Annotated in this window: 96 protein-coding genes, 1 pseudogene and 2 riboswitches (2 of these 99 only partly in view); of the genes and pseudogenes, 32 read left to right on the top strand and 65 right to left on the bottom strand. The window is 71.9% G+C overall.

Features of this window, described 5'->3' with window-relative positions; translation table 11 throughout:
- From J8403_RS25030 to J8403_RS25015, 4 genes are all read right to left on the bottom strand, one after another.
- On the bottom strand, positions 1–203 hold the 5' end (the start) of the coding sequence (locus J8403_RS25030; protein WP_211125124.1) for an L-idonate 5-dehydrogenase. The gene continues 829 nt to the left of window position 1, outside the view; only the first 203 of its 1,032 coding nucleotides appear in the window; its start codon is at positions 201–203; its stop codon lies beyond the left edge, outside the window.
- A gap of 119 nt (positions 204–322) precedes the next feature.
- The gene (locus tag J8403_RS25025) at positions 323–1,093 is read right to left on the bottom strand and encodes an SDR family oxidoreductase (protein WP_211125123.1); all 771 of its coding nucleotides are present in this window, start codon (positions 1,091–1,093) and stop codon (positions 323–325) included.
- Positions 1,094–1,136: 43 nt separating this feature from the next.
- On the bottom strand, positions 1,137–2,534 hold the full coding sequence (locus tag J8403_RS25020; RefSeq protein ID WP_211125122.1) for a GntT/GntP/DsdX family permease: 1,398 nt from the start codon (positions 2,532–2,534) through the stop codon (positions 1,137–1,139).
- 19 nt (positions 2,535–2,553) lie between these two features.
- On the bottom strand, positions 2,554–3,066 hold the full coding sequence (locus J8403_RS25015) for a gluconokinase (protein ID WP_211125121.1): 513 nt from the start codon (positions 3,064–3,066) through the stop codon (positions 2,554–2,556).
- Between the two features lie 132 nt (positions 3,067–3,198).
- Here J8403_RS25015 and J8403_RS25010 point away from each other — a divergent pair, with 132 nt between their 5' ends.
- The 4 genes from J8403_RS25010 (at position 3,199) to J8403_RS24995 (ending at position 6,490) form a co-directional block, all read left to right on the top strand.
- Positions 3,199–3,930, top strand: a complete 732-nt coding sequence (locus tag J8403_RS25010; RefSeq protein ID WP_211125120.1) for a FadR/GntR family transcriptional regulator — start codon at positions 3,199–3,201, stop codon at positions 3,928–3,930.
- Between the two features lie 135 nt (positions 3,931–4,065).
- On the top strand, positions 4,066–5,262 hold the full coding sequence (locus tag J8403_RS25005; protein ID WP_211125119.1) for an epoxide hydrolase family protein: 1,197 nt from the start codon (positions 4,066–4,068) through the stop codon (positions 5,260–5,262).
- Between the two features lie 218 nt (positions 5,263–5,480).
- Positions 5,481–5,972, top strand: a complete 492-nt coding sequence (locus J8403_RS25000) for a cupin domain-containing protein (RefSeq protein ID WP_211125118.1) — start codon at positions 5,481–5,483, stop codon at positions 5,970–5,972.
- Between the two features lie 80 nt (positions 5,973–6,052).
- A complete protein-coding gene (locus J8403_RS24995) occupies positions 6,053–6,490 on the top strand; it encodes a VOC family protein (protein WP_211125117.1) in 438 nt (145 codons plus the stop codon).
- A gap of 153 nt (positions 6,491–6,643) precedes the next feature.
- Here the strand turns inward: J8403_RS24995 and J8403_RS24990 are convergent, their stop codons facing one another.
- From J8403_RS24990 to J8403_RS24975, 4 genes are all read right to left on the bottom strand, one after another.
- A complete protein-coding gene (locus J8403_RS24990) occupies positions 6,644–7,729 on the bottom strand; it encodes an LCP family protein (protein WP_211125116.1) in 1,086 nt (361 codons plus the stop codon).
- A 17-nt stretch (positions 7,730–7,746) separates the two neighbouring features.
- Positions 7,747–9,843, bottom strand: a complete 2,097-nt coding sequence (locus J8403_RS24985; RefSeq protein WP_211125115.1) for a bifunctional polysaccharide deacetylase/glycosyltransferase family 2 protein — start codon at positions 9,841–9,843, stop codon at positions 7,747–7,749.
- Positions 9,840–10,223 (bottom strand): hypothetical protein, encoded by a 384-nt coding sequence (locus J8403_RS24980; RefSeq protein WP_211125114.1) that lies wholly within the window; start codon positions 10,221–10,223, stop codon positions 9,840–9,842. Before J8403_RS24980 ends, J8403_RS24985 begins: the two co-directional genes overlap by 4 nt.
- A gap of 246 nt (positions 10,224–10,469) precedes the next feature.
- On the bottom strand, positions 10,470–11,081 hold the full coding sequence (locus J8403_RS24975) for a TetR-like C-terminal domain-containing protein (protein WP_211125113.1): 612 nt from the start codon (positions 11,079–11,081) through the stop codon (positions 10,470–10,472).
- Between the two features lie 124 nt (positions 11,082–11,205).
- On the opposite strand from J8403_RS24975, the gene J8403_RS24970 reads away from it, so the two are divergent.
- Positions 11,206–12,432 carry an alpha/beta hydrolase family protein gene (locus tag J8403_RS24970; RefSeq protein WP_211125112.1) on the top strand — a complete coding sequence of 409 codons (1,227 nt, stop codon included), beginning with the start codon at positions 11,206–11,208 and terminating at the stop codon, positions 12,430–12,432.
- Between the two features lie 140 nt (positions 12,433–12,572).
- Here J8403_RS24970 and J8403_RS24965 read toward each other — a convergent pair whose 3' ends face one another.
- Positions 12,573–13,976, bottom strand: coding sequence for an amidase (locus J8403_RS24965; protein ID WP_211125111.1), 1,404 nt, complete (start codon positions 13,974–13,976; stop codon positions 12,573–12,575).
- Between the two features lie 131 nt (positions 13,977–14,107).
- On the opposite strand from J8403_RS24965, the gene J8403_RS24960 reads away from it, so the two are divergent.
- Together J8403_RS24960 and J8403_RS24955 are read left to right on the top strand one after the other, a co-directional pair.
- A complete protein-coding gene (locus J8403_RS24960) occupies positions 14,108–14,254 on the top strand; it encodes an SCO1431 family membrane protein (protein WP_211125110.1) in 147 nt (48 codons plus the stop codon).
- 233 nt (positions 14,255–14,487) lie between these two features.
- Positions 14,488–15,204 carry a B3/B4 domain-containing protein gene (locus J8403_RS24955; protein WP_211125109.1) on the top strand — a complete coding sequence of 239 codons (717 nt, stop codon included), beginning with the start codon at positions 14,488–14,490 and terminating at the stop codon, positions 15,202–15,204.
- Between the two features lie 614 nt (positions 15,205–15,818).
- On the opposite strand, the gene J8403_RS24950 is transcribed toward J8403_RS24955, so the two are convergent.
- The gene (locus J8403_RS24950; RefSeq protein ID WP_211125108.1) at positions 15,819–16,034 is read right to left on the bottom strand and encodes a hypothetical protein; all 216 of its coding nucleotides are present in this window, start codon (positions 16,032–16,034) and stop codon (positions 15,819–15,821) included.
- Between the two features lie 104 nt (positions 16,035–16,138).
- Positions 16,139–17,728, bottom strand: a complete 1,590-nt coding sequence (locus tag J8403_RS24945; protein WP_211125107.1) for an acyl-CoA mutase large subunit family protein — start codon at positions 17,726–17,728, stop codon at positions 16,139–16,141.
- A gap of 135 nt (positions 17,729–17,863) precedes the next feature.
- On the opposite strand from J8403_RS24945, the gene J8403_RS24940 reads away from it, so the two are divergent.
- Entirely contained in the window at positions 17,864–18,763 is a 900-nt protein-coding gene (locus tag J8403_RS24940; RefSeq protein WP_246585979.1) for a L,D-transpeptidase family protein, read from the top strand.
- A 252-nt stretch (positions 18,764–19,015) separates the two neighbouring features.
- Here J8403_RS24940 and J8403_RS24935 read toward each other — a convergent pair whose 3' ends face one another.
- From J8403_RS24935 to J8403_RS24920, 4 genes are all read right to left on the bottom strand, one after another.
- Positions 19,016–20,182, bottom strand: coding sequence for a hypothetical protein (locus J8403_RS24935; protein ID WP_211125106.1), 1,167 nt, complete (start codon positions 20,180–20,182; stop codon positions 19,016–19,018).
- Positions 20,182–20,865 (bottom strand): RNA polymerase sigma factor, encoded by a 684-nt coding sequence (locus J8403_RS24930; protein ID WP_211128416.1) that lies wholly within the window; start codon positions 20,863–20,865, stop codon positions 20,182–20,184. The genes J8403_RS24935 and J8403_RS24930 overlap by 1 nt, the downstream gene beginning before the upstream one ends.
- Before the next feature lie 60 nt (positions 20,866–20,925).
- A complete protein-coding gene (locus tag J8403_RS24925) occupies positions 20,926–21,999 on the bottom strand; it encodes a DUF4328 domain-containing protein (protein ID WP_211125105.1) in 1,074 nt (357 codons plus the stop codon).
- A gap of 319 nt (positions 22,000–22,318) precedes the next feature.
- Positions 22,319–23,965, bottom strand: coding sequence for a beta-N-acetylhexosaminidase (locus J8403_RS24920; protein ID WP_211125104.1), 1,647 nt, complete (start codon positions 23,963–23,965; stop codon positions 22,319–22,321).
- A 207-nt stretch (positions 23,966–24,172) separates the two neighbouring features.
- Between J8403_RS24920 and J8403_RS24915 the strand changes: the two genes are divergently transcribed.
- The 6 genes from J8403_RS24915 to J8403_RS24890 all read left to right on the top strand — a co-directional run bounded on the left by J8403_RS24915 (position 24,173) and on the right by J8403_RS24890 (position 29,860).
- Entirely contained in the window at positions 24,173–24,730 is a 558-nt protein-coding gene (locus J8403_RS24915) for a 2-oxo-4-hydroxy-4-carboxy-5-ureidoimidazoline decarboxylase (protein WP_211125103.1), read from the top strand.
- A gap of 156 nt (positions 24,731–24,886) precedes the next feature.
- On the top strand, positions 24,887–25,267 hold the full coding sequence (gene sdhC, locus J8403_RS24910; RefSeq protein WP_014061379.1) for a succinate dehydrogenase, cytochrome b556 subunit: 381 nt from the start codon (positions 24,887–24,889) through the stop codon (positions 25,265–25,267).
- 5 nt (positions 25,268–25,272) lie between these two features.
- Positions 25,273–25,743, top strand: coding sequence for a succinate dehydrogenase hydrophobic membrane anchor subunit (locus J8403_RS24905; protein WP_037953443.1), 471 nt, complete (start codon positions 25,273–25,275; stop codon positions 25,741–25,743).
- A gap of 24 nt (positions 25,744–25,767) precedes the next feature.
- On the top strand, positions 25,768–27,522 hold the full coding sequence (sdhA, locus tag J8403_RS24900) for a succinate dehydrogenase flavoprotein subunit (protein WP_211125102.1): 1,755 nt from the start codon (positions 25,768–25,770) through the stop codon (positions 27,520–27,522).
- Positions 27,522–28,295 carry a succinate dehydrogenase iron-sulfur subunit gene (locus J8403_RS24895; protein ID WP_119989364.1) on the top strand — a complete coding sequence of 258 codons (774 nt, stop codon included), beginning with the start codon at positions 27,522–27,524 and terminating at the stop codon, positions 28,293–28,295. The genes sdhA and J8403_RS24895 overlap by 1 nt, the downstream gene beginning before the upstream one ends.
- 176 nt (positions 28,296–28,471) lie before the next feature.
- A complete protein-coding gene (locus tag J8403_RS24890) occupies positions 28,472–29,860 on the top strand; it encodes a VanZ family protein (protein WP_211125101.1) in 1,389 nt (462 codons plus the stop codon).
- A gap of 36 nt (positions 29,861–29,896) precedes the next feature.
- Here the strand turns inward: J8403_RS24890 and J8403_RS24885 are convergent, their stop codons facing one another.
- A complete protein-coding gene (locus J8403_RS24885; protein WP_211125100.1) occupies positions 29,897–31,351 on the bottom strand; it encodes a metallophosphoesterase in 1,455 nt (484 codons plus the stop codon).
- Positions 31,352–31,397: 46 nt separating this feature from the next.
- The gene (locus J8403_RS43780) at positions 31,398–31,649 is read right to left on the bottom strand and encodes an SCO4848 family membrane protein (RefSeq protein ID WP_043241427.1); all 252 of its coding nucleotides are present in this window, start codon (positions 31,647–31,649) and stop codon (positions 31,398–31,400) included.
- A gap of 10 nt (positions 31,650–31,659) precedes the next feature.
- Here J8403_RS43780 and J8403_RS24880 point away from each other — a divergent pair, with 10 nt between their 5' ends.
- Complete coding sequence (locus J8403_RS24880; RefSeq protein WP_343245369.1) at positions 31,660–33,081, top strand: D-alanyl-D-alanine carboxypeptidase family protein; 1,422 nt, start codon at positions 31,660–31,662, stop codon at positions 33,079–33,081.
- 95 nt (positions 33,082–33,176) lie between these two features.
- Here J8403_RS24880 and J8403_RS24875 read toward each other — a convergent pair whose 3' ends face one another.
- Positions 33,177–34,226, bottom strand: coding sequence for a YihY/virulence factor BrkB family protein (locus J8403_RS24875; protein WP_246585977.1), 1,050 nt, complete (start codon positions 34,224–34,226; stop codon positions 33,177–33,179).
- Positions 34,227–34,394: 168 nt separating this feature from the next.
- On the opposite strand from J8403_RS24875, the gene dprE2 reads away from it, so the two are divergent.
- On the top strand, positions 34,395–35,135 hold the full coding sequence (gene dprE2, locus J8403_RS24870) for a decaprenylphospho-beta-D-erythro-pentofuranosid-2-ulose 2-reductase (RefSeq protein WP_211125098.1): 741 nt from the start codon (positions 34,395–34,397) through the stop codon (positions 35,133–35,135).
- 157 nt (positions 35,136–35,292) lie between these two features.
- Here the strand turns inward: dprE2 and J8403_RS24865 are convergent, their stop codons facing one another.
- Both J8403_RS24865 and trpS read right to left on the bottom strand, forming a co-directional pair.
- The gene (locus tag J8403_RS24865; RefSeq protein WP_211125097.1) at positions 35,293–35,889 is read right to left on the bottom strand and encodes a 2'-5' RNA ligase family protein; all 597 of its coding nucleotides are present in this window, start codon (positions 35,887–35,889) and stop codon (positions 35,293–35,295) included.
- A 236-nt stretch (positions 35,890–36,125) separates the two neighbouring features.
- Positions 36,126–37,139, bottom strand: coding sequence for a tryptophan--tRNA ligase (gene trpS / locus J8403_RS24860; RefSeq protein WP_211125096.1), 1,014 nt, complete (start codon positions 37,137–37,139; stop codon positions 36,126–36,128).
- Between the two features lie 76 nt (positions 37,140–37,215).
- On the opposite strand from trpS, the pseudogene J8403_RS43775 reads away from it, so the two are divergent.
- Positions 37,216–37,737 (top strand): annotated as a pseudogene (locus J8403_RS43775) (RNA polymerase sigma factor); the annotation flags it as partial.
- Positions 37,738–38,042: 305 nt separating this feature from the next.
- Here the strand turns inward: J8403_RS43775 and J8403_RS24850 are convergent.
- Entirely contained in the window at positions 38,043–39,314 is a 1,272-nt protein-coding gene (locus tag J8403_RS24850) for a serine hydroxymethyltransferase (RefSeq protein ID WP_211125094.1), read from the bottom strand.
- A 39-nt stretch (positions 39,315–39,353) separates the two neighbouring features.
- Positions 39,354–39,451, bottom strand: a riboswitch (ZMP/ZTP riboswitch).
- A gap of 32 nt (positions 39,452–39,483) precedes the next feature.
- Between J8403_RS24850 and rocD the strand changes: the two genes are divergently transcribed.
- Positions 39,484–40,704: an ornithine--oxo-acid transaminase gene (rocD, locus tag J8403_RS24845; protein ID WP_211125093.1), complete on the top strand. Its 1,221-nt coding sequence runs from the start codon at positions 39,484–39,486 to the stop codon at positions 40,702–40,704.
- A gap of 83 nt (positions 40,705–40,787) precedes the next feature.
- On the opposite strand, the gene J8403_RS24840 is transcribed toward rocD, so the two are convergent.
- From J8403_RS24840 to pdxR, 3 genes are all read right to left on the bottom strand, one after another.
- Positions 40,788–41,975 (bottom strand): glutathionylspermidine synthase family protein, encoded by a 1,188-nt coding sequence (locus J8403_RS24840; protein WP_211125092.1) that lies wholly within the window; start codon positions 41,973–41,975, stop codon positions 40,788–40,790.
- 15 nt (positions 41,976–41,990) lie between these two features.
- Positions 41,991–42,341, bottom strand: coding sequence for a hypothetical protein (locus J8403_RS24835; protein WP_211125091.1), 351 nt, complete (start codon positions 42,339–42,341; stop codon positions 41,991–41,993).
- Positions 42,342–42,518: 177 nt separating this feature from the next.
- Entirely contained in the window at positions 42,519–44,072 is a 1,554-nt protein-coding gene (pdxR, locus tag J8403_RS24830) for a MocR-like pyridoxine biosynthesis transcription factor PdxR (RefSeq protein ID WP_211125090.1), read from the bottom strand.
- Positions 44,073–44,118: 46 nt separating this feature from the next.
- Between pdxR and J8403_RS24825 the strand changes: the two genes are divergently transcribed.
- Positions 44,119–44,601: a carboxymuconolactone decarboxylase family protein gene (locus tag J8403_RS24825; RefSeq protein ID WP_211125089.1), complete on the top strand. Its 483-nt coding sequence runs from the start codon at positions 44,119–44,121 to the stop codon at positions 44,599–44,601.
- A 12-nt stretch (positions 44,602–44,613) separates the two neighbouring features.
- Positions 44,614–45,381 carry an isocitrate lyase/PEP mutase family protein gene (locus J8403_RS24820; protein ID WP_211125088.1) on the top strand — a complete coding sequence of 256 codons (768 nt, stop codon included), beginning with the start codon at positions 44,614–44,616 and terminating at the stop codon, positions 45,379–45,381.
- A 105-nt stretch (positions 45,382–45,486) separates the two neighbouring features.
- Here J8403_RS24820 and J8403_RS24815 read toward each other — a convergent pair whose 3' ends face one another.
- The 15 genes from J8403_RS24815 to purN all read right to left on the bottom strand — a co-directional run bounded on the left by J8403_RS24815 (position 45,487) and on the right by purN (position 63,770).
- On the bottom strand, positions 45,487–46,464 hold the full coding sequence (locus J8403_RS24815) for an ABC transporter substrate-binding protein (protein WP_093462556.1): 978 nt from the start codon (positions 46,462–46,464) through the stop codon (positions 45,487–45,489).
- Position 46,465: 1 nt separating this feature from the next.
- Positions 46,466–48,487, bottom strand: coding sequence for an ABC transporter permease (locus J8403_RS24810; RefSeq protein WP_211125087.1), 2,022 nt, complete (start codon positions 48,485–48,487; stop codon positions 46,466–46,468).
- A 46-nt stretch (positions 48,488–48,533) separates the two neighbouring features.
- A complete protein-coding gene (locus J8403_RS24805) occupies positions 48,534–49,634 on the bottom strand; it encodes a quaternary amine ABC transporter ATP-binding protein (RefSeq protein WP_211125086.1) in 1,101 nt (366 codons plus the stop codon).
- Positions 49,634–51,220: a GMC family oxidoreductase gene (locus J8403_RS24800; RefSeq protein ID WP_211125085.1), complete on the bottom strand. Its 1,587-nt coding sequence runs from the start codon at positions 51,218–51,220 to the stop codon at positions 49,634–49,636. Before J8403_RS24800 ends, J8403_RS24805 begins: the two co-directional genes overlap by 1 nt.
- 205 nt (positions 51,221–51,425) lie before the next feature.
- Positions 51,426–52,928 (bottom strand): aldehyde dehydrogenase family protein, encoded by a 1,503-nt coding sequence (locus J8403_RS24795; RefSeq protein WP_211125084.1) that lies wholly within the window; start codon positions 52,926–52,928, stop codon positions 51,426–51,428.
- A gap of 224 nt (positions 52,929–53,152) precedes the next feature.
- Positions 53,153–53,983, bottom strand: coding sequence for a serine/arginine repetitive matrix protein 2 (locus J8403_RS24790; RefSeq protein WP_246585976.1), 831 nt, complete (start codon positions 53,981–53,983; stop codon positions 53,153–53,155).
- A gap of 158 nt (positions 53,984–54,141) precedes the next feature.
- Entirely contained in the window at positions 54,142–54,936 is a 795-nt protein-coding gene (locus tag J8403_RS24785; RefSeq protein ID WP_246585975.1) for a hypothetical protein, read from the bottom strand.
- Position 54,937: 1 nt separating this feature from the next.
- On the bottom strand, positions 54,938–55,399 hold the full coding sequence (locus J8403_RS24780; protein WP_211125083.1) for a hypothetical protein: 462 nt from the start codon (positions 55,397–55,399) through the stop codon (positions 54,938–54,940).
- Positions 55,386–57,197 carry a hypothetical protein gene (locus J8403_RS24775; RefSeq protein ID WP_211125082.1) on the bottom strand — a complete coding sequence of 604 codons (1,812 nt, stop codon included), beginning with the start codon at positions 57,195–57,197 and terminating at the stop codon, positions 55,386–55,388. Before J8403_RS24775 ends, J8403_RS24780 begins: the two co-directional genes overlap by 14 nt.
- A 135-nt stretch (positions 57,198–57,332) precedes the next feature.
- A complete protein-coding gene (locus J8403_RS24770; protein ID WP_059143564.1) occupies positions 57,333–58,322 on the bottom strand; it encodes a malate dehydrogenase in 990 nt (329 codons plus the stop codon).
- Between the two features lie 281 nt (positions 58,323–58,603).
- Positions 58,604–59,680: a helix-turn-helix domain-containing protein gene (locus J8403_RS24765; RefSeq protein WP_211125081.1), complete on the bottom strand. Its 1,077-nt coding sequence runs from the start codon at positions 59,678–59,680 to the stop codon at positions 58,604–58,606.
- A 400-nt stretch (positions 59,681–60,080) separates the two neighbouring features.
- The gene (locus J8403_RS24760; RefSeq protein WP_246585974.1) at positions 60,081–60,551 is read right to left on the bottom strand and encodes a DUF3017 domain-containing protein; all 471 of its coding nucleotides are present in this window, start codon (positions 60,549–60,551) and stop codon (positions 60,081–60,083) included.
- On the bottom strand, positions 60,541–61,428 hold the full coding sequence (locus J8403_RS24755; RefSeq protein WP_211125080.1) for a bifunctional methylenetetrahydrofolate dehydrogenase/methenyltetrahydrofolate cyclohydrolase: 888 nt from the start codon (positions 61,426–61,428) through the stop codon (positions 60,541–60,543). Before J8403_RS24755 ends, J8403_RS24760 begins: the two co-directional genes overlap by 11 nt.
- 123 nt (positions 61,429–61,551) lie before the next feature.
- Entirely contained in the window at positions 61,552–63,117 is a 1,566-nt protein-coding gene (gene purH, locus J8403_RS24750) for a bifunctional phosphoribosylaminoimidazolecarboxamide formyltransferase/IMP cyclohydrolase (RefSeq protein WP_211125079.1), read from the bottom strand.
- Positions 63,114–63,770 carry a phosphoribosylglycinamide formyltransferase gene (purN, locus tag J8403_RS24745; protein WP_211125078.1) on the bottom strand — a complete coding sequence of 219 codons (657 nt, stop codon included), beginning with the start codon at positions 63,768–63,770 and terminating at the stop codon, positions 63,114–63,116. Before purN ends, purH begins: the two co-directional genes overlap by 4 nt.
- A 342-nt stretch (positions 63,771–64,112) precedes the next feature.
- On the opposite strand from purN, the gene J8403_RS24740 reads away from it, so the two are divergent.
- Positions 64,113–64,904 (top strand): hypothetical protein, encoded by a 792-nt coding sequence (locus J8403_RS24740; protein ID WP_211125077.1) that lies wholly within the window; start codon positions 64,113–64,115, stop codon positions 64,902–64,904.
- A 217-nt stretch (positions 64,905–65,121) separates the two neighbouring features.
- Here J8403_RS24740 and J8403_RS24735 read toward each other — a convergent pair whose 3' ends face one another.
- The 8 genes from J8403_RS24735 to J8403_RS24700 form a co-directional block, all read right to left on the bottom strand.
- Entirely contained in the window at positions 65,122–67,065 is a 1,944-nt protein-coding gene (locus J8403_RS24735) for a cell division protein PerM (RefSeq protein ID WP_211125076.1), read from the bottom strand.
- Between the two features lie 209 nt (positions 67,066–67,274).
- Complete coding sequence (sucD, locus tag J8403_RS24730; protein WP_211125075.1) at positions 67,275–68,159, bottom strand: succinate--CoA ligase subunit alpha; 885 nt, start codon at positions 68,157–68,159, stop codon at positions 67,275–67,277.
- 21 nt (positions 68,160–68,180) lie between these two features.
- A complete protein-coding gene (gene sucC / locus J8403_RS24725; RefSeq protein WP_211125074.1) occupies positions 68,181–69,353 on the bottom strand; it encodes an ADP-forming succinate--CoA ligase subunit beta in 1,173 nt (390 codons plus the stop codon).
- A gap of 338 nt (positions 69,354–69,691) precedes the next feature.
- On the bottom strand, positions 69,692–71,167 hold the full coding sequence (locus tag J8403_RS24720) for a hypothetical protein (RefSeq protein WP_211125073.1): 1,476 nt from the start codon (positions 71,165–71,167) through the stop codon (positions 69,692–69,694).
- A gap of 97 nt (positions 71,168–71,264) precedes the next feature.
- A complete protein-coding gene (locus J8403_RS24715) occupies positions 71,265–72,122 on the bottom strand; it encodes a hypothetical protein (protein ID WP_211125072.1) in 858 nt (285 codons plus the stop codon).
- Between the two features lie 200 nt (positions 72,123–72,322).
- Positions 72,323–73,639, bottom strand: coding sequence for a VWA domain-containing protein (locus J8403_RS24710; RefSeq protein WP_246585973.1), 1,317 nt, complete (start codon positions 73,637–73,639; stop codon positions 72,323–72,325).
- Positions 73,636–76,284, bottom strand: a complete 2,649-nt coding sequence (locus tag J8403_RS24705; protein WP_211125071.1) for a DUF5682 family protein — start codon at positions 76,282–76,284, stop codon at positions 73,636–73,638. Before J8403_RS24705 ends, J8403_RS24710 begins: the two co-directional genes overlap by 4 nt.
- Positions 76,281–77,435, bottom strand: a complete 1,155-nt coding sequence (locus J8403_RS24700; protein ID WP_211125070.1) for an ATP-binding protein — start codon at positions 77,433–77,435, stop codon at positions 76,281–76,283. The genes J8403_RS24705 and J8403_RS24700 overlap by 4 nt, the downstream gene beginning before the upstream one ends.
- Before the next feature lie 137 nt (positions 77,436–77,572).
- Between J8403_RS24700 and J8403_RS24695 the strand changes: the two genes are divergently transcribed.
- Positions 77,573–79,021 carry an SWIM zinc finger family protein gene (locus J8403_RS24695; protein WP_211125069.1) on the top strand — a complete coding sequence of 483 codons (1,449 nt, stop codon included), beginning with the start codon at positions 77,573–77,575 and terminating at the stop codon, positions 79,019–79,021.
- Positions 79,018–80,709 (top strand): DUF5691 domain-containing protein, encoded by a 1,692-nt coding sequence (locus J8403_RS24690; RefSeq protein WP_211125068.1) that lies wholly within the window; start codon positions 79,018–79,020, stop codon positions 80,707–80,709. Before J8403_RS24695 ends, J8403_RS24690 begins: the two co-directional genes overlap by 4 nt.
- 422 nt (positions 80,710–81,131) lie before the next feature.
- Here J8403_RS24690 and icmB read toward each other — a convergent pair whose 3' ends face one another.
- Entirely contained in the window at positions 81,132–81,542 is a 411-nt protein-coding gene (gene icmB / locus J8403_RS24685; RefSeq protein WP_211125067.1) for a coenzyme B12-dependent isobutyryl CoA mutase small subunit, read from the bottom strand.
- 527 nt (positions 81,543–82,069) lie between these two features.
- Here icmB and J8403_RS24680 point away from each other — a divergent pair.
- Positions 82,070–82,864, top strand: a complete 795-nt coding sequence (locus J8403_RS24680) for a lipase family alpha/beta hydrolase (RefSeq protein WP_211125066.1) — start codon at positions 82,070–82,072, stop codon at positions 82,862–82,864.
- A gap of 229 nt (positions 82,865–83,093) precedes the next feature.
- A complete protein-coding gene (locus J8403_RS24675) occupies positions 83,094–84,866 on the top strand; it encodes a M23 family metallopeptidase (RefSeq protein WP_425519829.1) in 1,773 nt (590 codons plus the stop codon).
- 97 nt (positions 84,867–84,963) lie between these two features.
- On the opposite strand, the gene pcrA is transcribed toward J8403_RS24675, so the two are convergent.
- Entirely contained in the window at positions 84,964–87,465 is a 2,502-nt protein-coding gene (gene pcrA / locus J8403_RS24670) for a DNA helicase PcrA (RefSeq protein WP_211125064.1), read from the bottom strand.
- Positions 87,466–87,623: 158 nt separating this feature from the next.
- Positions 87,624–87,808, top strand: a riboswitch (cyclic di-AMP (ydaO/yuaA leader).
- 8 nt (positions 87,809–87,816) lie between these two features.
- Between pcrA and J8403_RS24665 the strand changes: the two genes are divergently transcribed.
- Entirely contained in the window at positions 87,817–88,983 is a 1,167-nt protein-coding gene (locus J8403_RS24665; RefSeq protein ID WP_211125063.1) for a C40 family peptidase, read from the top strand.
- Positions 88,984–89,078: 95 nt separating this feature from the next.
- Here the strand turns inward: J8403_RS24665 and J8403_RS24660 are convergent, their stop codons facing one another.
- Both J8403_RS24660 and J8403_RS24655 read right to left on the bottom strand, forming a co-directional pair.
- Entirely contained in the window at positions 89,079–89,873 is a 795-nt protein-coding gene (locus tag J8403_RS24660) for a L,D-transpeptidase (RefSeq protein ID WP_211125062.1), read from the bottom strand.
- Positions 89,874–89,994: 121 nt separating this feature from the next.
- Positions 89,995–90,348: a hypothetical protein gene (locus tag J8403_RS24655; RefSeq protein ID WP_211125061.1), complete on the bottom strand. Its 354-nt coding sequence runs from the start codon at positions 90,346–90,348 to the stop codon at positions 89,995–89,997.
- A gap of 334 nt (positions 90,349–90,682) precedes the next feature.
- Between J8403_RS24655 and J8403_RS24650 the strand changes: the two genes are divergently transcribed.
- On the top strand, positions 90,683–91,711 hold the full coding sequence (locus J8403_RS24650) for a C40 family peptidase (protein ID WP_211125060.1): 1,029 nt from the start codon (positions 90,683–90,685) through the stop codon (positions 91,709–91,711).
- Positions 91,712–91,951: 240 nt separating this feature from the next.
- Complete coding sequence (locus J8403_RS24645) at positions 91,952–92,926, top strand: SDR family NAD(P)-dependent oxidoreductase (RefSeq protein ID WP_211125059.1); 975 nt, start codon at positions 91,952–91,954, stop codon at positions 92,924–92,926.
- A gap of 119 nt (positions 92,927–93,045) precedes the next feature.
- Here the strand turns inward: J8403_RS24645 and J8403_RS24640 are convergent, their stop codons facing one another.
- Positions 93,046–93,855 carry an SDR family NAD(P)-dependent oxidoreductase gene (locus tag J8403_RS24640; RefSeq protein WP_211125058.1) on the bottom strand — a complete coding sequence of 270 codons (810 nt, stop codon included), beginning with the start codon at positions 93,853–93,855 and terminating at the stop codon, positions 93,046–93,048.
- A gap of 86 nt (positions 93,856–93,941) precedes the next feature.
- Between J8403_RS24640 and J8403_RS24635 the strand changes: the two genes are divergently transcribed.
- Positions 93,942–94,793, top strand: a complete 852-nt coding sequence (locus J8403_RS24635; RefSeq protein ID WP_211125057.1) for a helix-turn-helix transcriptional regulator — start codon at positions 93,942–93,944, stop codon at positions 94,791–94,793.
- A gap of 31 nt (positions 94,794–94,824) precedes the next feature.
- Here J8403_RS24635 and J8403_RS24630 read toward each other — a convergent pair whose 3' ends face one another.
- The 4 genes from J8403_RS24630 to J8403_RS24615 all read right to left on the bottom strand — a co-directional run bounded on the left by J8403_RS24630 (position 94,825) and on the right by J8403_RS24615 (position 99,468).
- Positions 94,825–95,670: a LuxR C-terminal-related transcriptional regulator gene (locus tag J8403_RS24630; protein WP_425519828.1), complete on the bottom strand. Its 846-nt coding sequence runs from the start codon at positions 95,668–95,670 to the stop codon at positions 94,825–94,827.
- A 596-nt stretch (positions 95,671–96,266) separates the two neighbouring features.
- Positions 96,267–97,544 (bottom strand): ATP-binding protein, encoded by a 1,278-nt coding sequence (locus tag J8403_RS24625; RefSeq protein ID WP_211125055.1) that lies wholly within the window; start codon positions 97,542–97,544, stop codon positions 96,267–96,269.
- 302 nt (positions 97,545–97,846) lie between these two features.
- Entirely contained in the window at positions 97,847–98,155 is a 309-nt protein-coding gene (locus J8403_RS43770; RefSeq protein ID WP_246585971.1) for a hypothetical protein, read from the bottom strand.
- On the bottom strand, positions 98,152–99,468 hold the full coding sequence (locus tag J8403_RS24615) for a PspC domain-containing protein (RefSeq protein WP_246585970.1): 1,317 nt from the start codon (positions 99,466–99,468) through the stop codon (positions 98,152–98,154). Before J8403_RS24615 ends, J8403_RS43770 begins: the two co-directional genes overlap by 4 nt.
- Positions 99,469–99,592: 124 nt before the next feature.
- Here J8403_RS24615 and J8403_RS24610 point away from each other — a divergent pair, with 124 nt between their 5' ends.
- The gene (locus J8403_RS24610; RefSeq protein WP_211125053.1) at positions 99,593–101,464 is read left to right on the top strand and encodes a serine/threonine-protein kinase; all 1,872 of its coding nucleotides are present in this window, start codon (positions 99,593–99,595) and stop codon (positions 101,462–101,464) included.
- A gap of 64 nt (positions 101,465–101,528) precedes the next feature.
- Here the strand turns inward: J8403_RS24610 and J8403_RS24605 are convergent, their stop codons facing one another.
- The 5 genes from J8403_RS24605 to guaA form a co-directional block, all read right to left on the bottom strand.
- Positions 101,529–102,110, bottom strand: a complete 582-nt coding sequence (locus tag J8403_RS24605) for a DoxX family protein (RefSeq protein WP_246585969.1) — start codon at positions 102,108–102,110, stop codon at positions 101,529–101,531.
- Between the two features lie 77 nt (positions 102,111–102,187).
- Complete coding sequence (locus J8403_RS24600; protein WP_211125052.1) at positions 102,188–103,483, bottom strand: serine/threonine-protein kinase; 1,296 nt, start codon at positions 103,481–103,483, stop codon at positions 102,188–102,190.
- A 105-nt stretch (positions 103,484–103,588) separates the two neighbouring features.
- A complete protein-coding gene (locus tag J8403_RS24595; RefSeq protein WP_211125051.1) occupies positions 103,589–104,386 on the bottom strand; it encodes a class II aldolase/adducin family protein in 798 nt (265 codons plus the stop codon).
- A 65-nt stretch (positions 104,387–104,451) separates the two neighbouring features.
- Positions 104,452–105,054 carry a Uma2 family endonuclease gene (locus tag J8403_RS24590; RefSeq protein WP_211125050.1) on the bottom strand — a complete coding sequence of 201 codons (603 nt, stop codon included), beginning with the start codon at positions 105,052–105,054 and terminating at the stop codon, positions 104,452–104,454.
- Between the two features lie 139 nt (positions 105,055–105,193).
- Positions 105,194–106,780, bottom strand: a complete 1,587-nt coding sequence (gene guaA, locus J8403_RS24585) for a glutamine-hydrolyzing GMP synthase (protein ID WP_211125049.1) — start codon at positions 106,778–106,780, stop codon at positions 105,194–105,196.
- A 286-nt stretch (positions 106,781–107,066) separates the two neighbouring features.
- Here guaA and J8403_RS24580 point away from each other — a divergent pair, with 286 nt between their 5' ends.
- Together J8403_RS24580 and J8403_RS24575 are read left to right on the top strand one after the other, a co-directional pair.
- Positions 107,067–107,372 carry a chorismate mutase gene (locus J8403_RS24580; RefSeq protein ID WP_211125048.1) on the top strand — a complete coding sequence of 102 codons (306 nt, stop codon included), beginning with the start codon at positions 107,067–107,069 and terminating at the stop codon, positions 107,370–107,372.
- A 772-nt stretch (positions 107,373–108,144) separates the two neighbouring features.
- Positions 108,145–109,161, top strand: a complete 1,017-nt coding sequence (locus J8403_RS24575) for an LAETG motif-containing sortase-dependent surface protein (RefSeq protein ID WP_211125047.1) — start codon at positions 108,145–108,147, stop codon at positions 109,159–109,161.
- A gap of 68 nt (positions 109,162–109,229) precedes the next feature.
- Here J8403_RS24575 and J8403_RS24570 read toward each other — a convergent pair whose 3' ends face one another.
- The 4 genes from J8403_RS24570 to J8403_RS24555 form a co-directional block, all read right to left on the bottom strand.
- A complete protein-coding gene (locus J8403_RS24570) occupies positions 109,230–111,062 on the bottom strand; it encodes a GMC oxidoreductase (RefSeq protein ID WP_281427946.1) in 1,833 nt (610 codons plus the stop codon).
- Positions 111,063–111,087: 25 nt separating this feature from the next.
- A complete protein-coding gene (locus tag J8403_RS24565) occupies positions 111,088–112,698 on the bottom strand; it encodes a succinic semialdehyde dehydrogenase (protein WP_211125046.1) in 1,611 nt (536 codons plus the stop codon).
- A gap of 88 nt (positions 112,699–112,786) precedes the next feature.
- Positions 112,787–114,598 (bottom strand): serine/threonine-protein kinase, encoded by a 1,812-nt coding sequence (locus J8403_RS24560; RefSeq protein WP_211125045.1) that lies wholly within the window; start codon positions 114,596–114,598, stop codon positions 112,787–112,789.
- An 87-nt stretch (positions 114,599–114,685) separates the two neighbouring features.
- Positions 114,686–114,827 carry the end of a serine/threonine-protein kinase gene (locus J8403_RS24555; RefSeq protein ID WP_211125044.1) on the bottom strand. Its footprint extends 1,595 nt past the window's final position, so only the last 142 of its 1,737 coding nucleotides appear in the window; the start codon falls outside the window, past its right edge — the gene reads right to left on this strand; its stop codon occupies positions 114,686–114,688.

Below are 114,827 nucleotides of genomic sequence, written 5' to 3'. Positions count from 1 at the left end.
GTGCCGACGACCTCGTGCCCGAGCACCATCGGCTCCTGGAGCCGGAAGTCGCCCACCCCGCCGTGCCGGTGGTAGTGGAGATCCGATCCACAGATCCCGCCGTACCGGATCGCCACGAGCGCCTGCCCTGGCGCCGGTTCCGGCTCGGGGAGTTCCTCGATCCGCAGATCACCCTGCCCGTGGATCACACAGCCCAGCACCATCCGCCCAGCCTCCTCAAAACGATTCACCGAAGCGATTCACCACGGCGATGCACGGAAGCGATCCGCCAAAGCGGTTCGCCAAACCGACCGATGCACCAATGTCACCGCGCCCACCCCGCTCACAGCACGCTCGTCATGCCGCCGTCGACATACAGCACCTGCCCGCTCACGAAGTCCGCCGCGGGCGAGGCGAGATAGAGCAGCGCGCCGACCAGGTCCTCGGTGCGGCCCCAGCGCCCGGCCGGGGTCCGGCCGCGTACCCAGGCGCTGAACTCCTCGTCCTCGACCAGCGGTCGGGTCAGCTCGGTCTCGATATAGCCGGGGCCGAGCCCGTTGACCTGGATGCCGTACCGGCCCCAGTCCGCGCACATGCCCTTGGTGAGCATCTTCAGCGCGCCCTTGGTCGCCGCGTACGGGGCGATTCCGGGGCGGACCACTTCGCTCTGCAGGGAGCAGATGTTGACGATCTTGCCGTGGCCGCGTCCGGTCATCCGCCGGGCGGCCTCCCGGCCCACCAGGAAGGCGCTGGTGAGGTTGGTGTCCAGGATCTGCCGCCAGGCGTCGTCGGTGAACTCCAGCAGGGGCGCCCGGTTCTGCATCCCGGCGTTGTTGACCAGGATGTCGAGCGGGCCCACCCGCTCCTCGACGTCGGCGATACCGGCGGCCACGGCCGGGCCGTCGGTGACGTCGAACGCGGCGGTGTACACCCCCGCGTCGGCGCCGCCGAGCTCCGCGGCGGCCTTCTCGAGGGCGTGCGGATCGCGCCCGTTGAGCACCACCGTGCAGCCGGCCTCCACCAGACCGCGCGCGAGGGCGTGGCCGATGCCCCGGCTGGAGCCGGTGACCAGTGCGGTGCGGTCCGCGATGTCGAAGAGCGGATGTGCCGTCATGACCTGCGTACCTCTACCTCTCCGGTGCTCAAGTCACCAGTTCCTAGATCACCAGCGACAGCAGCAGGACGAAGACGAGCCCGACGACGGAGATGATCGACTCCATCACCGACCAGGTCCGCACCGTCTGCCCCACGCTCATCCCGAAGTACTCCTTGACCAGCCAGAATCCCGCGTCGTTGACATGGCTGAAGAAGAGCGACCCGGCGCCGATGGACAGCACGAGCAGCGCCACATGGGTGCTCGACATATCGGCGGCCAGCGGCGTCATCAGCCCGGCGGCCGAGATCGTGGCCACCGTCGCGGAGCCGGTGGCGAGGCGGATGGCGACCGCGATCAGCCAGGCGAGCAGCAGCGCGGAGACGTTCCAGTCCTGCGAGATGTCCATGATCATCTTGCCGACGCCGATGTCGATCAGCGTCTGCTTGAAGCCGCCGCCCGCGGCGACGATCAGCAGCATTCCGGCGATCGGGGCGAGCGAGTGCTCGACGGTGGCGGAGATCCGGTCCTTGGTGAAGCCCGCGGCCCGGCCGAGGGTGAACATGCCCACGATCACGGCGGCCAGCAGCGCGATCAGGGGAGCGCCGATGACGTCGGCGACCCGCTGGACGGTGTTCTCCGGGTCGTCCACCACGATGTCGACCAGTGCCTTGATCAGCATCAGTACGACCGGGAGCAGCACGGTGAGCACGGTGACGCCGAACCCGGGACGCCGCTCCAGCTCCTCCGACGGCCGTGTGGGCATCAGCCGGTCCGGCGGGGTGACGTGCACCCAGCGGTCGGCGACGCGTGAGAAGACCGGGCCCGCGATGATGGCGGTCGGCACGGCGATGAGGACGCCGAGCGCCAGGGTGATCCCCAGGTCGGCGTGGACCGCGTCGATCGCGGCGAGCGGGCCGGGGTGCGGTGGCACCAGGCCGTGCATCACGGACAGGCCCGCGAGCGCCGGGATGCCGATCCGCATCAGGGAGAAGTTGCCGCGCTTGGCGACCAGCAGCACCACCGGGATCATCAGCACCATGCCGACCTCGAAGAAGAGCGGCAGCCCGATGATCCCCGCGATCAGCACCATCGCCCAGGGCATCGTCCGGTTGCTCGCCTTGGCGAGGATGGTGTCGACGATCTGGTCGGCGCCCCCGGAGTCGGCGAGCAGCTTGCCGAGGATCGCGCCGAGCGCGATCAGCACGCCCACGCCCGCGACGGTCGACCCGAGGCCGGCCGAGAAGCTGGTGATGACCTTGTCGAGCGGGGCTCCCGCGACGGCGCCGAGCGCCAGTGAGCCGATCGTCAGCGACAGGAACGCGTGCAGCTTGGTCTGGGTGATGAGGAGGACGAGGACGGCTATGCCGACGAGGACGGCTATGCCCAGCTGTGCGTGACCTGCCGACGTGATCGGGTCGACGGTGTCCGCTGCCAGCATCTCGACGCTGAGTCTGGTCACGGGGGTTTCCTAACCTGCGTTACTGGTGTTCGAGCCGCCGCAGTTCGGCGGCGGCCCGCTCGGTGATGAGCTCGGGTTCCGGGCCGACGTCCACGGCGACGCCGTACTCGTCCGGCTGCAGCGGTTCGAGCGTGGCGAGCTGGGAGTCGAGCAGTTCCCCGGAGAAGAAGTGGCCCTTGCGCTCCTTCATCCGCCCGGCGATCAGCTCGCGGTCGCCGGTCAGATGGAGGAAGACGATGCCGGGCGCGGCGGACCGCAGCCGGTCGCGGTACTTGCGCTTGAGCGCGGAGCAGCTCACCACGCCTCCGCCCTCGGCGTGGTCATGGGCCCAGGCACCTATGGCGTCCAGCCAGGGACGCCGGTCTTCGTCGTCCAGCGGGGTCCCGGCCGACATCTTGGCGATGTTGGCCGGCGGGTGGAAGTCGTCGGCCTCGGCATACGGGACGCCGAGCTCCTCCGCCAGCAAGGGGCCGACCGTGGTCTTGCCCGTTCCGGACACTCCCATGACCACGACAACCTGGGGGGCGTGCATTGTGTGAAACCTCGCTGTCTTCTTCGACCTCGGCGCCGGGGACACTCAACCCCACAGATACGACGTATTCAAGAGTCCGTGACTTAAAAGTCATACTTATTTGATGGGTGGGCGGCCGCGTAGGCTGAGCGCATGGACGAACAGGGGCCCCAGGGCCGTGGTCAGAGGCCCAGGGCCGGAGGGCTGCACGACCGGCTCCTGGAGTCCCTCGGCCCCGCGATCACCGGGGGCGACTATCCGCCGGGCACCGTCCTGCGCACCGATGAGCTGGAGCGGCGCTACGACGTCTCCCGCACGGTCGTCCGGGAGGCGGTGCGGGTCCTGGAGTCCATGCACCTGGTGGAGTCCCGCCGCCGGGTCGGGGTGACGGTGCGCCCCACCGAGGAGTGGGACGTCTTCGACCCCCAGATCATCCGCTGGCGCCTGGCCGGCCCCGACCGACCCCGCCAGCTCCGCTCCCTCACCGCCCTCCGCTCGGCCATCGAACCCGCCGCGGCGGCGCTGGCCGCCGGGCACGCCACGCCGGAGCAGTGCGCCGAGCTCACCGAGCACGCGCTCAACATGGTCGCCACCTCACGCGGCCAGCAGCTGCCCGCGTACCTGATCCACGACGTCGCCTTCCACCGCGTGATCCTGCGCGCCTCGGGCAACGAGATGTTCGCCCGCCTGGGCGACGTCGTCGCCGAGGTCCTGACCGGCCGCACGCAGCACCGCGTCATGTTCACCGACCCCGACCCCGAGGCGGTCACCCTCCACGTCCGCGTGGCCGAAGCGGTCCGCGCGGGCGACGCGGAGGCGGCGGAGCGCTATACGCGGGAGATCACGGTGGGGGCCCTGCGCGAGCTGGACATCCTGGCGCCGTAACGCGCGGCGCGGGCGGGGAACTGCGGCACCGGCGGCTCGGGCCGCGTCGGGCACCCACTCCGCGAGAAGTCGGGTGCCCACCGTGCGAGAAATCGGCTACGGAGTGACGAACGCGTCGACGTAGCATGCGCCGCTATGACGACTCCAGCCCACCAGGGCATCCAGCCTTTCCGTATCGATGTCCCCCCGGACGAGCTGGACGACCTCCACCAGCGCCTCGACCGCACCCGCTGGCCGGACGAACTGCCCGGAGTGGGCTGGGCCTACGGCATCCCGCGCGACTACCTGAAGGAGCTCGTGCACTACTGGCGGCACGCGTACGACTGGCGCGCGGCGGAAGCCGGATTGAACGAGTGGCCGCAGTTCACCACCACCATCGACGGGGCGAACATCCACTTCGCCCATATCCGCTCCCCCGAACCGGATGCGACACCGCTGGTGATGACCCACGGCTGGCCGGGCTCGATCGTCGAATTCACCGAGGTCGTCGGCCCGCTCACCGACCCGCGAGCGCATGGCGGGGATCCGGCCGACGCCTTCCACCTGGTGCTGCCCAGCATCCCCGGATTCGGCCTTTCCGGCCCCACCACGGAGACGGGCTGGGAGTTCTGCCGGGTGGCCGCCGCGTTCGCCGGACTGATGGAGCGCCTGGGCTATGAGCGATACGGGGTCCAGGGCGGCGACTGGGGCGCCGGCATCTCCCGCGAACTCGGCCGCACCCGGCCGGACAAGGTCATCGGCGTACATCTGAACCTGCTGCCGAACTCGGCCCCGACGCGGGAACCCGATGCGGCGGAGATGGCGGCCCTGAGCCCGGACGAACGCGAGCGCACGCTCGCCTCCTGGGACCGCATGCGGGCCTGGAGCCGTGACCGCCAGGGCTACGCCGACATCCAGTCCACCCGCCCACAGACCCTGTCATACGGTCTGACCGACTCCCCGGTGGGCCAACTGGCCTGGATCGTCGAGAAGTTCAAGGAGTGGACCGACTCCGAGGACCGCCCCGAGGATGCCGTCAACCGTGACCACATGCTCACGAACGTGATGCTGTACTGGCTGACCGGCACCGCCGGCTCCTCCGCCCGCATCTACTACGAGCGGGCACACGCCGACTACTGGGGCACCCCGCCCGAGCCGTCGACGACACCGACCGCCCTGGCCGACTTCCCTCGGGACAACTTCATCCCGCTGCGGCACATCGCGGACCGGACCAACAACATCGTGCAGTGGACGACATACGACCGAGGCGGCCACTTCGCGGCAATGGAGCAGCCGGAGCTGCTGGTCGACGACGTGAGAAGGTTCTTCCGAACGCTCCGCGAAGGCGCCTGAGCAACCGCCGCCGGCGCCACGACGCGTGATCCATGATCGCCTCCGGCACCGCCTGGGTGGGGCGATCCGGGAAGGTGTCACAAATGCCGGGGTGATCGGTCTCTTCTGTAGCAGCACGCCCGACGGAGGGTCCGGGGGCAGTCGTCGTCCCGCGGCCACGGCAGCGGTCCGCGCATGCCCCCGCCGACACACCGTTGCGCGTCCGACCTAGGGAAGGGATGGTCTGCGTGTCGTACCCGAAGCAGGTGTACACGGGAGATGACGGCGAGATCAGCGCGAGTTTCCGGCCGGTGAACACCCCACCGAATGTCGGAACAGACGAAAGCGACGCCATTCACTACTTGGCGACCACCTCCACCACACGGGGCGAGTTCGGGCTCTATCGATTCCGGATGAAGGCGAAGGCCGGCGGCCCCAAGACCCACTACCACAAGACCATTTCGGAGTCCTTCTACATCCTCGACGGCACCGTTCGCCTTTTCAACGGCGCACAGTGGATCGACGCGCGGAAGGGCGACTTCCTGCATGTGCCGCAGGGCGGACTGCATTCCTTCCGTAACGACTCCGACGCTCCTGCCGAAATGCTGCTGCTCTTCACACCGGGCGCGCCGCGTGAGGAGTACTTCGAGCAGGTGTCGCAGTTGGCCGATGCCACGGAGGAAGAGCGTGCCAGGTTCTTCGACGAGCACGACTCCTATTTTGTCGAATAACCGGCGGATTCCCCTCGCATACCGCGGCCGCCGGCCGGCGGGCGCCACCTTCCCACCCCACACAGTGAGGATGACGGACCATGACGGCTCACGGTGATCTGCCCGCCCCGCAACAAGGGCTTGTTGTCACGCACTTCCTGACCGTGCGCGACGTGGAGAAGTCACGGCGCTTCTACGCCGACGTGTTCGGCGGCGAGGTCGTGATGGAGGAGAATCCGGCGATGGTGAAGGTGGCCAACACCTGGATCATCATGAATCCCGGGGGCGGACCCACCCCCGACAAGCCCGGCGTCACCCTCGAGGTGCCCCGGAGCACCGAGCGGGTGTCGAGCTTTCTCAATGTCCGCGTCGCGGATATGGCCGCCTTCCACGCCAACGCGGTCGCCAAGGGTGCTCACTTCCTGACCGAGCCCCTCGACCGCGGTGCGGAACTGCGCTGCTACCTGCGCGATCCGGACGGCTATCTCATCGAGGTAGGTCAGTCGACCGGCCTGCTTCACGGTGTCCATGCCGATTGACGCCCCCTCTCTTTCGACGACCTTCCAGGGCATATTCGGGACGAAGAGGTCGCGGATTCGGATTCCGCCACCCCGAGCGGCGGAATAGCAGGTGAGGGACCTACGGATTTCCGTAGGTCCCTCCGCTGATCAGCGGCGGTTCCTCGCAACGGCTCATCGCGTACGGCTCACCGGCTGATCGTTCCGCAGCCGCTCGAAGGGCCATTTCGCCCGCCCCTCGTCCCACTTCAGCGCGCTGCCCTTGGCCGTGGCGATCCCACGACCAGCCACAGGAACATTCAGCCGGTTGCCGCTGCCATCCGCGACACGCTTCATCGCCTCGAACAACGACATCAGCGTCCGCAGATCCATGCCCTTGTCCACGACGAGCGTGTCCAGGCCCGCGCCCACGGTCGGGAAGACCTTCCACGGGACGAGCGCCTGGCTCGGGCGCGCGGCCTGCTTCGCCAGCGCGGACAGGAACTTCTGCTGGTTCCGGCTGCGGCCGAGGTCTCCCTCGGCCTCCTGGTGGCGCTGGCGGACGAAGGCCAGCGCCTGGCGGCCGTTGAGGGTCTGGCAGCCCTTCTTCAGGTTCGCGCCCGACTTCTTGTCCTTGATCGGCTCGTCGAGACAGAGATGGACGCCGCCGACCGCGTTGACGACGTTCACGAAGCCCGCGAAGCCGATCTCCGCGTAGTGGTCGATCCGCAGACCGGTGTTGTGCTCGATGGTCCGCACCAGCAGTTCGGGGCCGCCCGCCGAGAACGCGGCGTTGAGCTTGTTCTTCGACGGCCCGGGGCGCTTTCCGGTCATGGGGTAGGTGTACGGCGGGATGGTCACCCAGGAGTCGCGCGGCAGGCTCATCAGCGTCGCGCCGTGGGCGCCGGTGTGCAGCACCATCATCGAGTCGGTGCGGCGGCCCTCGGCGGAGCCGGTGTGCAGGGTCTTCTTGTCCCGGACGGAGAGCCCGTCGCGGCTGTCGGAGCCCACGACGAGGTAGTTGGTGCCCTTGCCCTTCGCGGGGCGGTGCTCGACCTTGCCCAGGTCGACGTCGGTGTTGAGCTTGGACCGGGCCCAGCCGTAGGTGGAGGCGCCGCCTGCCAGGGCCACCGCGAGCAGGACGACCACCGTGCGCCGCAGCCGCCGGGGCCACCGGCGGCGGGGCGCGGGCTCGCCGTAGCCCGCGTCGTACGCGTACTCGTACGCGTACGCGTGGTCATCACCGGACTGGTTGCCGTTGTCCGGCCAGCCGTGGGACATCGTTCTCCCTCACCTCCTCAGTTGGACGACAGACGGCGCTCGGCGGGCCCGGCGGGCCCCGCGGTCAGCCGGTCCGCGGCCGAGCCGGAGCGGTGGATGCGGTGCCACCGCAACCGCGTGCCGAACAGCGCGCTGACCACGGACTGGATGATCACCAGATACATCAGCTGCCGGTAGACGAAGAGCTGCAGGGGCATCGCCCACAGCGCCGTCAGCCGCTCCTTGTCCAGCCGCAACGCGTATCCCGCACCGAGCAGTTGCACCACGAGGAAGGCGAGCCACACCCCGATCGACTCCACCGGATTGGCGAACAGCACGCCGTACAGCGCGAAGACGTCCACGATGGGGGCGAGCAGCGGCAGCGCGACCTGGAAGAGGAAGAGATAGGGCAGCGCCCGGCGGGCGAAGCGTCCGGCCTGGCCGACCTCGCGGAGGGCGCGGCGGTGCTTCCACATGGACTGGAGCGTGCCGTAGCACCAGCGGTAGCGCTGGCGCCAGAGCTGGCCCAGGGAGGTCGGGACCTCGGTCCAGGCGATGGCGGTCTCCTCGTAGACCACCCGCCAGCCGGCCCGCCACAGGGCCATCGTGAGGTCGGTGTCCTCGGCGAGGGTGGCCTCGCTGACGCCGCCGACGCCCATCAGCGCGTCCCGCCGGAAGGCGCCGATCGCGCCGGGCACGGTCGGCATGCACTCCAGCACCTCGAACATCCGGCGTTCGAGGTTGAACCCGAAGACGTACTCCAGGTGCTGCCACTTGCCCAGCAGCCGACGGCGGTTGCCGACCTTGGTGTTGCCGCTGACCGCGCCGACGGCCGGGTGGGCGAGCGGCTGGACGAGGCGGTGGACGGTGTCCGGTTCGAAGACGGTGTCGGCGTCGACCATCACCACGATGTCGTGGTGCGCGTGGACGAGGCCGGTGTTGAGGGCGGCGGCCTTGCCCGCGTTGGGCTGGCGGACCACCAGCACCCGGGGGTCGTCGATCAAGGTGGCGAGGTCCGCCGTCCGGTCCGTCGAGCCGTCGTCGATCACGATGATCTGGAGCTGCCAGTGGGTGGAGGCGAGCAGCGAACGGACGGTGGACTCGATGCCCGCCTCCTCGTTGTACGCGGGGATGAGCACCGTCACCGGCTCGTCCACCTCGCGCAGCCAGGGCGCGCCCGGCCGGGAGCGCCGGAGGCGCCGCACATGGGCCCGGGCGTAGAAGACGAGCAGCACCAGCCGGAGCAGGGCCAGGGCGCCCGCGATGCCGAGCACCCAGGACATGGCCTGGACGAAGAGGTGCCCGATGCCCTGGACCTGGATCAGCGCCTCGCCCTGCAACCGGCCGACGGTCGACACCGGAGTGTTGACCGGGGGCCCGCCGAGCCCCTCGGACACCGTGGCGAACTTCTCGATCTTGCGGTTCCGCAGGAGCTTGTCCGCCTCGGCGTAGCCGGTGTCGTTCTGGCTGTACTGCCGGACGACGCCCCGCTCCGGTTTCCGCAGCGGCCGGTCCGCCGCGACCAGGAGATAGCCCTGATCGGCCGCGCGCCGGGCGGCCGTCCACTCGCCGCCGCACATCGTGTCGGCCTGGGTGGTGAGCGGCAGCCGTACGAGCTTGGTGTTGATGCCGGCGGTGCCCGCGAGCGCGGTCTGGGTGAGGGACAGCTCCAGCCGGGTGCGCGGGGACGAGGCCGAGCCCAGATCCGATCCGGTGTAGGCGCCGGAGCCGATCTCATGCCCCTCGGCGCGGATCCGCTCGACGAGCGCGGGGTGGCGGACCGCCTGCGCGCCGGAGAGGAAGAAGGTGGCATGCGCGTGGTGGCTGCGCAGCAGGTCCAGCAGGCGCGGGGTCCATACGGGGTCGGGGCCCCCGTCGAAGGTGAGGGCCACGGTGCGGTCCGGCATCCCGGCCGTCTCGACCGTGCGGCCGCCGCCTCCGATGCGTACGACCGGCTTCCCGGTGTCGGCGGCCTTCGGGATGGGGCTCGTACAGGGGCGGCGCGTCGACTGGGAGGCGACCTCATGGGTGGTCCAGCCCTCGAAGACCAGCGCGGCGGCGATCGCGGAGACGACGACGATCAGCAGCAGCCAGTGGCCGCGCGGCTCGGGGCGGTGTGCGTGCCGGGGGCTCACCAGGGGCCGCCCCTGGACGGCTCGGCTTCGGCCAGGGGCGCGGTCACCTCGGCGCCGTAGGAGTAGGTGCTGGGCCAGGGCCCGGCGGCCTGGTCGCCGCCGGTGGTGCCGCCCGTGGTGCCAGTAGTGCCCGTGGTGCCCGTGGTGCCGGTGGTGTCGCCCGTGGTGGGCCGCTCGACGGTCCTGGGCGGCTCCCGGTCGGCCTGCCACAGCACCCCGGACAAGGCCGTGCCGAGAAGCAGCAGATAACCGAGGCAGGCACAGCCGACGGCCAGCGCCACGAACGCCAGAAGCCGGCGCCGCCCACCGGAGGCGTTGACGAATATCTGCCCGGTCTGTTTTCTCCGCCGCCGTCTCTTTTCGGCCACTGTCGTCACCATGTGGCGGAAGTCTAGCCAGAGCCCCGCCCACCGCCGACCGACCGCGACCGCGCCCTTCCGGCCGCCACATACCCCTATGACCTGGCCTTTTTCGCCTGCGCGGGCTCCGGGTCCGGAGCCCCGGCGGACCCCCTCGACGGCGGGGGCCGACACCCCGAACGGCGCCCATGGCCGACGAGTTGGGGCACCGCCGAAAATGAGACAAGGCTCACGAAGCCGTCCGAGGCGACGGCTACGCGGCGACGGCTACGCGGGGTCCGGGGCGGAGCCGGGGTTTCGAGACGAGTCGGTGAGGCGCTTGAGGCGGTCGAGGAGCGGCCCGGTGGCGTCCGGCCCGCTGGAGCCGACACCGAACAGCAGCGCCGCGTACAGCGGGGCCAGGACGATCTCGAAGACCTCCAGCGCGCTGGGGGCGTTCTCGCCCCGCGCGGCGGCGCGGTCCAGCAGGGTCCGCAGGTCGTCGAATCGCTTGGTCAGGGCGGGGGGCAGCTTCTCCACGCCGCCCCCGTCGGCCTCCAGCCGTATGGCGGTGAGGGTCTGCAGCAGCATCTTGCCGACGGGGCCGGCGACATCCTCGGCGGCCCGCCGCACATAGCGGTCCAGGTCCTCCCACAGGGATCCGGTGTCGGGCATGGGTGCGCTCAGATGTTCGTTGACGACGTCGAGGATCAGGCCGTCCAGGGTCTTCCAGCGCCGGTAGAGGGTGCCCAGGTGCACCCCGGAGCGCTCGGCCACCTGGGTGAGGGTCAGCTCCGGCAGGGGCTGGGTGCGGACGAGTTCCTCAACGGCCCGGTGGACGTCGGCGCGCACCCGGGCGGTCCGCCCGCCGGGGCGGCGGAGAGTCGGCTCCTCGGTCATGCCTCCACCTTAACGCGAGAGGCTTCACGTTTGCTTAACGCGAGAGGCTTCACATTTACCCATGGCGCATGTACCTTTGCCATCGTTCCGCGTAACACGAAACTCTTCGCCTTAAGGGGTCGTCATGCGTCCTGTGCTCTTCGAGAACAACCCGTCGTTCTGGTTCGAGACCCTCCGGTCCTTCGGCCACATCGCCTACGGCGGCGCCGACTTCGGCGAGGTGCTCACCACCTCGCAGCGCATCCGCGAGGGCGACTTCGACAGCTGGTACGACGAGTGGCTGAGCACCGCGGACCGCGTCGCCGAGGTGGCCCGCGAGGCCGAGCGGAAGCGGCACCCCGCCTCCGCCCGGGACGCCTGGCTGCGCGCCTCGAACTACTACCGCTCGGCGGAGTTCTTCCTGCACGGAAACCCCGGCGACCCGCGGATCGACCACGTCTACGAGGCGAGCGTGGCCGCCTTCCGGGCCGCGATGGCGCTGTCCGAGCGCCCGGTGACCCCGGTGGAGATCCCGTTCGAGAACACCACGCTGCCCGGCTACTTCTACGAGGCCGCCGACGACGGCCGGGGCGAGCCGCACCCGGTGGCGCTCATCCACAACGGCTTCGACGGCACCGCCGAGGAGTGCCACTTCTTCGGCGTCCCCGGACTCGTCGAGCGCGGCTACCACGTCCTCGCCTTCGACGGCCCCGGGCAGCCAGGGCCCATGCACCGCGAGAAGCTGGTCTTCCGCCCCGACTGGGAGACCGTCGTCGGCGCCGCCATCGACTTCGTCCTCACCCGCGACGGCGTCGACCCCGAGCGCATCGCCCTGATCGGACTGAGCATGGGCGGCCAACTCGCCCCCCGGGCCGCGGCCTTCGAGCACCGCGTCAAGGCCGTCGTCGCCATCGACGGCGTCTACGACAACGCCGCGAACTTCATCGCCGACATCCCCGGCGACACCCGCGAGGAGAAGGCCGCCGTGCTACGGGCCGAGAGCGCCCCCGACGTGGACGCCCAGTTGGAGCGGTCCATCGCCAACTCCCCCGTCACGCGCTGGGCGATGTCCCACGGCGCCTGGGTCTACGGCGTCGACACCCCGCGCCAGGTCCTGGCCGCCATGCTCGACTACCACCTCGGCGACGGCATCGCCGAGCGGATCAAAGCACCCGTGCTGGTCTGCTCGGCGGAGGGCGACCTGTTCTTCACGGGCCAGCCCGAGGCACTGCACGAGCACACGCCCAACAGCACCCTGCTCGTGTTCGGCGACGAACTCGGCGCCAACGCCCACTGCCACGTCGGCGCCCAGCGGCTGGCCACCGCCCGCGTCGCCGACTGGCTCGACGAGACGCTGCGCCCGACCGCCTGAACCACGGCCGTGCGGGACCGGCACGGGACCGCGCCCTGGAGCGGGAATCGGGAAGGGGAACGGGGGACGGGGGACGGGGGACGGGGGACGGGGGACGGGGAACGGGGAACGGGAACGGTCGCGTGCGGTGTCCCCGGCGGCTAGATCGACGGCCGGTGCTCGTACCACCGCTGATCGGCCTCCAGCTGGGCCGCCAGCGAGATCAGCACGGGCTCGCTGTTGGCCGGGCCGAGGAACTGCGCGCCCAGCGGCAGCGTGCGCTCGGGGTCGGCGAACCCGGCGGGGACGTTCATCGCGGGCCACCCCAGCACATTCCACGGCCAGGCGTACGGACACGCCGCGATCATGGCCCGATCGGTCTGCCACCCCGACAGCGCGGCCATGGCGCCGATCCGCAGCGGGGGCGTGGCCGTCGTCGGGGAGAGAACGACGTCGAAGCGCTGGAAGATCGCCCCGACCCGGCGCCGCAGCGGCTCCTCGTACGACCGCGCCCACCGCAGCGCGGCGCCGCCCAGCAGCCGGCCGTTGCGGGCGGCGTGGCGGGTGCGGATGTCCAGCAGCAGCGGATCGGGGACGCGGCCGGACCATTCGAAGAGCCCGGCCGTGGCCCGCGGCAGAAACGAGAACCCCACGAGCCCGTAGCGCGGCTCGGCCTCCACGACCTCATGGCCGAGGGCCGCCAGCCGCTCGGCCAGCCGGACGACCGAGGCCCGCACCAGCGGGTCCAGCCTCTTGGGGGTGCCGGTGAAGGCCGTCTTGAAGGAGAGGGCGATCCGCAGCCGCCCCGGGTCGCGGCCCACCGCCGACAGCACGTCCACCGGCTCCGGGCAGTGCAGATCCCCCTCGCAGTTGCCGCTCACGGCGTCCAGCAGCAGCGCCGCGTCGGCGACCGTACGGGCGAGCGGGCCGTTGCAGGTGATGCCGTTGAAGGACTCGGCGTCCGGCCAGGTGGAGATCCGGCCACGCTGGGGCTTGATACCGATCAGGTGCGTCCAGGCGGCGGGGATACGGACCGAGCCCGCGCCGTCGGAGCCGAGCGCGGCGGGGACCAGCCCGGCGGCGACGGCGGCCGCGGCGCCGCCGGACGAGCCGCCGGGGGTGTACTCCGGGTTCCACGGATTGCGGGTGTCGCCGAAGGCGGGGCCCTCGGTGAACGGCCACTGGCCCAGCTCGGGGGTGTTGGTCTTGCCGACGATCACGGCCCCGGCCGCCCGCAGCCGCCGCACCGCCTCACCGTCCTCGACCTTGGCCGGGAAGTCGCCGCAGCAGCCGAAGGCGGTGGGCTCGCCCGCCACATCCGTATCGTCCTTGACCGCGAGCGGGACCCCGAGCAGCGGCAGCCGCTCCCCCGCCGCCAGCCGCCGGTCGGCCTCCTCGGCCTCGCGCAGGGCGGCCTCGGCGCGGATGCGGCGGAAGGCGTTCAGGGTGGGCTGGGTCTCGGCGATGCGCCCGAGCGCCTGCTCGACCAGCGCATGGGAGGTCACCTCGCCTCCGGCCAGGGCGCGGATCTGCTCGCCCAGACCCTTGGGAATGACGCTGGTCACCGTGGTCCTCCTCGGGTGAGTTCGGCCACTTCCCCTTTACCCCTGGCGGCTGCCACGCGCACCCTGGGCAACGGTGATGACCCGTTTCATCACTTTCATCACGATCATCGCTGAGCACAGAGGACACCCGCATGACCGACATCGCGGCGCGCCGTACCGGCCTCCACTCCCGCACCGGAGGCCCCTCCGACGGCGAGGATCACCTGTTGGAGCAGCTGCTCGGCTGGTCGCTCGTCGTCGTCCTCGCGTTGCTCACCACCCAGCTCGGACTGTTTTAGGCCTGCTCGGCCCGGCCCCTGGGCCCTAGTCGACGAATCGCACCTCCGGGTAGCGGGCCGACGGCCCGTCCAGCAGCCCCGCGTCATCGCGCCGGCGCAGCACCTCAGGGGTGGGGCTGCCCCCAGCGCCCGTGCAGGGGGCCCGGCGCCCGTACAGGGGCCCGGCGCCCGCACAAGGTGGCCCCGGCGCCCGTACATCACACTGCACCGCACCGTATGCCATAGTGGACCGCATGACGAACGACGCCGCAGGCTGGCTGGACTCCGCCGCCATTGACCCCGCCGTGCACGCCCTGCGCCCCGACTACCGGGCACTGCTCATCACCGCCGAGGGGCTGCGTCCCGGGCCGAGCGACGAGCTGAGCGAGCGGCTGCTGGCCGACGCCGAGCGGGCGGCGCGGGAGCGGTTCGGGGACGGGCCGGTGGAGGAGCATCCGCATCTGGCCGCCTGGCGCGAGGCGTTCCGCGCCTTCGGGGCGAAGCCCCAGCGCACCCGGCCCAGCGCGGAGGCCCTGCTGCGGCGGGCACCCGCCGGGCTGCCGCGGGTGGACCGGCTGACCGACCTCTACAACGCGATCTCGGTCGCGCATGTGATCCCCCTCGGTGGCGAGGACCTCGACCACTACGTGGGCGCGGCCCGGCTCGTGCGCGCCGAGGGCGACGAGACCTTCGAGACGACGGCCGGGGGCGAGCCCGTGGTGGAGCACCCGTCGCCCGGCGAGGTGGTCTGGCGCGACGAGGCGGGCGTCACCTGCCGCCGCTGGAACTGGCGCCAATGCACCCGCACCCGGCTCACCCATGCGACTACCCGGGCGATGTTCGTGCTGGACGCGCTGGGGCCGATGGACGACACGGCGCTGAAGGCCGCCGGCGACCAGCTCATGGAGGCCCTGACGACCGCCAGCCCGGGGGCGACGCTCGCCTCCCGGTTGGTGGGCGCGGCGGCGTAGCGGGGCCGCTGGGACGGCGGGTCCGGCCGATCTTTCCCCTACCCGCCCCTTCCCGAACCAGGGGCTCCGCCCCTGGACCCCGGAGGTTGAGGCAGGGCCCCACCTCGGCAAGAGCCGGGGCGGCCCGGACCCCAGGGGCTGGGGCGGAGCCGCATATCGATGCCGCGGGGAAGGGCGGGGCGGGAACAGCCCGCTCGACCGTCCCCCGCCGCCAAGGGCTTGGCCCGGGCCCCCGAGGCTGGGGCGAAGCCCCGAACACCCCCAGCGCGCTGGCCCGCCAGAGCGACGAGGCCCGGGCGCTGGGCCAGCCGGGCCCGGGTTCTGGGGCGGAGCCCCGGACACCCCCACGCACGCTGGCACGCCAGAACGACGGGACCCGGGGCCCTCGGACCCTAGGCCAGCCTGGCCCGGGGCCTGGGGCGGAGCCCCCATTGCGGCCCGGCTGCGAAGGGCTTGGCCCGGGGCCTGGGGCGGAGCCCCAGTTGCGGGAAGGGGCGGGTAGTGGAAAGACCCACGAGTGTGCCCACCAGGCCCCCAGGGCCTGGGCCGCAGCCCCAGCACGCGGCGGAGGCGCGTATCGGCGCTGCGGGGAGGGGCGGCACAGGCCCTGGGGGCTAGAACAGCGGCTGCTGGCCCGGCGTCGGGGGGTCGGCCTCGCCGAACAGCTTCGGCGGGGTGCCGAGCAGCGGCGCGATCCGCCGCGAACCGGGGCAGGAGATCAGCTCGAGGGCGGAGCGCCGCCCCGGCGGGTCGTGGCGGGCGAAGCGCCCGCCGACGACCGCGATCTCACGGGTGCAGACCGGGCAGGCACGGCGGGGTGACGACGACATGGGTCCAGTGTTACCCAAGCCCCTGACAACCGGCCCCGGACGGGGCCCCGGACCGGCCCCAGCCCCGACTCCGCCCGGCCCCAGCCCGACTCCGCCCGGCCGCCTCAGAACGCGTCCACCGGCCGATACGTCCCCCACACCTCCCGCAACGCATCGCACACCTCGCCCAGCGTGGCCCGCGCCGCGAGCGCGTCCTTCATCGGGTAGAGCACATTCGCCGTGCCGGGCTCGCTCTCGGCGGCCTTCCGCAGGGACGACAGGGCCGCGCCCACCGCCGACCGGTCGCGTTCGGCGCGCAGCCGGGCGAGCCGGTCGCGTTGCCGGGCCTCGATCTCCGGGTCCACCCGCAGCGGCTCGTACGGCGCCTCCTCCTCCAGCTGGAAGCGGTTGACGCCGACCACCACCCGTTCGCCCTCGTCCGTCTCCCGGGCGATCCGGTAGGCGCTGCGCTCGATCTCCTCCTTCTGGAAGTTCCGCTCGATGGCGGCCACCGCACCGCCCAGGTCCTCGACCCGCCGCATCAGGTCGACGGCCGCCGCCTCGACGGCGTCGGTCAGCGACTCGACGGCGTAGGAGCCCGCGAAGGGGTCCACGGTCGCCGTCACATCGGTTTCGTACGCCAGCACCTGCTGGGTGCGCAGCGCCAGCCGGGCGGAGGTGGCGGTCGGGAGCGCGATGGCCTCGTCGAAGGCGTTGGTGTGCAGCGACTGGGTGCCGCCGAGCACGGCGGCCAGGCCCTGGACGGCGACGCGTACGAGATTCACCTCGGGCTGCTGGGCGGTGAGTTGGACGCCCGCGGTCTGGGTGTGGAAGCGCAGCATCTGGGACTTCGGATCGCGGGCGCCGAACTCCTCCCGCATCACCCGCGCCCAGATCCGGCGCGCGGCGCGGAACTTGGCGACCTCCTCCAGCAGCGTGGTGCGGGAGACGAAGAAGAAGGAGAGCCGGGGTGCGAAGTCGTCGATGTCCATCCCCGCCGCGACGGCCGTACGGACGTACTCGATGCCGTCGGCCAGGGTGAAGGCGATCTCCTGCGCGGGCGAGGCCCCGGCCTCCGCCATGTGGTAGCCGGAGATCGAGATCGTGTTCCACTTCGGCAGCTCGGCCTTGCAGTACTTGAAGATGTCCGCGACCAGCCGCAGCGAGGGGCCGGGCGGGAAGATGTAGGTGCCGCGGGCGATGTACTCCTTGAGGATGTCGTTCTGGATGGTGCCGGTCAGCCGGCTCCCGGCCACGCCCTGCTCCTCGGCCACGAGTTGGTAGAGGAGCAGCAGCAGGGCCGCGGGCGCGTTGATGGTCATGGAGGTCGAGACCCGGTCCAGCGGGATGCCGCCCAGCAGCACCCGCATGTCCTCGACCGAGTCGATGGCCACGCCCACCTTGCCGACCTCGCCGTGGGCGAGGGGCGCGTCGGAGTCGTAGCCCATCTGGGTCGGCAGGTCGAAGGCCACCGACAGTCCGGTGGTGCCGTGCTCGATCAACTGCCGGTAGCGGGCGTTGGACTCGGCGGCGGTGCCGAACCCCGCGTACTGCCGCATCGTCCAGGGGCGGCCGGTGTACATCGTCGGATAGACCCCGCGGGTGAAGGGGTACTCCCCCGGCTCGCCCAGCCGCGCGGCCGGATCCCAGCCGCTCAGCGCGCCGGGCCCGTACACCGGCTCGACGGGGAATCCCGACTCCGACTCGCGCGCCATGGGTCCACGCCTCCTGGTGGCTGATACCGGGCGTTCTCCCGGTACGGGGCCTTGCTCACAGCATGCGTCGATGTTCGCCTCCTGGCAGCTTCGGGAAGCATTCAGAGCAAAAAGATCAGGGAGTGGGGGATTCAGATGCACCGGACAGCGGTGGTCGGCACGGCGCTGGCCACGGCCACGGCGGCGGCACTGGTCGCGGGGTGCCGGGCGGGGGAAGCGACCGTGGACGGCCGGGGGCAGGAGAGACCGCAGGCCAGGGCCAGTACGAGCGCACCCGCGCGGGAGACGCCCCGGCCGCATCGCACGTTCACGCACAAGGCCAAGCCCAAGCCCAAGCGGGTCGTGGCGCCCCCGCCGCGCACCACGACGCCGGTCACACCGCGGCGCACCGCGCCGAGGGTGGCCCCGCCCGTGATCGCCGTCGGCACCAGCGGGGACCGGGTGCGCGAGCTCCAGGCGCGGCTGCGCGCGCTCGGCCTCTTCAACCGGAACCCGACGGGCTACTACGGCACGATCACGCAGGCGTCGGTCAGCGCGTACCAGCGGGGCCACGGCCTCTCGGTCACCGGCTCGGTGAGCCGGCGCACCTGGACCTCACTGCGCTCGGCGACCAAGACGCCCACGCACGACCAGCTCTATCCGCCGACCACCCTTCCGCTGGCCAAGCCGGATCCGCGGTGCCTGACCGGCCGGGTGCTGTGCATCAGCAAAAGCAGCCGCACCCTGGCGTGGATGGTCAACGGGCGGGTGATGTCGGCGATGGACGTGCGCTTCGGCTCGGAGTACACCCCGACCCGGGAGGGGCTGTTCCAGGTCAACTTCAAGAGCCGGGACCATGTGTCGACGATCTATCACACCCCGATGCCGTACGCGATGTTCTTCAGCGGCGGCCAGGCGGTGCACTACTCATCGGACTTCGCCGCCCGCGGCTACAGCGGCGCCTCGCACGGCTGTGTGAACGTCCGCGACAAGAAGAAGATCGCTGCGCTCTTCGCCAAAGTAAAGGCGGGCGACAAGGTCGTCGTGTACAAGTAGGGCCGCGACCATCAACTGAGCAACCCCGACGGCGAGGACCCGGTCCGCGAGAGCGGCGCCGGCTTGGGCGCAAAGGCTTAGGCGCAAAGAGGGGGCGGCGCGGGCAGAGCCGGGGGAACGTGCTCTGCCCGCGCCGAATGCGCGGAGCCGTCGGTACGGGGGGAACCTCGGCTCCCGCGCGGCCGATGACCAGTCGGCCCATTTCTTTCAGCGTCACCGCTGAAAAAAACGTCACACCTGGGTGCCGCAGCCTCAGTCGGCACCCGTTTCCGTGGCCGTCACCGAGTCGGTCGACGCCGCGGAGTCACTTGCGGGCGTCGGTGTCGTGGTGGCGCTCGGCGTCCCGGTGGTGCCGGTGGTGTCGCTCGGCGGAGGCGGGGGCTGGGGGACTGTGGTGTCGTCCCCGCCACCTTTTCCCGAATCGCCGCCGCTGTCCGACCCGCCACTGTCACCGGAGCCGGAGCCAGAGCCATCGGACCCGCCGTTGCCGCCGCCGTTGTCCGAACCGCTGTCCGTGCCGTTGTCCCCGCCGCCGTTGTTGTCCGTGCCGTCGTCGCCGCGCGGGGCGTCCGTGCCCTCGTCGGCGAGGATCTGGGTGCAGTAGCCGTGGATGGCGGACTCGCTGCCGGCCGCCTTCGTCAGCTTCTTCAGCGACTTCTTGTCGAGGTCCACGCCCGCCAACTCGGCGGTCAGGTAACGGGGGCAGATGCGGAGGGCCCATCCCGGGGCGCCGTGCCTCCCCTTCGACGAGGGGTCCTTCGTCTTCCCGTCCTTGCCCGTGCCGTCACCCTGCGGACCGGAGGTGACCGTTCCGCCCTGGGCGCCGTTCGAACCCACATCGCTGGCATCGTTGTCGCTTGAACCACTGGGGCCGGGCGCCGTCGTACCGCCGTTCTCGGAGATCTCCGGATGAGCGGATTCCCCGCCGGGTCCGGCGTCCGACATGCTCACCGAGGGGCCCGGAGTGTGGTGACTCGGCCCGAACGGGGTGGGCAGCACGCCCGCCGCGGCCGCGACCGCGAAACCGCTCAGCGCACAGCCGGCCACCATCGCGATCATGCCCGCCCGCAGGGGGCGGCGCAGCCGCGGCTGTCTCTCCCTGAACTTCCGGATCCGCTGCGGCCGCCGGGCCACCCCCGGCTCGGCGACGGCCTCCGCTTCGGCCTCGACGGCGACCCGGGCCGCCCGGAAGGCGGCCATGGCCGCCTCCTCGCCCGGGAGCGCGGACGCGTCGGAGGGGGCCGCCGGGCGGCCTGCCCCGGCGACGGCGCTGAGGACGGCCGCCAACCGCTCCGCTTCGGCATATGACTCGTCGCCCCGGCCGTCGGGAGCCCCGGGCTGCCCCTCGACCGGTTCGCCGCGAAGCAACCGCTCCGCGGCACTGTCATCCAGCCAGCTATAGCGGTGGTCTTCGGCCATCACATGTCCTTCTGCGTTGGCGCGCGTGAATCCGTCACACCAGCAGACTTCGCCGCACCCGGCTTGGTTGCTCCGCCGCCGTGTGACTCACGTTGCCCCGGGATCCCCTCGAGCACCGCCGGATCGCTCCCCGCCGCCGGGCCGATCAAGTCCGCGAGCCGCCGCAGACCCCGGTGGGCGGCCGTGCGCACCGCCCCCGGCCGCTTGCCCAGCACCGCGGCCGCGCTCTTGGCGTCGAGGCCGAGGACCACCCGGAGCACCACCGCCTCGGCCTGGTCCTGCGGTAGCTGGGCGATCAGCCCGAGCGCCCGGCCGGTGCCGAGGGCCTCCATCGCCTCACCGGCGGTGTCCGCGTCGGAGGCGCGGAACTCCAGCTCCGACTCATCGCCGCCGATGGCCGGACGGCGGCCGCGCATCCGTATGTGGTCCAGTGCCCGATTGCGGGCTATCCGGGCCGCCCAGCCCCGGAAGCGGTCGGCGTCTCCGCTGAAGCGTTGCAGGTCACGGGCGATCTGCAGCCATGCTTCCGAGGTGATGTCCTCCGCGTCTCCGTCACCGACCAGCGTGCGCACGTAGCCGAGGAGGCGAGGGTGCACGGACCGGTAGACGGTCCGGAAGGCGGTCTCGTCCCCTTCCTGCGCCGCGAGTACCGCGGCGGTCAGTTCCGCGTCGTCCGCCTGCACGCTCTCTTCCTGCCCCACTCGGAGAATCCGTGGTCCAGTCGATTCCGGCGTAGCCGCGGGCTAGCCCTGCCCGTAGGGCGGGTACTGCTGACCGGGCTGGCCGGGTGGCGGGGTCGGTGGCATCTGGGGGGCACCGTACGAGCCGGGCCCGGGGGCCGGGGCGCCGTACGGGGCCGGTCCGGGCGCCGGGGCGCCGTACGGGTTCGGCGCCGGCATGCCGTACGGCGCCGGGCCGCCCAGCTGCGGGGGCAGTGAGGCGCGCTGCTCCTGCATCGCGGTGATCTGCCGGACCAGCAGCAGCGCGAGGACCGCCGCGGCCATGAAGATCACGATCGCGAACATGTCGAAGGCCAGGATGGAGCGCAGGCTCTCGATGTCGCTCTTGGCCTCGGAGGGGGAGGGGGCGTAGTCGTCGCCCTCCACCTTGCCGCGCAGCAGGTTGTAGCGGATGCCGCCGATGGCGTTGGTGATCAGCGCGACGATCCAGGTGACCCACCAGCCGTTGAGCAGACCGCGGCTGACGGCGTGCGGCCCCTGCGGGGAGCTGGCGCGCCAGATGTCGTTGGCGATCTGCTTGGGGAACCAGAAGTTGACGACGGGGGTGAACCAGGAACCGGCCGCCCAGCCGCTGCTGAAGCGGTGCTGGCCGGGCGCGAAGACCTCGGCGTTCAGCCGCAGCCGCCGGAACCAGATCGCCCAGACCACGGCGATCGCGACGGTGAGCAGCCAGTAGATGACCTGTGCGGTGGTGAACAGGTCGTCGGCGTCGTTGAGGTCCTGCTCGGTGATGGAGACGGACTTGCCCTCGACCGCGTCCAGCATGTCCCCGATCACGCTGTACTGGCCGGAACGCCCCACGAAGAGGAAGACGAGCGCCGGCAGCGCCACGCCGAACAGCGCGACGAGCGTGGTGGAAAGCCCGCGCCGCAGATCGACCCCGCCGGTCGGCATGCCCATGGGTGGGGCAGCCGGGTAGCCGCCGGGCGCCGGCGGCATCTGCCCCATCTGCGGCGGGACGGACGGCTGCTGCGGCGGCGCGGAGGGCTGCTGCAGCTGCTGCTGGTACGTCCCGCATGCGGCACAGCGCCCGTCGGGGCCGACGGCGACAGCGCGGCAGTTCCCACACGGATACATGGTCTTTTGAGTCCCCCTGGGAACGTGGCCCGCTGCGGGCCACGCGAGAAAATGAAGCCTCTGACCGCGCCCAGAGCGCGGACCTGCACGTTACGGGCATCCGACCGGTCAAGTCCAGAGCGGAACGGACCCGGGACGCGGGGTGAAGTCCCCGGTTTCGCGCAAGGGGAGGTGTGACGCAATCGAGGCGTGCGACGCTGTAAGGGGTGCGAGCCTTTGACGGCTCTCCCTGATCGACGGTCGGGGCCTCTCCTGTGGGGGGTGGCGGCCCCGACCGTCCTTCTTTTCTCCCTCTTCTTCTCCCGCCCGGGCCGCGCGCTCAGACCCCGAGCCGTTCGGCGAGCCGGGTGAAGTCCGACCAGCTCAGCGGCGGCTTCCCGGGATCCCACACCCGCTGGGCCAGCGCCGCGAGCGGCAGCCGGATGCCCTGGGCCACCTGTGCGGGCGTCTGGGCCTCGGGCCGGTCGCCCCAGATGGCGAAACGGGCGCCGAGGATCCGGTTCGGTCCGGTCAGGGACTTGTCGGCGACGGGCGTGGAGCTGCGCAGTACGGCGGGGGACCAACTCTCGTAAATGCGTTCGCCGGTCGGGTAGGTGAAGCCGCCGGGCTCGCCGAGGACGTAGTAGAGGTACGAGTCGTTGAGGTTGACCACCTTGCGGCCCTCCTTCAGATATTCCAGCGGCTGCCGTGCCGCCTCCTTCAGCCGTCCCGTCCAGTACTCGACCTCGATGTTCTTGTCGGGCTTGACGACGCCGCCGGTGAAGAAGCCGTCGTTCCACGCCTTGGGTTGCTTGCCCAGCTGCCGGGCGAGCCGGGCGCGGTCGTTCAGCCAGCCGGTGACCAGGTCCTGCACCCGGGCGTTGGGTCCGTACTTCGCCTTCGCGGCGGCCACCAGCTTCGGGAACGACGCCTGGGGGTCCTTGACGGTCAGCGCGAGGTACTCATCGGCGCCCAGATGCCACCAGCGGCCGGGGAAGAGCGGGGCGTACTCGCGCATCAGCTGATCGACGATGCGGGCCGCGGCCGGATTGGAGATGTCCACCGACCCCTGGAACGTGGTGCCGCCCGCGTTGCGCAGCTGGAGCTGCGGATGGGCCCTGATGACGGCGCCGAGGTGGCCCGGCGAGTCGATCTCGGGGATGACGGTGATGTGCAGCCGCTGCCCGAGCGCGACGATCTCCCGGACCTGGGCCTTGGTGAGGTGCTGGGCCGAGACGATCTCGGGGTGGCTGGTGCTCTGGATGCGGAAGCCCTGGTCGTCCGAGAAGTGCAGGGCCAGCTGGTTGAGCTTGAGGTCGGCCATCTCGCGCATCCGGGCCTCGATCCACCCGGCCGAGAAGAACTTGCGCGCGATGTCCAGGTTGAGGCCGCGCTGGGGGCGGCCGGGCCGGTCGTGGATCACGCCTTCGGGGAGGCGGCCGCCGGAGCGCAGCGCCTGTTTCACGGTGCGGGTGCCGTAGAAGACGCCCGCCTCGGCCGGGCCGGTGATCCGGGCGCGGCCGCCGCCGACCGTCAGCTTGTACGCCTCGCGGCCCCCGCTCTGCTCCGGATCGAGGGCGAGGGAGAGATCACCGGTGCGGGGGGTGCCGGAGGCGGTGCGCATCCCCAGCTCCGTGGCGATCATGTGGGCCTCGTCGGCGAGCGGACCGTCGAGGTCGGCCACCACCCGGCTGCCGCTGCCGGGCCGCCAGCCCGGGCCCGTGGTCGGGGTGAACTCGCGGACGGAGGGGATGGTGCGGGGCGGGGCGGAGGCCGCGGTGCCGTGCGGCGGAGTGGTCGAGGGGGACCGCGCCGAGGTGGCGGTCGTGGCGTGCGCGGAGTGCGCCGGCGAGGAGCGGGTGCCGGCCTGGCCCTGGCCGCCGTCCGTCTGCTGGCAGCCGAGGGCCGCCAGGACGAGGGTGGCGACGGCACCCGCGATGAGACCGCGGACGCAGGACGCCTTGGTGGCTCTGAGCGGCAATCCCATGGCGGTGTACCTCCTTAGGCCCTCCCCGCTTCGGGCATTCGGCCGCCTTGTGACCGAAAAACACCCTGCGCCCCGAATGCCGTCCACCGCATGCAGTAAAACCTCCCCGTTCGGGTGATATCGCGTTCCCCCCGGCACACCCACCTCCCCGCCTCGTTAGCGTGTACTGCTCACACGCCCCAGCCATGTCTCCCACGCCTCTCACGCGTGCCCGAGGAGTCCACGCTGTCCAGGTCCAGGTCCCGCGCCGCCGCTTCCCGCCTCGACCGGCTCAACACCGCCACCGCCGACGCGGCCGAGGCCGCGCTGCTCGCCTGTTGCGGCAGCCGCCGCTGGGCCCGGCTGATCGCGGCCCACCGCCCGTACCCCGATCTGGAGGCGCTGCTGGCCGCCGGGGACGAGGCCAGCTATGACCTCACCCCGGCCGATCTGGACGAGGCGCTCGCGGACGAGTCGGTCGTCGGCCATGAGCTGCCGCCCGCGGAGAGCCTGGGGGCGCTGGCCGCCCACACCGCGCTCCAGGCCGCCCACGATGCGTACGAACGTCGATTCGGTCACGTTTTCGTCATCTGTCTGGATGGTCTGCGGCCCGAGGAGCGGCTCGACCGGCTGCTGACCGGAATCCGGAGCCGGCTGGGCAACGAACGGGAGCGGGAGCGCGACAACACCGCGGAGGAGCTGCGGCGCATCGCCCGCGGCCGGCTCGTCCGGCTGGCCGCGACCACCCCCCGCTTGCCGGATGTGTCCGGGTTCCGTATCGCATGATCGCCCGTTCGTGCTTGATAGATCACACCTGAGCCCCCCGGACGAACCTGCCGACAGCACGTCGGTACGATGTCCAGGGCCGGTGGACCGTACCCGGCCGGGCCCGACCGACCCCGAAGCCGGCAGGCCCCAAATCCGCTTCCGGAGGGTTTTTCCGTGCCGGCTGGAACGCTGTATCGCGGCCGGGAAGGCATGTGGTCCTGGGTGGCTCATCGAGTCACCGGCGTCCTCATCTTCTTCTTCCTGTTCGTACATGTGCTGGACACCTCGCTGGTCCGCGTCTCGCCCGAGGCGTACGACAACGTGGTTGCCACCTACAAGAATCCCGTCGTGAACCTGATGGAGTACGGCCTCGTGGCCGCCATCCTGTTTCACGCCCTCAACGGCCTTCGCGTCATCGCCGTCGACTTCTGGTCCAAGGGAGCGAGGTACCAGCGGCAGATGCTCTGGGGCGTCGTCGGTATCTGGGTCGTGCTGATGGCCGGTGCCTTCTACCCGATCCTCCAGCACACGCTGCGCGAACTGTTCGGGAGCTGACGCACATGTCCGCCGAGACCACCACCCCCGCGAGCGACGCGGTCAGCGCGTACGACGTGGATCATCCGGCCCCGGTCATCGAGCCGCCGCGGGCCCGCACCCGCAAGACGCCCAGGGCGACCCGTACGAACTTCGAGATGTACGGCTGGCTGTTCATGCGCCTGTCCGGCGTCCTGCTGGTCGTCCTGGTCCTGGGCCATCTGCTGATCCAGCTGGTGCTGGACGGCGGTGTCACCAAGATCGGCTTCGCCTTCGTGGCCGGCCGCTGGGCCTCGCCGTTCTGGCAGGCATGGGATCTGATCATGCTCTGGCTCGCCACGCTGCACGGCGCGAACGGCCTGCGCACGATCATCAACGACTACGCGGAGCGGGACAACACCCGCCTCTGGCTGAAGGCGCTGCTCTACACGGCGGCAGGATTCACCATCGTGCTCGGCACTCTGGTGATCTTCACCTTCGACCCGAACATCCGCTAGGCCCCGGGGCTGAGGTATCCACTCATGAAGATCCATAAGTACGACACCGTCATCGTCGGCGCCGGCGGGGCCGGAATGCGCGCGGCCATCGAGTCGACCAAGCGCAGCCGCACCGCGGTGCTCACCAAGCTCTACCCGACCCGCTCCCACACCGGCGCGGCCCAGGGCGGCATGGCCGCCGCCCTCGCCAACGTCGAGGAGGACAACTGGGAGTGGCACACCTTCGACACGATCAAGGGCGGCGACTACCTGGTCGACCAGGACGCCGCCGAGATCCTGGCGAAGGAGGCCATCGACTCTGTCCTCGACCTGGAGAAGATGGGCCTGCCGTTCAACCGCACCCCGAACGGCACCATCGACCAGCGCCGCTTCGGCGGCCACAGCCGTAACCACGGCGAGGCCCCGGTCCGCCGGTCCTGCTACGCCTCGGACCGCACCGGCCACATGATCCTCCAGACGCTGTACCAGAACTGCGTCAAGGAGGGCGTGGAGTTCTTCAACGAGTTCTACGTCCTGGACCTCCTGATGACCGAGGTCGACGGGGTCAAGCGCACCGCCGGTGTGGTGGCGTACGAGCTGGCCACCGGTGAGCTGCACGTCTTCCAGGCGAAGGCCGTCGTCTTCGCCTCCGGCGGCTGCGGCAAGTTCTTCAAGGTGACCTCCAACGCGCACACCCTCACCGGTGACGGCCAGGCGGTCGCCTACCGGCGCGGGCTGCCGCTGGAGGACATGGAGTTCTTCCAGTTCCACCCGACCGGCATCTGGCGCATGGGCATCCTGCTGACGGAGGGCGCCCGCGGTGAGGGCGGCATCCTCCGCAACAAGGACGGCGAGCGCTTCATGGAGAAGTACGCGCCGGTCATGAAGGACCTGGCATCGCGAGACGTGGTGTCGCGGTCGATCTACACGGAGATCCGTGAGGGCCGCGGCTGCGGTCCGGAGGGCGACCACGTCTATCTGGACCTGACCCACCTGCCGCCGGAGCAGCTGGACGCCAAGCTGCCCGACATCACCGAGTTCGCGCGGACGTACCTGGGCATCGAGCCGTACACGGACCCGATCCCGATCCAGCCGACCGCGCACTACACGATGGGCGGCATCCCGACCAACGTCCAGGGCGAGGTGCTGGCGGACAACGACACCGTCGTCCCCGGCCTGTACGCGGCCGGCGAGGTCGCCTGCGTCTCGGTGCACGGCGCCAACCGGCTGGGCACCAACTCGCTGCTGGACATCAACGTCTTCGGCCGCCGGGCGGGTATCGCCGCCGCGGAGTACTCCGCCAGGGCCGACTTCGTCGAGCTCCCGGAGGACCCGGCCGGGTTCGTCCAGAGCCAGGTGGAGAACCTGCGGGACGCGACCGGCACCGAGCGGGTCACCGAGGTCCGCAAGGCGCTGCAGGAGACCATGGACAAGAACGTCATGGTCTTCCGCACCGAGCAGACGCTCAAGGAGGCCGTCGAGGAGATCGGCCACCTGCGGGAGCGATTCAAGAACGTCAGCGTCCAGGACAAGGGCAAGCGGTTCAACACCGATCTGCTGGAGGCCATCGAGCTGGGCAACCTGCTCGACCTGGCCGAGGTCATGGCGATCTCGGCACTGGCCCGCAAGGAGTCGCGCGGCGGCCACTACCGCGAGGACTACCCGAACCGCGACGACGTCAACTTCATGCGGCACACCATGGCGTACCGAGAGGTGGGCGCGGACGGCTCCGAGTCCATCCGCCTCGACTACAAGCCGGTCGTGCAGACCCGCTACCAGCCGATGGAGCGTAAGTACTGATGAGCACCCCCACCCTCGAGAAGTCCGACCAGGCCCCCGAGGCGGCCGACGCCACCGCCTCGCACCTGATCACCGTCACCTTCCGGATCCGGCGCTTCAACCCGGAGGTCTCGGACCAGGCGGTCTGGGAGGACTTCCAGATCGACATGGACCCCAAGGAGCGCGTCCTCGACGGACTCCACAAGGTCAAGTGGGAGCTGGACGGCACCCTGACCTTCCGCCGCTCCTGCGCCCACGGCATCTGCGGCTCCGACGCGATGCGGATCAACGGCCGCAACCGGCTGGCCTGCAAGACGCTGATCAAGGACATCAACCCGGAGAAGCCCATCACGGTCGAGCCGATCAAGGGGCTCACGGTCCTCAAGGACCTCATCGTGGACATGGAGCCGTTCTTCCAGGCGTACCGCGATGTGATGCCCTTCCTGATCACGACGGGCAACGAGCCGACGCGTGAGCGGCTGCAGTCCGCCGAGGACCGCGAGCGGTTCGACGACACCACCAAGTGCATCCTGTGCGCCGCGTGCACCTCCTCGTGCCCGGTGTTCTGGAACGACGGCCAGTACTTCGGCCCGGCGGCGATCGTCAACGCGCACCGCTTCATCTTCGACTCCCGCGACGAGGGCGGTGAGCAGCGGCTGGAGATCCTGAACGACAAGGACGGCGTCTGGCGCTGCCGCACCACCTTCAACTGCACCGAGGCGTGTCCGCGGGGCATCGAGGTCACCAAGGCCATTCAGGAGGTCAAGCGCGCCTTGATCACGCGCCGCTTCTGAGCTGCCGCTTCCGAACGGCCGCTTCTGCGCTGCCGCTTCTGAGCGACGGAGCTTTTGGCTCCAAGCCTGTGGGCGAGGGCCCCGCTTCCCGGATTCCGGGGGCGGGGCCCTCGTCGTATCGGCGCACGCCGGAGAGCTATACACGCGGTGTATACGCATGGCGTATAGTCCTGTGCATGGCCACCGCCTACCTTCTGCCGATCAAGACGGCCGCAGCCCTCTTCCCGCTGCTCGCACTCGTGTTATTGCTGCCGACAGCCGTCCTCCTCTACCGCCGGCACGGCGTGATGTCCCCGGGGCGGACGCTGTCGCTCTACGGCTTCCTCTACTACCTGCTCACCGCCTACTGCATGACGATCGTGCCGCTGCCGAAGCAGACGGGCGACATGTGCGAGCGGTTCGCGCCCGTGGCCCATCCGCAGTGGATGCCCGGGAACACCTTCGGCGACATCTGGAAAGAGGCCCACCACAAGGTCGGGCTCAACTCCCTCGTCCTCCAGAACCCCGCCGTCGCCGGGACCCTCTTCAATCTGCTGCTGCTTCTGCCGCTCGGCGTCTTCCTGCGCTACCACTTCGGGCGCTCGCTGCGCGCCACCGCCGTGATCGGCTTCGTGGTCGCCATGTCCTTCGAGCTGACGCAGTGGACCGGGGTGTGGGGTCTCTACAACTGCCCGTACCGCCTCTTCGACGTGGACGACCTGATCGTCAACACCTCGGGAGCGATGATCGGTTGGCTGCTGGCCGGGCCGGTCGCGCGGATGCTGCCGGCGCTGGAGGCGCTGGACGGGCGGGCGCTGGCGGCACGTCCGGTGCCGTTCGGGCGGCGGCTGACGGCGCTGGTCGTGGATGTGGCCGGATATGTCGTCGCATCGGTGTTTGCCGCGGCCGTGATGACCTATCAGGGCGGCGCGGCTCCCTCATGGATACCGGTAGGAATCTTCGCGGCCTGGTTCATCCTCCTGCCGCTGGCGACCGGCGCTACCCCCGGAAAGCGGCTGTTGCTGCTGAAGCTGGTGGCGGACGACGGTGGCCCGCTGGTGCCCTGGCGGCTGACCCTGCGCGCGCTGCTGCTCGGGGCGCTGGTGATGCCGTTCCTGTCAGGGCTGTTCCTGGCCATGCTGACGCTGCTGCACGAGCCGTGGCCGTCCGGTCTGTTCGCCACCGTCCGCGACTCGGGCGCCCAGGGCGCGGCGGCGGTCCTTACGGCGCTCAGCCCCGTCCAACTGCTCGCGGTGATGGCCGGGTTCACGCTGACCGCCACCTGCGTACGCAAGACGCTGCGTCACCCGGACCGGCTGGCCCCGCACGACCGTATCTCGGGCATACGCAACGCCTCGCTGCCGCACCGCCGCGCCAAGCGGGCCGACGCGCAGGGCGGTGGCGTACGAGTTGCCGGGCAGGGCATCGACCGGTCGGAGCCGGTCGCGGTGGCGGTGGCGCGGGCGGCCGACGACGGCTCACCGGCGGGGGACCTCGACCGTCCGCTGGTCAGCAAGGGTCCCGCCGGTTCCGCCGGTTCCACCGGCTCGCCGGAGATTCAGCGGTCCGCCGCCGACTCCCGCTGATGCGGGGCGGGGCCGGGATGGCGGGCGCTCAGACGCTCAGGTACGGGTCGAGGCCAGCTCCACCACGGTGACGTCCGGTGGCGCCCCGACCCGTACCGGCGGGCCCCAGGCGCCCGCGCCGCGGGTCACATAGAGCTGGGTGTCGCCGTACCGCTCGAGACCGGCGGCGGTGGGGTTGGCCAGCTCGGCCACATAGGTGCCGGGCCACAGCTGACCGCCATGGGTGTGGCCGGACAGCTGGAGATCGACGCCCGCCTTCACCGCGTCGTGGATCACCACCGGCTGATGGGCGAGCAGCACGGAGGCGCGCGAGCGGTCGCGGTCGCCGAGCGCCTTGCCAAAGTCGGGGCCCCGGCCCTCGCTCTCGCCCGCGACGTCGTTCACCCCGGCGAGGTCGAAGCCGGGCAGCTCGGTGCGCTCGTTCTCCAGAGGACGCAGGCCCAGCTCGCGCACATGGTCCACCCACGCGTCGGCGCCCGAGTAGTACTCGTGGTTGCCGGTGACGAAGTAGCTGCCGTGGCGGGCGCGCAGCGCCCGCAGCGGCTCGGCGGCCGGGCCGAGGTCCGCGACACTGCCGTCCACGAGGTCGCCGACGACGGCGATGAGGTCGGGATTGGTGCGGTTGACCGCCTCGACGACCCGCTGGGTGTGGGCGCGGCCCAGGATCGGCCCGAGGTGGATATCGCTGACCACGGCGATCCGGAAGCCGTGCGCCCGGCGCGGCAGCTTGGCGAGCGGCACGGTGATCCTCTTGACCCGCGGCCCGCGCAGCACGGTGTACGTGCCGTACCCCACCGTTCCGGCGGCCACGGCGGTGGCCCCGACGGCCACGGCCCGGGCGACGAACAGCCGCCGGGAGGCGGCGGGCGGCGGGCCCGCGGGGCGGTCCGTGGCGGCCGCCTTGGCAGCCGTCTCAGCGGTCTCAGCCGTCCGCGCGGCGGACTCGGCGGCGACGCCCTGAGCAGTCTCATCCGTTGCCGGCTCAACCGCCACGGCCGCGGGGGCGTCGGCGGCCGTGCCCTCGCAGCCATCCGTGCGGACAGCCGACGAAGCGGGGGCGACGGCGGTCACCGCCGAACCGTCGTCCACTGTCCGCCCGGCGGCGGCAGCCACCTCCGCGCCCGCCGCGGGGCCCTCGGCCGACCGCACATCAGCGGGTTCGGCGGGCTTGCGACGGCCCAGCCAAGCGCCCAGCAGCGGCCGTACCGCCTCGCCCACGAGCAGGGCCAGCGTCAGGTACAGGAGCAGGGCGAGCCAGAGGTAGCCCGGCCAGGCCAGGACGCGCTGGAGCGGGAAGGGCGCGCCCGCGCGGCCCGAGATCACCGCGCCGACGCTCATCAGCGGCAGCACGAAGGCCGCCGCCGTGCCCGCACGGCGCGCCCACCCCCCGCGCGACGTCGTGTCGCCGACGAGCCGCCGCCACAGATACCAGTGGACGCCGGTCAGCAGACCGACGACGACCAGCGCGATCAGGACGTAGAGCACGACCATCCCCGGTCCCCTCCCCCAGCGATTACCCGACGGCTGCCTGGAACGGCTACTCGGAGGCGTCGTTTCGACGCAGAGCGCGCACCCCACGCAACCCGATCACCCCGATCGCCGTCCCCAAGAGAAACGAGGTGATCGCGAGCAGCAGATGCACCCAAAAGTACGTGGTGGGGTCGCCGGAGTCGTCGAAGGCGAGTCCGCTGGCGTCCTTCCACAAATTTTTGACAAAGGTGAACCAGATGACCCAGCTCCAGACCCCGAAGGCGAGCAGGAACCAGGACACGGGGCGGCTGAGCTTCATGGGTTCCAGTATGGGCACGGCCCCGGATACCTCCACGCGGGGGTCTGCCGTCAATACGTCGGCGCTGCTGTCGCTCTCCTCAGCGACGCCAGGTACGTTCACCTCCGTGCCCACACCTTCCTTCACCAGCACTCACGTCCGAGACCGCACCCGTAAGAGCACCGGCAAGAGCGTCCGCCAGAGCAGTCGCCGTACCCCCGCCCGCCGCGCCGCCGCGCCGCTGGCCGCCACCGCCGCCGCCCTCCTGCTGTGCGGGCCGCTCGCCGCCGCCCCGGCGCACGCCGCCGACCAGCCGGGTGGCGCCACCGACGCGGTCAAGCCGCCCGCCCATATGTCCACGGTGGGCGGGAAGCGGCTCGGCCGCCCCGGGACCCAGGTGGACCCCAAGGCGGGCGCCCCCGCGCTGCCCAGGGAGCTCAGCGGAAAGTCCTGGCTGGTGGCCGACGCCGAGTCCGGTGATGTGCTCGCCTCGCACAACGCCCACTGGCAGCTGCCGCCCGCGTCCACGCTGAAGATGCTGTTCGCGGACACCCTGCTGCCGAAGATGCCGAAGACGAAGACCCACAAGGTGCAGCTGTCCGACCTGGAGGGGATGGGCGAGGGCAGCAGCCTGGTCGGGGTCAAGGAGAACTACACCTACTCGGTCCACGACCTGTGGCTCGGCGTCTTCCTGCGCTCGGGCAACGACGCGGTGCATGTGCTGTCGGCCATGAACGGCGGTGTCCCGGCGACCGTAAGGGAGATGCAGGCACACGCGAAGCATCTGAACGCGCGCGACACCCATGTCGTCACACCGGACGGCTACGACGAGAAGGGCCAGGTCAGCAGCGCGTACGACCTGACCCTCTTCGCCCGCTCGGGGCTGCAGAAGGCGGACTTCCGGGAGTACTGCTCGACGGCGACGGCGCAGTTCCCCGGCACGTTCGAAAAGGGCAAGAAGAAGCGCTCCAGCTTCGGCATCCAGAACACCAACCGGCTGCTGACCGGCTTCGGCGTCGAGCCCTACAAGGGCATCGCCGGGGTCAAGAACGGCAACACCACGAACGCGGGCGCCACCTTCACCGGGGTCGCCCAGCGCGGAAGCCGGGTGCTGCTGGTCACGGTCATGAATCCGCAGGAGAAGGAGGCGAACGAGGTCTACAAGGAGACCGCGAGGCTCTTCGACTGGGGCTTCAAGGCGGCGGGCTCGGTGAACCCGGTCGGCACCCTCGTCCGGCCGGGCGCGCCGGGCGCGAGCCACCCCTCGGCCGGCGGCGAGGACGGCCACAAGCACGCCCAGGCGTCCGTCTCCACGGACGACGAGGGCTCCGGCGGGGCCTGGACCGCGGTGGGCATCGCGGGCGGCTCCCTGGCGCTGCTGGGCGCGGTGGCCTTCGGGGTGCACCGCCGCTGGCCGCTGCCGGAGCTGGTGCGGCGCCGCTCGCGCGACTGAGCGAAGCCCACTGGGCGAGCCCACATTGAGCGAGCCCATTGAGCGAGCCCATTGAGCGAGCCCTTACGGCCGACGCGGCCTTCTTACGGTCGCCGTCACGCCGCCGCCTGCGGGCCTTCGGGCCCGCGGGCGCGGTGCTTTCCGACCTCCGGCTCGGACGGCCGGGCGCGGTCCGGCTCGGCCTTGTCCGGCTCGGACGGCTCGGCCTCGTCCGCCTCGGACGGCTCGGCCATGTCCGCCTCGGACGGCTGGGCCATGTCCGCCTCGGCCGCCCATTCGGCCTCGTGCTCGGCCTGGGCGGCGGGCGGGGTGGCGGTCCAGGCGGAGCAGTACAGCGTGAGTTTCGCGGTGAAGTTCATCCACAGCAACAAGGCGATGGGCACCCCGAACGCCCCGTACATGCTCTTGGCCGCCACGTCCTTCAGATAGCTGCTGAGCAGCACCTTGAGCAGTTCGAAGCCGATCGCGCCGATGAGCGCGGCGATCACGACCGTACGGCGCGGCGGCTGCACACCGGGCAGCCAGGTCAGGACGTAGCTCAGCAGCACGAGGTCGGCGCAGACGGCGATGGCGAACGCGGCGATCCGCAGCAGCCAGCCCCCGATCCCGTTCTCGGGGATGCCGATGAGCCGGACGATCCGGCCCACGGCGGTGGCGGCCAGGGCGGACACGGCGAACGACACGAGCGCCACACCGCCCAGCCCGATCAGCACGAAGGCGTCCTTGACCTTGCGCACCAGCGGGTTGCCGGGGTCCTCCTCCAGCTCCCATACGGCGCGCAGGGACTCGCGCAGCGAGCCCACCCAGCTGATGCCGGTGAACAGCAGCAGGGCGCCCGCGACGACTCCGATCGTGGCGGCGTTCTGGACGAGTCCGCCCAGGTCGAGCTGGCCGGAGATGCCCGGGATCTGCTGGGCGATCTTCTTCTGCAACTGGGCCATCTGCGATTGGCTGAGCGTCGCCGCGCCGATGGCCGCGCCGACGGCGATGAGCGGGAAGAAGGCGATGAAGCTGGTGAACGTGATCGCGGCGGCGAGCCGGGTCCAGTGGACGCGGTCCAGCCGCTCGTAGGTACGCCAGGCATGGGTGCGCATCAGCCAGGCCATCGCGGGGCCGACGACAGGCAGCCGGGTCAACGATTCCATGATCAGCAAGTACCCTTCCGCGCGGTGTCACTCCTCGGCGCGCCGGTGCGCGATATGGATATCCGGGTTCCCCGGACAGCCGCTCCGCCCATCACTCTTTTCGGTGAGGCCGTGAGTACGGGCGCACGATCACTCCATATACCCCGTATCGGGGGATACGTTCCCCCCATGAAGGACGTGATCGGTTCCCCGCAGTCGGTGCTCGTCCTGGGCGGCACGTCCGAGATCGCCCTGGCGACCGTCCGCCGCCTGATCAGCCGTCGCGCCCGTACGGTCTGGCTGGCCGGCCGCCCCTCCCCCGCCCTGGAGTCGGCCGCCCGGCAGCTGCGGGACCTCGGTGCCGACACCCTTACGGTGTCCTTCGACGCGCTCGCCCCCGAGGCCCACGAGGTGACCCTGGGCAAGGTCTTCGCCGAGGGCGACATCGACCTGGTGCTGCTGACCTTCGGCGTCCTGGGCGTCCAGCCGCGGGACGAGACCGATCCCCCGGCGGCGGTCCGCGTCGCCCAGACCAACTACACCGGCGCCGTCTCCTCGGCCCTGATCTGCGCCAACGCCATGCGCCGCCAGGGCCACGGCTCGCTGGTGGTGCTCTCCTCGGCCGCCGCGGGACGGGTCCGCCGCACCGACTTCATCCACGCCTCCGCCAAGGCCGGGCTCGACGCGTTCGCGCAGGGGCTGGGCGAGGCGCTGCGCGGCACGGGCGTCCATGTGATGGTCGTCCGACCCGGCTTCGTCCGTACGAAGCTCACGGCCGGGCTGCGCCCCGCACCGCTGGCCACCACGCCCCAGGCGGTCGCCGAGGCCATCGAGGAGGGCCTGCGCCGGCGCGCCGCGATCATCTGGACACCGGCCGCACTACGACTGACGACGGCGGCCCGCCACCTGCTCCCCCGGCGGCCCCAGTAGGGCGCTCCGCAGGGGCGCGAGGAACTGCGCGCCCAGCCACAACGCACCCGCAGACGACGAACGCACCGAAGCCCCGCAGGGGCGCGAGGAACGGCGCGCCCAGCCACAACGCACCCGCGGACGACCAACGCACCAGAACCAACCCCGGCAGCACGGCCTACCGTGGCGCCGCCGGACGCGAGAGATCAGCCTGACGCGGCACCACGGGCGAGGCACCGCCCGGCAGTTCGTCCGACCCGAACGGGTATTCGCGGTCCAGCCGCCAGACCCCGTCCTCCCCCTGCTCGTACAGCGCGAAGCCGGTGATCGTCCAGGCGGCCTCGTACTCCTTGAGCTCGACGAACGCCCGGTCCATCGCCTCCTCGTCGATGCCGTGGGCGATCGTGACATGCGGGTGGTACGGGAACTGCAGCTCCCGCGCGCACGGCCCGGACTCCACCCGGATCCGCTCCTGCAGCACCGCGCACTCCTCCGCGCCCTCGACGATCCTGACGAAGACGACCGGCGAGAGCGGCCGGAAGGTGCCGGTGCCCTCCAGCCGCATCGGGAACGGCCGCCCCTCGGCCGCGACCCGCGCCAGATGGTCCTCCACGGCGGGCAGCGCCGAGGTGTCGACCTCGGTCGGCGGCAAAAGGGTGACGTGAGTGGGGATGCCATGGGCGGCCGGGTCCCCGAAGCCCGCGCGCCGCTCCTGGAGGAAGCTGCCGTACGGCTCCGGGACCGCGATCGAAACGCCGAGCGTTACGGTCCCCACTGCGTTCTCCCTCCTGGCCCTCCCGGGCTGCTGAGTTGTGGCCGCTGCACCCGTGTCAGTGTGGCGGCTGCGCCGCCTTCGCGGCTAGATTCCTCGGTTCTTCCACACACCGATCCACAGGCCCCCTGGTCAGGGGGCCGGACCGGTGTGTTCCGCTGTCCGCGCGGGTCCGTATCCATACGTGCGCGGGGTGCGCCGTGCTCACCGGGTGGTGCGCACGACGCTCGACGTGCCGCTCAGCGCACCGGGGGCAGGAAGCCCACCTTGTCGTAGGCGGCGGCCAGCGTCTCGGCGGCGACGGCTCGGGCCTTCTCGGCGCCCTTGGCCAGGATTCCGTCCAACGTCGCGGGGTCGGCGAGGTATTCCTGGGTCCGCTCGCGGAACGGGGTGACCCACTCGACCAGCACCTCGGAGAGCTCGGTCTTGAGCGCGCCGTAGCCCTTGCCCTCGTAACGGCGCTCCAACTCCGGGATGGCGGTGCCGGTCAGGGTGGAGTAGATGGTCAGGAGATTGCTGACGCCCGGCTTCTTCTCCTCGTCGTAGCGGATCTCCGTCTCGAGGTCGGTCACCGCGCTCTTGATCTTCTTCGCGGAGACCTTGGGCTCGTCGAGGAGGCTGACGATGCCCTTCGGCGTGGACGCCGACTTGCTCATCTTGATCGTCGGGTCCTGGAGGTCGTAGATCTTCCCGGTCTCCTTGACGATGTACGCCTCGGGGACGGTGAAGGTCTCGCCGAACCGGCCGTTGAAGCGGTCGGCCAGATCCCGGGTGAGCTCGATGTGCTGGCGCTGGTCCTCGCCGACCGGGACGTGGTTGGCCTGGTAGAGCAGGATGTCCGCGACCTGCAGGATGGGGTAGGTGAAGAGGCCGACGGTGGCCCGGTCGGCGCCGTGCCTGGCCGACTTGTCCTTGAACTGCGTCATCCGGGACGCCTCGCCGAAGCCGGTGAGACAGTTCATCACCCACCCGAGCTGGGCGTGCTCGGGCACATGGCTCTGGATGAAGAGCGTGCAGCGGTCCGGGTCCAGGCCGGAGGCGAGCAGCTGGGCGGCGGCGAGCCGGCTGTTGGCGCGCAGCTCCGCCGGGTCCTGCGGCACGGTGATCGCGTGCAGGTCGACCACGGTGTAGAACGCGTCGTGGGTCTCCTGCAGCGCGACGTACTGCCGGATCGCACCGAGGTAGTTGCCGAGGTGGAAGGAACCTGCGGTGGGCTGGATACCGGAGAGCGCACGGGGACGATCGAGGGCCATGGCACCCATTCTCTCAGGTGTGGAACCAGACTCCGTCCGCCGGTGTATGAAAGGTGTGAGGACTCGTGAAGCACAGATCATCGCGCGGGTGCGGGCCGGCGACACCGAGGCATATGCCGAGCTGGTGCGGGCCCATGCGCCGATCGCGCACCGCACCGCCCGGCTGCTCGGGGCGGGCGCGGATGCCGAGGATGTGGTGCAGGACGCCTTTGTGAAGGCGTATCTCGCGCTGGGGCGGTTCGAGAGCGAGGCGGCGTTCCGGCCCTGGCTGCTGCGGATCGTCGCCCATGAGACGAGTAACGCGGTGCGTTCGGCGCGCCGGAGGCGGACGGCGGCGGACCGGGAGGGAGCGCTGCTGTCCGGGGCCGAGCCGGTGATACCGGAGTCCGCCGATCCGGCGGCCGTGGCGCTGGCGGGCGAGCGGCGGGAGCGGCTGCTGACCGCGCTGGAGGAGCTGAGCGAGCCGCAGCGGCGGGTGGTGATCTACCGCTATCTGCTGGATCTGGACGAGGGCGAGACCGCGGAGGCGCTGGGCTGGCCTCGCGGCACGGTGAAATCACGGCTGAGCCGCGCCCTGAGACGGCTGGAGCGGCTGCTGGGGCCGTCGGAGACCGCCGAGGAGACGCGGTGGACGGCTGATGGGACCGAGTGGGGAGGCGAAGGAGATGGCCGAGGAAGGGCTGCCCGGAGAGCTGCGGGCGCTCGGGCAGGCGTTGGAGATACCGCCGTCCGGCGGCCCGTCGCGGCACGGCGTGTCGCGCGCGGGCGGGGAGACGCTGGTCGAGCGGGTGCTCGCCCGGATCGTGGGCCTGCCGGTGCCGGTGGCCGACGACCGGATCCGGGAGGAGCAGTGGTGGCGGCCGCTGCCCGGCCTGGAGGCCGGGCAGGGGCCCGCGGGCGGCGTCAGCCGGTCGGCAGACCGGGAGCCGGGTAGGCCGCCATCAGCTCGGACACCTCGGCCCTGATCTTGATGAGGGCGCCCTGGTCACCGCTCTTCGCGGCGGTCACCCCGCGGTCGATCCAGTCGGCCACGGCGGGCATGTGCTCGGTGGACAGACCGCGCGAGGTGAGGGAGGGAGTGCCGATCCGGACGCCGGAGGGGTCGAAGGGCTTGCGCGGGTCGTAGGGCACGGTGTTGTAGTTCACCACGATCCCCGCCTGGTCCAGGGCCTTGGCCGCGACCTTGCCCGGCACCTCCTTGGGCGTCAGGTCCATCAGGATCAGATGGTTGTCGGTGCCGCCGGAGACCAGATCGAAGCCGCGGGCGAGCAGTTCCTCGGCGAGCGCCTTGGCGTTGGCGACCACGGCATGGGCGTAGTCACGGAAGGCGGGCTGGGCGGCCTCGTGCAGGGCCACCGCGATGGCGGCGGTGGTCTGGTTGTGCGGACCGCCCTGCAGCCCGGGGAAGACGGCCTTGTCGATGGCCTTGGCATGGGTCTCGCGCGCCATCAGCATGGCGCCGCGCGGGCCCCGGAGCGTCTTATGAGTGGTGGTGGAGATGACATCGGCATACGGAACGGGCGAGGGATGGGCGCCGCCCGCGATCAGACCGGCGATATGCGCGATATCGGCGACGAGCACCGCGTCCACCTCGCGGGCGATCTCCGCGAAGGCGGCGAAGTCGATGGTGCGGGGCACCGCCGTGCCACCGCAGAAGATCAGCTTGGGCCGCTCCTGGAGGGCCAGCTCGCGCACCTGGTCGAAGTCGATCGCGCCGGTGTCCCGGCGCACCCCGTACTGGACGCCGCGGAACCAGGTGCCGGTGGCGGAGACGCCCCAGCCGTGGGTGAGATGACCGCCCATGGGCAGTGACATGCCCATCACGGTGTCACCGGGCTGGGCGAAGGCCAGATAGACCGCGAGGTTGGCGGGCGAGCCGGAGTAGGGCTGGACATTGGCGTGCTCGGTGCCGAAGACGGCCTTGGCCCGGTCGATCGCCAGGGTCTCCACCTGGTCGATGACCTGCTGGCCCTCGTAGTAGCGGCGGCCGGCGTAGCCCTCGCTGTACTTGTTCTGCAGCACCGTCCCGGAGGCTTCCAGGACGGCGGCGGAGACATAGTTCTCGCTCGGGATCAGGCGCAGGGTCTCGGACTGCAGCAGCTCCTCGGAGCCGACGAGGGAGGCGAGTTCGGGGTCGGCGGCCGACAGGGCGGGATGGGTCAGGGGCAGGCTCATCGAGTCCTCCGGGGCGATCGGTGACGGTCCGGTCGTGTCCCGGGGTGCCCAGGCGGGCGGCACCTCGTGGCGCTGAGGCCGCGCATCGCTTCCTCGTGGTCGGTTCCACGCTCGGCTCGCCAGTCACGGTGCGCACCCCCACTCTAGCTAGTGAGACAAGGAGGACAAGATGGGACCGGGACGCTCCGCGGAGCGGGCCATCGCCGCCGCCGAGGCCCATGGCGCGCACAATTACCATCCGCTGCCGGTCGTCGTCGCGTCCGCCGAAGGCGCCTGGATGACCGATGTCGAGGGCCGCCGCTATCTCGACCTGCTCGCCGGATACTCGGCACTCAACTTCGGACATCGCAACCGACGGCTGATCGAGGCCGCCAAGGCGCAGCTGGACCGGGTCACCCTCACCTCCCGCGCGTTCCACCACGACCGCTTCGGCGCCTTCTGCTCCGAGCTGGCCGAGCTGTGCGGCATGGAGATGGTGCTGCCCATGAACACGGGGGCGGAGGCGATGGAGACGGCCATCAAGACCGCCCGCAAATGGGGCTACCGGATCAAGGGCGTACCGGACGGCCGGGCCAGGATCATCGCCGCCAGGGACAACTTCCACGGCCGGACGACCACCCTCATCAGCTGCTCCACCGATCCGGAAGCCCGTGCCGACCACGGCCCCTTCACCCCCGGGTTCTCGATCGTGCCGTACGGGGAGCTGGCGGCCATGGAGGCGGCGCTCGACGCCGCGCCCGAGGAGACGGTCGCCGTGCTGCTGGAGCCGGTCCAGGGCGAGGCCGGGGTGGTGGTACCGCCGCCCGGCTATCTGGCCGGGGTCCGGGAGCTGACCCGGGAGCGGAATGTGCTGTTCATCGCCGATGAGATCCAGTCGGGCCTCGGGCGCACCGGCACCACCTTCGCCTGTGAGCACGAGGGGGTGGTCCCCGATGTCTATGTGCTGGGCAAGGCGCTGGGCGGCGGGGTGGTACCGGTGTCGGCGGTGGTGTCCTCCCGCGAGGTGCTCGGGGTGCACCGCCCCGGGGAGCACGGCTCCACCTTCGGCGGCAGCCCGCTCGCCTGCGCGATCGCCCTGGAGGTGATCGCCATGGTGCGGACCGGGGAGTTCCAGCGGCGCTCGGCCACGCTGGGCGAGCTGCTCCACCGGGAGCTGGGGCTGCTCGTGGGAAGGGGAGTTGAGCGGGTGCGCGGCCGGGGGCTGTGGGCGGGGGTGGACATCCATCCGTCTCGGGGCACCGGGCGGCAGATCTCCGAGCGGCTCATGGACCGCGGAGTGCTGGTCAAGGACACCCATGGCGCCACCATCCGGATCGCCCCGCCCCTGGTGATCAGCGAGGAGGATCTGGAGTGGGCGCTGGACCAGCTCAGGGCGGTGCTGGCCGAATGACCCGGTGCGGCTCGGTGGGCCTGCGCTGCTTGGAGGATCCGTCGTGTTCAGACGATCGATCGTGTTCAGAGGATCGGTCGTGTTCAGAGGATCACATGGGGGATGAAGCGCGCGTACTCATCCGTCACCAGCCCCGCCGACTCGCGGATGCCGAGTCCCGCCGCCTCGCCCGCGACGACCCAGGTGCCGAGCACCACCCGGTTGCCGTCGAAGTCGGGCAGCGGCGCCAGTTCCTGGTAGCAGCACGGCTCGTCGCGGAGGACGGGCTCCTCCCCCGGCGGGTGCACGGTGACCCCGGCCCCCTCGCGGCCGAGCAGCGGTTTGGCCACGTAGCCGGTGGTGCGGGCCAGTTCCCGGGGGCCGTCGAGGTAGGCGGGCAGCAGATTGGGGTGGTCCGGGAAGAGCTCCCACAACACGGCCAGCAGCGCCTTGTTGGACAGCAGCATCTTCCAGGCCGGTTCGATCCACAGCGTGGATCCGGTGCCGCCCCCGTTGTCGAGGGTGTCCAGCACCTGCGGGCCGAACCGGTCGGTGGTCAGCCACTCCCAGGGATAGAGCTTGAAGCAGCTCCGGATGAAGCGGAACCGCTTGTCGACGAAGCGGCCCGACAGCCGTTCCCAGCCGATGTCCTCCATGGAGATCGCCTCGGTGCTCAGCCCGGCCTGGTCGGCCGTCTCGCGGAGGTAGGCCACCGTCATCAGGTCCTCGCCCAGCTCGTCCCCGGCCGAATGGGCGAAGTACAGGGGCGTCCCCGGCGGCAGCAGCGCGGCCTGTTTCCGCCAGGCGTCGACCAGCCGTTCATGGAGGGAGTTCCACTGGTCGGCGCCCGGGAAGCGGTCCTCCATCCAGAACCACTGGGCGCTCGCGGCCTCCACCAGCGAGGTCGGCGTATCGGCGTTGTACTCCAGCAGCTTCGCCGGGCCCGATTCACCGTCGTGGCGCAGATCGAACCGGCCGTAGACGCTGGGCTGTTCGGCCCGGCGGTGCCAGGACTCGGCGATCAGCCCGGCCAGCCGCGGATCGTCGATGCCGAGGTCGGCGAAGCGGCCGGTCTCGACGATATGGGCGGCCGCGGCCAGCGACATCCGGTGCAGTTCCTCGACCACCTCCTCCAGCGCCTCGACCTCGGGCAGCGAGAAGGCGTAGTAGGCGCTCTCGTCCCAGTAGGGGCGCAGCGAGCCGTCCGGGTAGCGGGTCAGCGGATAGATGACCCCCTGCTCCTCCACCGTGGACTGCCAGTCGGGGCGGGGGTCGATGGTATGGCGCTTCATCGTGGGGCGGCCCGCTCAGCCGCCGCTGGAGCCCGAGCAGCCGAAGCCGCCCCGGTCGGCCGCCTTGCTCTTGTCGAAGGTGCCGTCGTCCGCCCAGCGGCCGCTGACCTCGGAGTCGTAGTACCACTGGCCGTCGGCGCTCTTCGTGCCCCGGCTCTTCTTGCCCTTGCCGCCCGTGGTGGACGAAGAGCCCTTGCAGGCACTGGAGTCGACCACCCGGTATCCGTTCACCGCGTCATAGCTGTTCCGGTCCACACAGCGCTTGTCCGGTTCCGAACCACAGGAGGTGAGCGCCGCCGCCAGCGCGCCCATACCGCCCAGGATCACCGTGCTCGACCGCAGTCGCCGCGTCGTCTTCCGTTCCATCCCCGTCTCCCCCGTTCCTGTCCCCCGAGCCATCGTCCCTCCCGGGGGCGTCGTCTCCCCGGTCTCCCCGAGGCCGCGACCGTCCACCCTAGGGGGAGCCGCCGGGCTGATGGACGGCGGGGCTCGGCCGAAGCGTGTGGCCTCACGCGTGGCCTCAGGCCGCCGAAACGCATGGCTTCAGGGCAGCACCCGGCACAGCGCCTCCAGCGCGCCCGCGAAGGCGTGGTCGGGTGCGGTGCCATAGGCGAACACCAGCGCATCGGGCTGCCCGCCCGGCTCCTGTCGCCGCTCCTGCCACTGCCCCTGTTCGTCGCGGTAGCGGTAGCGGGACAGCCCGTCCAGCGCCAGGCCCTGCCAGGCCGCGCCCCGCACCACGGACTGCTCGGTGCCCGGCGGCAGTTGGAGCACCGCGTGCAGACCGGCCGCGATGCCCGTGACCCGCACCCGCGGGGCGCGTTCGGCGAGCGCCGCCACCAACTGGTCGCGGCGGCGCCGGTAGCGCATCCGCATACCGCGCACATGGCGGTCGTACGCCCCGGAGTCGATGAACTCCGCGAGCGTCAGCTGGTCCAGCCTGCCCGACTCCCACTCCCCCGTTCTCTTGAGCGCCAGGAGGTCGTCCATCAGATGGTCCGGTACCACCATCCACGCCAGCCGCAGCGCGGGCGCCAGGCTCTTGCTCGCGGTGCCCAGATAGACCACATGCTCGGGGTCGAGCCCCTGCAGTGCCCCGACCGGCTGACGGTCGTAGCGGAACTCCCCGTCGTAGTCGTCCTCCAGCACCAGTCCGCCCACCCGCGAGGCCCAGTCGACCACGGCGGCGCGCCGGTCGGGGTCCAGCGGAACGCCGGTGGGGAACTGATGCGCCGGGGTGAGCAGGACGTTCCGCAGCCCGGCCGACCGGTCCAGCTCCGATGTCCGCGCCCCCTGTTGGTCGACCGGCAGCGGTACGGTGCGCAGCCCGGCCCCGCGCATCACGTTCCAGTGGACGTCGAGCCCGTAGGACTCCACGGCCACCTCCCGGTGTCCGGCCTTCTCCCGCACCTTGCTGAGCAGGGCCAGCCCCTGGACGAACCCGGCGCAGACCACGATCCGTTCGGGCGCGGCCCGCACCCCGCGGGCGCGCGCCAGATAGTCGGCCAGGACCCGCCGCAGCTCGGGCCGTCCGGCGGGGTGGCCGTAGCCGAAGGCGTCGTTCGGCGCGGCGATCAGGGCGCGCCGGGCCGCGGAGAGCCAGGCGGTCCTGGGAAAGGCCGAGACATCGGGTTCGCCGGGCCGCAGATCGTAGGTGGGCCGGGTGGCGGCCACGGCGGCGGCCGGGGGCGTGCGCGGCGGGGCGGGCTCGGGCGGCACGACGCGCTCGGCGACCCGGGTGCCCGAGCCCTGCCGGGCGGTCAGCCAGCCCTCGGCGACCAGTTCCCCATAGGCGTCGGCGACGGTGTTCCGGGCGATGCCGAGGTCGGTGGCGAGCGAGCGGGAGGAGGGCAGCCGGGTGCCCGGGGCGAGCCGCCCGGTGCGGACGGCATCGCGCAGGGCGCCGATGAGCGCGACCCGCACCCCGCTCCCGCCGCCCGGCGGCAGATCCAGATGCAGATCCGTGCCCAGCCCGCCGCGGCCGTCCGTCCGATGCCCGGAGCTGTCCGTTCGCTGCCCGGAATCGCCCGTCCGTTGTCCGGAGCCGGTCGTCCGCTGTCCGGAATCGCCTCTTCGAGTGGCCCATGAATCTGCCATGGAAATGGACCATACTCCTGGGCCGCCGGGCCTCTAGCGTGGAGGCATGACGACCGGAACTTCTCATGCACATGGCCCCCGGATGGAGTTCGCCAAGGCGGCCCCCGAGGTCTACAAGGCCATGATCAGCCTGGACACGGCCGCCCGTAAGGGCCTGGACCCGGTACTGGCCGAGCTGGTCAAGGTGCGTGCCTCACAGCTCAACCACTGCGCCTTCTGCATCGACATGCACACCAAGGACGCCCGCGCGGCGGGCGAGTCCGAGGACCGCCTCTACCTCCTCAACGCCTGGGAGGAGGCCGGCGACCTCTACACCGAGAAGGAGCAGGCCGCCCTCGCCCTGACCGAGGCCGTGACCGTCCTGACCGACGGCTTCGTCCCCGACGAGGTCTACGAGCGCGCCGCCAAGCACTTCGAGGAGCGGGAGCTGGCGCAGGTGATCGCCCTGATCTTCACCATCAACGCCTGGAACCGCATCGGTGTGACCACCCGCATGGTCCCCGGCGCCTACAAGCCCGCCGGCCACTGAGGCGGGTCCGCCATGACGGCACCCGCGACCACGGACGGGGCCCGGGCGCTCCGCGCGCTGCACCACGGCCGGGAGCCCGGTGATCCGCTGGTGCTCCCCGGGCCCTGGGATGCCGCCTCGGCCCGGGTCTTCGCCGACGCGGGATTCCCCGCGCTCGCCACGCCGAGCGCGGGGATCGCGGCCTCCCTCGGCCACCGGGACGGCCACACCCCGCCGGAGGAGATGTTCGCCGCGATCGCCCGGATCATCCGGGCCGTGGACGTCCCCGTCTCGGCGGACGTGGAAAGCGGCTACGGCCTCGCCCCCAAGGAGCTGGTCGAGCGGCTGCTGGAGACCGGCGCGGTGGGCTGCAACCTGGAGGACTCCGACCACGCGACGGGCGGGCTGATCGAGCCCGCGCGCCAGGCGGACCGGCTGGCGGCGGTGCGGGCCGAGGCGGGCGAGGATCTGGTGATCAACGCCCGTGTCGACCTCTTCGTCCGCGGCGGCCCGGACCTCGACCCCGAGACCGCGGTCCCGTCCGCGGTCGAGCGCGGGCGGCTCTATGTGGCGGCGGGCGCGGACTGCGTGTACCCGATCTTGGCGCCCCCGGAGCTGCTGCCCCGCCTGGCGGCCGCCATCGACGCCCCGCTCAACGCGGCGGCGTTCGACCCGGACGGCCCGTCCCCGCGTGAGCTGGGCCGGCTGGGCGCCACCCGGATCACCTTCGGCCCGCGGCTGCTCCGCCAGACCATGGCCGAGGCGGGGCACCTCGTCAAACGGCTGGACCCCGCCCCGTAAAACAGGGCCGCCCCATAAAGCGGCCGGGCCCCGCTGCGTCCCGTGCACGAGTGCAGGAGGACGAAGCGGGGTCCACCCCGTGGGTCCACGGCTGGAGCGCCGCCCTTACGGCATCCACTTCTTCCAGACGTCAGGGTGCGCCTCGACCCACTTCTTCGCGGCGTCCTGGGCCGACATCCCCTTCGAGGCGATCAGCTCCGACACCTCGTTCTGGTCCTGCTTGGTCCAGTGGAACTTCTTCAGGAACGCCGACGCCTTCCCGCCCTGCTTCGCGAAGTCCGCGTTGAGGTACTTCTGCAGCGGAGTGGTCGGGTAGGCGCAGTCGATGGACTCGGGGTCCTTGGTGCCCTCGTTCGCACACTCGTCGGTGTACTTCGGCAGCTTGACCTCGACCATCGGCACCTGGTTGAACAGCCACTGGGGCTCGTACCAGTAGGTCAGGAACGGCTTCTTGCCCTTGGCGAACTGCTTGATCTGGGTGATCTGCGCCGCCTCCGAACCCGAGAAGACGATCTGGTAGTTCAGCTTCAGGTTCTTCACCAGCGCCTTGTCATTGGTGACATAGGACGGGGACCCGTCCAGCAGCTGGCCCTTGCCACCGCTCTCCGCGGTCTTGAAGGTCTTGGCGTACTTGTTGAGGTTCTTCCAGTTCAGCACGTCCGGATGTTTGTCGGCGAAGTACTTCGGCACCCACCAGCCGATATGGCCGGTGACGCCGAGCCCGCCGCCCGGCACGATCAGCTTCTTGTCCTTGACGTAGCGCTGTTCCTGCTCCGGGTGGCCCCAGTCCTCCAGGATCGCGTCCACCCGGCCCTGGCTGAGCGCGTCCCACGCCGGAATCTCGTCCACCTGGACGGTGTCGACGCGGTAGCCCAGCTCATGCTCCAGCAGATACTGGGCGACCGCGACATTGGACTGGGCGCCGACCCACGACTGGACCGAGAGCGTGACGCTCTTGGCCCCGCCCACATTGGCGTACGGCGAGGACTGCTTGGTCATGTCCGCCGCGCCGCAGCCGGTCGCGGTGAACACGGCCGCGATCCCGGCGGCGGCCGTCAGCAGCTGAATTCGGGTGCGAGCCATCTCAAGCCCCCTTCCTGTCGCGGCGCGAGGTCGGCTGGGTGACGCGGTCGAGCATCAGCCCCAGGCAGACGATCGCCGTGCCCGCCACCAGACCGGTCGCCAGATCGCCCTGCGCCAGGCCGAACAGCACGTCGTAGCCGAGCGCGCCGGATCCGACCAGACCGCCGATGACGACCACGGCCAGCACCAGCACCACGCCCTGGTTGACGGCGAGCAGCAGCGCCGGGCGGGCCAGCGGGAGCTGGACCTGGCGCAGCTGCTGGCCCTGGGTGGCGCCGAGCGAACGCGCGGACTCCAGCGCGGCCGGGTCGACGTTCCGGATCCCCTGGGTGGTGATGCGGATGACGGCGGGCAGCGCGTAGACGATGGCCGCGGCCGCCGCGGGGGCGCGGCCGACGCCGAACAGCGCGACCACGGGGATCAGATACACGAACTGCGGCATGGTCTGGAACATGTCCAGCACCGGTCGCATCATCCGCTCCAGCCGGGTGTTGCGCGCGGCCCAGATGCCGATCGCGAAACCGAGGACCAGCGTGACGAAGACGGCCGCCAGCACCTGGGAGAGGGTGTCCATGGACGGCTCCCACACGCCGAGCACACCGATCGCGGCCATGGCGGCGGTGGCGGTCAGCGCGGTGGCCCAGGTGCCGATCAGCCAGGCCAGGGCCGCGACGATCAGCAGCACCGCGTACCACGGGAGGCCCTGCAGCCCCTCGCGCAGCGGGTCGAGGATCCACTTGACGTAGTCCGCGGCCCAGTCGGCGGTGCCGCCGACGACCGGCACTCCGGTGTAGAGGTGGTCGACCATCCACTCCTTGAACTGGTTGACGGGCTCCTCGATGGCGACGGTCCAGCCGGTCGGCCAGGTCTGGGAGCCGGTCAGCCGTCCGACGACGGTGATGACCGCGGTGGCCACCGCGGCCCCCGCCCACGCGGGCCAGCCGCGCAGCAGCCGGTGCCCGCCCTCGGCCGGGGGCGCGCCGAGCCGCTCGCCCGCCGTTCCGATGGTGCGGTCCATCACGATGGCGAGGAGCACGATCGGGAGGCCGGCGGCGAGCGCCTTGCCGACGTCGACGCTGGACAGCGCCTGGTAGACGCGGTCACCGAGACCGCCGCCGCCGATCACGGAGGCGATGACGGCCATGGACAGCGCCATCATGATCGTCTGGTTGATGCCCAGCAGCAGTTCCTTGCGGGCCAGCGGCAGCCGGGCGGACAGCAGCCGCTGCCGCCAGGTCGCGCCGAGCGAGGTCACCGCTTCCAGCACCCCGGCGTCCGCGCCGCGCAGGCCGAGGGCGGTGAGCCGGGCCATGGGCGGAGCCGCGTAGATCACGGTGGCCAGCACCGCGCCGGGCACGCCATTGCCGAAGATCATCACGACGGGGAGCAGATACGCGAACGCGGGCAGCACCTGCATGGTGTCGAGCACCGGCCGCAGCACCCGGAAAGCCCATTCCGAGAGGCCGCCGGCCAGACCCAGCAGTCCGCCGATGACGACGGAGGCGGTGACGGCGATGGCCATCAGCGCGAGCGTCTGCATCGTGGGCACCCACATGCCCAGCAGTCCGCAGATGGCGAAGGACACCAGGGTCGTGACCGCGATCCGCACCCCGGCGACCCGCCAGGCGATCAGGGTCAGCCCGGCGGTGACACCGGCCCAGCCGAGGGCGAGCAGGGCCACATAGACGGCGCGGACACCGATGATGATGACGTTGCTGATGTGGCCGAAGAAGTAGAGGAAGATCCAGTGACTGTCGCGGTTGTCGAGGATCCAGTCGCTGGCGTCGCCGAGCGGTCCTGACACATCGACGGTCAGCGCATGCGGCCAGCTGCCGCTCGCCCACTTGGCGTGCGCGAGCGGTATGAGCACCGCGGCGATCACCACGAGCACCGCCAGCTTGCGCGCGGCGGGGCTGCGGACGGCGGAGCTCAGCAGGGACGGACGCGGTTCGGCCGCCGCCGTCCCGGGGGCGGCGGGATCGGTGGTGGGGTCGGTGGAGGGGCGAGTGGCCGTGGCACTCATACGCGCCCCCCGGTGCCGCCCGGCGGAGCGAGGGTCGAGGCGATGGTCATGCCGCGGCCACCTCCTCGCCGTCCAGGCCCGCGACGACGCTCAGCAGACAGGCGTGGTCGACAACGCCCAGGCAGCGGCCCTCGTCCACGACGCGCGCGGGGCCGCCGGTGCGGGCCACGGCCTCGATCGCGTCGGCCACCGTGGTGCCCGGGGCCAGCGCGGGCCCGCCGTCCTGCTCGTCCGAGGTCGCGGGGCGCATGGCGCGGCGCACGGTCAGCACCTGCTCCCGCGGAACATCGCGGACGAAGTCCCGTACGTAGTCGTCCGCCGGAGAACCGACGATCTCCTCCGGGGTGCCGAGCTGCACGATCCCGCCGTCACGCATCAGCATGATGCGGTCGCCGAGCCGCAGCGCCTCGCTGAGGTCGTGGGTGATGAAAACCATCGTCCGGCCCTCGTCGTGGTGCAGGCGGATGACCTCCTCCTGCATATCGCGGCGGATCAGCGGGTCGAGCGCGCTGAACGGCTCGTCGAAGAGCAGCACCTCGGGGTCGACGGCGAGCGCCCGGGCCAGGCCCACGCGCTGCTGCTGACCGCCGGAGAGCTGTCCGGGGCGGCGGCGCTCGAGACCGGTGAGACCGACCTTCTCCACCACCTCGGCGGCCTTGGCGCGGCGCTCGGCCTTGCCCATGCCCTGGATCTCCAGGCCGTAGGCGACGTTGTCGATGACGGAGCGGTGCGGCAGCAGTCCGAAGTGCTGGAAGACCATGGCGGCCCGGTGCCGGCGCAGATCGCGCAGCCGGGCCTTGTCCATGGCCAGGACGTCCTCGCCGTCGATCTTCAGGGTCCCGGAGGTGGGCTCGATCAGCCGGGTGAGGCAGCGGACGAGGGTGGACTTGCCGGAGCCGGACAGCCCCATGACCACGAAGACCTCGCCGGGCTGGACGTCGAAGGAGACGTCGCGGACGGCGGCGGTGCAGCCGGTGCGGGCACGCAGCTCGGCGGCGGGCAGCTCCGCCTCGGCGGAACCGGGGATGCGCTCGGCCTTGGGGCCGAAGACCTTCCACAGGTCGCGGACCGAGAACACCGGGGCACGCTCGCCGCTCTCGGGGATCTCGGGGGTGTCGGGCGTCTCGGGGACCAGGGTCGTGGCCATCACGCCTCACCTCCCGGCGCGAGCGTGGCAGCCCGGTCGTCGGGCCTGTGCCGTTCCCGGTCGCGATCCTCGAACAGCAGCTCAGCGCACTTCTCGCCCACCATCAGGACTCCGATCATCGGGTTCACGGCCGGCATCGTCGGGAAGACGGACGCGTCGGCGATACGGACGCCGTTCAGACCCCGGATCCGCAGATCCGGGCCGACCACGGCGAGTTGGTCCGACGGGGCACCCATACGACAGGTGCCCGCCGGGTGGTACACGGTGTGCGCGACCTTGCGGGCGTACTCGCTGATCTCCTCGTCCGAGGTGATCTCCGGGCCCGGGCACACCTCGCGCTTGAGCCAGCTCGCCAGCGGTTCGGTCTTGGCGATCTCACGCGCGACCCGGATGCCGTCGACCAGCGTGCGGCCGTCGTAGTCGTCCTCGTCGGTGAAGTACCGGAAGTCGAGGGCGGGCTTGACGGACGGATCGGCGCTGGTGAGGTAGAGCCGGCCGCGGCTGCGCGGCTTGGGGATGTTGGGGGTCATCGACACGCCGTGCTCGGGCTTTTCGTAGCCCAGCCGCTCCGGATTGTCGGTGAACGGGATCTGGTAGAAGTGGAACATCAGGTCCGGGCCCCGGGATTCGGGGTCCCGCCGGATGAACAGGCCCGCGTCGGAGTCCATCGCGGAGTTGTCCGGGATCGCGCCGTCCGTCTCCCACACGATGACCGACTCGGGGTGGTCGAGCAGATTCTCGCCGACACCCGGCAGATCGTGGACGACCGGAATGCCCAGCGCCTCCAGATCGGACTTGGGCCCGATACCGGAGTGCATCAGCAGCCGCGGGGTGTCCACGGCGCCCGCGCAGACCAGGACCTCGGTCTCGGCCCGCACGACGTTCTCCTCGCCGTCCTTGGTGCGCACATGGACGCCGGTGATCCGGCCGGTGTCGTCCAGCTCCAGCTTGTACGCCCAGGTCTCCAGCATCAGATGGAGGTTGGGCCGGTCCAGGAACGGGTGCAGATAGGCGACGGACGCCGAGGAGCGCTTGTTGTTCTCCGGGTGGTACGCGAGGTCGAAGAAGCCGACGCCCTCATGGAACGGCTTCTTGTTGAACCCCTCGACCCGCGGCACCCCGGCGGCGGCCTGGGCGGCGTCGACGAAGTCCCGCGCGATCGCGTTCCGGTCCTTCTCGTCCACCGGGACGATGTTGTTGCGCAGCCGCTGGAAGTACGGGTCCATGGACTCCGCGTCCCAGCCCTCGGCGCCGGCCTCGGCCCACTCGTCCCAGTCACCCGGCAGCGGCTTGAAGGAGATCAGGGTGTTGTGCGAGGAGCAGCCTCCGAGCACCCGCGCCCGGCTGTGCCGGATATGTGAGTTTCCGCGTGGCTGCTCGGTGGTGGGGTAGTCGTAGTCCAAGTCCCCGCCGAGCAGGCCGAGCCAGCGGCGCAGGGTCAGCACATCGGGCCGGTCGACATCGGACGGTCCGCCCTCGATGACGGCGACACGGATGTCCGGGTCCTCGGTGAGCCGGGAAGCGATCACCGATCCTGCGGTGCCGCCGCCGATGACGACATAGTCGTATACGACAGGTACGGACATGTGGGGTTACTCCTCGCGGTCTTACCCAAACGGCTCGCGCCGGTGCGGGACGGGGGCTGCCGCCCCTGGGGGTGGGGGTGTTGCTGGGTGCCTCGGTGTCCACGGGCCGATCCCCGCCGGTCGCCGTGATCGGGTACGGCCGGGCCCGGGCCCCGGGGACGAGTCCGGGCCCGGCCGAGCCGCGGGCGGGCCCGGCGGCGGGACGTCAGCCGGCGAACCAGCGCACCGGACTCGGTCGCAGGTTCTCGTAGACGTGCTTGGTCTCGCGGTATTCGTCAAGACCCGCGGGACCGAGCTCGCGCCCGACCCCGGACTTGCCGAAACCGCCCCATTCGGCCTGCGGAAGGTAGGGGTGGTAGTCGTTGATCCACACGGTGCCGTGCCGCAGCCGGGCGGCGACGCGGCGCGCCCGCGCGGTGTCGGCGGACCAGACGGCGCCGGCCAGTCCGTACTCCGTGTCATTGGCGAGTGTGACGGCCTCGTCCTCGGTTTGGAAGGACTCGACCGTCAGAATCGGCCCAAAGGTTTCCTCCCGCACCACCCGCATCTCGCGGTGACACTGGTCGAGCACGGTCGGGAGGTAGAAGTAGCCGGTGGCCGGGCGGACCTCGTTGGGCTCCGGCTGCTTGCCACCGCACCGCAGCAGGGCGCCCTCCTCCAAGGCGGACGCCACATACGCCTCGGTCTTGTCCAGCTGCTGGGCCGAGACCAGCGGACCGCATTCGACACCGTCCTCGGTGCCGCGGCCCAGCTTGATCTTCTCCGCGCGGCGGGCCAGCTCGGCCACGAACCGCTCGCGCACCGACTCCTCGATGATCAGCCGGGCACCGGCGGAGCAGACCTGGCCGCTGTGGATGAAGGCGGCGTTCAGGGCCTGGTCGACGGCGGTGTCAAAGCCCTCGGCGGTGGCGCAGGCGTCGGCGAAGACCACATTGGGGTTCTTGCCGCCCAGTTCCAGCGCGACCTTCTTGACCGTCGGCGCGGCGGCCTGCGCGACCTTGGTGCCGCTGATCAGCCCGCCGGTGAAGGAGACCAGGTCCACATCGGGGTGCTCGGACAGCCGGGCCCCCACGGGGTCGCCCGTGCCGGTGACCAGGTTGGCCACCCCGGCCGGCAGCCCGGCCTCGGCCAGCAGCCGCACCAGATGGACGGTGGACAGCGGGGTCACCTCGCTGGGCTTGATCACAAAGGTGTTCCCGGCGGCCAGCGCCGGGGCGATCTTCCAGCTGGCCTGGAGCAGCGGATAGTTCCAGGGGGTGATCATCGCGCAGACGCCGACCGGCTCATGGACCACGACGCTGTGCACATCGGGGGTGCCCGCGTCGATGACCCGCCCGGCCGACTCGCCCGCGGCCAGGTCGGCGAAGTAGCGGAAGGCATTGGTCACGTCGTCGACGTCGACCCGCCCCTCCTCCAGGGTCTTGCCGGTGTCACGGCTCTCGATGAGCGCGATCGTCTCGCGGTCGCGCTGCAGCAGCTCGGCGACGCGGCGCAGCAGCGCCGCCCGCTCGGCCACCGGTGTCCCAGGCCAGGGGCCCTGGTCGAAGGCGCGCCGCGCGGCCGCGACCGCCGCGTCGGTGTCCTCGACACCACCCTCCGCGACGACGGCGAGGGTCTTGGCGTCCGCGGGGTCGAGAACCTCCCGCTGCGCGCCGGACGCGGCTGCCCGCCACGCCCCGTCCACATGAATGGTCTCGACTGCCGCCACGTGAATTCTGCCTTCCGGTTTTGCGTGCTTTACCGCTGGTCCAAGCCAGCAACATGGACCCCTAACCGGAAGGCGGGAACCTATGCGTGATTCGCAAGAGAAAGTGGGCCGGCTCACGTGATCCGAAGGCAGAGACGGCCCACAGGTCATGATCGGCCGATCTGTCAAGAGCTGATGCGCCTAGTCGGTCGGTGTCATAAAGCGATGCCGAAGGCAGCCCCGCGTCAGGAAGCCGTGCAGTAGGCGGTCGGACAGAAGGTGTCCACCGCCGCCTGATGGACCTCCCGCGCTTCCGCCCGGTCCCCCGAGGGACTGATCACCAGCACCGCGTACATCGTGCCGTTGGGGGCGGCGAAGCGGCGGTCGAGTATCCGGCGGTGGCCGTCGCTCTTGGACTCGTACGTGTACTCCAGCTGTGCCGGGTCCAGGGCGTCCGAGCCCAGCCGGGTGAGGGCGATCTGCTCGTAGTCGCGGTGGGTGGAGGCGATCCGCTCGGCCTCCTGGGCGGACTCGTACGGCGTCGACTCGGGGCCGTGCAGCTCGAAGACCTGGATCACGGTGCTGTCGTCGGGCGAGGTGTAGTAGACGCTGGGGCCCTCGGTCGTCCGCTCCCAGCCGTCCGGGACCGCGAGGTGGTATCCGGCGGGGTCGGCCTGGGTGCGGTAGCCCGCGGGCGGGGCGGCACCGGTCAGGGAGGGGGAGGACGGGGTGCCGAAGGGCGTCGCGGACGGGGACGCCCCGGTCGGCAGGTCCGTGGGGAGATCGGTCGGGAGACCGGTGGGCCCACCGGTCTCGGGGCCGGGCGAGGGATAGAGATCGCTCGGCTGCGAGGCGTCCGCGCTCGGCGTGGCCGTGGGGCTCTCCTGGTCCCAGGGCAGCGGACCCGCCTGATGGCGGGAAGTGCCGTCGCCGCCGAAGGCCACCCAGCCGGAGAACGCGATCCCCGCGGCCAGGAAGATCGTCACCGCCAAGGCCCGCAGTGCCCGCCTGGCGTCCTGCCGGGGCCCTCCCGGCGCTTCGGGCGCCCCCGGCACTCCCCCGTCATGCATGCTCATCTATCCCCCCGATAGTGGAACTCTGCTCCCATAAGCCGACAACCCGTGCCGGCCGACATCGGTGTACCCGGTTCGAGGGCCTCCCCACCCTCGGTCACCCCACCGATACGGATATGTCGCCTAAGGCGCCCCGCCCTGTGCCCACCCCGCCGCCCCGGTCAGCTGGCCGGGCAGTAGGCGGTGGGGCAGAAGGACGCCAGCACGATGCGCTGCCGCTCCCGCTGCTGCGGCCAGTCGTCGGCCGGGCCCGCGACCAGCACCGCGTACTGCACCTGGTCCGGGCCGGTGAAGGCGCGGTCGAGTATGCGGCGCGGGCCGTACTTGGCGCTGCGGTAGCCGTACTCCAGCTCCGCGTCCGCGTCGTCGCCGGGACCGAGCCGCTTCAGCTCATACCGCTGGTAGCCGGGGTTCTTCTTGAGCCCCGCCTCCGCCTGGCGCAGCGCCTCGTACGGGGTGACGTCGGGCTCGGTCAGCGCGAAGACCTGGATCAGGCTGCTCGCGTCGGACGATTCGTAGAACACTCCCGTATCCCGCTTGACCCGCTGCCAGTCCCTGGGCACATCCAGCCGGAACCCCTCAGCGTCGGTGGTGCGCACATAGTCCGCCGGCGGCCCCTGTGTGCTGTCCACGGACACCGACGGCGGCGCCGAGGTCGTCTCCGAGAACGGCTCCGACGGCACCGCCGAGGGCTGCTCCGGCGACGGTGACCAGGACGAGGCCGAGGGCGAACCGCCGTCCGCCCCGGACGTGTCATCCCCGCCGCCCGACACCAGCTTCCAGGCGCCGACGCCGATCCCGCCGACCAGGACCACGGCGAGCACCGCCAGCAGCACCGTGCCCAGATGCGGATTGGGTGGTCTTCGGCCCGGGGCGGGCGGCTCCGCGCCCTCCCCCACCCACCGCTGGGCCTCCTCGTCCCATCGACGGCCCCCCTCGCCGCCCGGTGTGCTCATCTCAGCCGCCCAGGAGCGCGCCGACCGCCTGTCCGACGGCGACGCCGGAGGCGAGCATGCCGACACTGGCGCTCGCGTCCTGCAACATCACCCGGATCCTGGCCAGTCGACCGGCCCCGGCCCGGCCGGTGCGCTGGATCTCGTCCTGGGTCTGGTCCAGTTCATCGGAGAGCGCGCCGACCTCCGGGCTCGGGACCATCCGCCGCAGATCCTCGGCGAGCTGCCGAACGGCCTCCAGCAGCTCCTGATAGGCGGGGTCGCAGGGGGCCTCCCCCTGCGATCCGTTCACAATGTGGTTGTGGTCGCCGATGCCGATGGCACTGCCGCTCACCTTGCCGAACCTGATGTCCCCGAAGGTGCGTCCGCCGCCGCCCGCCGGGCCCTCGCCACCGCCCGCGCCGGTCGTGTGGTCCGCACCGCCGCCACCCACACCGCTGCCGTCCTCCGTATCAGCCATCGCCATGGCCGCCTCCCGCTCCATTGGTTCCGGTGGTGTTGCTGATCGTGTTGTGGTCACCGAAGCCGAAGGCGCTGTTCGCCGCGGACTCGATGAAGACCCCGCCGCCGCTCACATTGATGACCTTCTGCTCGAACTCGCCGGTCTCCCAGCCGGCTTCGTCGAGCGCCCTTCGCACGCCATTGGCCACCCGGTCCTCGACGCTCTTCAGATAGCGGCTGACGTCCATCTCCTGGAAGAGCGATGCGCCGGCGTCGCTGCCCAGCTCCCGCACCGAGATCCAGGGCCCGTCGGGGATGGCCGCCTCATAACCCCCCGCGTACATCCGCCAGACGAAGGCGGCCGAGCGGAAGGCGTGAATGACCGCCCGGCCCGCCGCCGTGGGGGTCCTCCCGAGCGCCCAGACCGCCTTCCCCGGCAACCCGCCGCGGCGGTGCGAGTCGGAGAGCCGGTCGACCGCCCGGAAGTCCGGCCGGATCGGGCGCAGCACATGCGGCGCGAACTCCAGCATCAGCATGCCGCCCTGCGTATGCACCCGCACGAAGACGGTGGTGACCACCTCTTCCCGCCATGCGCCGACGCGGATGCGCAGAAAGTGCCGGCGGACCTCTCCGCCCTCCTCTACGGCCTCCGCCCGCTCCCGGGCGAAGTCCGCCTCGCCGTACGGCACGAAGGAGCGGCTCCGCAGTCCGGTGACCTTGAGGAAGACGCATTCGTCGAGCTCCAGGCCGCGCAGCCGGTCGCGGCTCGCGGCGGCGGGCCGGGCGGTGCCCTGAGCGGAGGCGGCGCCCTGAACGGCGGCGGTGCCCTGGGTCGAGGGGGTGCGCAACTTCTCGACCAGCGGGCGGATCCGCTCCAGGATCACGCGGTTGTCCAGCGGCGCCGGATCGCCGCCCTCACGCGGCCGCAGCTCGACGGCGAGGGTCCAGGTGTCATGGGCGGTGCCGGCCCCGAGGAAGGGGTGGCGATCGTGGTAGAGGATCACCGGTGAGTGCTGCTCGCGGCGGATGAGGGCCCGCACCCGCTGGAAGCGCCCGCCCTCGAACCGCTCCGCGGGGTCCGCGGCGAGGTCGGAGAAGGTCTCCGGCTCCAGGTCGGTGGCCAGCACCCGGGCAACATGCTCACGGTGCAGGGCGACCGCGGCGGCCATCACGGCCGGGATCACCAGCGCGAACCAGGCGGCGCTGGTGTCCGACCCGGCCGCCAGGGCCGGTGCGACGTCCTGCAGCCCGCTCGTACCGGGCTCGCCCGTGAACGCCTGTGTCCCGGCGGAGACCGCATAGGACAGCAGGATCAGACAGCCGAGCACGCGCAGCACCGCGGCCGCCCGCCGCCGGGTGACGGTGACCCCGTCGGCCCCGGGATAGTCGGCGCGGAAGGGGCCCATGGCGCCGCCCCTGGCCCAGGCCGCCAGCAGAAGCAGCGCGCAGGACAGCAGGAACAGATAGAAGAAGCCCTGCGCCAGCAGAAAGTCCAGCACCCATAAGGACACCAGCAGCGCGGTCCAGCATGCCTCCAGACGGCGAGCGCGCAGCGCGTGCGCGAGCACCCGGGCCGCGTCGACGCCCAGCGAGGGCGCCACGGCCCGCTCCTCGTGGACATACAGCTCGTCCAGGACCGCGTCCCGGAAGTCGTCGTCCAGATAGGTGCCCGCGCACAGCAGCCGGGTGGCCTCGCTGGTGGCATAGGGGGACGCATCGTCGGCTGCAGGAGGAGAGGGGACGACCGGTGAAGAGTCCGGCCGCGGCCGCGGCAGATGAGCGGAGTGATCGCCTAAAGAATGATCATCGCGCGTGTTGGCCATGTTTCCCCCCGAGGCCGTAGCAACTACCTCCACGCTAGGGGAAGATGGCCCGCAATTACAGCGAATAGCCGAAGGGTCACACTCCGGAGTGAAAACCGGAGTGTGACCCTTCGGAAACGGCCTCGGTGGGGCGCGTCAGATCAGGCCGAGACCCCGCACGGCCTCGCGCTCCTCCTCGAGCTCCTTCACCGACGCGTCGATGCGGGTCCGCGAGAACTCGTTGACGTCCAGGCCCTGGACGATCTCGAACTTCCCGTTCGCGGCGGTGACCGGGAACGAGGAGATCAGGCCCTCCGGCACCCCGTACGAGCCGTCGGAGACCACACCGGCGGAGGTCCAGTTGTCGGCGTCGGTGCCGTTGACCCAGGTGTGGACGTGGTCGATGGCGGCGTTGGCGGCGGAGGCGGCCGAGGAGGCGCCGCGCGCCTCGATGATCGCGGCACCGCGCTTGGCGACGGTCGGGATGAAGGTGTCGGCCAGCCACTGCTCGTCGTTGACGACCTCGGCGGCGTTCTTGCCCGCGACCTCGGCGTGGAAGACGTCCGGGTACTGGGTGGCGGAGTGGTTGCCCCAGATCGTCAGCTTCTTGATCTCGCCGACCGGGACGCCGGTCTTCTTCGAGAGCTGCGACAGGGCGCGGTTGTGGTCCAGCCTGGTCATCGCGGTGAAGCGCTCGGCCGGTACGTCCGGCGCGGCGGCCTGCGCGATGAGCGCGTTGGTGTTGGCCGGGTTGCCCACGACCAGGACCTTGATGTCGTCCGCGGCATGGTCGTTGATGGCCTTGCCCTGCGGCTTGAAGATGCCGCCGTTGGCCTCCAGCAGATCGCCGCGCTCCATGCCCTTGGTACGCGGGCGGGCGCCGACGAGCAGGGCGACGTTCGCACCGTCGAAGCCCACGTTCGGGTCGTCCGAGATGTCGATGCCCTGGAGGAGCGGGAAGGCGCAGTCGTCGAGCTCCATCGCGGTGCCCTCGGCGGCCTTCAGCCCCTGCGGGATCTCCAGGAGACGCAGCTTGACCGGCACGTCCGCGCCGAGGAGCTGACCGGAGGCGATGCGGAAGAGCAGCGCGTAGCCGATCTGGCCGGCCGCGCCGGTGACGGTGACGGTGACGGGAGTGCGGGTCATGGCGGTCTCCTGCGCTGTGTTGTCAGTCCAAGATCTCTTGGTGTCGAGATACCTGCGTCAGGCTATCCGACGGCACCTGGCCCAGGTTCTCTCGGGCCACTGTGTAACCGCTCACCGCGCGTCCGGACCTCGCGCACTTTGGCGGCCGCCTGCCAGGAGGGGGAGTGCAGGCGGCCGCCCAGTGCCGCACCCGTGGGGGGCTCGGACACCGCCTGCCCCGATTCCCCTGGCTCATTCCCCCTGTTTCCGAATTCCCCCGGACGGGCCTCCCCCGCCCGCGCTCACCCCTGATCGCCGGGGGCCGTGCAGCCGCGCGTACCGCCCGTGAGCGTGGCGCACGCGGTGGTCCGCGCGGTGGCGTCCACCGGGATCATCGTGGTGTAGGCGTCGCCGTCGGCGCCGGCCCTGCCGTTCCGGGCGCGGTCCGCGCCACCCCGCGCGCCCGGCGCCTTGATCTGGATCACATCGCCCGGGGCCGCCCGGGTGATACGGGCCCAGGCCGCCCGGCAGGTCCTGCTGTAGCGGACCTCGACATACGCGGTGCCGACGGTGGCGTCCGCGGTGGTCGTCGCGGCGGTGCCGCACCCCATGGCCTGCGGATCCTGGCCGCCGCAGTCCTCCCCCGCGCACTTGACGCCCGCCGGCAGCTGACGCGCGCTGGTGGCCGGTGCGGTGGTCGGCCGCTCCCCGCGCTTCTCGCCGTCGCCGCCCGCATCGATCAGCAGGACGGCACCGGCGACGAGTAAGAGCGCGCCGACGAGGCCCCCGGTGAACAGCGCGACACGCTTCCGTACCGTCCCGGAGGGCGAGGGGGACGGCGAGGACGGCGACGGAGGGGACACGGCGGGCGACGGCGGGCCGGAGGGGCCCGGCACCCGCTCGGCCGGTGCCGCGTGAGCCGAGAACACCGGGGCCGTCGCGACCAACGGCTGATCGGGTTCGGGCAGTTCCACGCTCGGCCGGCTCTTCTTCGAGGGGCGGCCGTTCTTCCGGGCGCCCGCCCCCTGCGCCGCCGGGTCGAACTCCTCGATGGCGGCCCGCGCCTGCGCGACGCTGATGGCCTCCATCGTGACGTCGTGCCGCATCTCGGAGCGGCTCCAGGCCCGCTCCGCCAACTCCCACAGGGTGCTGAGGTGATGGACATCGGCGCCCGTGGCCTCGGCCAGGGCCTCCACCGCGCCCTGCGGCGGCAGCAGCCGCCCGCCCAGATAGCGCTCCCATGAACTCTTGCTGTAGCCGGTGCGGTCGGCGACGGCGACGACGCTCAGCCCGCTGCGCTCGACGATCGTGCGCAGCTGACCGGTGAACTCCTGTACCTGCGGATCGAGTCCCTCCGGCAGGTCCCTCCAACGAGGCATTGCCTCCCCCTGTCCCCCCGCACGTGCTGTCAATCCCCCGCGCTACGGCCCCTGTTGGCGTCCCCGGGCCCCGAACTGCCTACCCAAAGGGACGCCTTGCCCCAGGATGTCAGCTCCTCGGGTGGGGGCGCATCGGAGCATTTCGTGCACCGGTGCGCACTCCGCCGCGCCCGGCTCGTCGTTGCACGGCCGAGATCTCGTGCTGGAACGGTCACTTCCGCGCCACAGGGTTCCGACGGTCATTGCCCCGGCACAGTCCACACACAACCCTGATTACCAGGTGGTCCGTCCTTCTTCGGGGGAGAGGGCGGACCGCCGCCGGACCGTTCGGATCCGGCCACAACGACGGCGGCCCGTCCTTCCACGGGGGAGAGGACGGGCCGCCGTTTCATGCCATCGGCTAGCGCACCGTGAAATGCACCACGTCATCCAGGAACGGGATCGACACCCATGGATCCGGCTGGGCCATCAGGGACAGCAGCACGATCGCCGCGCCCAGCAGCCCGTAGGTCAGCATGTCGGTGAAGCGCGACCGCACCGCGAGCATCCCCACCTCGGGCAGAGCCCACCGTATGAAGGCGCCCGCCAGCAGGGACAGCCCGATCAGCACGGTGCCCGCCCGGAACGCGTCCAGGGCGACGATCAGCAGTCCCAGGCCCACCCCGCCCATCACCGCGAGCAGCGGCCACTGCCGGGCGGGCGCCGGAGCGGCACCGGGCGCGGCCCGGCCGCCGCCCTCCGGACGCGCGGTGTCCCGGGTGATCAGCGGGAAGCGGCGCGACTTACGGATGAGCCGGGCGGGGCCGGAAGGCTGCGCCGGCGGCGTCTGCCGCTGCTCCCCGGCCGCCGGCTCGCTCGCCTCAGCCGTCATGGCCGGCACCGGCGTCGGCGTCCGCCTTCGCGTTCCGCTCCGCGGCCTCCACCACGTTGACCAGCAGCTGGGCGCGGGTCATCGGGCCGACGCCACCCGGGTTCGGCGAGATCCAGGCAGCGACCTCGGCCACACCGGGGTGCACATCGCCGGCGATCTTGCCGTGCTCGTCCCGGCTGACGCCCACGTCGAGCACCGCCGCGCCCGGCTTCACGTCATCCGGGCCGATCAGATGCCGCACCCCGGCGGCCGCCACGATGATGTCGGCCTGGCGCAGGATCCCGGGCAGGTCGCGGGTGCCGGTGTGGCAGAGGGTGACCGTGGCGTTCTCGGAGCGGCGGGTCAGCAGCAGCCCGATCGACCGGCCCACGGTGATGCCCCGGCCGACGACCACCACATGCGCGCCATTGATCTCCACACCGTGGTGGCGCAGCAGCTGGATGACGCCCTGGGGCGTGCACGGCAGCGGGCCGCTCTCATTGAGCACCAGCCGGCCGAGGTTCATCGGGTGCAGTCCGTCGGCGTCCTTGGCCGGGTCCATCAGCTCCAGCACCCGGTTGGTGTCGATGCCCTTGGGGAGCGGCAGCTGGACGATGTAGCCCGTGCAGGCCGGGTCCTCGTTGAGCTCCCGCACCGCCGCCTCGATCTCCTCCTGGGTGGCGGTCTCGGGCAGGTCGCGCCGGAGGGACTCGACGCCGATCTCGGCGCAGTCGCGGTGCTTGCCCGCGACGTACCACTTGCTGCCGGGGTCCTCGCCCACCAGCACCGTGCCGAGGCCGGGATGGATGCCCTTGGCCTTGAGCGCCTCCACGCGGCTGACGAGATCGGACTTGATCGCGGCTGCGGTTGCCTTGCCATCGAGAATCTGGGCGGTCATGGCTTCATCCTCCCGGATGCGGGGACGTCGGATCCAATCAGGGGCCGGTCGGTGCCGGACCGGCGAAGGCCGCACCCCGTGGTCCGGTCGGGGTGCGGCCTCCTGTGCTCGCTCGGCGGTCACTCAGTGGAAGAAGTGGCGTGTGCCCGTGAAGTACATGGTGACGCCCGCCTTCTGGGCGGCCTCCACCACCTGCTCGTCACGGACCGAGCCGCCCGGCTGCACCACGGCCGTGACGCCCGCCTCGGCGAGCACCTCGAAGCCGTCCGGGAACGGGAAGAAGGCGTCGGAGGCGGCGTACGAACCGGCGGCGCGCTCGGCACCGGCCCGCTCGACGGCCAGCTTCGCCGAGTCCACGCGGTTGACCTGGCCCATGCCGACGCCGACCGTGGCGCCGCCCTTGGCGAGCAGGATCGCGTTGGACTTCACCGCGCGGCAGGAGCGCCAGGCGAAGGCCAGCTCGGCGAGGCCGTCGGCGTCCAGCGCCGCGCCCGTGGCGAGGGTCCAGTTGGCCGGGTCGTCGCCCTCGGCCTGGAGACGGTCCTTGGCCTGCAGCAGCAGGCCGCCCTCGATGGGACGCTGCTCGGCGAGGTCCGCCGGCGCCTCCGCGCAGCGCAGCACGCGGATGTTCTTCTTACGGGCCAGCACCTCGACCGCGCCGTCCTCGTACGCCGGGGCGACGATCACCTCGGTGAAGATCTCGGCGACCTGCTCGGCCATGGCGACCGACACCGGGCGGTTGACGGCGATCACCCCGCCGAAGGCCGACAGCGGGTCGCAGGCGTGCGCCTTACGGTGCGCCTCGGCGACATCCGCCCCGATCGCGATCCCGCACGGGTTGGCGTGCTTGATGATCGCGACACAGGGCTCGGTGTGGTCGTACGCGGCCCGGCGGGCGGCCTCGGTGTCGGTGTAGTTGTTGAACGACATCTCCTTGCCGTGCAGCTGCTCGGCCTCCGCGAGCCCCTTACCGCTGCCGTCGGAGTAGAGCGCGGCCGGCTGGTGCGGGTTCTCGCCGTAGCGCAGCACGTTCTTACGGGTGACGGTGGCGCCCAGGAACTCCGGGAAGGAGGAGTCGTCCGCCGCCACGTAGTCCGCCGCGAACCAGTTGGCCACCGCCACGTCGTACGCCGCCGTGTGCTGGAACGCCTCGGCCGCCAGCCGCTTGCGCCCCTCCAGGTCGAAACCGCCGTCCGCGGCGGCCTTGAGGACGTCGTCGTACCGCTCGGGGTTGACGACCACGGCCACGGACGGGTGATTCTTGGCGGCCGCCCGGACCATGGAGGGCCCGCCGATGTCGATCTGCTCGACGCACTCGTCCGGCGAGGCGCCCGAGGCGACCGTCTCGCGGAACGGATAGAGGTTGACCACGACCAGCTCGAAGGGCTCCACGCCCAGCTCCTGGAGCTGCGCACGGTGCGAGTCGAGCCGCAGGTCGGCCAGGATGCCCGCGTGGACGCGCGGGTGCAGCGTCTTGACGCGGCCGTCGAGACACTCGGGGAAGCCGGTCAGCTCCTCGACCTTGGTGACCGGGACGCCCGCGGCGGCGATCTTCGCGGCCGTCGAGCCGGTCGAGACGAGCTGGACACCCGCCGCGTGCAGCCCTCGGGCCAGCTCCTCGAGACCCGTCTTGTCGTAGACGCTGACCAGCGCGCGGCGGATGGGCCGCTTGGTACCTTCGGCGGTCACGGGATCCTTACCTTTCGTCCCTCTATGCGGTAGCCGTGACGCGCCAGACGCCCCACGACCTCGACGAGCAGCGAGCGCTCGACTTCCTTGATCCGCTCATGAAGAGCGGACTCGTCGTCCTCGTCCCGGACCTCGACCACGCCCTGGGCGATGATCGGGCCGGTGTCGACCCCGTCGTCGACGAAGTGGACGGTGCATCCGGTCACCTTCACACCGTGCGCGAGCGCGTCGCGTACGCCATGGGCACCGGGAAAGCTCGGGAGCAGCGCGGGGTGGGTGTTGACGCAGCGGCCCCCGAACCGGGCGAGGAACCGGGGCCCCAGGATCTTCATGAACCCGGCCGAGACGACCACGTCCGGCTCATGGGCGGCGGTGGCCTCGGCCAGCGCCGCGTCCCACTCGGCGCGGTCGGCGTGGTCCTTGACCCGGCACACGAACGTGGGGATCCCGGCGCGCTCGGCGCGCGCCAGGCCCTCGATGCCGTCGCGGTCGGCGCCCACGGCCACCACCTCGGCGCCGTAGCGGGCCACGCCCTCGGCGGCGATGGCGTCGAGCAGCGCCTGCAGATTCGTACCGGAACCGGAGACGAGTACGACGAGGCGGACCGGGCGCCCGGGGCGGGCAGGGCTGGCGGGGGAAGGCGGGGAGGCCACGGCGGGGCTCTTTCTCGCGGGCGGTGCTGCCGTTTGTGTGGTCGTACAAGGTCGCGGACTCATCAATTCCGGGGAACTCTACGAAGCCGCCGACCGTCAGCAACGATACCGGCACACGAAGCGGCCCCCAGGGGACGGGGGCGGGCACGGGAGGTAGCGTCTGGACTGCGTATCCAACTGACGCCGTGGGAACGACCGCCTCGAGCCGTACACGCCCCCGGCGTGCAGGACGACGACACAAGGGGAAGACACACTCCACATGCCGGACCGACGCCGCCGCGCGGCTCATCACCTCACTCCGTCTCCCGCCACGACCGGGGGGCGGCGATGAGGCGCGCCCGCATGTCGCGTACGACGCCGCTGCTCCGGGAGCAGCAGTCGCCGTCCTCCTCGGCCCCCGGCGGGCGGAACGGGGACCAGCACGAGAACAATCCGTCCTCCTCGGCCCCCGGCGGGCGGAACGGGGACCAGCACGAGGACAATCCGTTCGCCCCGCCGCCCGAGGGCAGGCCCGACCAGCCGTGGCAGCCCCGGCCGGACGACACCGACGGGCAGAGCGGTGAGGACGACCAGCAGCCTCCGGCCTGGGGCAGCCAGTGGAGCAGCCGCCAGCCCAGCCGCCAGGGCGGCAGCTTCGGCACCGGCCCCAACCGCCCCGCCGGCCCCAGCGGCCCGCGCTGGGACCCCACCGACCCGGCCCAGCGGCGCGCCCGGTACGCGCTGCTCGCGGGCATGTGGGCGTTCTTCTTCGCGCTCTTCAGCCTGCCGCAGATCGCGCTGCTGCTCGGGACGCTGGCCCTGTACTGGGGCATCAGCTCGCTGCGGGCCAAGGCGCGCCGCGCAACGCCGCCGCCGACCGCTGCCGCGCCCCTGAACGCCCCGCCCCCGCCCCCGGGCGCCACCCCGGCGCCACTGCCCGCGCCCGGCAGCGCCAAGCCGCAGGCGACGGCGGCGATCAGCGGTCTGGTGACGGGTGGGCTCGCGCTCGCCATCGTCGCGGCGACGTTCAGCTTCCAGGTCGTCTACAACGACTACTACACGTGCGTGGACGACGCCCTTACCCAGAGCTCCCGTCATGACTGCGAAACGCTGCTGCCCGAGCAGCTGCGTCCCTTGCTGAGCACGCAGGACTGACGGCGGCCTCGCCGAAGAGGCGCCCGGTCCCGGGGCCGAATACCGGGTACGGGTCGTGGGCGCCTCCGGCGGAAAGCCCCCACCCCGCCCCTTCCCGAAGGAGGGGGCTCCGCCCCCTCACCCCGCCGGGGCTCCGCCCCGGACCCCGCTCCTCAAACGCCGGAGGGGCTGGATTTTCCGCCCCGGACAGGCCCCTGCGGCCACCGGGGCGAGGTCGTTACGGTTCGCGGCGGGTGTCGTCCAGTGGGGGTGGCAGGTCAGGCGTCGCGGGCTGGGGCTCGGTGGGTGGCTGCGGGTGCGGGTGCGGGTGCGGGTGTGGCTCGGGGGTGCGCTTTCGGTTCAGCGTCCAGCGGCGTGGGCGGTCCGCCGTCCCGGCGGCGTTCGGGGTGCCCGCCGGGGTCGCGAGCCCGGCCATCGTGCTGACCCCCGCCTCCGTACCAGCACCACCGCCAGCATCCAGCTTCCGGTTCCGCTTGCGTTGGGCGTCCGATGCCCCCGGCCGCAGCCACTGCCACCACGGCTCGGCCATCGCCTCGCGCACCTCGGCGGACTCCATGGGCGAGGCCACCGGAGGCCGCATCGCCGCCCGGGCCTCTGCCTCCTCCGCCTTGGCCGCGGCCCGCACCGCACGGGCCTCCGCCTTGGCGGCAGCCCGCACCGCACGGGCCTCCTTGGCCTCCGTTCGGGCCTGTGCGCGGGACGCCCGCCGCGCCGCCCGCGTCGCCTTCCACTCCGGCCAGGAGGCCCTCGTAGGAACGCACAACCGGTACCAGCGCAGCACCACCGCACCGGGCACCCCGATCACTCCCGTCCAGGCCAGCGTGATCATGCCCGTACGCCACCAGCTCGGGCCCAGGTCGGCGAGGATGCCGATGCCCAGCGGGCCGCCCGAGACCCCGGCCAGCAGCGCCATCGCGGCCGCGCAGCCGCCCGCCGCCAGCCCGGCGAGGATCAGCGTCTCGCCCCAGCCCCAGGGCGGCCTGGGCTCGCCCTTGCCGGGGCGCCGCACCGCCGCGACCCCGATGAACCAGGCCACCGACGCCCCGGCCGCGATTCCCGTGAGCCAGACCAGTGGCCCGCCGGAGCCGTCCGTGGGCAGCGCGGCGACCAGGGGGAAGTGCGGCAGCTGGGGGTAGGAGGTGATGCCCAGCGGCGCGACCACACTGCCGCCGCCGACCGTGAAGCCCGCGCCGACCCCGTACGCGGCGCCCCAGACGATGGCGTTCGGCAGCAGCGCCAGGCTCACCAGCAGCACCGCGAACCGCCCCGACCACACATCGCTGAGGTTGAGGAATGTCACTTGGACGGCGCCCGCGTGGCTCAGCATCGAGGTCGCCGTAAGGAGCGCACCGCTGCCGAGCAGGACGACGAGACCGCTGGTCCCCGCCCGTAGCGCCGCGGTCAGCCGGTGGCGCCGGCACCAGCCGCGCGCGGCCAGGGAGGCGGCCAAGGACGCGGCCAGGGACGCGGCCGTCCGTACGGTCGGGCCGATGCCGGGGAGCCGCCGCAGTCCGGCGTTCACACGGCCGGGCAGGCGGAGCGGGAACCGTCCGCTCGCCGTCCAGACGCCGACGGCGGCGATGGCCGCGGCGACGACCGGCAGATGCAGCAGCGCGCTGAGCAGGTCGACATGCAGCGGCCCGCCCGAGGCGTACAGCGCGGCCGCGGTGCCGACCATCAGATAGCCGCCGGTCACCCAGGCGAAGGCGGTGCGCGGTTCGACGACGGACTCCGGATCGACGACGGAGCCCTCGGGCACCCACTGCCCCTCCCGCCCCTCCTGCCCCTCGCCCTCGTCCGGTTCCGCCTGGTAGACGGCGTGCTGGGCGGCCCGGTAGAGCAGCCAGCACGGCACCATGCCGAGCAGCAGCGGGGTCAGCCCGACGGGCGCGGTGTGGCCGGAGAGCGTCTCGGTGCGCACGAGGTCGGCGCCATGGCCGAGCAGCCACAGGTCGGCGGCGACATGCAGGGCCCCGTCGGGGCTGCTGGCGGGGGACGAGGAGGTGATCCACAGGAGCAGTACGACCACGGCGAACGTGCCGAGGCCGAGCCCCGCGGCGACCACACCGCCGAGGAACGCCTCCCTGATGGCGGAGGAGCGCCGGGGCGTGGAACGGTCACGTGAGGACACCGACGGGCTGCGATCGGTCGTTTGCGTCACGTGACCATGCTGCCAATAACAGCCGTTTCATCCTCACATCAAGGGTTTGGTCGCCGTGTCGCGGCTAGTCCGCTTATGCGTCTTTTATGGCGCTGTGGGACGAATGGGTGGCTTGTCGATGTCCGCCCCCGGGTATCCGTCGCCCGGGAACGGCGCGGGCCCGCACCACCCAGGGTGGTGCGGGCCCGTGGCATCGAGCCGTGGCGGCGTCAGCCGGCCAGGGCGGCGCGCGCCAGGCGCGCGGTCTCGGACGGGGTCTTGCCGACCTTCACGCCCGCGGCCTCGAGGGCCTCCTTCTTCGCCTGAGCGGTGCCGGAGGAGCCGGAGACGATGGCACCCGCGTGGCCCATCGTCTTGCCCTCGGGCGCGGTGAAGCCCGCCACATAGCCGACGACCGGCTTGGTGACGTTGGCCTTGATGAAGTCCGCGGCCCGCTCCTCGGCGTCGCCGCCGATCTCGCCGATCATGACGATCAGGTCGGTGTCGGGGTCGGCCTCGAAGGCGGCGAGGGCGTCGATGTGGGTGGTGCCGATGATCGGGTCACCGCCGATGCCCACGCAGGACGAGAAGCCGATGTCCCGCAGCTCGTACATCATCTGGTAGGTCAGGGTGCCGGACTTCGACACCAGACCGATCCGGCCGGGCTTGGTGATGTCGGCCGGGATGATGCCCGCGTTCGACTGACCCGGCGTGATCAGACCCGGGCAGTTCGGGCCGATGATGCGGGTCTTGTTGCCCTTCTTGCCCGCGTAGGCCCAGAAGTTCGCCGAGTCGTGGACGGCGATGCCCTCGGTGATCACGACGGCGAGCGGAATCTCGGCGTCGATCGCCTCGATGACCGCGCCCTTGGTGAACTTCTCCGGGACGAAGATGACCGTGACATCGGCGCCGGTGGCGTCGATGGCCTCCTTGACGGAGCCGAAGACCGGGATCTCGGTGCCGTCGAAGTCCACGGTGGTGCCGGCCTTGCGGGGGTTCACACCGCCGACGATGTTGGTGCCCGAGGCAAGCATCCGACGGGTGTGCTTCTGCCCCTCGGACCCGGTCATCCCCTGGACGATGACCTTGCTTTCCTTGGTGAGGAAGATAGCCATGGTTTCTGGTGACCTCGTCCCTTACTTCGCAGCCAGCTCGGCGGCACGCTCGGCCGCGCCGTCCATGGTGTCCACCTGCTGAACGAGCGGGTGGTTGGCGTCGGTCAGGATCTTGCGACCCAGCTCCGCGTTGTTGCCGTCGAGGCGCACGACCAGCGGCTTGGAGACGTCCTCGCCCTTGGACTTCAGCAGCTCCAGGGCCTGGACGATGCCGTTGGCGACGGCGTCACAGGCGGTGATGCCACCGAAGACGTTGACGAAGACCGACTTGACGTCCGGGTCGCCGAGGATGATCTCGAGACCGTTGGCCATCACCTCGGCGGAGGCGCCACCACCGATGTCGAGGAAGTTGGCGGGCTTCACATTGCCGTGGTTCTCACCGGCGTAGGCGACGACGTCGAGGGTCGACATGACCAGACCCGCGCCGTTGCCGATGATGCCGACCTCGCCGTCGAGCTTGACGTAGTTGAGGCCCTTGGCCTTCGCGGCCGCCTCGAGGGGGTTGGCCGCGGCCTTGTCCTCGAGCGCCTCGTGCTCCGGCTGACGGAAGGCGGCGTTCTCGTCCAGGGAGACCTTGCCGTCCAGCGCGATGATCTTGCCGTCTTCGGTCTTGACCAGCGGGTTGACCTCGACGAGCAGCGCGTCTTCCTTGATGAAGACGACCCACAGCTTCTGCAGGACCTCGACGACCTGGTCCGCGATCTCGGTCGGGAACTTCGCGGCGGCGACGATCTCGGCGGCCTTCTCCTGGGTCACACCCTCGATGGCGTCCACCGGGATCTTGGCGAGCGCCTCGGGGTTCTGCTCCGCGACGACCTCGATCTCCACGCCGCCCTCGACGGAGGCCATGGCGAGGAAGGTGCGGTTGGTGCGGTCCAGCAGGAAGGAGACGTAGTACTCCTCCTTGATGTCCGCGGTCTGGGCCAGCATCACCTTGTGGACCGTGTGGCCCTTGATGTCCATGCCCAGGATCTGGCCGGCCTTCTCCACGGCGTCGGCCGGGTCGGAGGCCAGCTTGACGCCACCGGCCTTGCCTCGGCCGCCGACCTTCACCTGCGCCTTGACGACCGCGCGGCCGCCCAGGCGCTCGGCCACCTCGCGCGCCGCCTCAGGCGTGTCGATGACTTCACCGGCCAGCACCGGTACACCGTGCTTGGCGAAGAGGTCCCTCGCCTGGTATTCGAACAGGTCCACGCGCGTCCGTCCCTTTTCCATGGATATCGCGGTCGTTATCTGCGCGGGCGTGCCGCGGGGGCAGCGTGAGGACGCGATCTATAACGAGGGCGGCACACGTTCGCCGGGTACGCGGCATGTCCGTCTCGCAGGTTATCTCCGCAGGACGTGCGGCCCTAAATCGCAGATCACACTGGAGCGGTGATTACGGTCACAGATCGCGACCGTTTCCATCTATCTCCATACGGCAACCGGGCAGCCCCCTCCCCAACGAGGGCTGCCCGGTCGATGACGCTCGCCTTACGGTTTTACTGCTTTCCGGCCTTCATGGCGTGACCGCCGTACGCCCGCCAGGGCGATCAGACGGTCGGGAGCGTGCCCGGAACGGTCGGCAGCTGGGCCGGGACGGCGGGCAGGTCCGCCGGGACCTGCGGGAGCTCGGCGGGGAGCTGCGGCAGCTCGGCCGGAACGGAGGGCAGCTCGACCGGGAGCTGCGACAGGTCGGCCGGAACGGTCGGCAGGTCGGCGGGCAGGTCCGCCGGAACCTGCGGGAGCTCGGCGGGGAGCTGCGGCAGCTCGGCCGGAACGGTCGGCAGCTCGACCGGGAGCTGCGACAGGTCGGCCGGAACGGTCGGCAGGTCGGCGGGCAGGACCGGGAGCGCCGGGATGTTGGCGGCGTCGGTCAGGTCGGTGGGCAGCGCGGGGAGCAGGCTCAGCGCACCGTCCGTGACGTTCCCCACGGTGGTCTGGGCGTCCGCGACCGTGCCCAGGGCCAGGTCCTGGGCGAACGGCACGGTGGTGCCCGCCAGGTCCTGCGCGAACGGGATGGCGGTGGACGGCACGCTCACCACGACCGGCACCAGGCGGTCGACGGTGTCCTGGGCGGCCGGAACGACGTTGGAGACGGTGCCCAGCGCGAAGCCCTGGGCGCTGCCGGTCACGACGCCGACGTACGGGGTGGTGCGGGTCACGGCGTCGCCGGCCAGCGCGCCGGTGTCACCGACGGTCCGCTGCGCGACCGGGACGACCTTGACCACGATGCGGTGCACGGCGGGCGGCAGCACGTCCGAGGCCACACCGTCGACGACCGGCTTGGCGGTGGTGCCGACGACACCCTGGACCTTGCCGGTCAGCTCCTCCGGGCGGATGCCGGCGCCGGAGAGGCAGGCGAGCAGGTCATTGACCGAGCCCGGGGCGGCGGGCAGCTTCGGGGTGGCGGGGAGCTGGACGGGCAGCTTGCCCGTGACGCCGTTGACGTCCGTCAGCTCGCCGGTGGGCAGCGTGGAGGTGTCGGGCAGGGTCGGCAGCGAGCCGAGGCCGGGGAGGCTGGGCACCACGCCGGGGACCTCGCCGGTGGGCAGGTCGAGGTCGGTGGTCTTCTTGACGGTCTTCTGGAGGCCCTTGACGGCCTTGTGGGCCTTCTTGACGACCTTGTCCGGCTTGGCGGCGTCGCCGGTAAGGCCGTCGGTGGTGCCCTCGACGGTCTTGGTGACGTCCGAGACCCGCGGCAGGTTGGCGGCGCCGGGGACGCGGTCCCGCACGGGGGCGGTGACGCCGTCCACGGTGGAGGCGGCGCCGTCCACGGTCTTCTTCGCGGTGTCGGTGACCTTGGAGGTGTCGGCCACACCACCGGTCACGCCGTCGACCGTCTTGGTCACCTTGTCGGTCGGCAGGGTCTTGTTCACTGTCTTGGTGACGCCGTCCACGGTGCTGGTGACACCGTCGGTGGCGGGAACGGCCGGGTTCTCGGCGGCGCTGGCAGCGGCGGAACCGAGGGCCCAGATACCGGTGGCGGCAGCGGCTACGAGGATGGAGCGGCGAAGGTTGTTGCGCATGGTGGAGGAAGTCCTTCGAAGTCAAGAGGGGTGTCGGACGGGCAGACCTGACCCGCCCCCGCGCGGCAGGTCTCTACAGACGGGGGTGAGGTCTGCCCTAGCCGGGGAATTCGAGGACTTCGTTGAACCGCTCGCGCGTCGGCGCCGAGCTCTCCGCGCGGACCGTGCCGGGCTTCAGCCCGAACGACGCCGCGCCGGACGGCGGAAGAGCGGCCTGGGTGTTCCCACCACGGGAAGCGCCGCTGTCGCCGGTGCACTGGGAGGTGGCCCCGAGCGGGGACCGCGGAAGGGGCAGCGGCGCCGGGGCGCCACCGTCCGGACCGGTGCCGGAGGCTGCCACCCGGACGACGGGGCCGTGCCCGGCGTGGGGGGCGGCCGCGTCATGGTGCGTGGTGACGGCCGGGGTGTGGGCCACGGGCCCTATCGGCTGCGCGGCGGCGGGCGCCGCCTTGTGCACGGTCACCGGCTCGGCCTTTGCCGCGTGGTGCTCGGCGGCCGGGCCGTGATTCGCCCCGGAACCAGGGGAGTCCAGGCCGATGGCGTCACCGATGCCGACGTCGGGCAGCCGCACCGGCAGCTCGCCGTTCGTGGCGCCGCCGACCAGATCGTCGATCGGCTTGGTGATCTTCTGCGCTTCCCGCTCGACCGGCTCCTGGATGGGCCGCACGGTCTTCCGTACGACGTCCTGTGCCGTGTGAGTGGTGCGCCCCACCACGGGCGGTGCGTGCCGCTCCACCTGCTGCCGCGCCCGCTCGACACCCGAGGGGTCGAGCAGCCCGGAGACGGCGGAACGGCCGGCCGACGCGCCGCCGGCAGCGCCCTGTTCGCCCCGCTCGGCGGCGTGAGCGCTGCCGCCGAAGAGGAACGCCAGGGCCAGGAAGCCACCGAGGAAGAGCGCCGCCAGCAGCGCCCGCCGCGCGGCCACCGTGCGCGGCAGGCGCACGGTGACAGGCATGGCGGACACGACAGACAAGAGCGGGGCCTTCCCTGAGTACGGGGCGTACCTACGAGCCGTACAACGGCACGTAAGCGTGGCGATATGGCTTTGAGGCCGCACTGAGCAGGACGACAATCACCAACCGGAAGGCTGGATTCACGTCCTGGGCGACGGGGTTGATCCTTGCACGACCCACAGGGGTCGGCGCAAGCCCTGGATCACTGATGGACAGCCATGTCCGGTATGGGCAGTTGGCGTCGTTCGATGGCCGCCGCCATCACCTCCGGGAAGAGATCGGGGGTGCAGGCGAAGGCGGGCGCGCCCAGCGCGGCGAGCGCCGCCGCGTGCTCGCGGTCGTAACTCGGCGCCCCCTCGTCGGACAGCGCGAGCAGCGTCACGAACTGCACCCCGGACGCCTTCATCGCGGCGACCCGCCCCAGCATCTCCTCGCGTATACCGCCCTCGTAGAGGTCGCTGATGAGGACGACGACGGTGTCGGCGGGCCGGGTGATCTTCGACTGGCAGTAGGCCAGCGCGCGGTTGATATCGGTGCCGCCGCCGAGTTGGGTGCCGAAGAGGACGTCCACCGGATCGTCGAGCTCCTCGGTCAGATCGACCACGGAGGTGTCGAAGACGACCAGCCGGGTGGCCAGGGAACGCATCGAGGCGAGCACGGCGCCGAAGACCGAGGCGTAGACCACGGACGCGGCCATCGACCCCGACTGGTCGACGCAGAGCACCACGTCCTTCTTCACCCCGCGCGCCGCCCGCCCGTATCCGATGAGCCGCTCGGGGACGACCGTCCCGTGCTCGGGCAGGTAGTTCTTGAGGTTGGCCCGGATGGTGCGGTCCCAGTCGATGTCCCGGTGGCGCGGGCGGCTGATCCGGGTGGAGCGGTCGAGCGCTCCGGTGAGAGTGGCGCGGGTGCGGGTGGCCAGCCGCTTCTCCAGATCCTCGACGACCTTGCGGACGACGGCCCGAGCGGTGTTCTTGGTCGTCTCCGGCATCGCCTTGTTGAGGGACAGCAGGGTGCCCACGAGGTGGACGTCCGCCTCCACGGCCTCCAGCATCTCCGGCTCCAGCAGCAGGGCGGAGAGCCCCAGCCGGTCGATGGCGTCACGCTGCATGACCTGGACCACGGAGGTGGGGAAGTACCTACGGATGTCGCCGAGCCAGCGGGCCACTTGGGGCGCGGATCCGCCGAGCCCGCCGGAGCGCGCACCGCTCCCGGCGCCCTGAGGGCCGCCACTGCGCCCGGCGACCGTGCCACCGCCGCCGTGACCGTCACCGCCTCCGGAGCCGTAGAGGGCCTCGAGGGTGCGGTCCATGGCGGCGTCGGTCCCGCTGAGCGAGCAGCCGGTGCCGTCGGCGCCCTGGCCGCCGAGCACCAGCCGCCAGCGCCGCAGCCGTTCCTGATCGCCCTGACCGCGACCGTGGTCGTGGTCGGCGGCGGCGGTGGCGTTGGTGTTGGAGGCGGCATGAAGGCCGGGGTCGCCGTGAGGATTGCCGTCGCCGTGAGGGTCGCCGTGTGTCATCGGGCTGCCTCCATGGTGTCGTTGCCGTGCGGGGCCGGGTCGAGGCCCAGGAGGAGGCGCACCGTCGGGACGACGGCCGCCGCGCGGTGCGGGTCCAGCCCGGGGCCGAAGCCGGGTGCGGCGGGGGCGCCTTGGCCGCCGTCGTGCCCCTCGGCCGTGGGGCCCCGGCGGACCAGCTCGCCCAGGGTGCGACGCACGCCCATGTCGTACGCGGAGAAGGTGCGCCGCAGCAGGGGCAGGACGTCGGTGAACGCCTCGGCCGGAACGGAGATCAGCCAGCGGTCGACCAGGCCGAGCAGCCGCTCGTCATGGACGAGCAGCATGCCGCCGCCCGCGCCGCCGCCGATGAACCCCTCGATCCAGGAGGCCGCTTCGGGCGGCTCGGTGCCGGGTGAGAGCGCGAGCCCCATCAGCCGGGCCGCCTCGTCCTCGTCGAGCCGGGCATCGTCCAGCAGCAGCCGCGCGGCGCGGCCCCGGATCAGCCCGGGGGTGGCGGGGGTGCCGTCCCGCCCGGCGAGGGAGCGCAACATGGCCGCCCAGCGCCCCCGCAGGCCGTGGGCCGCGCCGGACCCGGCCGAGCGCGGCTCCGCCGTGCGCGTACCGGCCCGCGGCTGAAGCTGCGGCTGGGGCTCTGTATCTGGCCCGGCCCCCGGTTCTGTCCCGGCCCCTGCCTCCGCTTCTGTCCCGGTCCCTGCCTCTTGCTGTGTTCCGGTCTCCGGCTCCGACTCTGTCCCGGTCTCCGGCCCCGGCTCCGGCTCTGTCTCGGTCTCCGGCTCCGGCTCCGGCTCCGTCGCCGTCTCCGACAGCAGTCCGATCGCCCGGTGCACGGCCTCCATATGGCCGCGCATCTCGGCGGCGCCGTCGGCGTCGAGGCCGACGCAGGCGGGCGGCAGCCCGACCAGGATCCGCTCGGCCAGCCCCACCGCGACCTCGCCGAGCGCGGCGGTGTCGGTGCCCCGTACGTCCCCGTAGCGCACCGAGCGCACCAAGGCGGGCAGGGCCTGGGCGAGATGGCCGACGTCCGCGTCGAGCGCGGCCCGGTCGGCGAGCGAGCGCATCACGACGGGAAGGGCCCCGGAGAGCGCGCCGAGCAGACAGCGCTCGGCCAGCTCGGTCACCTCGGCGAGCCCCTTGGCGCTCCGGGCCTCGGTCTCCGCCTTGGCGGTGGCCGCCGACAGCACCGTGGTGCCCCACACCCCGGCTTCGGCGACCCGCACCGACAGCTCCGGCTCCCACCGCAGCCGCCAGGTCTCCCGGAAGGTGCCGGTGCTGCCGCGGGAGACGGCCGGGCTGCCCCAGTCGACCCCGAGCAGCCGCAGCCGGTGCAGCAGGCGGCTGCGCCCGGCGTCGGTCTCCTTGCGCAGGTCCAGCTCCAGCTCGCGCTCCAGCGCCTCGGGCTTGAGCCGCAGCGAGCGCTGGGTGCGCGTCAGGTCGCGCTGGAGCGGCGCCGCCGGAGCCGACTCGGGTACCTCGCCCAGGACATCGCCGACCACCAGCCGGTCCCACACCAGCGCCATCGGCACGTCGGAGCCCTCGCACATCACCGCCCTTACGGCGTCGAGGGTCTCGGCGAGCCCGGCGAGCGGACGTCCGCGCATGGCGGCCAGCGTTTCGGCGAGCCTCACGGCCTCGATGACATGGGCCGAGGACACCGCGAAGTCCTCGGCCCGCAGCAGCCCGGCGACCTTGGTGAGCCAGCGCTCGACGGGCCGGTCGGGGGCGTGGAAGAGATGGTCGTACCAGCCCGGCGAGGTGATGCCCGCCCCGTATCCGCTGTGGCGGGCCAGCCGCCGGTGGGTCCACGGCACCCAGCTGATCTCGGCCTTGACCTTGGGCAGCCCCTTGAGGAGCTTCCGGTCGGCGGTCGCGGTGGTCCGCTCCCCCAGCGCGGGCACGTGCCAGGCCCCACAGACGACGGCGACCTCGTCCCCGAACTCCCGCCGCGCCTCGCGCAGCCGCAACCGCATATGGGCCTCGCGCACGGCGTCGTCCTCGTGCCCGCCGTGTCCGTACTCGGCGCGCAGCGCCTCCATGGCCTCCGCCACGGCCGTGAACGCCTCCGCGCCGCCGGTGCCGCGGTGCTCGATGACGTCCTCCCACCAGCGCTCCGGATCGTCGTATCCAGCCGTCTCGGCGAGAACGGACAGCGGATCGACGCGCAGCCGCTCATCGGAGCCGGCGCCCGGAGCGGCCTGGTGACCCGGCTCCACCGGTTCGAGCGGGGCGGCCGGGTCGGGGAGCGCGGCCGGGGACGGCGGTCCCGCCGGAGCGGGCGCGGCCGCCGGGGTCTGCTTCGCCGACATGGCCAGCGAGTTGGCCGCCGGGAGGTCGATGAACCGTACGGGGACCTCGTGGGCCAGCGCCCACTGGATGGCCGCCCACTCCGGGGAGAACCCGGCCAGCGGCCAGAATCCGGCGCGCCCCGGGTCGTCCGCGGCATGGGCGAGCAGCGCGACGGGCGGACGCATGTCCTTCTCGGCGGCGAGCCGCACGATCGCGTCCGCCTCCGGCGGCCCCTCGATCAGCACCACACGCGGGGCGCACGCCTCCAGCGCCGCCCGCACCGCCCGCGCCGACCCGGGCCCGTGATGGCGCACGCCCAGCAGCAGCGGGCCGGCGGCCCGCGCCCGCGGGGCGCCCGTCATGCGGTCACCTCTCGGCACGAGCGGTAGAAGTCCTTCCAGCCGTCGCGCTCGCGGACCACCGTCTCCAGATACTCCTGCCAGATGACGCGGTCGGCCGCCGGATCGCGGACGACCGCGCCCAGGATGCCCGCGGCCACATCGCCCGCCCGCAGCACGCCATCGCCGAAGTGGGCGGCGAGGGCCAGGCCGCCCGTGACCACGGAGATGGCCTCGGCCGTGGACAGCGTGCCCGAGGGCGACTTGAGCTTCGTACGGCCGTCGCCGGTCACTCCCTCGCGCAGCTCGCGGAAGACCGTGACCACCCGGCGGATCTCCTCGACGCCCTCCGGGAGCTCCGGGAGCTCCAGCGAGCGGCCGATCTGGGCGACGCGGCGGGAGACGATGTCGACCTCGTCCTCCGGGGTCGCGGGCAGCGGCAGCACGACCGTGTTGAAACGGCGGCGCAGGGCGCTGGAGAGTTCGTTGACCCCGCGGTCGCGGTCGTTGGCGGTCGCGATCAGGTTGAACCCGCGGACCGCCTGGGCCTCCTCCCCCAGCTCCGGGATCGGCAGCGTCTTCTCGGACAGGATGGTGATCAGTGTGTCCTGCACATCGGCCGGGATGCGGGTCAGCTCCTCCACGCGCGCGGTCATGCCCTCCGCCATCGCGCGCATCACCGGGCTCGGCACGAGCGCGTCGCGGCTCGGGCCGTGGGCGAGGAGCTGGGCGTAGTTCCACCCGTACCGGATGGCCTCCTCGGGCGTCCCGGCGGTGCCCTGGACCAGCAGGGTCGAGTCGCCGCTGACCGCGGCCGCCAGATGCTCCGAGACCCATGTCTTGGCGGTGCCGGGCACGCCCAGCAACAGCAGGGCGCGGTCGGTCGCGAGGGTGGTGACGGCGACCTCGACGATGCGGCGCGGACCCACGTACTTGGGTGTGATCACGGTGCCGTCGGGCAGCTTGCCGCCGAGCAGATAGGTGGCGACCGCCCACGGCGAGAGCCGCCACCGCGCGGGGCGCGGACGGTCGTCGGCGGCGGCGAGCGCGCTCAGCTCGTCGGCGAAGGCGTCCTCCGCGTGCGGACGCAGCGCTTCCGCGGCTCCGGCGGCCTCGGCGGGCCCCGCCGCTCGGCTGCTGTCGGTGGATTCGGTTCCGGGCACAGTGACGGTCACAGCTCCCCCACGACTTGTTTCCTCGTTCCGTTTCCGGACGTGTGAACCACCCTGCACCACCCCACTGACAACCGGACCCCGGCCAACTAACGCCCAGGTCAGGGCGATTGTCAGTGGGTGCCCGTACCGTCGCAGACATGAATCCGCAGGGGGAACGCTGGACGGCGGAGCAGGTGCTGGCCCTGGCTCCTGACGCGACGTCACGCACGGCGGGCGGCAAGCTCGCCGCGGCCGGCACATGGTCGGGCGCGGGGGCGCACGGCCAGGCGGTGTGGGGGCTGTGCTCGGGCAGCGGCAGCAAGCCGTACCAAACGGTGGTCGATCTGAACGGACCCGGATATCGGTGCAGTTGCCCGAGCCGGAAGTTCCCGTGCAAGCACGCGCTGGGCCTGCTGTTGCTGTGGGCGTCCGGCGAGGGGGGCGTGCCCGGGGGCGGGGAGCCGCCGGAGTGGGCCGAGCAGTGGCTCGGCGACCGGCGGGAGCGGGCCGAGAAGCTCGCCGCCGCGGCCCGGGATGGGGGCCCGGGCCGCGGCGGCGGGACGGGGGACGGCGCGGGGAGAGGGGAGAAGGGGGAGAGCGGGGGCGCGGCCGATCCGGAGGCGGCCCGCCGCCGCGCGGAGCGGCGGGCCCAGCGCATCGCCTCGGGCGCCACGGAGTTGGAGCGGCGGCTCGCCGATCTGCTCCGCGACGGTCTGGCCTCCGCCGACCGCGCCGGGTACGGGGCGTGGGACGAGACGGCCGCGCGGATGGTCGACGCCCAGGCCCCGGGGCTCGAGACGCGGGTGCGGGAGCTGGCCGCGATTCCGTCGTCCGGTCCGGGGTGGCCCGCCCGGCTGCTGGAGGAGTGCGCGCTGGCCCACCTCCTCAACCAGGGCTTCCTCCACCTGGACGGGCTGCCGGAGAAGCTGGCCGCCACCACGCGCACCCGCGTGGGCCTCACGACGCCGGTGGCCGAGCTGCTGGCGACCGGGGAGCCGATCCGGGACCGCTGGCTGGTCCTGGGCCGCCAGGACGGCACGGACGGCAGGCTGACCACCCGCAGGATCTGGCTGCGGGGCGAGCGCACACACCGTATGGCACTGCTGCTCTCGTTCAGCGCCCCCGGCCAGTCCCCGGAGCTCGCCCTGCCCACCGGCCTGGTCCTCGACGCCGACCTCACCTATTACCCGGCGGCCCGGCCCCTGCGTGCCGCGATCAGCACCCGGAACGAGGAGGTGCCGCACGCCCCGTCCGCCACGACGCCTTCGGCCCCCGAGGGGTGCGATGTCGACACCGCGCTCGCGGCCTATGGGGCGGCGCTCGGGGAGGATCCGTGGCTGGACGGCTGGCCGGTCGTGCTCGCCGATGTGGTGCCGGTTCCGGGGGACGGCGGATGGCAGCTGGCGGATGAGCGGAGCGGCTCGGCCCTGCCCGTCGATCCGCGCTGCGCGGGGCGCGCCGACCTGTGGCAGCTGATGGCCATATCCGGCGGTGGCCCGGTCACCGTCTTCGGCGAGTGCGGCCATCGCGGCTTCTCGCCCCTCACGACCTGGGACCCGACCCCCGTCCCGCTCCTCGACACGGCAGCGCAGGGAGGCATCCGTTGACCACTACGACCCCCACCGCGTCCTGGGACGATCTCGTCGCGGCCGCGCTGCTCGGCACCGAGCGGCGCACCCCGCCCGTCGCGCCGCGCCCCGGGCAGGACGCGCCGTCCGCCCTGCTGGACGCGGCCGCGCTCAGCACCGTGCGGCGGCGGGCCGGGCTGCGGCCCGCGCCCGCCCGGCCGGGGCCCGGCCGGGCGCCCGAGGATCCGCGCCCGGCGCTGCCCACGGCCGCCCGCAGCAGGCTGGCGATGCTGCTCGCCGACCGCTCGGCGCCGGGGCGCGGCGGTCCGCGCTCCGCCCCCGACCTCGCCGAGCTGCTGCCGCAGTGGCTCGTCCTGGCCAATCACCACGGCTATCGCGTGCCCGACGCACTGCTCCCGGCGCTTCTCGACGCGGCCCGCGCCCGCACCGATCTGCGGCCCGAGGCACTGACCCTCGGCGGACCGCGCGCGCTGTGGCTGGCCCGGCTCAACCCGGACTGGAAGTTCGCGCTGCGGGGCACGGCGGGCCGGGCTCCCACAGCGCTCCCGGAGCCGTCCGGGGTGGCCACCGGCCCGGAGGACGAACAGCGGCTGTGGGAGGAGGGGTTGTTCGCCGAGCGGGTCTCGCTGCTGGCGGCGGCGCGCCACCGCGACCCGGCGGCGGGGCTGGCCCTGCTCAGCGGCACCTGGTCGACCGAGCGGGCCGAGGACCGGCTGATGTTCCTGGACTCGCTGCGCGACGACCTCTCCCCGTCCGATGAGCCGTTCCTCGAACAGGCGCTGTCCGACCGCAGCCGGAACGTCCGGGCGACCGCCGCCGAGCTGATTTCCGCGCTCCCCGGCTCCGCGCTCGCCGCGCGCATGGCCGAGCGGTCACGGGGCTGCGTCTCGCTGACCACGGACGAGGTGACGGCCGGCGAGCCGACCGGCGGTGAGCTTGCCACCGGCGAGCCGGCCACCGGCAAAGTGACCGCCGCCGAGTGGATAACCGTCCGGCCGCCGGACGAGTGCGACAGCGGGATGCAGCGCGACGGCATCGTGCCCAAGCCGCCCTCCGGCCGGGGGGAACGGTCGTGGTGGCTGGGTCAGTTGGTGGAGGCGACCCCGCTGGACCGCTGGAGCGCGTGGTTCGGCGGACGGGGTGCCGCCGAGATCGTGGCGCTGCCCGTCGCGGACGGCTGGCAGGCGGATCTGCACGCGGCCTGGTGCCGGGCCGCGGTGCGGCAGCGCAACACGGAGTGGTCCCGCGCGCTGCTCGGCACCCCGGCGGTGGCCCCGGTCACGGCCGGGGAGGCGGCCCCCGCCGCCTGGCGGGACCCGGCGAAGCTGCTGTCCGCGCTGCCGGCCCGGGAGCGGGCGGAGTGGGTGGCCGAGTTCATCGCGTCCCACGGCCTGTCCGATGCCTTCCGGCTGCTCGGGGTGTGCACGGTGCCCTGGGCCGAGCCGCTGGGCCGGGCCGTCGTCGACGCGCTGGACATCGCACGCGACGCGGGCAGCTACCCGTGGAGCTTCAGCGGGGTCATGGGCCTTGCCGAGCGCTGTCTGGACCCGACGCAGGCGGATCGGCTCGAGGTGCTGACGGCGATACCGGACGAGTCGGAGGGGGCGGCGCCAGGAGCCGGGGGCTATTGGGCGGAGGCGTTCCAGCGGCTGGTGGGCACCCTCCGGCTGAGGGCGGCCATGCAAGCCGAGCTCGAACCGGGGTGATCCGCGCACCGGGCCCGGGGCCCGTGGATGCCTTGGCCTCCGGCGTGCCCGAGTGGCGCCGTACGGCCGACGCGGAACGGCCGGGCGCGGAACGGCCCGACGCCACACGGCCCGACGCGGAACGGCCCGACGCCGCACGGCCCGACGCGGAACGGCCGGCGCCACACGGCCCGGCGCCACACGGCCCGACGCGGAACGGCCCGGGTGCCACACGGCCCGGCGCGGAACGGCCCAGCACCACACGGCCCGGCGCCACACGGCCCGACGCGAAACCGGGCGCCACACGGCCCGACGCGAAACAGCCCAGCACCGCACGGCCCGGCGCCGCACGGCCCGGCAGCGCACGGCCCGGCGCCGCACGGCCCGGCAGCGCACGGCCCGGCGCCGTACGCCCCAGGCCTACCCCCCACAGAACCGGCAGGTCAGGCGGCTACCGGGCGGACGTTCTCGCGCACCCACTCCACGATGGACGTCGTCGTCGCGCCCGGGGTGAAGATCTCCGCGACGCCCTGCTGCTTGAGCGGGGGGATGTCCGCCTCGGGGATGATCCCGCCGCCGAAGACCTTGATGTCCTCCGCCTCGCGCTCCCGCAGCAGCTCCAGCACCTTGGCGAACAGGGTCATATGGGCACCGGAGAGGATGGACAGCCCGATCGCGTCGGCGTCCTCCTGGATCGCGGTGTCGACGATCTGCTCGGGCGTCTGGTGGAGCCCGGTGTAGATGACCTCCATGCCCGCGTCGCGCAGCGCCCGCGCGATCACCTTCGCCCCGCGGTCGTGGCCGTCCAGCCCCGGCTTGGCCACCACCACACGGATCGGACCGGTCACACCCATCGCAGCCTCCAAGCCCTCGAGCCCTTCGAGCCCTCGCCCGCATCGACGTGAACGAACGTTATCTCCAGCATCCCCTACCCGGCAGTTTCGCGGCGCGCCGCGAGGGGGAAATCACACGTGGGACACGTTCACTGAAGGCCGCACCCGTACCCGCATCCGCATCCGCGCACGCCGCGCATCCACCGCGCGGACGCCGCATACGCTTCGGGCCGGCCACACCAGGGGAGCCGCAGCGGGGACCGTCGCACCGCGCAGCGCCGTCGAGAGCCGCATGGCGCCGCGGTGCGACGGGCGGTCCTGCGTCATGCGGTCACAGCACCCTTCACCGTGCGGTGCCGGAGGACATCGGGCCACCGCACGGTCGAAGCCGCCATGACCCGCGCCCTGACCGACGCCCTGACCAGGGCTCATGGCCGGGGCTCATGACCACGGCCGAAGCACGCCCGAAGCGACCGGCTGCCCATGAGGGCATGCGGGGGGAGCCTCCAGCCGCCTCCTGTGCGCCGCATCGCGGGAGGTCGGCCGCCATGGGCCTCGTACAGATCCGCCAGCTCCGGGCCATCGCCCTCGACCTGGCGCTGCTCGCCGGGCATCTGCTGCTCTACCCGACCGGGCTGCGTCAGGAGCGCCCGCCCGCTCCGCCGCCGCCCGGTGCGGCGGCGCGTCTGCCCATGGACGGCCGGGCCCACCGCCCCGTCCTCCTTCTCCACGGCTTCATCGACAACCGGTCCGTCTTCGTACCGCTGCGCCGCTCGCTCGGCCGCCACGGCCGGCCGCACATCCAGGCGCTCAACTACTCGCCGCTGCTGTGCGATCTGCGCACCGCCGCCGCGCTGCTCGGCCGCCATGTCGAGGAGGTCTGCGCGCGCACCGGCCATGGCCAGGTGGACGTCATCGGGCACAGCCTGGGCGGTCTGATCGCCCGTTACTACGTCCAGCGTCTGGGCGGGGACGCCCGCGTCCACACCCTGGTGACACTCGGCACCCCGCACAGCGGCACCCGGATCGCGCCCTTGTTGTCCGCACATCCACTCGTGCGCCAGATGTGCCCGGACTCCGAGGTGATAACGGAGTTGCGGCAACCTGCCCCTGATTGCCGTACGCGTTTCATCGCTTTCTGGAGCGATGTGGATCAGTTGATGATCCCGGCGGAGACGGCCCGGATAGACCATCCGGATGTGATCTCCCAGAACATCCGCGTCAACGGAATCGGACATCTCGCCCTGGCGGTGCATTCCTCCGTGGCCGTACGGATCCGCGAGGCCCTGGATGCCGCCGACGAGGCGCCGACGGACGCCTCCGGCGCGGCCTCGGTGGCATGAGACGAGGGGCCGCCGCACGGCGGCACAAGGCCCCCTCGCGGTAGTTCGGCGGGCCCGGAATTGCCGAACGCCAATCGAACACCCGGCCAAGGAACTGCGTACAGTCAGCCGAAAGGCGGCCAAATGCCCTTTGCCGTACTGCTCAAAACTCACTGAAGATTGTCGCTGCCGCGTACCGCCGGGTACAGTCGCCGCTAATTCTCCTGCAGCCGAGGCGAAAGAGAAGTTGGTGGTGAACGACCGTCACCCGTCGGGGGCCCCTCCGACCGTCCCCGCTCCTGACGCCTCGTATCCGTACGACGAGGCCTACGGTCAGCGACAGGACACAGCGCACGGCTACGCCGGGTACGACGGCTATTCCACCGGCAGCTTCGCCCACCTGGCCACGGCCTACGGCGACGGCGATCCGCTCTTCGGCACGCTTCCGGGCGCGTACGACGACACCCAGGGCGCCCACAGCGGGCAGTACGACGCCTCGCAGTGGGCCGCGGCCGACCAGCATCAGACCGGGTCGTACGAGACGGGTCACTACAACACGGCCCACTACGACACCACTCAGTACGACTCGGGCTCCTACGACACCACCGCGATGTGGGCCGCCGCCGGCTATCACTTGCCGACCGGTATCCCCGCCCAGCAGGACGCCGAAACCGGCGCTCAGTGGGACATCGGCGCGTGGGACACGGGAGCCACCGGTCACACCGAGATGCCGGGCCAGTGGGACCAGGGCGCGGGCGGCGCGGGGTACGAGGCCGAGGCGTACACCTCGGGTGTGGACACCGGCCAGACCCAGTTCTGGGACGCCACCGCCTACGGGACCGTGGGCGAGGGGCAGCAGCACTACGACCACTCGGGGCTGACCCAGGCGGGGCACGAGCACTCGGGCTTCGACCAGCAGGGGTTCGACCACCACCCCGGGCTCGAGCAGACAGGGTTCGACCAGCATCAGCACCAGCCCGAGCACGAGGCGAACAGCTTCGAGCAGACGGCCGTGTTCGAGCCCAACTCCTTCGACCAGACCGGTGCCTTCGAGCAGACCGGTGCCTTCGAGCAGACCGCCGCGTTCGACGAGACGGCCGCGTTCGAGCAGGCCGCCGTCGCCGAGCAGGCCGGGGGCTTCGAGCACACCGCCGTCTTCGACCCGGTCCATGAGCCCGACCAGTCGTACGATCCGGGCCCCGAAGCGGAACCTGAACCCGAGGCGGCGGCCGTGCGGGAATCCGCCCCCTCCCCCCGCCGGGAGGCGAGCCGCGGCCGCCGCCGTACCCCCTCGCCCCGTCCCAAGCGCTCCGCGCTCCTCACCGTCGCCGTCCCCTCCGTCTGCGCGCTGGGCGTCACCGCCGTGGCCGCCGCCTCGGTCAGCGGCGTGGGAAGCGACAAGAAGGACGAGTCCACGACTCAGGCCGCCCCCGACACCGCGGCGGCCCCCGTGAAGCCCTCCGTGGCCAACAGCAAGCTGGACTCCCAGCTCGCCGGGGTCCGGGAGGGCGCCGACGACTTCCGCGACCGGGCCAGCCGCACCCAGGAGCGCATCGACCTCCAGGCGCGCCAGGCCGCCGAGAAGAAGCGCAAGGCCGCCGAGGCGGCGCGCAAGGAGGCGCTGCGCCCGAAGTTCGCGCTGCCCGTCGCGCAGCACGGCCTGAGCGCCATGTTCGGCCAGGCCGGTATCAACTGGATGTCCGTGCACACCGGCATCGACTTCCCGGTGAGCTACGGGACGCCCGTGATGGCCGCCACCGACGGCACCGTGACGACGCAGTGGAACGACGCCTACGGCAACATGGTCGTCCTGACCAGCCCGGACGGCACGGAGACCTGGTACTGCCACCTCAGCAGCGCCAAGATCCGCTCCGGGACCGTCAAGGCCGGGGAGACCATCGCGTACTCCGGGAACTCCGGTAACTCCACCGGCCCGCATCTGCACTTCGAGGTCCACCCCGGCGGTGGCTCGGCCATCGACCCGCTGCCCTGGCTGCGCGGAAAGGGCCTCGACCCGACCTGACCGGCTCCGGGCCCGGGTCCGACCCCGTCCCCGACCCGGATCACCGCTGTAGCGCGCCACCGGCGCGCTACAGCCTCAGCCCTTCAGGTCGCTGCGGCTACAACTTCTCCACCGGTGCGTACCGCAGCAGCAGCCGCTTCGGCTTCTCCTCGCCGAAGTCGATCGTCGCCTCCGCGTTGTCCCCGCTGCCCTTCACCGCCACCACCGTGCCGAGCCCGAACGAGTCATGGGTGACCCGGTCGCCGATGGCCAGCGCGACCACCGGACGCTCCTTGGCCCGCCGGGTCGCGAACCCGCTGCCCCCGGTGCGCGAACGCGACGACGACAGACCGGACGACAGCCCCGACGGCGGGGTCGAGGCGACGCTGCCCATGGACGCCGAGGGGGTGGCGGGCCCGGTGCGCCGCCAGCGCACATACTGGTCCGGGATCTCCTCCAGGAAGCGGGACGGCGGGTTGTACGCGGGCTGGCCCCAGGCGCTGCGCATGGTCGAGCGGGTCAGATAGAGCCGCTCGCGGGCCCGGGTGATGCCCACATAGGCCAGCCGCCGCTCCTCCTCCAGCTCCTTGGTCTGGCCGAGCGCCCGCATATGCGGGAAGACGCCGTCCTCCATGCCGCTGAGGAAGACGACCGGGAACTCCAGGCCCTTCGCGGTGTGCAGCGTCATCAGCGTGATCACGCCGGAGCCGTCGGTGTCCTCGTCGGGGATCTGGTCGGAGTCGGCGACGAGCGCGACCTGCTCCAGGAAGTCCGCGAGGGTGCCGGGGTTCTCCTCGCCGCGGTCCTGCTCGAACTCCAGGGCCACGGCGGCGAGCTCCTGCAGGTTCTCGATCCGGGTCTCGTCCTGCGGATCGGTGGACGCCTGGAGCTCGGCCAGATAGCCGGTGCGCTCCAGCACCGCCTCCAGGACGGTCGCCGGACCCGCCCCGGACTCCACGATGGTGTGCAGCTCCTCCATGAGCGTGTTGAACCGCTTGACGGCGTTGGCCGAGCGGGCGGCCATGCCGTACGCGTCGTCGACCCGGCGCAGCGCCTGCGGGAAGGTGATCTTCTCGCGCAGCGCCAGTGCGTCGATCATGGCCTCCGCGCGCTCCCCGATGCCGCGCTTGGGCACGTTCAGAATCCGGCGGAGCGGGACGGAGTCCTCGGGGTTGGCCAGCACCCGCAGATAGGCGAGGACGTCCCGGACCTCCTTGCGCTCGTAGAAGCGCACGCCGCCGACGACCTTGTACGGCAGCCCGACCCGGATCAAGATCTCTTCGAAGACACGGGACTGGGCGTTGGTCCGGTAGAAGACCGCCACGTCACCGGCCTTGGCGTCGCCCGCGTCGGTGAGCCGGTCGATCTCGTCGGCGACGAACTGGGCCTCGTCGTGCTCGGTGTCGGCCACATAGCCGGTGATCTCGGCCCCGGCGCCGGCCTCGGTCCACAGGTTCTTCGGGCGGCGGTTCTCATTGCGCTCGATGACCGCGTTGGCCGCGCTCAGGATGGTCTGGGTGGAGCGGTAGTTCTGCTCGAGGAGGATCGTGCGCGCGGTGGGGTAGTCCTCCTCGAACTGGAGGATGTTGCGGATCGTGGCGCCCCGGAAGGCGTAGATCGACTGGTCGGCGTCGCCCACCACGCACAGCTCGGCGGCCGTGGTCTCCTCGGTGTCCGTGCCCACCAGCTCGCGCACGAGGGTGTACTGCGCGTGGTTGGTGTCCTGGTACTCGTCCACCAGGACGTGCCGGAAGCGGCGGCGGTAGTGCTCGGCGACGTCCGGGAAGGCCTGGAGCAGGTTGACCGTGGTCATGATGATGTCGTCGAAGTCCAGTGCGTTGGCCTCGCGCAGCCTCGCCTGGTACATCGCGTACGCCTCGGCCAGGGTCTTCTCGAAACCTCCCCCAGACTCCGTCCGGGAGGTGCCCCCTGCCGCCTGTCCGGCGAAGGTCTCCTCGTCGATCAGCTCGTTCTTCAGGTTGGAGACCTTGGCGCTGAAGGACTTCGGCGGGAACCGCTTGGGGTCGAGATCCAGATCCCGGCAGACCAGCGACATCAGCCGCTTGGAGTCGGCGGCGTCGTAGATCGAGAACGATGAGGTGAAGCCGAGCTTCTTGGACTCGCGGCGCAGGATGCGGACGCAGGCGCTGTGGAAGGTGGAGACCCACATGGCGTTCGCCCGCGGGCCGACGAGCTCCTCCACCCGCTCCTTCATCTCGCCCGCCGCCTTGTTGGTGAAGGTGATGGCGAGGATCTGGCCGGGGTGCGTCCCGCGGGCGCCGAGCAGATAGGCGATGCGGTGGGTGAGCACCCGGGTCTTGCCGGAGCCGGCGCCCGCGACGATCAGCAGCGGCGAGCCGGTGTGCTCCACGGCGGCTCTCTGCTGCTCGTTCAACCCCTCGAGCAGGGCGGACGGGTCCACGACGGGCCGCGCCGCACCGTCCCGGTAGTGGGCCTCCCGGGGCACGGGCGCGTCGAAGCCGCCGCTGAAGAGGTGATGCGGCACGTCCTCGGCGCCATCGGGGCCGGGGTGCGCCGAATCCTCGGGCGGCGGCGGTGGCTCCTCGTTCGAAGGAGGCCCGAGGTCCGCCAGGAAGCTGTCGTCAAAGAGGCTGCTCATCGCTCCCCGAGTCTAGGCCGCCCCACTGACAGCCGATGCCCGAACATCACGAAACGGTTTCGGGCAAAACGGCCACCAGTCTTCACAGGAGCCCCACGTGTTGGCTACCGTCCTGCGTCAGGCGGCCCGGAAGATCCGTCGGCGAACCACGCCGGCACGGGCTGCCTCCGCCGAGTCCGGCACCGCCGCAAGGCGCCCGGAGCCGGGGACCCGACAACGCAACACCGGGGTGAATCGGCCCGAACGGCGTGGCACGCAGGTGCCGCCCGGACACGGCCGTAGGGCAACCTTCCGTACCGCCCGAACCCGACAGCTAACCCGGTAGGCGGTCCACGGAAGGAGTCGCCTCCCTTGGCGTCGCACCGCAAGCCGCGGAGCCGAATACCGGCCCCGCTCACCGGTCACGGCCGCCGTACGGCCGTCGGGTTCACCACGGCCGCTCTCGCATCCGTCACCCTCCTCTCCCAGACGGCCAACGCCGCGCCGGGCGACCCCAAGCCGGCCGCCCAGTCGATCGAGAAGGTCAAGGAGAAGGTCGACACCCTCTACCACCAGGCCGAGAGCGCCACCCAGCGCTACAACGCCGCCAAGGAACGCGCCGATCAGCAGCGGGCCAAGGTCGACAAGCTGCTGGACTCCGTCGCCGAGCGCACCGAGAAGCTCAACGAGGCCCGACGCACGCTCGGGGCCTACGCCGCCGCCCAGTACCGCGACGGCGGAATGGCCCGCTCCGCCGCGACCCTGCTGTTCTCCAACGATCCACAGGACGTCTTCGACCAGTCGCATCTGATCGACCGGCTGACCGGTCGGCAGAAACAGGCCGTCGACGACTTCCAGAAGCAGCAGGCGAGCGCCGCCAAGGAGCGCGGTAAGGCCAGCGAGAGCCTCGCCTCGCTGACCGCGTCGCAGAAGCAGCTGAAGACCCAGAAGAAGACCGTCCAGGACAAGCTGACCGAGGCCCGGCGGCTACTGGCGAATCTGACCGCCAAGGAGAAGGCGCGCCTGGCGGCGATCGAGAAGAAGAAGGCGGAAGAGGCCCGCCGTAAGGCGGCCGCGCTCGCCGAGAAGCAGCGCCAGGAGGCCGCGCGCAAGAAGCAGCAGGAGCAGCAGGAACAACCGAACGGAGACAGCGGCTCCGGTTCGACGACGCCCTCGGCCCCGGCCAACAGCTCCAAGGCGGCCCAGGCCATCGCCTTCGCCAAGTCGCAGCTCGGCAAGCCGTATGTCTGGGGCGCCACCGGCCCCAGCTCCTTCGACTGCTCAGGGCTGACGCAGGCGGCCTGGAAGACGGCCGGGATCTCGCTGCCGCGCACCACCTGGGACCAGGTGAAGGCCGGTACGCGCGTCTCGACGTCCGAACTCCAGCCGGGCGATCTGGTCTTCTTCTACGACGACATCAGCCATGTCGGCCTCTACATCGGCGACGGGATGATGATCCACGCGCCGAAGCCGGGCGATGTGGTGAAGAAGGCGCCGATCACCGAGATGCCGATCTACGGGAGCGTGCGGCCCGCGTAGGACGCGGACGGGGGGCGTGCGGACCCTTGACGTGCCGCTGCCCGGGGCCGGGGCCCCGGGCAGCGGCATGGTCACGTCATCGGCTCAGGCGCCGCTCACGTGCCGGGCTTGCGCCCGTAGACGTACACGTCGTCGCCGTTCTTCAGCAGGCTCCAGTACTTCTTGGCCTCGCCCGTGCGCATATTGACGCAGCCGTGGGAGCCGGGCGGGGACCATACGCTCCCGGCGATCGAGTGGAACGCCTGACCGCCGTCGAAGAACTGGCTGTAGGGCATGGCGACCTTGTAGAGCGTCGACCAGTGGTTGACGTCGCGCCAGTAGATCTTCTTCAGGCCGGTGCGGGTCTCGAAGCCGTCCCGCCCGGACCGCACCGGCACCGGCCCGTAGACCAGCCGGGAGCCGTCCTGGATCCAGCTGAGCTGCCGGGTGAGGTCGACACAGGCGATGCGGCCCTTGTTGGTCGGGCACTTCTTCGCCGCGTTCGGGTTTGTTCCGGCGGCCTTCTGGGTGTTGATCAGGCTCATCACGCCCCAGGTGATCGGGCCCGCGTAGCCGATCGTCGGGCTGATGCCGTGGTTGACCTGGAACTTCTGGATCGCGAGACAGTCCGCCCGCGACTGCCGCCCGTCCACGGGGCGGCCCAGGAACCGCTCGGCCTGCCGCTGGTACGGCCCCACGCCGGCCGTACACGATGACGCGGCCATGGTGGCCGGTGTCACCGATCCGGCCGACCTGCCCAGCGGCCGCGCCTGGGCCGGCCGTGCCTGAGCCTGCGCGGGACCGGCGACGGCGACCGCGAGCGGCACCGTCATTCCCGCCAGTCCCAGCACGAGGCCCGCGCGTCGGCCACGCCCGCCATGCCTGCTTCTGACTGCCCCCACTGCCCCCATGGCCACTCCTCTCGACTGCCTCGCTCTTTACCAGGACAGCTCACGAGTGCAAACGGTTGCCTCAGGATCGTGTCGAAAAGGTGTCGGAATTGTCTCGTGATTACCTCAGATGATCAGCTCGTCAGGTCCACAGCACGGCGATGAAAATGTTTGCCGTTGTCAAGGCACCCACCGTGCCGAAGGCGGCAGACTCTACCTTCTCCTCGTCGCGCTTCACATACACCAGGCCGAGGACCACGATCAGCAGCGCCAGCTTCACCCCGATCTTGATGTTGTTGACGCTGTTGTCGTCGGCCTGATGGAGCCCGACCAGCGCCGCGCCGGTCACCAGCATGGTCAGCGCGCCGTGCAGCATCGCCGGGGTCATCCGGGCCTCGCCCGCGCCCATCGCCTTGAGCTGCGAGAAGAAGCCGCCGAGCAGCGCGCCGATGCCGACGATGTGCAGGCCGACGAACACGTGAATGAGTACGTCCATGGCTCCGGAGACTAACCGCGCGCATATCATCACCCGGCACTCGGGTGGGCCCCTATCGGCGCTTCGGTCACGGCCGCCCCACACTCCCGACCACCCCACTCGCCGGGCGATCAGCCACCGTCACGGGAGCGACGAAATACGTGCACTCCCGTTCAATCCCCCGCACGACCCCCGGTTTCCGGCCTAACTTCCTCCTCCAGGTGGCAGTCCGCTTCCCGTCAACTGAGGGTCCCCGCCTCACGGCGGACTGCCACCTGTCCGTCCGCTCCCCACGAGGGTCCAGGATCAGCGGAATGTCCTGGAATGCCCAAGAAAGACCAGGTGAACCGCCGCAGTGGCGTCGCACAGGAAGCCCAAGCAGCGCTCGCTCACCAGCAGCACCGCCCGCGCGGCCGCGGTCCTCGCCCTCACCGGCGCCGCGTCCGCCACCCTCCTCGACGGCACCGGGCACGCCGAGAACCGCCTCACCCCCGCTCAGGTGAAGGCGAAGGTCGATGAGTACCAGCGGCAGGCCGAGGAGGCCACCGAGCGGTACAACGGCGCGAAGGACAAGGCGGACAAGGCCCGCGAGGCGCTGGACGCGCTGCGCGACCAGGCCGCCCGCCGCACCACCCGGCTCAACGCCGCGCGCAACGCCCTCGGCGCCTTCGCCACCGCCCAGTACCGCTCGGGGACGATCGCCCCGGCCCTCCAGCTCGCCCTGTCCTCCTCCCCCGGCCAGTACCTCCAGCGCGCCTCGCTCGCCGAGCGCGCGGGGAGCCGCCAGGCCGCCCTGATCGCCTCCGTCGGCCGTCAGGAGCGGAAATTACGCCAGGTCCGCGGCGAGGCGGCCGACCGCCTCGCCGCTCTGCGCGCCTCCCAGACGGCGGCCGCCCGCCACAAGCGGACCGTCCAGCAACGGCTCGCCGCCGCCGACCGCCTCCTCGACCGGCTGACCCTCGAGCAGCGGCAGCGCCTGCTGGCGGCCCAGGACGGCGACAAGGCCGGTGCCGACACGATCGCCTCCCCCACCGCGGGCCGCGCCGCCCGCGCCGTCTCCTACGCGTACGCGGCCCTCGGCAAGCCGTACGTCTGGGGCGCCGCCGGCCCGCACGGCTATGACTGCTCGGGGCTCACACAAGCGGCCTGGCGCGCCGCCGGGGTCGCCCTGCCCCGCACCACCTACACGCAGATCAACGCCGGCCGACGCGTCACCCGCGACCAACTGGCCCCCGGCGACCTGGTCTTCTTCTACTCCGGCGTCAGTCATGTGGGCCTCTACATCGGCGACGGCCGCATCATCCACGCCCCGCGCCCGGGCGCCCCCGTCCGGGTGGCCTCCGTGGCCGACATGCCCTTCGCGGGGGCGGCCCGCCCGGCGTAGCGGTCCCGCCGGTGCAGCCCTCCCTGGGCGGTGTAGTAGCCCTCCCTGGGCGGTGTAGCCCTCCCTGGCCGGACTTGTCGGCGGGAGGGCGGCGGCTGACGGGGGCCTGTCGGCGAGTACCACCGTTTTGACGGCGCGCTGTCGGTGGGGCGTCGGTCGCGACCGTAAGGCTGACATGTAGCCGCGTCAGCCACATCCGGTCACCGGCCCGTCGCCCTTACGAACGCCAGGAGCCCCCGTATGCCTTCCGCCGCCTCGTCCGAAGCCCCCTCCGAAGCATCGACCGCGCCATGGGACGTCCATCGGCTGCCGCGTGCCGACGGAAAGACCTTTCTGGTGACCGGCGGCAACGCGGGGATCGGGTACTTCGTCGCCGAACAGCTCGCAAGTACGGGAGCCGGCGTCGTCCTCGGCAGCCGGGACGCGGACAAGGCGGACGCCGCCGCGACCTCGATCCGCTCCCGGGTCCCCGACGCCCGGGTGCGCCATATCCGGCTCGACCTCGCCGACCTCGGCTCGCTCAAGGCCTCCGCGCAAGCGCTGCGTTCGGACCGTCTGGACGCGGTCGTCCACAACGCCGGGGTGAAGTTCGACGAGCCGCCCCGCCGTGAGACCGGGGACGGCCATGAGGCGATGTTCGGGATCAACCACCTCGGGCACTTCGCGCTGACCCACTGGCTGGCACCGCTGCTGGCGGCCGCCCCCGAGGGCCGGGTCGTCACCACGGGCAGCTTCGCGGCCACCTCCGAGCGGCTGGACCTGGACGACCTCGAAAGCACCCGGGACTACCGGCCGGACCGCACCTATGGACGGTCGAAACTGGCCCAGATGCTCTTCGGGTTCGAACTCGACCGCCGTCTGAGGACGGCCGGCAGCACGGTGCGGAGCGTGGTCACCCACCCCGGTGGCGCGCTCGACTCCCTCACCCCGCCCCGTCCGCCCCTCCACGCCCCCACGACCGGCGAACGGCTGCGCGGGCTGCCCGCCGGACTCCTCGTCCAGGGCAAGGAGGCGGCCGCCTGGCCCGCCGTACGAGCCGTCCTCGACCCGTCCGTCACCGGCGGCCAGCTGTGGGCCCCGAGGATCTTCGGCCTCCGCGGCACCCCCCGGCTCCGGCCCGTCCGCGGTCATCTGGCGGATGCGGAGGTCGCGGCCCGCCTGTGGTCGGCGAGCCGCGATCTGACGGGGGTCGAGCCGGAGTTCGGCCTCGGATGAGGCCCATCCGGGTGCGGCCCGGGGCGGGTGCGGCCCGGGGCGGGTGCGGCCCGTCCGAGTGCGGCCCGGGCGGTGCGGCCCGGGCGATCAGTCGCACCCGGCCGGCGGTGCCGGCGGGCTCAGGCCCGGCTGCCGCCGTCCACCGGGAGGACCACGCCGGTCACATACGAGGCGCGGTCGCTGAGGAGCCAGGCCGCGGCCTGGGCGATCTCGTCCGGGTCGGCGGCGCGGCGCAGCGGGGCGTGGGTGGTGATCCGCTCGACGACGCCGGGGGATTCCGCCTCCCATTCGCGGATCATCTCGGTGAGCGTGGCCCCGGGCGCGATGGCGTTGACGCGGATGCCCTCCGGACCGTAGGTGATGGCGGCGGACTCGGTGAGGCTGTTGACCGCGCGCTTCGCGGCGCCGTACGCGGGGAGTTCGGGGTTGCCCCTGAGGCTGCCGACGCTGGAGTTGTTGACGATGGCGCCCGTTCCCGCGGTGGCGCGGATGGCAGCGACCTCGGCGTTCATGGCCAGCCAGGGGCCCCGGAGATTGACGGCGTAGACGTGGTCGAAGTCGGCCTCCGCCAGCTGGTCCATCGGGCCCGGCTGCTGGATCGTCGCGCCGTTGTTGAAGGCCACGTCGAGCCGGCCGTACAGCTCCACGGCCCGGTCGACGGCGGCCCGCACGCTCGCCGCGTCGGCCAGGTCGCACACCACGTGATCCGCGGTGCCACCGGCCGCCCGGACCTCCTCGGTGACGGTCTTGAGCTCGGCCTCCGTACGGGCCGCCAGCAGTACCCGGGCGCCCTCCCGGGCGAAGAGGCGCGCCGCTGCGGCGCCGATGCCGCGCCCGGCGCCGGTGATGAAGGCGACCTTGCCGGCCAGCAGTCCGCCGGCCGCGGCGGGGGTCGAGGGGGCGTGGGTGGTGTTCGGTGTGTTGTCCATGGTCACGAGCCTGCTGCGGACGCCGGAGCCCAGCCAGGCACCGGCGGTACCTGGCTGGGCCCATCGCCGCGCCGCACACTGAAGGCGTGGACAGACGAGAACTGGCGGCCTTCCTGCGCAGCCGGCGCGAGCGGATCACCCCCGCCGATGTCGGGCTGCCCGCCGGGACGCGGCGCCGCACCCCGGGGCTGCGGCGCGAGGAGGTGGCGCAGCTGGCGTTCATCTCGACCGAGTACTACACGCGGCTGGAGCAGGCCCGCGCCCCGCGTCCTTCCCGCGAGGTGCTGGCCGGGCTGGCCCGGGCGCTGCGGCTGGCGGACGCCGAGCGCACCCACCTCCACCATCTCGCCGGCGCCCCGCCGGGCCCCGCGGCCGGGCCCCCGCGGGAGGTGCGGCAGAGCATCGTGGATCTGCTGCGGCGGCTGCCGAACGCGGCGGCGATCGTGGTCTCCGCGATGTACGAGGTGATCGCCTGGAACGACCTGGCCGCCGCGCTGATGGAGGACTTCTCCGCGCTCCCCCGCCGGGACCGCAACCTGGCCCGCCGCGCCTTCCTCAGCCCGTACCAGGATGAGCGGCGGCTGTACGGGGTGACGGACGCGGGGGAGTTCGCCCGGGCCACGGCCGAGAATCTGCGCGCCGCGGCCGCCCGCTACCCCGACGACCCCGAGCTGACCGAGCTGGTGGCGGAGTTGCGCGCCGGGAGCGAGGAGTTCGCCCGGCTGTGGGACTCCCATGACGTGTGCGCCCGGCCCACCCTGTGCAAGACGTTCCGCCATCCGCTCGTCGGGCCCGTCTCCGTCAACTGCGATGTGCTGGACCTCGCCGACCGGGATCAGCGGGTCGTCATCTACACCGCCGACCCCGGTTCACCGTCCGAGGAGGCCCTGCGGCTGCTGTCGGTGATCGGCACCCAGCGCATGGAGGTGCCGGGCTGAGCGGCGGCCGCCGTACGCCCCCGCTCCCGGCTCAGACCAGGCGGCGGGCCGTCGCCCAGCGGGTCAGCTCATGGCGGTTGGAGAGCTGGAGTTTGCGCAGCACCGCCGAGACGTGGCTCTCGACCGTCTTCACCGAGATGAACAGCTGCTTGGCGATCTCCTTGTAGGCGTAACCGCGCGCGATGAGGCGCAGCACCTCGCGCTCGCGCTGGGTGAGCCGGTCCAGGTCCTCGTCCACGGGCGGAGCGTCGGTGGAGGCGAAGGCGTCGAGGACGAAACCGGCGAGGCGCGGCGAGAAGACCGCGTCGCCCTCGGAGACCCGGAAGATCGCGTCGACGAGGTCGGTGCCGGTGATGGTCTTGGTCACATAGCCGCGGGCGCCGCCCCGGATGACCCCGATGACGTCCTCGGCGGCGTCCGAGACGGAGAGCGCGAGGAAGCGCACCGGGCGCTCCGGGTCGGCCATCAGGGAGGCGCTGCGGCGCAGCACCTCGACGCCGCCCCCGCCGGGGAGGTGGACGTCGAGCAGCACGACCTCGGGGCGGGTCGCGGTGATCACGGTCACGGCCTGGTCGACATCGGCGGCCTCGCCGACCACCTCGACGCCGGTCCGGGCCGTCTCGCCGATCTCGGCCTGCACTCCGGTACGGAACATCCGGTGGTCGTCGACGAGCACGACGCGCACGCGGCGCGGCACGGCGGCGTCGTCGTCCCCGGCGCCTCCGGCCCCGGCCGGACCGGGCGCGGGACCGCCACCGGACGCGGGAACGCCACCGGCCGGTCCCGCCGCGCCCGGACCGCTCGGGCCTCCTGCCGCGCCGGAGCCTCCCGTGCCGCTTGCGCCTGCCATGCCCGTGCCTCCTGCGGCCGCTGCCATGCCCGTGGGGCCCGTGCGGCCCGGCGTGCCCGTGCCACCCGACGTGCCCGTGCGGCCCGACGCCCACGTACGGCCCGGCGTGCCCGTGCCACCCGACGCCCCCGTGCCACCCGACGTGCCCGGGTTCCCCGCCCTGCCCGTGGCGCTGGAGGCCGAGGTTCCGCCGGACGCAGCTGTGCCGCCGGGCACCGAGGCGCGGCCGGAGCCGCCGGGCGCCCGAGAGCCACCGGCCGCGGAAGCGCCAGCCGACACGCGAGAGCCGCCCGCCCGGGGGACTCCGCCCGCCGCGGAAGCGTCGCCCCCCGTGGGGACACCGCCCGCCATGGGCGCGCCGCCCAGGGCCCCCTGGGCCGCCGTGGAACCCGGGCCGCCGAAGGCCGGGGTGCCGCCGAAGGCCGACCGGCCGCCGAAGGCCGGGGTGCCGCCGAAGGCCGGGGTGCCGCCGAAGGCCGACCGGCCACCGAGGGCCGACAGGCCACCGAGGGCCGACAGGCCACCGATAGCAGGACCGCTGCCCCCGAACGCCGGGAGGCCACCTGGCGCGGCAAGGCCCCCCTCGCCGCCTGAGCTACCGGCCGACAGGCCATACGCGTCGGTCATGTCGTCGCCGCCCTCTCCATCTCCAGCTCCACTTCCGTGCCCCCGTCCGGCGCTGACCTCAGCCGGGCCGTGCCGCCGTTCCGCTGCATCCGGCCGATGATCGACTCGCGTACGCCCATCCGGTCCTCCGGCACCGCGTCCACGTCGAAGCCGGGGCCGCGGTCGCGCACGGAGATGAACACCGTGGCCCCCTCGACCTCGGCGAAGACCTGGACGGCCCCGCCGTCGCCACCGTACTTGGCCGCGTTGACCATCGCCTCGCGCGCCGCCTGTATCTGTGCGCCCAGTTTCTCGTCCAGCGGGCAGTCGCCGACCACCACCACCTCGATCGGGACGCCATGGTGGTCCTCGACCTCCGCCGCCGTCTTCTTCACCGCCTCCGCGAGGGTGTCCGGCTCCTCGGCCTCGTCCTTGCCGGTGCCCTCCGGCCGGTAGAGCCACGCGCGCAGCTCCCGCTCCTGGGCGCGGGCGAGCCGGGCCACCTCGCGGGGCTCCTCCGCGTTCCGCTGGATCAGGGTGAGGGTGTGCAGCACGGAGTCATGGACGTGGGCCGCCACCTCCGCCCGCTCCTGCGCGCGGATGCGCATCAGCCGTTCCTCGGAGAGGTCCTGCGTCATCCGCACCACATACGGACCCACCAGCAGCGCGATGCCGACGAGAACGGCCAGGGCCGCCTGCAGCACGGCCCCCAGGTGCTTGGCCGAACCCTGCAGGACGACGATCCCGGACACCCCGGCGGCCACCAGCACGACCCCGGCGGCGCCACGGGCCAGGGGCAGGACCCGCTTGCTGCGGCTGAGCTCGACCCACTGGGCGCGGCGCGCGTTGTCCGCCTGGCGCCAGAAGAGGGCGACGCCCGCACCGATGAGGAGGAGCGGCCAGATATAGGTGTTAGCACGGCCGAGGTGGAAGCCCTGGATGAAGATGCCCATGCCGACGCAGAGGGCGACCAGCGCGATGATCTGGCCCCGCTCCGGCCTGCGGGCCAGGATCCGGCGGCGGCCGTCGGGGCCCACAGTGGTGAACGGGCGGGTGGTCATCGTCTCCACGCCGCCGACGCCGAGGGGGACGATGAACCAGAAGAGCGCGTAGACGAGCGCGCCGAACCCCTCCGCCATGACCAACGCGACGAAGACGATCCGCACCCACAGGACCGGCAGCCCGAGATGCCCCGCGAGCCCTCGCGCCACACCGCCGAGGAGGCGGCCTTCGGCACTGCGGTAGAGCTTGCGCGGGGGTGGCTCGGGGGTCGTAGGGGGCACGGCGGCGGTCATGGCTCGATCGTCACACGTCCGGCCGACAACGGGCATCAGGGTCGCCCCTGATCGTTCCCCGACCCGGCGCCCAGGGTCCCCGAACCCCGGGTCCCCGAACCCGGCGCCCAGGGCCCCTCCCCGGTCCCCCGGTCCCGGCGCCCAGGGCCCGGCCCCACAACCCCCTCAAGGCATCCACATCCACCCCATACACCCACACACATCCCCACACACCCACACACGCGCCCCGGCCACCGCCCCCGCAGACGCCCTCAGCCCCGCCGCCAGCCCTCAGCCCCCGCCCTCAGCCCCGCCGCCAGTCCTCAGCCCCCGCCCTCAGCCACACCCTCCTCGGGCGTCGCACGCCGCGACCGGCGGCGGAGGGCGTAGGTGAGGGCCGAGGTCAGGGCCGCCACGCACAGGCCGCCCAGGAGCGTCGGGAGGGCGATCTCCGGGCGGACGTCCCACTCTCCGGCCGCGTCCATCCCGTACGCGGCGGCCATGCCCAGGACCACCAGCCCGGCCACCAGCTTGCCCGGCTCGAACGCATGGCGGGTCCGGTCGGGGGCCGAGTGACCGAGCGAGTGGTCACACGAACGATCGAACGAATGACCGAATGAATGGCGCCTCATGATCGCTTCACCTCCACGGTGCCCAGCCCCAGCTCCAGCTTCAGCGAGACCGTGCCCTCGGCCTTACCGCCGTCCGCCGGGCCCAGGGTGAGCTTGCGCTCCCGGCCCGGCCCGATGTCGACGTTGTTGGTCTTCTCGCCCGGAAGCCAGATGTCGCCGATCCCGACCTCGATGTCCAGCTTCACCCGGGCGTCGCGCGGGACCGTCACGGCCAGCTTGCCCGCGCCCATCTCCACCCGGCTGGAGACGGTGCTGCCCGCCTCCAGGGGCAGGCGGTTCAGCTTCAACTCGGCGACACCGCCGCCCAGCTCATAGCCGCCGCGCAGGGAGCTCACGGAGGTCGGGGCCCAGGTCCGGCGGGCCCAGTCGGGGGTGACGGAATCGGGGAGGGCCGCCGAGCCGGCCAGCAGCCCGCTCGTGAGGAGCGCGAGGAACACCGTGCCGCCACCGGCGCGGCCCCAGCGGGAGCTGATGACCAGGGCCAGCCCGAAGACGCCCAGCGCGCAGGCGAAACCGATCTCGAGGCTGGTGCCCAGCGGCTGGGAGGACCACCCCGCTCGCGCACCCACCACGGCCGCGGCGACCGCCACCAGGAAGGCCCAGCCGCCGATCGACGCCCGGTCCCGCACCCGGCGGGCCCGCTCCGCCTTCGCCTCCGCCTTGTCGTACGGGCCGTCGTCCGGCCCCCACAGATAGCCGGTACGCGATCCGGCGCCGGACCCCGCGGCGAAGCCGAGCGGCCCGGTCGTGCCGTCCTTGACGATCGGATCGCGCCACCAGGACGGGGCGGGGCCGCCGCGCGTGGGCGGGGCCTTGGTCTCGGGCGGCGCGTCGGCGACCGCCTGGGCCGTGGCCGGGTCCACCGCGCCCACGCTCACGGCCTGGCGGCGGTGGTGCGACCAGTAGCCCGCACCGGCGGCCGCGAGGGCGAGCATGAACGAGAAGTACATGACGCCGCCGTTGTTGAGCATCGACAGGAACAGCCCGCAGCCCACCAGCGCCACCAGCACCGCCGTCAGCCCCGGGCCCTCGACCCGCCCCGAGAGCAGCCGGCGCCCCTCGTTCTCGTCCTCGCCGTGGAAGGGGATCAGCAGCCAGCAGAAGCCGTACACGATCAGGCCGAGGCCGCCCGCGACGCCCAGCACCGACAGCACCACCCGGAAGATCACCGGGTCCAGGTCGCAGTACCGGCCGAGCCCTCCGCACACCCCCGAGATCACCTTATGGTCACGACTGCGCCGCAGTGGCGTCGGTGACAGGCGGGAACCGGACGCGGCCTCGGCCTCGTCCGCCACGGTGGGTGCTTCTGTCATGCGTCCATGGTGACAACAGGGCCGTACCCGCGACATCCGGCATGCCCCTAGGTCTTCCCTGAGATCCCCCCAAGGGTCACGGCGGCTATCGTGTCGCATCGAACGTGTGCGGGAGGGGACAGCGGTGTCGGACGAAGGCCACCTGATAGCCGGACGTTACCGCCTGGTCGAGAAGATCGGCCGTGGCGGCATGGGCACGGTGTGGCGCGCGGAGGACGAACTGCTGGGCCGTCAGGTGGCGGTCAAGCAGCTCTACGTCTCTCCCCACCTCGCCGAGGACGAGCTGACGACGCTGCACGAACGCACCCGTCGCGAGGCGCGCAGCGCGGCCCGCATCACCCACCCCAACGTGGTCGTGGTCCATGACGTGGTGGACCACTACGGACTGCCGTGCATCGTCATGGAGTACGTGCCCTCCACGACCCTCGCCGACCTGCTGAAGAACGGCGGACGGGTCGCCCCCGACGAGGCCGCCCGCATCGGCCGCGGCATGGTCGCCGCCCTGCGCGCCGCGCACGCGGCCGGGGTGCTGCACCGGGACGTCAAGCCCGGCAATGTGCTGCTCGGCCCCGAAGGCCGGGTCGTGCTCACGGACTTCGGCATCGCGATGGCCACCGGCACCTCGACGCTGACCAAGACCGGCGAGGTCGTCGGCTCGATCGACTACATCGCGCCCGAGCGGGTCAGGGGCCGCAAGCCCGGCCCCGCGTCGGACCTCTGGGCGCTGGGGGCGACGCTCTACCAGGCGGTCGAGGGGCGGCCGCCGTTCCGCAAGGCAACGGCGATCGAGACGGGTTACGCGATCGCCGTCGATCCGCTGGACCCGCCCAAACAGGCGGGGGCGCTGGGGCCGCTGATCGAGCGTCTGCTGGCGAAGGAGCCGGAGCTGCGGCCCTCGGCGGAGGAGACCGAACGGGCGCTGCGGATGCCGGCGGCGGAGGCGGAGACCACCTCGCTGTCGACGCCGCCGATCGACGCGACCATGAATCTGTCGACGCGACGGGAGTCCGGCACGGCCACGGGCGGGACCACGGGCACCACATCCCACTCCTCGCCGAACCCGCCCACGACATCGACCCCGTATTCACACACGTCCCACACACCGAGCACGCCGCATACGCCGAGCGCGCCGAACGCCCCGCACACGCCGAGCACTCCGCACCCCTCGGACCCACGGCTTCCGCACCACACCCCGCCGGGCACCGGGAACACGCCGGGTCCGCAGCACACCTCGGGCACCGCGAACATCCCCGGCCAGCAGCACACCCCGGCCACGTCCACGCCGTTCACCGCGTCGACGCCGTCCATGACGACCCCGACGCCCATGCCCCCGTCCGCTCCGGCGGGCAAGAGCCGTAAGACGGTGTGGACGGCCGTGGCGGCCTCCCTGGCGGTCGTGACCGTGGCGGGCGGCGTCTATCTGTTCGGCTTCGACCATGACAACGGCCAGAAGGGTGGCGGAGGTCAGTCCTCCGCCACGGACACGCCGTCGTCCGCCGCGAACAAGCCGTACACCCCGCCGTCCGGCTACCACATCGTCACCGAGAAGAAGTTCGGCTTCTCGCTGCCCATCCCCGACGGCTGGTCCCGCCAGGAGCAGTCCGACCCCGACGGCAACACGGTCGACCGCACCCAGGAGGTCCGCTACCTCGCCCCCAACGGGCTGGTCGGTCTGCGGATCAACGTCCTGGACTTCGCCTCCGGTGACCAGGTCCAGCACTTCGAGGACCTCGAGGTCGCGTTCAAGGACAAGAAGGAGTACCCGATCTACGAGCGGTTGCGGCTCCAGGAGACGAAGTACCAGGGCATGCCCGCCGCCATCTGGGAGTTCAAGTTCCGCGGCGAGGTCCGGATGTACCGCGCGCTCGACCTCGGCTTCGGCAAGGAGGGCGAGAAGGAGTACGCGATCTACCTGAGCGGCCCGGACGCGGACTGGGGCACCACCCGGCCGATCTTCGACGAGGTCCGGGACGGCTTCCGCATCCTCAACAACTGACGGGACGTGGCCCGGGGCCCCGGCCACGTCCCGCGCGAAGCGGCACGCCCCACGTACCGCGTTCCTACGTGAAGAGCTGCGAGCCCTGCCGGCGCCGGCGCCTGGAGATGGCGACGTCCAGGGAGAGATACGGCGCACCGGCCAGCACCAGCGGCAGCCACGCCATCAGATAGGCCAGGTCGTTGCCGTAGTAGTAGGGGTCCGACTGCCAGCTGACCGTGAGCCACAGGCTCAGGGAGATCAGCGCGCCGCCGAAGGCGGCCAGGCGGGAGAGAAGGCCCACCAGGATGCCGAGGCCGACGGCCAGTTCGCCGTAGGCCATGGCGTAGCCGAAGGCGGTGGGGTCCTTGAGGGCCTGGTCGACCATCCACGGCAGGGCCGAGCTGTCCCGCACCTGACGCATCAGCTCGCCGATCGAGCCGGTGCCCGAGTCGGACAGGAAGGCCGAGTCGGTGAGTTTGTCGATCCCGGCGTAGACGAAGGTGACGCCGAGGAAGATCCGCAGTGGCAGCAGCGCGTAACGGGCGGCCGTGGCCCGAACTCCCACGGGCTGCTGCCCGCCTATGCCGTTCACGCCGCTCACCCCGTGCACGCTGCCGCCGCTGCCCGCCGTGCCCGAACCGGCCATACGATCCGCGTGTCTCATGCCGCCCGCCTCTCCCGTCGCGCCGCTATTTCGTTGCGCGTTCGACAAAACCATACGGAGCGGCAGGCCGGAACGACTCAGTCCATAACATCGATGGGATAGGGGTTGGTCTCCGCGCCCGAGGCCGTCACGACCTGTACATCCACCCGGCCCGGCTCCACGTCCACCGGGACCGGCACGGTGAGCGCGGTGTCGGTCGGGCTGCTGAAGCCGCCGGCGACCGGGACCAGCGGCACATGGACGTGCACCCTGCCGATGCGGACGACCAGCTTGGCCAGCCGGTCCGGGTCCTGTGCGCCCGGCGGGACGAAGCCGCTGCCGCGGATCTCGATGTCGTCGCCGGTGCGGATCGGGGCGTCGCGGTCGATGGCGCCCTCCTCGGGGCGGACCCGTACGACGGACAGCACGGTCGGCCGGCCGCCCTCCGCGTACTTCCCGGTCAGGTACATCACCACCGATACGGCCGCCAGCAGCGTCAGGCCCCAGGGCACATCGGGCAGCCGCCACGGCTCGCGGCCGAGGCGGACGGCGGTGCAGGCGAGGGCCGCGGCGTGGACGACGACATACTGCACATCGGCGAAGCTGCCGCGGCCCGCGTCGTCGGTCAGCAGATCGGCGGCGCGCGGGCGCACGGCCCGCACCTTCTGCAGCCGCTGCGCCCGCACCCGGGCCGCGACGAAGAGCCGTGCCAGCACGGCGGTCACACACGTCAACGCGGCGACCGTAAGGAGCCCGGCGGCGTGGTCCAGGGCCAGCCCGTCGGTCAGCCGCTGCCGGTCGCCGGGGGCCACGGCCAGCTCGACGCCGAGCACCAGCACCGCGAAGACCGCGATCAGCAGCCAGGCGGCGGCGACGGCGCGGGAGGTGGAGAGTCGGTTGTCCTCGCCGACGAGCGGGGCGAGCGGGCCCCCGTCCGCGCGGTGCAGCCGGGCGGTGAGGGTCAGCAGCGCGGCGGTGACCACGGCGGCGGTGAGCCCGGCCGTCCGGGCGACCGACCAGCCCGCGCCGATCGCCGTGGCCAACTGGCCGATCAGCAGCACCCCGACCGCGCCCCACACCACGAACACGGTGCGCCGCCAGACCCGGTGCCGCCATGCCGAGGTCTCGGCGCGGCCGCTGTCGGCGACGGAGCGGGCCGCCTGGGACAGCTCGTCGGAGACCCACTGCCGGGACGCTCCCGCCGAGTGGACGAGAGCCGCTGGAAGGCCCTCTCCGGCCGCGAAACGCTCCCGCAGGGCCACGAACGCGGCCACCGCCCGCCGATGGCCCTCACGGGCCCCCTGGGAGCATTCACAGCCCGTGTGGCCGTGGGGATGCCCATGGGGGTGCTGTCCTTCTGCCGTCGTGGCGTTCTTCGCCGTCTCCACCGCCACGCGGGTCGCTCCGTCGTTCACTCGTTCCGTACGGGACCGCGGGTTCGCGCGGCACCGCCCAACTGACAGGTATTGAGAGGGGATTGTGCCGCACCGCGGAGGGTGTCAGCTCAGCAGGTCCGGCTCATCGCGGGTGATCTGCAGATACAGAGGCTGGTAGTTGATCCAGGCCACAAGATCGTTTCCCAGCTGTTCACGCGTCCGCATCGCGTCGGCGTAGTCGATGGGCACCGGCTTGCCCGACGCCTTGGCGGTCAGCTGCACCTGGGCGGCCCGCTCCATCGTGATGAACCACCACGCGGCCGCGTCGACCGAGTCCCCGACCGTCAGCAGACCGCGATTGCGCAGGATGAGGGCCTTGTACCCGCCGAGCGCCGCGGCGATCGCGCGCCCCTCCTCCTCGTCCACGACGACCCCCGTGGTGCCCCCGTAGACCGCGTGGTCCTCGAAGAACGCGCAGACCTCCTGGGTGATCGGCTCCAGCGGCTCGCCGAGCGCGGCCAGTGCGCGGCCGTGCACCGAGCGGCTGTGCGCGACGGCCACGACGTCCGGCCGCGCCTGATGCACGGAAGAGTGAACGACAAAGGCCGCCTGGTTGACGTGGGAGCGCCCCTCCACCACCTGGCCCGCCTGATTGACGAGGAGCAGATCGCTCACGGTGATGTGGCCGAAGGGCATGCCGAACGGATTCACCCAGTAGCAGTCGGTGAATTCCGGGTCCCGCACGGTGATGTGCCCCGCGACCCCCTCTTCGTACCCGAACCGCCCGAACAGGCGCAGCGCCGCCGCCAGCCGCTCCTTGCGGTAGCGGCGCTCGTCCTGGGGCGAGGCGTGCTGCGGGGGCATGGTGAACCGCAGCTGGTCGGTCGGTATCGGGGTGGGGGTCTGCGGCTGGTTCGTCATCGGCAGCTCCGCTCCTCAGGTGTGCTGGAGCGGAAGCTACCTCTGGGTATCGCAGGAGGCCAGAGTCAGGGCCTACGGCGATTGATCGCGGTGAGGTCGATCTCGATGGGGAACGGAAGGGTCAGGCGGAGCTTGTCGTGGTAAACGCCGGCGGGTTGGTACGCCTTAACAGCGGGATCGAGCTCATAGACGTAGACCACGGGGAGGCCGCAGTCGTCCTCCACCCGCCAGAAATGCGGCACGCCCGCACCGGCGTACTTGCGTGGCTTGACCTCACGGTCACGCGCCTTGGAGTCCAGCGACACTACTTCGATGGCCAGCACGAGATCCTCCACCCTGTAACAGGTGTTGCGGGGCCCGGCATCCGCACCGGCCTGAAGGACCAAGACATCGGGTTCCAGGCGGTTGATGTCGTCCAGCTTGACCGTCATCTCCCGCATGACGTCCAACGCGTCCGGTGCCTGGTCCAGCAGGGCGAACTCGAATAGTCGCATGGCACGTGCGTGGAATGCGGTCTGCGGACTCACGAGGACGAGACTCCCGTCGATCAGCTCCGTGTGCGGAGGAAGATTCGGAAGCCGGTCGAGGTCGTCCGCCGTCCAGCCGCCCTGCGGCGGGCGGGCCCACTCGTACTGCTCGTCCAGCCCGTACTCGCGTGCGGCGCTCATGATTGCTCCCATGGGACGGAGTCTCGCCTCTGCGGTCAGAGTACCCAGCGCGAACGCCGACGCCGCCACTCAAACGAATGAGCGACGGCGTCGGCGTTTGACGATCAGATGACCATCCGACCCAGAGGGGGCGCGGCGGTCACTCCCACTCGATGGTGCCGGGCGGCTTGCTGGTGATGTCCAGCACCACCCGGTTCACCTGGTCCACCTCGTTGGTGATGCGGGTGGAGATCCGCGACAGCACGTCGTACGGCAGCCGCGACCAGTCGGCCGTCATCGCGTCCTCCGAGGAGACCGGGCGCAGCACGATCGGGTGGCCGTAGGTGCGGCCGTCGCCCTGGACGCCGACCGAGCGGACGTCGGCGAGCAGGACCACCGGGCACTGCCAGATGTCACGGTCCAGACCGGCGGCGGTCAGCTCCTCGCGGGCGATGGCGTCGGCCTCGCGCAGCAGGTCCAGGCGCTCCTTGGTGACCTCGCCGACGATGCGGATGCCCAGGCCCGGGCCCGGGAAGGGCTGGCGGTGGACGATCTCGTCCGGGAGGCCGAGCTCCTGGCCGACCATCCGCACCTCGTCCTTGAACAGCCGGCGCAGCGGCTCGACGAGCTGGAACTCGATGTCGTCGGGCAGCCCGCCCACATTGTGGTGGGACTTGATGTTGGCGGTGCCGGTGCCGCCGCCGGACTCCACGACGTCGGGGTAGAGGGTGCCCTGGACCAGGAACTCCACGGCCTCACCGGCCGCGCCCGCCTCGGCCACCAGCTCGGCCTGGGCCTGCTCGAAGACCCGGATGAACTCCCGGCCGATGATCTTCCGCTTCTCCTCGGGGTCGGAGACCCCGGCGAGCGCGGTAAGGAAGCGCTCCTCGGCCTCGACGACCTTCAGCTGCACGCCGGTGGCGGCCACGAAGTCCTTCTCGACCTGCTCGGACTCGCCCTTGCGCATCAGGCCGTGGTCCACGTACACGCAGGTCAGCTGGTCGCCGATGGCCTTCTGGACGAGGGCCGCGGCCACCGCGGAGTCCACTCCGCCGGACAGTCCGCAGATCGCGCGCTTGGTGCCGACCTGCTCCCGGATCGCGGCCACGGACTCCTCGACCACATTGGTGGTGGTCCAGGTGGGCTCCAGACCCGCGCCCCGGTAGAGGAAGTGCTCCAGCACCTGCTGGCCGTGGGTGGAGTGCATCACCTCGGGGTGGTGCTGTACGCCGTACAGCTTGCGCTCATCGCATTCGAAGGCCGCGACCGGGACCACCTCGGTGGACGCGGTGACGGTGAAGCCCTCGGGGGCCTGGGAGCAGGCGTCGCCGTGCGACATCCACACCTGCTGCTCCTCGGGGGTGCCCGCGAAGAGCGTCGAGCCCTGCTTGGTGACGGTGAGCGCCGTACGGCCGTACTCCCGCGCCCCGGTGTTGTCCACGGTGCCGCCGAGCGCCGTGGCCATCAGCTGGAAGCCGTAGCACATGCCGAAGACCGGGACGCCCGCCTCGAAGATCGCGCGATCGAGCGAGGGCGCGCCCTCGGCGTAGACCGACGAGGGGCCGCCGGAGAGGATGATCGCCTTGGGGTTCTTGGCGAGCATCTCGGCCACCGGCATGGTGGACGGAACGATCTCGCTGTAGACCCGGGCCTCACGGACCCTGCGGGCGATGAGCTGGGCGTACTGCGCGCCGAAGTCGACGACCAGGACGGTGTCGGGGGCGGCAGCAGGGGACGCTGATGGCACTTCGGCGGCCTTCCGGCGGTGGTGGCGTGCTGTGGAACCGTCTGCGGCGGAACCGCGGGTTTGGACTTTCGATTCTAACGGGCTCATAATCGACGCCATGTCCACGCACATGACCTTCGTCTTTACCTATGGCACCGGCCCGTCCGGCTGCCATGGTCGTGCTGCGTAAACACTGACAGCGACTTCCCAGGCGCCCCGGGCCGGCAAAGGCCCGGGGCGCTCTGTCTTTCCACCGGGCCGTTGCCGGACTCCAGGGCTCCGCGACCATGGACCAGGAGATACGGACATGAGCGGCAGCAGTACGGCGGCGGAGAGCATGGAGAACACGGAGACCACCGAAACCGCGAAGCCCGCGGATGTGATCGGCAGCGCGCGGGAGCGGATCGACGCCCTCGACGGGCAGATCCTCGATCTCGTCCGGGAGCGGATGGGCGTCTCGGCCGCCATTCAGGAGGCGCGGATCGCGTCGGGCGGGCGGCGGGTGCAGCTCTCCCGCGAGATGGAGATCCTCGACCGCTACCGGCAGCGGCTGGGCAAGCCCGGTACGACGCTCGCCATGACGCTGCTGGAGCTGTGCCGGGGCCGGGTCTGACACCGCTGTCTCCCGGCCGGGCGGAGAGCCCGGCGGAGAGCCCGGCGGAGGACCTGCCCACGGGGCGACGGGGCCCCTCGGACAAGCGAAGGGCCCCGGGGGCGCCCGAACGGGGCGGGCGCCTCCGGGGCCCTAGGCGGTCAGCACCGGCGTCAGGGCAGCGCCGGTGCTGAGAGGCGGCGCCGGGGGGTTGCGCCGCTGGCTTCTGGGGCCCGTATGTCAGGGGTGTCTGAACGGCGTACGCCCGCGTGGTCGGACCAATGTCGGGGTGTGACCGGGGGCGTTCTCCCTCTCAGCATCGTGGTGGATGCGGAGCGCCGGGCGCAACCGTTTCGACCGGATACGGTCGGCCCCAGGCGTCCCCGGGACCGACCGTCCTTGAGGTGATGACCGGGCTGCTGTCCCCTGCCGACCGGTCACCTCGCCGATGCGAGGTCCCACGACGCGCCGCCTGAATCACCACAGGGGCCGCGTCTCATCGCTTCGGCGGATCTGAGCCACGCGTGGTTTTCTCCGGGCCGCTCCTGGCTGGCGCGGCACCGGGCACAACGAGCCCCCGCGCGGGCCGGTCACGCGCCGTACGGGTGATGACGTGCGGGCCGGGCACCCGCGGCGGATTCTGTGACCATTCTGTGAGCAACCGTGAAGGCAACCTTTCGGCCATCCGCCTGGTCATGTACGTGCAAAGCACGGCCATCCCGCGCCCCACCGCGACGGCCCTCCACATGCGTATCGCCCCCAGGGGCTACGTACGGACCCAGAAGAGGTCTTCATGAAGCTACGCCGCGCCTTGGCGGCTGCCGCAGCGACGGCCGCCATAGCCCCTGCCGCGCTCCTGGCGGCGCCCGCTGCCTTCGCGGATTCGTCGCCGAGCGAGAGCCCGTCGCCGTCCGCCCCCGAGACGGTCACGCCGTCCCCGCAGGACCCGTCGCCGTCGCCGACGGAGACCACTCCGACCGCCGAGCCCACGCCGACCACCCCGGCGCCGTCCACGAGCGCCACGCAGGCTCCGACCCCCGGCGACCCCTCCGGCGGCCCCTCCGGCACCCCCACCGAGACCGCCACGCCGACCACCGGGCCGACCGACGAGCCGGGTGACGAGTGCGCGGACGACGGGGACTACAACGAGGACCCGGAGCTCAGCACGACCCTGGTCGGCCTGCCGTCGAAGGTCGTGGCGGGCAGCGGCTTCCACGGCTTCACGTTCCAGGTGAAGAACGACTCGGACCGCAGCTACCAGCGGGTCGACTTCGGGCTCTTCGCGGGCACGGTGCACGAGTCCGCCCCCGACGGGACGGGCAAGTACCTGACCCTGCAGTACAAGGACCCCGAGACCGGCGCCTGGAAGGCGATCTCCACCGACGAGAACGACGCGGGCGCGGGCTACATCGGCTACACCGACGTGCGGCCGCACGAGACCCTCAAGGTCGACCTCCGGCTGAGCGTCGCCAAGAGCGCGCCCGAGGGCTTCGGCTACGCCATCAGCGTCGGCGTGTACGCGGACGACGAGGGCAACTGCGTCTACTCGACCGGTGAGTACTACGAGTTCGACGTGCTGAAGGCGGGTTCGGAGCCGGGCAAGGTGCCGCCGGCCGACCCGAAGCCGCAGGGTGGCAAGAAGCCGCTGCCGCACAAGCCGGAAGGCAACACGGAGATCAGCCCGCAGGGCAGCCTGGCCGAGACGGGCTCCTCCTCGGCGCTGCCGATGATCGCGCTCATCGGTGGTGTGGCGATGGCCGCGGGCGGAGGCGCGGTCTTCGTGGTCCGCCGCCGTCGCGCGACCGTCTGACGGTCCTGCGCCTGACGGTTTTCCAGGGGCGGGGCGGGCCGGTCACCGGCCCGCCCCGCCCCCTCCGCTCAGGCCGCCGGGCCCGGCGGGACCTTCGGCACCGGCAGCAGCGGGAGCCGCAGGGCGCCGAAGGCGTCCGCCGGTACGGCGGGGCTGCCCGGCGGGACGGGCTGGAGGCGTTCGTACGGCGCCTCGGGGGCCGGGCGGGGGTCGGGCTCGCCCTTGTTGGGCCACAGGGACATCGCCCGCTCGGCCTGGGCCGTGATGGTCAGGGACGGGTTGACGCCCAGGTTGGCCGAGACGGCGGCGCCGTCGACCACATGGATGCCCGGGTGGCCGTAGAGCCGGTGGTACGGGTCGATGACGCCCTCCTCCGGGGACGCCCCGATCGGGCAGCCGCCGAGGAAGTGGGCGGTCAGCGGAGTGCCCATGAGCTCGCCCACGTTGCTGCCCGCGAAGCCGTTGATCGAGTCGGCGATGTGGCGGGCCGCCTCGGCGCCCTCGGGGATGTGGTCGGGGTTGGGCTCGCCGTGCCCCTGGCGGGCGGTGAGCAGCCCCTTCCCCGGCCCCTTCGGCTTGCGGTAGGTGGTCAGCGAGTTGTCGTGCGTCTGCATGACCAGGCCGATGATGGTCCGCTCGGACCAGCGGCGGTTGGACAGCGAGCGCACGGCCAGGCTGGGATGGCGGAGGTTGGCGCCCAGGAAGCGCAGCCAGCGCGGAAGCCGGCCGCCGTGCGGGATCTGCAGGATGGAGAGCATCCCCATCGCGTTGGAGCCCTTGCCGTAACGGACCGGCTCGATATGGGTGTTCTCGTCGGGGTGGATGGACGAGGTGATCGCGACACCCCGGGTGAAGTCCGCCCGCTCCTCCCCGCCCCGGGCCCGGCGGTAGCGGCGGTCGGTGGTCTGCGCACCCACCAGGGCCTCGGAGTTGGTACGGGTGAGGATGCCCAGCCGCTCCGAGAGGCGCGGCAGCAGCCCCTTGTCCCGCATCGTGTGCAGCAGCGTCTGGGTGCCGTACGTACCGGCGGCCAGGACGACGTACCGGGAGCGCAGCGCCTTCGGCTTGCCCTTACGGCGGTTGTCGGTGGGGACGGTGGTGACCGTATAGCCGCCGTGCGGATCGTCGCGGAGGGCGACGACGGTCGTCATCGGGTGGACGACGGCGCCGGCCCGCTCGGCCAGGTGGAGATAGTTCTCGTTGAGGGTGTTCTTGGCGCCGTGGCGGCAGCCGGTCATGCACTCACCGCACTCCGTGCACGCCTTACGGGTGGGACCGGAGCCGCCGAAGTACGGGTCTGGCACGGCCCGGCCCGGTTCGGCCCGCGTGGTGCCGTCGGCGTCGTGGCCGTCCCCGAAGAAGACCCCCACGGGCGCCATATGGAAGGTGTCCCCCACGCCCATCTTCTCGGCGGCCGCCTTGAGGTGGACATCGGAGGGGGTGAGGGTGTGGTTGAGGCGCGCCCCGAGCATCCGCCGCGCCTGGTCGTAGTAGGGGCGCAGCTCGTCCTGCCAGTCGGTGATGTGCCCCCACTGGCGGTCCCGGAAGAACGGCTCGGGCGGTACGTAGAGCGTGTTGGCGTAGTTGAGCGAGCCGCCCCCGACCCCGGCGCCCGCCAGCACCATGACCTTGCCGAGCACATGGATGCGCTGGATGCCGAAGCAGCCGAGGGCCGGGGCCCAGAGGTAGTTGCGGAGGTCCCAGGAGCTCTTGGGCAGGGTTTCGGGGGTGAAGCGGCGGCCCGCCTCCAGGACGCCGACCCGATAGCCCTTCTCGGTCAGGCGCAGGGCCGATACCGACCCGCCGAATCCCGAGCCGATCACGATCACGTCGTAGTCGAACTCACCCTCATCGGGCCCGGTCTCTCGCTCCCGGCTGTGGGCAGACTTCTCCCCTGACACGGGTACCTCCCTTGAACTGTGCTGGTCAGCGCAGGCGCAGTGCCTTGAGCGCGCGCAGGCTGCGGGTCATGAAGTCCGCGTATTTCTCGTCCGTCATCCCGAAGGCCGGGCCGAGCGGCATCAGCCGCTGCTGGGCGACGGTCTGCGGCTCGGTGAACCGGAGGATGCCCTCGGAGCCGTGGCGGCGGCCGAGTCCGGAGTCGCCCATGCCGCCCATGGGGGAGGCGACGCTGCCGAAGGCGGCGGCGTAGCTCTCGTTGAGGTTGACCGTGCCCGCGCGCAGGCGGGTGGCGATCGCGCGTCCGCGCCGGGCGTCCTTGGTCCAGACGCTCGCGTTCAGGCCGTAGGACGTGGCGTTGGCGCGCTCGATCGCCTCGCCCTCGTCGCGGAAGCGGTAGACGGAGACGACCGGGCCGAAGGTCTCCTCGGCACAGACGGCCATGGGGGACTCCACGCCGTCCAGGATCGTCGGCTCGTAGAAGTACGGGCCGATGTCCGGGCGGGCGCGGCCGCCGGCGAGCACCGTGGCGCCCTTGGAGACGGCCTCGTCCACATGGCGGGTGACGGTCTCCAGTTGGCGCTCCGAGACGAGCGAGCCCATCTCCGCCCCGTACGCGAGGGCGGTGCCGAGCCGCATGGCCTTCGTACGGGCCACGAAGCGCTCCAGGAAGGCGTCCGCGATCGACTCGTGGACGTACAGCCGCTCCAAGGAGATGCACAGCTGCCCGGCGGAGGCGAAGCTGCCGCGCACCGCGCCGTCGACCGCGCGGGCGAGGTCGGCGTCGCGCAGCACCAGCATGGCGTTCTTACCGCCGAGTTCGAGGGAGCAGCCCACCAGGCGGGCGGCGGCGGCCTGGGCCACCTCGCGGCCGGTGCGGGTGGAGCCGGTGAACGCCACGTAGTCGGCGTGCTCGACCACGGCGGGGCCGACCACCGGGCCGTCCCCGATCACGATCTGCCACACCCCGGCCGGGAGTCCGGCCTCCACCATCAGCTCGCGCGCCCACAGGGCGGACAGCGCGGTCTCGGTGTCGGGCTTCATCACCACGGCGTTGCCCGCCACGAAGGCGGGTATCGCATCGCCCACGGAGAGCTGGAGGGGGTAGTTCCAGGGGGCTATGAGGCCCACGACGCCGCGCGGGTGGCGCAGTTCGGTGACCTTGGTGAGGGTGGGCACCGCGCCCAGATGGCCCTTGGGGCGCAGATAGGCGGGCGCCTTACGGCCGTAATGACGGGCCACGATGGTGACGCCCTGGACCTCCTCCTGGGCGTGCAGCCGGGTCTTGCCGGTCTCCAGCTGGATCAGGTCCAGGATCTCCGGCTGGCGGCGCAGCAGCAGATCGTGGAAGCGCAGGAGGACGGCGGCGCGCCGGCGGACCGGGGTGGCGGCCCAGGCGCGCTGGGCGGCGCGGGCGTTCTCATACGCGGTGGCGACGTCCTCGGGGGTGGACTCGGGCAGGGCGGAGGCGAGGACGTCCCCGGTGAACGGGGTGTGGCTGACGGTGGTACCGCTGCCCCCGACGCCCCGGGTGAGCCGGGTGATCAGCTCGGGAGTGACGACGTCGGCGGCGGTACGGGTGCCTTCGGGGGCGACCGGGTTTCCGGTGCCGCCCTGCGTGATGTGCGAGTCCGTCATGGGGGCGAGAGTAGGCCCGCCCGGCGGCTTTGGGTACCCGGCGGTAACAACTTTCGTCCGGCGGCCCCGGCGGACCCGCCCAACTCCCTCAGAGCTTGTCGATCTTCAGATTCCGCACGATCCGCTCGTACAGCTTCGCGCCCTCCTCATGGGCGTCGCCGTCGGCGGGGAGGGAGACCGTCAGATCCCACGCGACCTTGGCCTTGTTGACGTAGAGGTGATCGCGCTTCTGGTAGCGGATGGGGTTCTTGTTGCTGCTGGTGCCGTACGGCAGATACGAGGTGGTGACGTCCCGCGCCTCCTTCCCCTGCTGCTCGGTCTTGGCCGTCTCGCTCGTGGCGTCCTCGACCGTCGACCCTCCGCCGTCCTTGTAGAAGGCGACGATCTGGTTGGCCGCCGCGTCGAGGCTCGCGGGGTCGTTCTCGCCGTCGGGTGTGGAGCGCCGCAGGGACACGGTGAAGACACCGCTGGGGTCGTAGTAGGTGACCACCGGGTTGTCCGAGTCGCTGTCGTCCTGGACCCGCCGGTACTCGCCGGGCACGGCCAGGGACGCGCCCACGACATCGCGCTCCTCCCGGACCGTCCAGCCCGCCGGCAGCCCCTCGCGGGAGAACGGCTTCATGACCACCAGCACCACGGCGGCGGCCACCACCAGCACCAGACCGCCCAACCCGAGCTGCGCCTTACGGTTCCTGTGCAGGATCGGCGGCACGAAGCGGCCGCCGGTGGACTGCCCGCCGCCCGGCGCGAATCCGGCCGACGCGAACATGGTGGGCACCGACTGCGGCTCCCGCGCCGCCGCTTCCAGGGCCTGCCGCACCTCGGGCGCCGCCGGGCGCATCGCCGGGTCCTTGCGCAGCAGTTGCATGATCAGCGTGGCGAGCGGCCCGGTGGCCCGCGCGGGGACCTGCGGTTCGGAGCCGAGCACGGCCTGGAGGGTCGCGGGGGCGTGGGAGCGGCGGAACGGGGACATGCCCTCGACCGCCGCGTACAGCACGACACCGAGCGACCACAGGTCGGACTCCGGCCCCGGCCGCTGGCCCAGCACCCGCTCGGGCGCGATGAACTCGGGCGAGCCGACGAAGCCCCCCGTCTCGGTGAGCCGCTGCTCGCCCTCGATCTGCGCGATGCCGAAGTCGGTGAGCACCACCCGCTCGCTCCGGCCGAGCAGCACATTGTCCGGCTTCACATCGCGGTGCAGCACGCCCGCCTCATGGGCCGCCGCCAGCGCGCCGAGCACGGCCAGGCCGATCCGGGCCGCCTCGCGCGGATCCAGCGTGCCCTCCATCAGCCGGTCGCCCAGCGACTGGCCGCGCACCAGCTCCATCACGATCCAGGGGCGGCCGTCCTCGACCACCACGTCATGGACGGTGACGACGGAGGGATGGTCGATCCGGGCCGCGGCGCGCGCCTCGCGCTCCATGCGCTGGTAGACGGTCTGCCGCTCGCGCTCGGGGAGATCGTCGGGGACGCGCGGCTCCTTGACCGCGACATCGCGGTCCACGATCTGGTCATGCGCCCGCCAGACGGTGCCCATACCGCCGTGGCCGAGGCGGGAGACGAGCCGATAGCGGCCGCCGATGAGCCGCCCGCTGTTCGAGTCCTGGGCCCCGGGGGCGGGTTGCCGTCCGGCGGGCGGCTCTGCGGCGGATGGCTCTCCGGCGGATGGCTGTCCGGCGGGCGGCTGGGTGCCGCTGCGCGGATCGGCGAACCGCGTCGGCTCGTACGCGCCCCGCCCCGGCCCCGCCGCCCCGGCCCACCCCTCCGGCTGCTGGGCACCCTCGGACGCCGCGGGCGCCTCGGGCGGCGGCTGGGGCGCCGGCACCGGGGCGGCCGGTGCGTGCGGCGGCCGCAGGCTGTAGCTGGTGGGCTCGTTCGCCCGTCCCCCGTCGTTCGTCATGCGCCCATCATTACCCAGGGTGCGGCACCCTCCGCCACCGCTGGGAAGCCGCCGTGGACGCTCGTGACAAAGCCGTTGCGACCCCGTTCAGTTCGCCGCGCCGGGGCGCGCGAAGGTGGCGGCGGCGGTGTCGAAATGCTGTTTACCCACGGACTTCTCGCCAACCGGGGCGGACAGCCACAGGTCGTACATCTTCCCGTTCTCGTTCCAGCTCAGGTCGTATGTCTGC

It is taken from the genome of Streptomyces yatensis (genome assembly GCF_018069625.1).
GTDB lineage: Bacteria > Actinomycetota > Actinomycetes > Streptomycetales > Streptomycetaceae > Streptomyces > Streptomyces yatensis.
This window is presented reverse-complemented; position numbering and strand designations above follow the sequence as displayed.

Coding starts and splice junctions, on each gene's coding strand:
- J8403_RS43770 (WP_246585971.1), bottom strand. CDS start 98,155: ATGAGGCGCCATTCATTCGGTCATTCGTTCGATCGTTCGTGTGACCAC.
- J8403_RS24835 (WP_211125091.1), bottom strand. CDS start 42,341: ATGGAACGGAAGACGACGCGGCGACTGCGGTCGAGCACGGTGATCCTG.
- J8403_RS24875 (WP_246585977.1), bottom strand. CDS start 34,226: ATGGAATCGTTGACCCGGCTGCCTGTCGTCGGCCCCGCGATGGCCTGG.
- J8403_RS24660 (WP_211125062.1), bottom strand. CDS start 89,873: ATGGGGGCAGTGGGGGCAGTCAGAAGCAGGCATGGCGGGCGTGGCCGA.
- J8403_RS24595 (WP_211125051.1), bottom strand. CDS start 104,386: ATGACGAACCAGCCGCAGACCCCCACCCCGATACCGACCGACCAGCTG.
- J8403_RS24935 (WP_211125106.1), bottom strand. CDS start 20,182: ATGGCCGAAGACCACCGCTATAGCTGGCTGGATGACAGTGCCGCGGAG.
- J8403_RS24625 (WP_211125055.1), bottom strand. CDS start 97,544: ATGACCGCCGCCGTGCCCCCTACGACCCCCGAGCCACCCCCGCGCAAG.
- J8403_RS24780 (WP_211125083.1), bottom strand. CDS start 55,399: ATGGCGATGGCTGATACGGAGGACGGCAGCGGTGTGGGTGGCGGCGGT.
- J8403_RS24890 (WP_211125101.1), top strand. CDS start 28,472: ATGGCCACCGCCTACCTTCTGCCGATCAAGACGGCCGCAGCCCTCTTC.
- J8403_RS24630 (WP_425519828.1), bottom strand. CDS start 95,670: ATGGCAGCGGCCGCAGGAGGCACGGGCATGGCAGGCGCAAGCGGCACG.
- sdhA (WP_211125102.1), top strand. CDS start 25,768: ATGAAGATCCATAAGTACGACACCGTCATCGTCGGCGCCGGCGGGGCC.
- J8403_RS24580 (WP_211125048.1), top strand. CDS start 107,067: ATGAGCGGCAGCAGTACGGCGGCGGAGAGCATGGAGAACACGGAGACC.
- J8403_RS24940 (WP_246585979.1), top strand. CDS start 17,864: ATGCACCGGACAGCGGTGGTCGGCACGGCGCTGGCCACGGCCACGGCG.
- sucD (WP_211125075.1), bottom strand. CDS start 68,159: ATGGCTATCTTCCTCACCAAGGAAAGCAAGGTCATCGTCCAGGGGATG.
- J8403_RS24850 (WP_211125094.1), bottom strand. CDS start 39,314: ATGAGCCTGCCCCTGACCCATCCCGCCCTGTCGGCCGCCGACCCCGAA.
- J8403_RS24755 (WP_211125080.1), bottom strand. CDS start 61,428: ATGACCGCCCAGATTCTCGATGGCAAGGCAACCGCAGCCGCGATCAAG.
- J8403_RS43780 (WP_043241427.1), bottom strand. CDS start 31,649: ATGAAGCTCAGCCGCCCCGTGTCCTGGTTCCTGCTCGCCTTCGGGGTC.
- J8403_RS24800 (WP_211125085.1), bottom strand. CDS start 51,220: ATGTCCGTACCTGTCGTATACGACTATGTCGTCATCGGCGGCGGCACC.
- J8403_RS24760 (WP_246585974.1), bottom strand. CDS start 60,551: ATGACGGCTGAGGCGAGCGAGCCGGCGGCCGGGGAGCAGCGGCAGACG.
- J8403_RS24825 (WP_211125089.1), top strand. CDS start 44,119: ATGACGACCGGAACTTCTCATGCACATGGCCCCCGGATGGAGTTCGCC.
- J8403_RS24895 (WP_119989364.1), top strand. CDS start 27,522: ATGAGCACCCCCACCCTCGAGAAGTCCGACCAGGCCCCCGAGGCGGCC.
- J8403_RS24920 (WP_211125104.1), bottom strand. CDS start 23,965: ATGGGATTGCCGCTCAGAGCCACCAAGGCGTCCTGCGTCCGCGGTCTC.
- J8403_RS24655 (WP_211125061.1), bottom strand. CDS start 90,348: ATGGACGTACTCATTCACGTGTTCGTCGGCCTGCACATCGTCGGCATC.
- J8403_RS24605 (WP_246585969.1), bottom strand. CDS start 102,110: ATGAGACACGCGGATCGTATGGCCGGTTCGGGCACGGCGGGCAGCGGC.
- J8403_RS24880 (WP_343245369.1), top strand. CDS start 31,660: ATGGGCACGGCCCCGGATACCTCCACGCGGGGGTCTGCCGTCAATACG.
- J8403_RS24740 (WP_211125077.1), top strand. CDS start 64,113: ATGTCGCGTACGACGCCGCTGCTCCGGGAGCAGCAGTCGCCGTCCTCC.
- dprE2 (WP_211125098.1), top strand. CDS start 34,395: ATGAAGGACGTGATCGGTTCCCCGCAGTCGGTGCTCGTCCTGGGCGGC.
- J8403_RS24785 (WP_246585975.1), bottom strand. CDS start 54,936: ATGAGCACACCGGGCGGCGAGGGGGGCCGTCGATGGGACGAGGAGGCC.
- J8403_RS24790 (WP_246585976.1), bottom strand. CDS start 53,983: ATGAGCATGCATGACGGGGGAGTGCCGGGGGCGCCCGAAGCGCCGGGA.
- J8403_RS24715 (WP_211125072.1), bottom strand. CDS start 72,122: ATGCCTGTCACCGTGCGCCTGCCGCGCACGGTGGCCGCGCGGCGGGCG.
- J8403_RS25015 (WP_211125121.1), bottom strand. CDS start 3,066: ATGCACGCCCCCCAGGTTGTCGTGGTCATGGGAGTGTCCGGAACGGGC.
- pdxR (WP_211125090.1), bottom strand. CDS start 44,072: ATGGCAGATTCATGGGCCACTCGAAGAGGCGATTCCGGACAGCGGACG.
- J8403_RS24615 (WP_246585970.1), bottom strand. CDS start 99,468: ATGACAGAAGCACCCACCGTGGCGGACGAGGCCGAGGCCGCGTCCGGT.
- J8403_RS24775 (WP_211125082.1), bottom strand. CDS start 57,197: ATGGCCAACACGCGCGATGATCATTCTTTAGGCGATCACTCCGCTCAT.
- J8403_RS24960 (WP_211125110.1), top strand. CDS start 14,108: ATGACCGACATCGCGGCGCGCCGTACCGGCCTCCACTCCCGCACCGGA.
- J8403_RS24710 (WP_246585973.1), bottom strand. CDS start 73,639: ATGACACACGGCGACCCTCACGGCGACGGCAATCCTCACGGCGACCCC.
- J8403_RS24950 (WP_211125108.1), bottom strand. CDS start 16,034: ATGTCGTCGTCACCCCGCCGTGCCTGCCCGGTCTGCACCCGTGAGATC.
- J8403_RS24945 (WP_211125107.1), bottom strand. CDS start 17,728: ATGGCGCGCGAGTCGGAGTCGGGATTCCCCGTCGAGCCGGTGTACGGG.
- J8403_RS24885 (WP_211125100.1), bottom strand. CDS start 31,351: ATGGTCGTGCTCTACGTCCTGATCGCGCTGGTCGTCGTCGGTCTGCTG.
- J8403_RS24560 (WP_211125045.1), bottom strand. CDS start 114,598: ATGACGAACGACGGGGGACGGGCGAACGAGCCCACCAGCTACAGCCTG.
- J8403_RS24955 (WP_211125109.1), top strand. CDS start 14,488: ATGACGAACGACGCCGCAGGCTGGCTGGACTCCGCCGCCATTGACCCC.
- pcrA (WP_211125064.1), bottom strand. CDS start 87,465: ATGAGCAGCCTCTTTGACGACAGCTTCCTGGCGGACCTCGGGCCTCCT.
- J8403_RS25010 (WP_211125120.1), top strand. CDS start 3,199: ATGGACGAACAGGGGCCCCAGGGCCGTGGTCAGAGGCCCAGGGCCGGA.
- J8403_RS24820 (WP_211125088.1), top strand. CDS start 44,614: ATGACGGCACCCGCGACCACGGACGGGGCCCGGGCGCTCCGCGCGCTG.
- rocD (WP_211125093.1), top strand. CDS start 39,484: ATGGGACCGGGACGCTCCGCGGAGCGGGCCATCGCCGCCGCCGAGGCC.
- J8403_RS25005 (WP_211125119.1), top strand. CDS start 4,066: ATGACGACTCCAGCCCACCAGGGCATCCAGCCTTTCCGTATCGATGTC.
- J8403_RS24970 (WP_211125112.1), top strand. CDS start 11,206: ATGCGTCCTGTGCTCTTCGAGAACAACCCGTCGTTCTGGTTCGAGACC.
- J8403_RS24720 (WP_211125073.1), bottom strand. CDS start 71,167: ATGCGCAACAACCTTCGCCGCTCCATCCTCGTAGCCGCTGCCGCCACC.
- J8403_RS24815 (WP_093462556.1), bottom strand. CDS start 46,464: ATGGCTCGCACCCGAATTCAGCTGCTGACGGCCGCCGCCGGGATCGCG.
- J8403_RS24765 (WP_211125081.1), bottom strand. CDS start 59,680: ATGCCTCGTTGGAGGGACCTGCCGGAGGGACTCGATCCGCAGGTACAG.
- J8403_RS24805 (WP_211125086.1), bottom strand. CDS start 49,634: ATGGCCACGACCCTGGTCCCCGAGACGCCCGACACCCCCGAGATCCCC.
- J8403_RS24770 (WP_059143564.1), bottom strand. CDS start 58,322: ATGACCCGCACTCCCGTCACCGTCACCGTCACCGGCGCGGCCGGCCAG.
- J8403_RS24575 (WP_211125047.1), top strand. CDS start 108,145: ATGAAGCTACGCCGCGCCTTGGCGGCTGCCGCAGCGACGGCCGCCATA.
- J8403_RS24695 (WP_211125069.1), top strand. CDS start 77,573: ATGAATCCGCAGGGGGAACGCTGGACGGCGGAGCAGGTGCTGGCCCTG.
- J8403_RS24705 (WP_211125071.1), bottom strand. CDS start 76,284: ATGACGGGCGCCCCGCGGGCGCGGGCCGCCGGCCCGCTGCTGCTGGGC.
- J8403_RS24590 (WP_211125050.1), bottom strand. CDS start 105,054: ATGAGCGCCGCACGCGAGTACGGGCTGGACGAGCAGTACGAGTGGGCC.
- J8403_RS24975 (WP_211125113.1), bottom strand. CDS start 11,081: ATGACCGAGGAGCCGACTCTCCGCCGCCCCGGCGGGCGGACCGCCCGG.
- J8403_RS24640 (WP_211125058.1), bottom strand. CDS start 93,855: ATGGACAACACACCGAACACCACCCACGCCCCCTCGACCCCCGCCGCG.
- J8403_RS24995 (WP_211125117.1), top strand. CDS start 6,053: ATGACGGCTCACGGTGATCTGCCCGCCCCGCAACAAGGGCTTGTTGTC.
- J8403_RS24925 (WP_211125105.1), bottom strand. CDS start 21,999: ATGTATCCGTGTGGGAACTGCCGCGCTGTCGCCGTCGGCCCCGACGGG.
- J8403_RS25000 (WP_211125118.1), top strand. CDS start 5,481: ATGGTCTGCGTGTCGTACCCGAAGCAGGTGTACACGGGAGATGACGGC.
- J8403_RS24840 (WP_211125092.1), bottom strand. CDS start 41,975: ATGAAGCGCCATACCATCGACCCCCGCCCCGACTGGCAGTCCACGGTG.
- J8403_RS24565 (WP_211125046.1), bottom strand. CDS start 112,698: ATGACGGACTCGCACATCACGCAGGGCGGCACCGGAAACCCGGTCGCC.
- J8403_RS24810 (WP_211125087.1), bottom strand. CDS start 48,487: ATGAGTGCCACGGCCACTCGCCCCTCCACCGACCCCACCACCGATCCC.
- icmB (WP_211125067.1), bottom strand. CDS start 81,542: ATGGGTGTGACCGGTCCGATCCGTGTGGTGGTGGCCAAGCCGGGGCTG.
- J8403_RS24990 (WP_211125116.1), bottom strand. CDS start 7,729: ATGTCCCACGGCTGGCCGGACAACGGCAACCAGTCCGGTGATGACCAC.
- J8403_RS24980 (WP_211125114.1), bottom strand. CDS start 10,223: ATGGTGACGACAGTGGCCGAAAAGAGACGGCGGCGGAGAAAACAGACC.
- J8403_RS24905 (WP_037953443.1), top strand. CDS start 25,273: ATGTCCGCCGAGACCACCACCCCCGCGAGCGACGCGGTCAGCGCGTAC.
- J8403_RS24680 (WP_211125066.1), top strand. CDS start 82,070: ATGGGCCTCGTACAGATCCGCCAGCTCCGGGCCATCGCCCTCGACCTG.
- trpS (WP_211125096.1), bottom strand. CDS start 37,139: ATGGCCCTCGATCGTCCCCGTGCGCTCTCCGGTATCCAGCCCACCGCA.
- J8403_RS25025 (WP_211125123.1), bottom strand. CDS start 1,093: ATGACGGCACATCCGCTCTTCGACATCGCGGACCGCACCGCACTGGTC.
- J8403_RS24645 (WP_211125059.1), top strand. CDS start 91,952: ATGCCTTCCGCCGCCTCGTCCGAAGCCCCCTCCGAAGCATCGACCGCG.